69 protein-coding genes (1 of these 69 cut by a window edge) are annotated in these 82,218 nt (G+C 49.8%); 42 read left to right on the forward strand and 27 right to left on the reverse strand.

The features are described from left to right. Positions 1-969, reverse strand: the 5' portion of a protein-coding gene (locus tag ACMHXE_RS11230) for an EAL domain-containing protein (protein ID WP_413732265.1). 246 nt of this gene lie to the left of the window's left edge; the window shows 969 of its 1,215 coding nt (coding positions 1-969); it begins with the start codon at positions 967-969; its stop codon lies off the left edge, out of view. A 309-nt stretch (positions 970-1,278) separates the two neighbouring features. On the opposite strand from ACMHXE_RS11230, the gene ACMHXE_RS11235 reads away from it, so the two are divergent. From ACMHXE_RS11235 to ACMHXE_RS11265, 7 genes are all read left to right on the forward strand, one after another. Next, a complete protein-coding gene (locus ACMHXE_RS11235; protein WP_101053195.1) occupies positions 1,279-1,902 on the forward strand; it encodes a response regulator transcription factor in 624 nt (207 codons plus the stop codon). After that, on the forward strand, positions 1,899-2,768 hold the full coding sequence (locus tag ACMHXE_RS11240; RefSeq protein ID WP_413732267.1) for a transporter substrate-binding domain-containing protein: 870 nt from the start codon (positions 1,899-1,901) through the stop codon (positions 2,766-2,768). Before ACMHXE_RS11235 ends, ACMHXE_RS11240 begins: the two co-directional genes overlap by 4 nt. Continuing rightward, the gene (locus ACMHXE_RS11245) at positions 2,699-5,524 is read left to right on the forward strand and encodes an ATP-binding protein (RefSeq protein ID WP_413732269.1); all 2,826 of its coding nucleotides are present in this window, start codon (positions 2,699-2,701) and stop codon (positions 5,522-5,524) included. Before ACMHXE_RS11240 ends, ACMHXE_RS11245 begins: the two co-directional genes overlap by 70 nt. Positions 5,525-6,029: 505 nt before the next feature. Then, entirely contained in the window at positions 6,030-6,587 is a 558-nt protein-coding gene (locus ACMHXE_RS11250) for a fimbrial protein (protein ID WP_101053199.1), read from the forward strand. A gap of 65 nt (positions 6,588-6,652) precedes the next feature. Continuing rightward, positions 6,653-7,357, forward strand: a complete 705-nt coding sequence (locus tag ACMHXE_RS11255; RefSeq protein ID WP_198552041.1) for a molecular chaperone — start codon at positions 6,653-6,655, stop codon at positions 7,355-7,357. Between the two features lie 60 nt (positions 7,358-7,417). Beyond that, positions 7,418-9,952: a fimbria/pilus outer membrane usher protein gene (locus ACMHXE_RS11260; RefSeq protein WP_413732272.1), complete on the forward strand. Its 2,535-nt coding sequence runs from the start codon at positions 7,418-7,420 to the stop codon at positions 9,950-9,952. A gap of 56 nt (positions 9,953-10,008) precedes the next feature. Beyond that, entirely contained in the window at positions 10,009-11,115 is a 1,107-nt protein-coding gene (locus ACMHXE_RS11265; protein WP_101053205.1) for a fimbrial protein, read from the forward strand. Positions 11,116-11,224: 109 nt separating this feature from the next. Here ACMHXE_RS11265 and ACMHXE_RS11270 read toward each other — a convergent pair whose 3' ends face one another. Together ACMHXE_RS11270 and fabR are read right to left on the reverse strand one after the other, a co-directional pair. Further along, entirely contained in the window at positions 11,225-11,563 is a 339-nt protein-coding gene (locus tag ACMHXE_RS11270; protein WP_146225983.1) for a hypothetical protein, read from the reverse strand. Positions 11,564-12,025: 462 nt separating this feature from the next. Further along, a complete protein-coding gene (gene fabR, locus ACMHXE_RS11275; RefSeq protein WP_025010659.1) occupies positions 12,026-12,640 on the reverse strand; it encodes an HTH-type transcriptional repressor FabR in 615 nt (204 codons plus the stop codon). Positions 12,641-12,783: 143 nt separating this feature from the next. Between fabR and ACMHXE_RS11280 the strand changes: the two genes are divergently transcribed. The 3 genes from ACMHXE_RS11280 to mnmH all read left to right on the forward strand — a co-directional run bounded on the left by ACMHXE_RS11280 (position 12,784) and on the right by mnmH (position 16,178). Further along, positions 12,784-13,890, forward strand: coding sequence for an acyl-CoA desaturase (locus tag ACMHXE_RS11280; protein WP_101053207.1), 1,107 nt, complete (start codon positions 12,784-12,786; stop codon positions 13,888-13,890). 132 nt (positions 13,891-14,022) lie between these two features. After that, positions 14,023-15,066, forward strand: a complete 1,044-nt coding sequence (selD, locus tag ACMHXE_RS11285; RefSeq protein ID WP_101053209.1) for a selenide, water dikinase SelD — start codon at positions 14,023-14,025, stop codon at positions 15,064-15,066. Then, entirely contained in the window at positions 15,063-16,178 is a 1,116-nt protein-coding gene (gene mnmH / locus ACMHXE_RS11290; RefSeq protein ID WP_101053211.1) for a tRNA 2-selenouridine(34) synthase MnmH, read from the forward strand. The genes selD and mnmH overlap by 4 nt, the downstream gene beginning before the upstream one ends. Before the next feature lie 67 nt (positions 16,179-16,245). On the opposite strand, the gene ACMHXE_RS11295 is transcribed toward mnmH, so the two are convergent. The 5 genes from ACMHXE_RS11295 to ACMHXE_RS11315 form a co-directional block, all read right to left on the reverse strand. Further along, positions 16,246-18,117 carry an MFS transporter gene (locus ACMHXE_RS11295; protein ID WP_101053213.1) on the reverse strand — a complete coding sequence of 624 codons (1,872 nt, stop codon included), beginning with the start codon at positions 18,115-18,117 and terminating at the stop codon, positions 16,246-16,248. Further along, positions 18,108-18,722 carry a TetR/AcrR family transcriptional regulator gene (locus tag ACMHXE_RS11300; protein ID WP_157822658.1) on the reverse strand — a complete coding sequence of 205 codons (615 nt, stop codon included), beginning with the start codon at positions 18,720-18,722 and terminating at the stop codon, positions 18,108-18,110. The genes ACMHXE_RS11295 and ACMHXE_RS11300 overlap by 10 nt, the downstream gene beginning before the upstream one ends. A 243-nt stretch (positions 18,723-18,965) precedes the next feature. Then, entirely contained in the window at positions 18,966-20,321 is a 1,356-nt protein-coding gene (gene gorA, locus ACMHXE_RS11305; RefSeq protein WP_101053217.1) for a glutathione-disulfide reductase, read from the reverse strand. A 128-nt stretch (positions 20,322-20,449) separates the two neighbouring features. Then, the gene (locus tag ACMHXE_RS11310; RefSeq protein WP_101053219.1) at positions 20,450-20,986 is read right to left on the reverse strand and encodes a hypothetical protein; all 537 of its coding nucleotides are present in this window, start codon (positions 20,984-20,986) and stop codon (positions 20,450-20,452) included. A gap of 80 nt (positions 20,987-21,066) precedes the next feature. Further along, complete coding sequence (locus ACMHXE_RS11315; RefSeq protein WP_101053221.1) at positions 21,067-21,774, reverse strand: hypothetical protein; 708 nt, start codon at positions 21,772-21,774, stop codon at positions 21,067-21,069. Positions 21,775-22,090: 316 nt separating this feature from the next. Between ACMHXE_RS11315 and prlC the strand changes: the two genes are divergently transcribed. Further along, positions 22,091-24,130 (forward strand): oligopeptidase A, encoded by a 2,040-nt coding sequence (gene prlC / locus ACMHXE_RS11320; RefSeq protein ID WP_101053223.1) that lies wholly within the window; start codon positions 22,091-22,093, stop codon positions 24,128-24,130. 114 nt (positions 24,131-24,244) lie between these two features. After that, on the forward strand, positions 24,245-24,775 hold the full coding sequence (locus tag ACMHXE_RS11325) for a thioesterase family protein (protein WP_025009092.1): 531 nt from the start codon (positions 24,245-24,247) through the stop codon (positions 24,773-24,775). An 8-nt stretch (positions 24,776-24,783) separates the two neighbouring features. Here ACMHXE_RS11325 and ACMHXE_RS11330 read toward each other — a convergent pair whose 3' ends face one another. Beyond that, entirely contained in the window at positions 24,784-25,437 is a 654-nt protein-coding gene (locus ACMHXE_RS11330) for a glutathione S-transferase family protein (protein ID WP_101053225.1), read from the reverse strand. Positions 25,438-25,790: 353 nt separating this feature from the next. Between ACMHXE_RS11330 and ACMHXE_RS11335 the strand changes: the two genes are divergently transcribed. After that, positions 25,791-26,480, forward strand: coding sequence for a DNA-3-methyladenine glycosylase I (locus ACMHXE_RS11335; protein WP_101053227.1), 690 nt, complete (start codon positions 25,791-25,793; stop codon positions 26,478-26,480). 678 nt (positions 26,481-27,158) lie between these two features. Here ACMHXE_RS11335 and ACMHXE_RS11340 read toward each other — a convergent pair. Then, on the reverse strand, positions 27,159-29,267 hold the full coding sequence (locus ACMHXE_RS11340; RefSeq protein WP_101053229.1) for an ATP-binding protein: 2,109 nt from the start codon (positions 29,265-29,267) through the stop codon (positions 27,159-27,161). 2 nt (positions 29,268-29,269) lie between these two features. Further along, entirely contained in the window at positions 29,270-30,652 is a 1,383-nt protein-coding gene (locus tag ACMHXE_RS11345; protein WP_039035395.1) for a sigma-54-dependent transcriptional regulator, read from the reverse strand. Between the two features lie 280 nt (positions 30,653-30,932). Between ACMHXE_RS11345 and ACMHXE_RS11350 the strand changes: the two genes are divergently transcribed. The 8 genes from ACMHXE_RS11350 to mutM are packed head-to-tail and all read left to right on the forward strand — an operon-like array spanning position 30,933 to position 37,896. After that, positions 30,933-31,745, forward strand: coding sequence for a substrate-binding domain-containing protein (locus tag ACMHXE_RS11350; RefSeq protein ID WP_101053231.1), 813 nt, complete (start codon positions 30,933-30,935; stop codon positions 31,743-31,745). After that, positions 31,742-32,449, forward strand: coding sequence for an ABC transporter permease (locus ACMHXE_RS11355; RefSeq protein ID WP_101053233.1), 708 nt, complete (start codon positions 31,742-31,744; stop codon positions 32,447-32,449). Before ACMHXE_RS11350 ends, ACMHXE_RS11355 begins: the two co-directional genes overlap by 4 nt. Before the next feature lie 8 nt (positions 32,450-32,457). Further along, a complete protein-coding gene (locus tag ACMHXE_RS11360) occupies positions 32,458-33,165 on the forward strand; it encodes an ATP-binding cassette domain-containing protein (protein WP_101053235.1) in 708 nt (235 codons plus the stop codon). Further along, a complete protein-coding gene (gene mobA, locus ACMHXE_RS11365) occupies positions 33,149-33,742 on the forward strand; it encodes a molybdenum cofactor guanylyltransferase MobA (protein ID WP_101053238.1) in 594 nt (197 codons plus the stop codon). The genes ACMHXE_RS11360 and mobA overlap by 17 nt, the downstream gene beginning before the upstream one ends. 9 nt (positions 33,743-33,751) lie before the next feature. Further along, a complete protein-coding gene (locus tag ACMHXE_RS11370; protein WP_101053240.1) occupies positions 33,752-35,557 on the forward strand; it encodes a bifunctional molybdopterin-guanine dinucleotide biosynthesis adaptor protein MobB/molybdopterin molybdotransferase MoeA in 1,806 nt (601 codons plus the stop codon). A gap of 8 nt (positions 35,558-35,565) precedes the next feature. Beyond that, positions 35,566-36,552 (forward strand): GTP 3',8-cyclase MoaA, encoded by a 987-nt coding sequence (gene moaA, locus ACMHXE_RS11375; RefSeq protein WP_101053242.1) that lies wholly within the window; start codon positions 35,566-35,568, stop codon positions 36,550-36,552. 53 nt (positions 36,553-36,605) lie between these two features. Further along, positions 36,606-37,064, forward strand: a complete 459-nt coding sequence (locus tag ACMHXE_RS11380; protein ID WP_101053244.1) for a hypothetical protein — start codon at positions 36,606-36,608, stop codon at positions 37,062-37,064. A 16-nt stretch (positions 37,065-37,080) separates the two neighbouring features. Beyond that, complete coding sequence (gene mutM / locus ACMHXE_RS11385; protein ID WP_045283807.1) at positions 37,081-37,896, forward strand: bifunctional DNA-formamidopyrimidine glycosylase/DNA-(apurinic or apyrimidinic site) lyase; 816 nt, start codon at positions 37,081-37,083, stop codon at positions 37,894-37,896. Between the two features lie 7 nt (positions 37,897-37,903). Here the strand turns inward: mutM and ACMHXE_RS11390 are convergent, their stop codons facing one another. The 5 genes from ACMHXE_RS11390 to coaD form a co-directional block, all read right to left on the reverse strand. After that, entirely contained in the window at positions 37,904-39,625 is a 1,722-nt protein-coding gene (locus ACMHXE_RS11390; protein ID WP_101053246.1) for an ArnT family glycosyltransferase, read from the reverse strand. Next, on the reverse strand, positions 39,625-40,299 hold the full coding sequence (locus ACMHXE_RS11395) for a TVP38/TMEM64 family protein (protein WP_071475709.1): 675 nt from the start codon (positions 40,297-40,299) through the stop codon (positions 39,625-39,627). The genes ACMHXE_RS11390 and ACMHXE_RS11395 overlap by 1 nt, the downstream gene beginning before the upstream one ends. 1 nt (position 40,300) lies before the next feature. Continuing rightward, entirely contained in the window at positions 40,301-41,032 is a 732-nt protein-coding gene (locus ACMHXE_RS11400) for a glycosyltransferase family 2 protein (RefSeq protein WP_101053311.1), read from the reverse strand. A 199-nt stretch (positions 41,033-41,231) separates the two neighbouring features. Beyond that, entirely contained in the window at positions 41,232-42,725 is a 1,494-nt protein-coding gene (locus ACMHXE_RS11405; protein WP_101053248.1) for a capsule assembly Wzi family protein, read from the reverse strand. Between the two features lie 5 nt (positions 42,726-42,730). Next, entirely contained in the window at positions 42,731-43,222 is a 492-nt protein-coding gene (gene coaD / locus ACMHXE_RS11410) for a pantetheine-phosphate adenylyltransferase (protein ID WP_101053250.1), read from the reverse strand. Between the two features lie 313 nt (positions 43,223-43,535). Here coaD and ACMHXE_RS11415 point away from each other — a divergent pair, with 313 nt between their 5' ends. The 5 genes from ACMHXE_RS11415 to ACMHXE_RS11435 are packed head-to-tail and all read left to right on the forward strand — an operon-like array spanning position 43,536 to position 48,409. Then, positions 43,536-44,570 (forward strand): glycosyltransferase family 9 protein, encoded by a 1,035-nt coding sequence (locus tag ACMHXE_RS11415; protein ID WP_101053252.1) that lies wholly within the window; start codon positions 43,536-43,538, stop codon positions 44,568-44,570. Between the two features lie 51 nt (positions 44,571-44,621). Next, positions 44,622-45,575 (forward strand): ADP-glyceromanno-heptose 6-epimerase, encoded by a 954-nt coding sequence (rfaD, locus tag ACMHXE_RS11420; RefSeq protein ID WP_101053254.1) that lies wholly within the window; start codon positions 44,622-44,624, stop codon positions 45,573-45,575. Positions 45,576-45,600: 25 nt separating this feature from the next. Continuing rightward, entirely contained in the window at positions 45,601-46,461 is an 861-nt protein-coding gene (locus tag ACMHXE_RS11425) for a glycosyltransferase (protein ID WP_224866810.1), read from the forward strand. Positions 46,462-46,478: 17 nt separating this feature from the next. Continuing rightward, the gene (locus ACMHXE_RS11430) at positions 46,479-47,255 is read left to right on the forward strand and encodes a glycosyltransferase family 25 protein (RefSeq protein ID WP_101053256.1); all 777 of its coding nucleotides are present in this window, start codon (positions 46,479-46,481) and stop codon (positions 47,253-47,255) included. A gap of 8 nt (positions 47,256-47,263) precedes the next feature. Next, the gene (locus tag ACMHXE_RS11435) at positions 47,264-48,409 is read left to right on the forward strand and encodes a glycosyltransferase family 9 protein (RefSeq protein WP_101053258.1); all 1,146 of its coding nucleotides are present in this window, start codon (positions 47,264-47,266) and stop codon (positions 48,407-48,409) included. A gap of 173 nt (positions 48,410-48,582) precedes the next feature. Here ACMHXE_RS11435 and ACMHXE_RS11440 read toward each other — a convergent pair whose 3' ends face one another. The 3 genes from ACMHXE_RS11440 to ACMHXE_RS11450 form a co-directional block, all read right to left on the reverse strand. After that, complete coding sequence (locus ACMHXE_RS11440) at positions 48,583-49,683, reverse strand: glycosyltransferase (RefSeq protein ID WP_101053260.1); 1,101 nt, start codon at positions 49,681-49,683, stop codon at positions 48,583-48,585. After that, positions 49,676-50,749, reverse strand: coding sequence for a glycosyltransferase family 9 protein (locus ACMHXE_RS11445; protein WP_229839740.1), 1,074 nt, complete (start codon positions 50,747-50,749; stop codon positions 49,676-49,678). The genes ACMHXE_RS11440 and ACMHXE_RS11445 overlap by 8 nt, the downstream gene beginning before the upstream one ends. 154 nt (positions 50,750-50,903) lie before the next feature. Further along, positions 50,904-51,950 carry a glycosyltransferase family 9 protein gene (locus ACMHXE_RS11450; RefSeq protein WP_101053264.1) on the reverse strand — a complete coding sequence of 349 codons (1,047 nt, stop codon included), beginning with the start codon at positions 51,948-51,950 and terminating at the stop codon, positions 50,904-50,906. Between the two features lie 85 nt (positions 51,951-52,035). Between ACMHXE_RS11450 and ACMHXE_RS11455 the strand changes: the two genes are divergently transcribed. Beyond that, positions 52,036-52,758 (forward strand): 3-deoxy-D-manno-octulosonic acid kinase, encoded by a 723-nt coding sequence (locus ACMHXE_RS11455; protein ID WP_101053266.1) that lies wholly within the window; start codon positions 52,036-52,038, stop codon positions 52,756-52,758. On the opposite strand, the gene waaA is transcribed toward ACMHXE_RS11455, so the two are convergent. Next, positions 52,728-54,008: a lipid IV(A) 3-deoxy-D-manno-octulosonic acid transferase gene (gene waaA / locus ACMHXE_RS11460; protein ID WP_101053268.1), complete on the reverse strand. Its 1,281-nt coding sequence runs from the start codon at positions 54,006-54,008 to the stop codon at positions 52,728-52,730. The genes ACMHXE_RS11455 and waaA overlap by 31 nt on opposite strands. Before the next feature lie 119 nt (positions 54,009-54,127). On the opposite strand from waaA, the gene ACMHXE_RS11465 reads away from it, so the two are divergent. From ACMHXE_RS11465 to glpG, 5 genes are all read left to right on the forward strand, one after another. Continuing rightward, positions 54,128-54,772 (forward strand): TetR/AcrR family transcriptional regulator, encoded by a 645-nt coding sequence (locus tag ACMHXE_RS11465; protein ID WP_101053270.1) that lies wholly within the window; start codon positions 54,128-54,130, stop codon positions 54,770-54,772. A 255-nt stretch (positions 54,773-55,027) separates the two neighbouring features. Beyond that, complete coding sequence (locus ACMHXE_RS11470; RefSeq protein WP_101053272.1) at positions 55,028-56,221, forward strand: glycine C-acetyltransferase; 1,194 nt, start codon at positions 55,028-55,030, stop codon at positions 56,219-56,221. Between the two features lie 23 nt (positions 56,222-56,244). Continuing rightward, positions 56,245-57,270 (forward strand): L-threonine 3-dehydrogenase, encoded by a 1,026-nt coding sequence (gene tdh, locus ACMHXE_RS11475; protein WP_101053274.1) that lies wholly within the window; start codon positions 56,245-56,247, stop codon positions 57,268-57,270. A 78-nt stretch (positions 57,271-57,348) separates the two neighbouring features. Next, complete coding sequence (gene glpE, locus ACMHXE_RS11480) at positions 57,349-57,651, forward strand: thiosulfate sulfurtransferase GlpE (RefSeq protein WP_025888989.1); 303 nt, start codon at positions 57,349-57,351, stop codon at positions 57,649-57,651. 3 nt (positions 57,652-57,654) lie between these two features. Next, positions 57,655-58,488 carry a rhomboid family intramembrane serine protease GlpG gene (glpG, locus tag ACMHXE_RS11485; RefSeq protein WP_101053276.1) on the forward strand — a complete coding sequence of 278 codons (834 nt, stop codon included), beginning with the start codon at positions 57,655-57,657 and terminating at the stop codon, positions 58,486-58,488. Positions 58,489-58,600: 112 nt separating this feature from the next. Here glpG and elbB read toward each other — a convergent pair whose 3' ends face one another. Further along, positions 58,601-59,254, reverse strand: coding sequence for an isoprenoid biosynthesis glyoxalase ElbB (elbB, locus tag ACMHXE_RS11490; RefSeq protein WP_101053278.1), 654 nt, complete (start codon positions 59,252-59,254; stop codon positions 58,601-58,603). Between the two features lie 385 nt (positions 59,255-59,639). Here elbB and polA point away from each other — a divergent pair, with 385 nt between their 5' ends. Beyond that, positions 59,640-62,408, forward strand: a complete 2,769-nt coding sequence (polA, locus tag ACMHXE_RS11495; RefSeq protein WP_101053280.1) for a DNA polymerase I — start codon at positions 59,640-59,642, stop codon at positions 62,406-62,408. A 651-nt stretch (positions 62,409-63,059) separates the two neighbouring features. Here the strand turns inward: polA and yihA are convergent. Continuing rightward, complete coding sequence (yihA, locus tag ACMHXE_RS11500; protein ID WP_101053315.1) at positions 63,060-63,710, reverse strand: ribosome biogenesis GTP-binding protein YihA/YsxC; 651 nt, start codon at positions 63,708-63,710, stop codon at positions 63,060-63,062. A gap of 169 nt (positions 63,711-63,879) precedes the next feature. On the opposite strand from yihA, the gene ACMHXE_RS11505 reads away from it, so the two are divergent. From ACMHXE_RS11505 to hemN, 5 genes are all read left to right on the forward strand, one after another. Continuing rightward, positions 63,880-64,500: a c-type cytochrome gene (locus ACMHXE_RS11505; protein ID WP_039035423.1), complete on the forward strand. Its 621-nt coding sequence runs from the start codon at positions 63,880-63,882 to the stop codon at positions 64,498-64,500. Between the two features lie 764 nt (positions 64,501-65,264). Beyond that, positions 65,265-65,951, forward strand: a complete 687-nt coding sequence (locus ACMHXE_RS11510) for a methyltransferase domain-containing protein (protein ID WP_101053282.1) — start codon at positions 65,265-65,267, stop codon at positions 65,949-65,951. Between the two features lie 47 nt (positions 65,952-65,998). Next, entirely contained in the window at positions 65,999-66,523 is a 525-nt protein-coding gene (yihI, locus tag ACMHXE_RS11515; RefSeq protein ID WP_101053284.1) for a Der GTPase-activating protein YihI, read from the forward strand. Between the two features lie 11 nt (positions 66,524-66,534). Beyond that, a complete protein-coding gene (locus ACMHXE_RS11520) occupies positions 66,535-67,002 on the forward strand; it encodes a DUF2489 domain-containing protein (RefSeq protein WP_101053286.1) in 468 nt (155 codons plus the stop codon). Between the two features lie 349 nt (positions 67,003-67,351). Continuing rightward, positions 67,352-68,728, forward strand: coding sequence for an oxygen-independent coproporphyrinogen III oxidase (gene hemN / locus ACMHXE_RS11525; RefSeq protein WP_101053288.1), 1,377 nt, complete (start codon positions 67,352-67,354; stop codon positions 68,726-68,728). A gap of 63 nt (positions 68,729-68,791) precedes the next feature. Here hemN and add read toward each other — a convergent pair whose 3' ends face one another. Further along, positions 68,792-69,787 carry an adenosine deaminase gene (gene add / locus ACMHXE_RS11530; protein WP_101053290.1) on the reverse strand — a complete coding sequence of 332 codons (996 nt, stop codon included), beginning with the start codon at positions 69,785-69,787 and terminating at the stop codon, positions 68,792-68,794. 198 nt (positions 69,788-69,985) lie between these two features. On the opposite strand from add, the gene ACMHXE_RS11535 reads away from it, so the two are divergent. Together ACMHXE_RS11535 and ACMHXE_RS11540 are read left to right on the forward strand one after the other, a co-directional pair. Next, on the forward strand, positions 69,986-71,764 hold the full coding sequence (locus ACMHXE_RS11535; RefSeq protein WP_101053292.1) for a DUF885 domain-containing protein: 1,779 nt from the start codon (positions 69,986-69,988) through the stop codon (positions 71,762-71,764). A gap of 66 nt (positions 71,765-71,830) precedes the next feature. Further along, positions 71,831-72,844: an alpha/beta fold hydrolase gene (locus ACMHXE_RS11540; protein ID WP_101053294.1), complete on the forward strand. Its 1,014-nt coding sequence runs from the start codon at positions 71,831-71,833 to the stop codon at positions 72,842-72,844. Here ACMHXE_RS11540 and ACMHXE_RS11545 read toward each other — a convergent pair. After that, the gene (locus ACMHXE_RS11545) at positions 72,759-75,245 is read right to left on the reverse strand and encodes a putative bifunctional diguanylate cyclase/phosphodiesterase (protein WP_224866874.1); all 2,487 of its coding nucleotides are present in this window, start codon (positions 75,243-75,245) and stop codon (positions 72,759-72,761) included. The two genes, ACMHXE_RS11540 and ACMHXE_RS11545, sit on opposite strands and share 86 nt — an antisense overlap. Before the next feature lie 280 nt (positions 75,246-75,525). Continuing rightward, positions 75,526-77,712: an OsmC domain/YcaO domain-containing protein gene (locus ACMHXE_RS11550; RefSeq protein WP_101053298.1), complete on the reverse strand. Its 2,187-nt coding sequence runs from the start codon at positions 77,710-77,712 to the stop codon at positions 75,526-75,528. Positions 77,713-78,075: 363 nt separating this feature from the next. On the opposite strand from ACMHXE_RS11550, the gene hmpA reads away from it, so the two are divergent. After that, complete coding sequence (gene hmpA / locus ACMHXE_RS11555) at positions 78,076-79,266, forward strand: NO-inducible flavohemoprotein (protein WP_101053300.1); 1,191 nt, start codon at positions 78,076-78,078, stop codon at positions 79,264-79,266. 21 nt (positions 79,267-79,287) lie between these two features. Here hmpA and ACMHXE_RS11560 read toward each other — a convergent pair whose 3' ends face one another. Both ACMHXE_RS11560 and ACMHXE_RS11565 read right to left on the reverse strand, forming a co-directional pair. Then, positions 79,288-80,199 (reverse strand): cation diffusion facilitator family transporter, encoded by a 912-nt coding sequence (locus ACMHXE_RS11560; RefSeq protein WP_101053302.1) that lies wholly within the window; start codon positions 80,197-80,199, stop codon positions 79,288-79,290. A gap of 43 nt (positions 80,200-80,242) precedes the next feature. Then, positions 80,243-80,647 (reverse strand): hypothetical protein, encoded by a 405-nt coding sequence (locus ACMHXE_RS11565; protein ID WP_146225982.1) that lies wholly within the window; start codon positions 80,645-80,647, stop codon positions 80,243-80,245. An 856-nt stretch (positions 80,648-81,503) separates the two neighbouring features. On the opposite strand from ACMHXE_RS11565, the gene ACMHXE_RS11570 reads away from it, so the two are divergent. Beyond that, on the forward strand, positions 81,504-82,022 hold the full coding sequence (locus ACMHXE_RS11570; protein WP_039035438.1) for an Hcp family type VI secretion system effector: 519 nt from the start codon (positions 81,504-81,506) through the stop codon (positions 82,020-82,022). Positions 82,023-82,218: the final 196 nt, after the last annotated feature.

Raw genomic sequence — 82,218 nt, forward strand, 5'->3', positions numbered from 1 at the left:
ATCCAACTTCATTTGCGAAAAAGGAAGTTCACACAGGCGAGCCAAAGATGAATAAGCAGCACCAAAGTCATCTATCGCCAATTCGCATCCTAGCATGCGTAAACGGATTAAATTTTCCATATTGAGGGCCGGCGCCAATATAAGGCCTGATTCCGTTATCTCTATAGTGACCAGTTTCGGTGGAAGTTTATAATCCCGGATCAATTTGGAGATTTGATATACGAGCTCAGTGGAGTTTAATTGGGAAATGTCCAGGTTGTAGGCGAGTGATAAGCGATAGTTCTGTTCCAACAATCGCTTTTGCAATTTAATCCCCTGACGGAATAATTGGAGAAACATCTCATCCAGCAAGCCATAACGAATGAGAGGTTCGATAAACAGATTAGGATGTAACAACCCGAACACGGGGTGCTGCCAACGCACCAAGACTTCCGCTCCTTCTATTTGTAAATCCGTGACACTGAACTTGGGTTGGTAGAAACCAACGAACTGATGTTCAGTGACCGCTTCCTTAAAATCTCTGAAATTCAAAGAGAACCAATTTGGAAGCAGTTCTGGTTCAGGTGATACCGTCTGCGGTTCGTTCAGTTCACGATAACATTCGATCATAGCGCTCAAGTTTTCAATCGTCGGTGATTTGGCTAAATCACCAAGATACTGAAACCCCAACAGTTTAACCATCTGGGAGACAGCCCGGCGCAGATCTTTGTCGACATCACTGTAAAGGGCTACCCCACGGTTCTTGAACCTGGCTCTAGCCTGGCGCAAAAAAGACAAACCATCGGTTCCAGCCAACATCAAGTCGCAAATTACGATATCGACTTCCCTATGCTGCTGTAGCCAGGAAAAAGCGGCTGTCGCGCAGCCAAAGCTGAAGACTTCCACACAAGTTAACGACTTGAGGTTGTGCTCCAGCACAGTGCGTTGAAAAGGATGATCCTCAAGCACCAACACCTTGCATTTCTTCATTATTTAAGCCAAAAAAACTGATATGGATATAAATAGCAGTTAGCATCATTTATCAGTAAAAATAACTAAGAATTCTTTTATTAAGTTTATATAAAATCCTATATAGCTAAATTTACGCCAACACACCGTAAATGGTCTTTCTCACACTATTCCTAATTTATTTTGAAATAATATAAGTCCGCTAATATTATAATAAATGCAAAACCCAACAGAAAAGGCTGAAAGTTCGGTAGGAAACATCCTACTTACATATGAAAATTATTCTGTAACAATTGATTTGGAATGATTAGAGGGACAGAAGTTTATAATATGAAGAACATTATTGTTGTCGATGACCATCCAGTAGTGATTATGGCTATAAAAATCATACTCGAGCAAAATGGCTTTCATGTCACAGCCACAACAGATAATGGAGTAGATGCGCTAAAACTCATAAGAGAGCACCAACCTGATGCCGTTGTTCTGGATATAGGCATACCACAACTAGATGGTCTTGAGGTTATTAACCGATTGAATAGTTTGGATTTACCACCAAAGATACTGGTACTGACGGCACAGCCTTCTGAATATTTTGTCACCCGCTGCATACAGGCCGGAGCCTCTGGTTTTGTCTCTAAACAAGAGGATCTAACAGAGGTTCTGGGAGCGCTGAGAGCAGTATTATCCGGATATTCATACTTTCCAAATAACGCCTTCATCCATCATAAACAAAATAAACAACTGCCGGAGTCAGATAAATTGGCACAACTATCTGGTCGAGAAATGATGGTACTTCAACAGTTGTCACACGGCCTATCCAATAAAGAGATTGCCGATCGCATGTTACTCAGCAATAAAACCATAAGTACATATAAGACTCGTTTACTGGAAAAGCTTAACGCCCGTACCCTGGTCGATCTTATCGAAATATCCAAGAGAAACCATATCATATGAAAAAAGCCCCTCTTATCCAGGCGCTCTACTTAATATTGATTTTTTTATCTTTAGTTTCACAGCAGGTCAATGGGACAGAGTTGAATACTCCAGGCATTTCTGGCCATGCCGGCATGAGTAAAATTAGGATAATCCTGACCGATGAGCAGTGGCAATGGTTACAACAACAGCAAAGTATCCGAGTAGGAGTTGTTACTCCGGATAACCCACCATTCGATATGACCATGGATGGTAACAGTGACTACTATGAGGGCTTGAGTGCCGATTACCTGCAGCTTTTGTCTGAAGCCCTTAAGCTCAAAATAGAACTACGTTTATTCAATACCAAAGAGGACGCTATCTTAGCTATCAAGGCCGGTAAACTGGATCTGCTAACCGGGGCCTCCGGTTACGAAGCATCCCAAGGGTTGCTGCTAAGTCAGGCTTATGTCGATAATCAAGCTGTATTATGCACTTCAGAAAAACTAGCTGCAGAGCAGACTCCAACCAATATTGCTATGCCTTATGATTATCTGCCGGAGGTCGACCTTGCCCCCCTTCTCCCCAAAGCCCAAATCACTCGATATCCCTCCAAACTAAAAACAGTAGCCGCAGCCGTGTTCGGTAAAGCTGATGCCGTAATCATGGATCTGTTCTCAGCCAACTACATAGTTAACAACTATTTTGCCAAGAAGTTGCGGATAACGAAATTTTTGCCCGTTGAGCCCCAAGGCTTAAGCTTTGCCTTAAGTAATGATAAACAGCAACTTAAAGAAATAATAGATGAAGCATTGAAGCAACTCCCGGAAAGTGAACATTGGGCCATCAAAAAACGTTGGAGTGGAGGCGGCCTGAATCTGTCCAGAAAAAGCTCGATCTGGATCTGAGCGAAACGGAACTGGCTTGGCTAAAGCAACATCAACCGATAAGAATTGCGGCCAATAAGTTCAATGCACCTATGACCTATTTTGATCAGAATGACAGGTTACACGGTTACGCGGCTGACGTTTTGGAGATCATCAAGCTTTATAGCGGAATTGATACCGTCATTATCAAGACACAAAATTTCCATGAAATTGAGCAGCGTCTGCAAGATAAAAGTGCCGATCTAGCTTTGTTATCTCCTTCGGATAAGCGCCAAAAAGAACTGATATTCACTAAAGAATTTTCTAATGCGCCTTTTGTTTTTATCTCCCAAAAAGGTCTTCACTTCAATCAGGAAAAAACCAACTTAAAAATCGCCCTCCCAGTAGCACATATCTCCTCGGAAATACTGCCTAAAGTGTTACCACAAATAGAGGTGGTAGAAGTAAGCAACTACATGGATGCCCTGGAAGCCACCTTAAAAGGTAAAGTAGATGCCACTATAGCTCCACTTGGAATCGCAGACTACTATGTCAATCACTATTATGGGCACAAACTTGCAATACAAGGCATTATTGACGAGTTACCACCGGCAACTGCGGCCTTCGCCACGAGTAAGAGCAACCCTCAATTAATCAGTATTCTCAATAAGGTTCTGGCCATAATCCCTGCCGATGAATTGCAATCTATAGGGAATAGATGGCGCAGCAATGCCGTTCCCGGACAAGAGACTTGGCGCGATTACAAATATACTATTTATTCAATTACTGTTGCTGCAATACTATTGATTACTGCATCTTTAATCTGGGCCTGGTTTACCCGCAGCCACTATATAAAACGGCTTATGGTTAAAAAGAAACTACAACAACAACTTATATTTATGCAAGAGGTGATCGACAGTATTCCCCACCCTATCTATGTCCGTAATACAGAACGCCAACTAATTCTCTGCAACCAAAGTTATTTACAATTCTTCCAAGTATCAGCTCATGACTTGATAAATAGAACTGTGTTGGAACACAGTGATAGGCTAAGTGATGTTCACTTGATAGATCAAAATTATACCCAAGCTATTAGTGAAAACAGAGCATGTTACGAAGACAGGCGCATATATTTGGATGGAAAACTTATTGATGTTTACCACTGGTTCCGACCTTATAAAAACGAACAAAATCAGATCCAGGGTATTATAGGTGGATGGATAGATGTCAGCGACCGCGTCGAATTAATGCAACAGTTAAACTTGGCCAAGGAACAGGCAGAGAAAGCCAGTGTCGCCAAGACTCAATTTTTGGCAACCATGAGCCATGAAATACGTACACCTATGAACGCGATTATAGGCTTGCTGGAGCTATCGATGAAACGATCTCAGAAAAATCTGTATGATTTTAAGTCTATTCGTGTTGCTTATGATTCAGCCAAAGGACTACTGGAACTCATAGGCGATATTCTCGATATAGTTAGAATTGAGGCAGGACAGCTAAGCTTGAACCCAGTACAGACGGAGCTGAAGCAAACTCTGGATTCTGTAATTCGTATCTTCGAAGGTATAGCGATTCAAAAAGGCTTACAATTAATACTTGAGATGTATCCTGAACTACCTAAGTATGCACTGTTAGATCCTCTAAGGGTTAAGCAGATTTTATCCAACCTAATTGGTAATGCCATTAAATTCACCGACCAAGGTAATGTTTGCCTCTCAGCGCTTAAATCGCAAAATTCCAAAGGTCAAACCGAGCTGGTTTTCAAAGTCGCTGATACTGGAACAGGTATGCCAATAGAGGAACAACAAGACTTATTTAAACCTTTCGTTCAGGTTCAAAATGGTGCCCATAATAAAGGAGGGACAGGTCTGGGGCTCCCCATATGTCGCTCCCTGTGTGAAATGATGGGCGGTTCAATTAACTTGGTCAGCGAACCGGGTCAGGGGACTTGTATCAATATCCGAATACCTTTACAAGTTACCAATGAAGCTGCAGCTGAAGAAAGCCCAACATTCCCTTCCTCAGATGTAATCCCTACGGCACAAGTGCAGCATGTGTTGATAGTGGATGATCATCCGGCCAACAGGCTGCTGTTGTCACAGCAACTTAAATATCTGGGGCACAGCATTGATGAAGCGAACGATGGTCAGGAAGCTCTCCATCTCTTCAACCTACACCCCTATCGAATAGTCATTACCGATTGCAATATGCCGGAGATGGATGGTTATGAGCTTAGCCGCAAGCTAAGACAATTGGAACAAAGCCGTAATCTTTCACCGGCGATTATCTTAGGTTACACAGCCAATGCCCAATTGGAAGTCAAAAAAGCCTGTATCTCTGCAGGCATGAATGATTGCCTGTTTAAACCTATCAGTTTAGCTGAGTTGAAAAAAGCCTTGGATAACCTCCACCTGGTGCTCGAGCAAGAACCGCTCAAGCCTAGCTTCCTGCCAAGCACTTTGGACAAATTAACTGGCGGAAACCTGGAGCTAACAGAGCAGTTATTGCTGGAACTGTTAAATGCCAATGAGGCAGATTTAATAAAATTACAAACGGCACTGAATAAGGGGGATGAAGATGATAGCAAAAGCGTAGCCCACAAAATTAAAGGTGCGGCAAAGATTATCTCAGCTACCTCCATCGTCAAACATTGCGAGCAGTTAGAACATGCGGAAACCATAGAGGAAGCCCGTGTAACTTTGGTTTCGCTCAGTGATTCATTGGAACACCTTGCTCGAGATATAAAAGCATATCTAAACTCAGAGAAAAGAGAACCAATGGATTTTATGCTCTAAAACAGACTTAAAACTTTAAAATTATTGAAATGGCACAATACTATTGATTGAGTTAAGTAAAAGCTATTGTGATTAAATAATAAGCTGTCACTGACTTATATTGTGACATTCTCTGTATCAACAACTTATCAAGCTTGCTTTTTACAGTACGCCAGCATAGCATAAGGATTAAATACAGACATTTTAAATCGCACCCAAGACAATATAATAATAACCAAACACTCAAAAAAGTGTCCCTAAAACATAAAGCCCAGTTCAACAACAACAAACCCTGTAGGACTTTTCCTATAGGGTTAATGTTATTTCCGATCTACCCCCCTCCCCCTTTCATATTAGCAACAATTAATTGTAGTATCACCTTCGAAGTGGTTCGAGCTTAGCTTGAATAATATAGAGCTCAAAATTTTATTTTGAGATTTTAGGTTTTACCTAGGTTTCTAAATTCTGCAAGTATACAAGCGCATACCACCTATTCTTTAAATCTTAAGGATTAATAGGTAAACATATGAAGAAAATAATTGTATTAGCGGTATCTTTAGCTGGTTATGCTTCTTTGGGAACTGCCAATGCAGCATCAACAGGTCAAATTCAATTCGTTGGTGAAATCACTGGAGCCACTTGTAATGCTACGGTTAATGGCACTAGCAACGCCACTGTAACACTGCCAACTGTCAGTAATAGCCAACTTCAATCGGCTGGTAATACCGCCGGGAAAACCAGCTTTACCATTGAGTTAAGTGAGTGTACTGCACTAGATTCTATGACTCAGGGTTCTGCTTTCTTCGAGTCGGGCTCGGCAGTCAATATAGCAACTGGTCGTCTTAAAAATACAGCGCCAACTAATGCCGCAAGTAACGTGACATTGCAGTTACGTGACGCTTCATCTGATGCAGCAATCAAAGTTGGCGACTCGACTCAAACAACATCAAACACTTATGTCAACTTGCCGACCACTGCCGGAGGTAAGGCTCAACTGCCTTACACTGTAGAATATTATGCTGAGAATGCAGTAACTGCTGGTAAAGTTAATTCATCAGTAGTTTATTCAATCCAATATAAGTAAACCTTTTATTAAATAGAGATATAGAGGGGGGAGCTCCCCCCCCTATCATCAAAAAGGACAACACTGTGTTTCGCTTCTTTTACCTTATTCTAATTATAGTTTCATTAATATTTACTATAGGAGTTGCACCACAAGCATTAGCCAGTGTGGTCATTACTGGCACTCGTGTAATCTACCCTTCTGATGCGAATGAGGTGAGTGTAAAACTGGATAACAGAGGAAATAATCCAGTGTTGGTTCAAAGTTGGATTGACAGCGGTGAAGTTGATACAAAGCCTGACTTTATCAATGTTCCATTTATCATTACTCCTCCAGTTAATAGAATTGATCCAGATAATGGACAAAATCTAAGAATACGTTACACAGGAGATATTCTTCCAACTGATAGGGAGAGTTTATTTTGGCTAAACGTACTTGAAATCCCCGCCAAGCCAAGTTCCGAAAGCAATGAAAATTATATACAAATGGCATTTAGAACAAGAATAAAGCTGTTTTACCGACCAATTTCATTAGAGTTGGATGTTAAGGACTCTATGGAAAAGATTAGTTTCAACCGACTTGACAATGACACTGTAAGAGTTGATAACCCAACCCCTTTCCATATTTCCTTTGCAAAAATTGTATCCAATAAAAAAGAAATAGATGGCGAGATGGTATCACCATATTCATCTTTGGATTTCCAATTACCTAATCAAGCTGGAAATAAAATTGAAGCAACTTATATCAATGATTATGGCGCCATGAAACTTTTGGAATATTTAGTTAAATAATTATCAGGCTAATGTGGACAACAATATTAGCATTAGCCAAATAACTAAATCGAGGTCAAATTGAAAAAGTTATCAATAAGTAATTTCATTACACTGTTAGTCGTTAGCTATACACTATCATTTGGTTGTAGGATAACTCTTGCTGAGACCTCCACATCTGTTGGCGCATCATCTACTAGCGTTACCTTTGATTCATCTCTATTGAATATGGTTGGATCAGATAGCTTCGATTTAAGCTATTTTCAAGATGGCGCATCTGCCCTTCCTGGTAATTATAAATCTGCAGTATATATCAATAAGATATTACTTGGGTATTACAATATTGAATTCAAGGTAAACAATAATAAAAAAGTATACCCATGCCTGAGTCGAAACTTGATAAAAGATATTCAACTCAATCCAGATGAATTACCCATATCCATTGATAAAAACATCGACTCATGCATTGACTTGAAAAGTTATATCACCACGGCAAACGTTAACTATGATAGCGGAACTCAACACCTTGATATTATTCTTCCTCAAGCGTATCTGTACAATAAAGCAAGGGGAGAAGTTAGTCCTGAACTATGGGATGAAGGCATCAACTCCGGTATTTTTGGATACAATATCAATGGTTACAGCAGCCGTTCCCATGGTGAAGATTACAACTCTTTATTTGCAAACTTTAGAACAGGAATCAATATTGGGGCATGGCAACTAAGACATAATGGTAACTACTCTTCTGTTGAAGGGGGAAGAGAGAACTATAACGCTATCAATACATATATACAACGTGATATCCCTTCATGGAGAAGTAGTGCTTTAGTCGGACAATCAAATACTTCTGGGCAAGTCTTTGATACCTTACCTTTTGTTGGCCTTCATTTGGCAAGCGATAGAAGAATGTTACCTGAGTCTCAGCAAGGCTACGCACCTCAAATAAGGGGGGTAGCGAAAACGAACGCACGAGTTTTTGTCCGCCAAAATGATCAAATCATTTACGAAACTAATGTAACTCCAGGTGAATTTCTGATTAACGATCTTTATCCTACCGGATTTGGTGGGGATCTTGTTGTTACTGTTAGAGAATCCGATGCCAGTGAACACTCATTTAAAGTACCTTATGCTTCTGTAACTCAGTTGTTAAGGCCGGGTACAATACATTATGAATTTACAGCAGGTAAAATTCATAGTGATAACTTATTAAGTGATCCTGATATTTATCAGGCAACTTATCAATATGGTGTTAATAATGCCTTCACTAGTTATGGTGGATTTCAGGCCAGTGACGATTATTACGCCGTGCAACTTGGTGGCGCAATTGGTTCTTCTATCGGTGCATTTGCTATGGATATTACCCACGCAAGAACCCGCTTAGGAGACGGCGTTGAACCTATGGATATTAATAAAAAAGTAGAAAATATAACAGGACAAAGTTATCGACTAAGCTACAGTAAGGCCATCAGCGAAACAAATACCAATCTATCATTGGCAGCATATCGATTCTCAACCGATGGATATATGGACTTTATGACAGCAATGCAAACCCGTGATGCAGTCTCTTTAGGCTATTCACCTGATTTGATTTCCAGATCAAAGAATCGATTTACTATTACAGCAGCACAGAGCCTGCCCGAAAATTGGGGCCAATTTTACCTGAGCGGTTCAATACAAAACTATTGGAACCAACAAGGAACTGAGAAACAGTACCAACTTGGATACAATAACCGTTATAAATTTTTGTCTTATGGTTTGAGTATAAACCGTAGCTTTTCCAGTATAGGAACAGAAGAAACCAACTATTTATTGAGCTTGAGTCTACCCCTTGGGAAAAGTAACTTTTCGCCACAGATGATGGTAGATCTTTCCCATAACACCAATGGCGATAATAGCCAACAGTTAGCAGTATCAGGTGTATATGGTGCAGAGAGTCAATTAGGTTATGGAGCAACTATTACCAAAACGGATAAAGGCGGAACCAGTCATTCACTAAACGCCAATTATCGGGGGCATGCAACCACAGTGACTGGTAGTTATAGCCATGGAGATAACTACAACAGCGCTGCTGCAGGGATAAATGGCACTATCATAGCTCACTCAGGCGGATTGACTCTAACACCCTATGTGGCAAACACCTTTGCTTTAGTTGAGGCTATAGGTGCTGAGGGGGCAAGTGTATCTGCATATCCTGGCATTCATCTTGATAGCAATGGTTATGCTGCAGTTCCTTATTTGAAACCTTATCAGATAAATGAAATTAATATCGATCCAAAAGGAACCCCGGCCGGGGTCGAATTGGAGTCTACCTCTCAAAAAGTAGCCCCTCATGCAGGAGCTGTGGTGAAGTTAAGCTATAAGACCAAGCAAGGTAGTTTGATTCTAGTCAAAGCAACTTATAACGGAAAGCCATTGCCATTTGGGGCTTATGTTACAGATAGTCAAAATAATCATATTGGCACTGTAGGCCAAGGGGGCATACTCTATGCCAGAGTTGAGCAAAATAGTGGAAAATTGAATATCCAATGGTCTGAACTGGAAAACTGCGCAATTGACTATCAAATCAATGAAGAAGCACAAGATGGATTTCATAAACTCAACTCAATTTGTCATTAGAAATAACTCTACCAACAATAAGGGTCAGTTTAGCTTAAAGAACCTGGTGAATCTAAATGAATAATATACAAAAATTTATTGGTATTTTTTTTATTTTCTTAAGTCTTGTGATGCAACCTAAAATGGTTGAAGCCGTCGATTGCTCGCGAACTTCAAATTTTATTGATTCCCAAATGCCTTTGGCTGTTAACAATTTAACAGTTAACCCTGACATGCCTAATGGTACTGTTATTTTTAAGCAGAATTTCTTGTCAGGACAAACGCTATCAGCATATTGCAATGCTTCAAACATTTCATATCAAGCTTATATAGAACATAGCTATAGCTCACGACCATACTCAGCTTCCCCGTGGAAGGGAGGGCCTTATCCGCAAGCCACCATTTATCAAACTGGAGTACCAGGAATTGGTGTAATGATGGCTGCTAATAACAGTCCATTCCCAAGTGATAAGAAGTTTAAAACTCCCACCCAAGAAAATATAAATCGTGATTACCGCTATAATAATTCTCATATAACTTTGCTGTTAATTAAAACAGGAAATGTACGGCCTGGTACAATTAGAGGGATGAACTTACCTACCGGTATTATAAGGTTCAAAGCACCCGGTACAAATTTTTTATGGGCAAGAGTTAAAATACAAGGCACCATCAATATAGTATCACAAACTTGCAATGTTTCGAATGTAAATGTTCCCATGGGACAACATAAAATAGGGGATAAGTTAACCACAACCGGAGCAACAACAGACTGGGTCGATGCATCTATCAGGCTAACTAATTGTCCGAGGTTTTACGGCACCCTCAATGATGGCAATAATACCTACTATAATTACACTACTGGTGCATCCAATACTGGAACTTACACTAAAAACATCTTGGGCGTATCCATATCCCCGAATACAAGCATAATCGATAATAGTCAAGGAATTATGAGCATAAAGTCAACAACGAATAGTGCTAAAGGGGTTGCCATTCAGCTTGCCGAGTTCTCCAATGGGTTTAACCAATATATAAAATTTGGAAATCTTTTAAATTATACTTTATTAAATAACAATAGAACAACTTTTACCATTCCACTGAAGGCAAGATATATCCAAACTGAATCCAAAGTCACTCCAGGTAGAGCTGATGCCACGGCCACCTTCACCTTGACTTACAAGTAATATCACTAAAAGCATAATTGTGAGAATGGCAGTCATCGGACTGCCATTTCTATCAATTTTCAATCAAGGAGCATACTGAAATAACCTTAAGAAAAGTAAGATTAACAAATCAATCTAATGTCATAATCAAAGAGGCTCGCCAACGACGATAATGATATGGCAAAATAGGTTGAGGTAAAACCCAACGAGACTCACTGTCACTCTTGTAAAGTGGAATATCTTGGCTTCTTAAGAAGCTCTCCAAGCGAAAAGGGTGTAAACGACAAAAAATAATGTCACAACCTGCCAACTGCTCAACGTATAACTCGTCTTTTGAAATATGGAGTCCAGTATCCATCAGCCAGTAGAGTGTCTGATGATAAATTTCATATTTATGTTGTTTCAGAAAAGCTATCCCCCAACCTGGTTCAGCTGTTAATGCCAACTCTCGGTAAGTTCTGAAATCCATTGACAGCCTCCCAAAGATAGTTTAGGCAGACTATAAAGACTTGTTTAAAGAATATCGTTAAGAAAAATCCCTATTAATGTACGAAAATTCTGACATTGGAATTATGTCAAATGGCTATTACAGTTCTCTTTTCCAGGCAACTCTCTTTAATGGCATTGTTGGCTAAAACAAATTAAATATATTTCATAGTAAGCTAATGGCGGGTTTTCTAAACTACTACAAATTCGGTCTCCAGGTATCGCAGAAAAATCATCGTCCAGCTTGAAGGCTTAGAGCACTATACCAAAGGCTTATATTCAACGATTCTCTATCCACTAATAATAGCTTGCTTAAAATAAAACATTTAGAAACGGACCTGAGGAGGGAAAAGTATTATAGGGTGTACCAAATCTAAATAGGTCAGGTTTATCTATTCAGATTTGGTTGACCGTTATTTTTTCCAGAAAAATCTACATCCGCAATTTAGCGGCTATCACGCTTTTGCTGCAGCGCTTCGGCACCCGTTGCCACCATTCGCAGTTGAGTCACCAGTCGGTCGGCCAGGATCTTACGATCAGCACGTTTCATATCCAGGGCGGCGGCGCCGGCATTGAACACCAGAGTCACCAATGCCTCAGCCTGTGCCCTGGCCAACTCAGGGCTGCGGCCGGCGGTGTCCTCGGTGTAGTGCGCCAGTTCCGAGATAAAGTGTTCAATCTCCCGCGCCACGGCGGCACGAAAGGCTGCCGAGGTGCCTGAGCGTTCATGCAGCAGGATCCTGAATACGTTGGGGTTGGATTCCAGTACTTCCATAAAGGTGTCGACCGAGATGCGGATAACACTGCCACCGGCCTCGGCGCGCTGACGTCCCTTACGCATCATCTGTCTCAGCGTCAAGCCACCTTCATCGACCATGGTCAGCCCCAGCTCATTCATATCCTTGAAATGACGGTAGAAAGAGGTTGGCGCTATATTGGCTTCCCTGGCCACTTCCCTAAGACTCAGGCTGGAAAAGCTGCGCTCGGCACTCAGTTGATTGAATGCTGCATCCACCAAGGCGCGGCGGGTTTTCTCTTTCTGCTGTGCTCTGATACCCATCTTTATTCCATTCACTGGATCTGTTGCGCAAATAATACAGGCTTTACTCAATAATCACATCCTCGGCTGGTGTCACTGTGATTGTGCTCCAATAGCAACTTAGCGTACACTTGTTAGCTTAAAGCGTTTTGGAAGTCATCATAATGAAAAAACCTCCCCTCATCTGGACCAACCTGATCCTCTTCCTGCTGACGTTTGCCGGTGCCTGTATTCTGGTGCCTTGGCGAGGCATCAGCCATGGCTTTGAGCTCAGCGAGTGGCTCACCTTCGTACTGTTGGCCTTCGCCAGTGGCTTGTCTATCACCGCCGGTTACCATAGGCTGTGGTCACATAAGGCTTATAAGGCTCACCCGGCCGTGCGTTTCCTGTTTGCCCTGGGCGGTGCGCTGGCGTTGCAGAACAGTGCCTTGCATTGGGCTTCGGATCACCGTATCCATCACAAGCATGTGGATGACAATGACAAGGATCCCTACTCAGCGAACATGGGTTTCTGGTATAGCCATATTGGTTGGATGCTCAGGGAATATCAGGCACAACGTTATCACGACTATAACAACGTCAGAGACCTGCAAAACGATGCCATAGTCATGTGGCAGCATAAGCATTATCTGCTGCTGGCGCTATTGATGAATGTGGGCCTCCCCGCTCTGCTTGGCTGGTTGAACGGCGATATCCTGTCGATGTTGCTGCTGGCTGGTCTGCTCCGCCTGGTGGTAGTGCATCACTGCACCTTCTTCATTAACTCGCTGGCGCATATCTGGGGCAAACAACCCTATACAGATCGCAACAGTGCCAGAGATAACGGTGTGCTGGCGCTGTTCACTTATGGTGAAGGTTACCATAACTTCCACCATATCTTTGAAAACGATTACCGCAATGGTATCCACTGGTGGCATTACGACCCCACCAAGTGGTTGATCCGTTTCCTGTCCTGGTTTGGCCTAACAAAAGACCTGCGCAAGAGCCCTCAGGAGCGCATCGAAGCCGCCAAACTGCAGATGCAATTCAAGCGCGCCCAGCATAAGGTGGCCCATCTGCCCAATTGCGAGGAGATCCTGGAAAAGCTGCAGGCAGAGTACGAGGAATTGAAGAGCCACTTGCTGGCCTACTTTGAAGCCAAGAAGGCGCTGCTTGAGGCCCGCAAGCAGCAGTTGGCGGATAAGCATCTGCTGTCTCAGGTAACGGAAATGCGTTTACGTTTTCACGCCCAACGAAAACAATGGCGCCAACTACGAGCCAGCATAGCTTAAGACCTTATCGTAGCCTTGCGAGGTTTGGCGATCGGCTTAACAGAATTTACCTGAGTTGTGAAACGGTCGGCTTGTACTGCGACCGTTTCTGTTTATGATCAGGGGTTATTTCAATCACTCAGGGACCCGGCTATGTCAGATCAGTCAGTAAAACTCACGGAATACAGCCACGGCGCAGGTTGCGGTTGCAAGATTTCTCCCAAAGTCCTCAGTACCATTTTGGCGTCTCAACTGCCGGACTTTAAAGATCCCCGCCTGTTGGTCGGCAACCAGAGCCGGGATGATGCGGCCGTGTATCAGTTGGATGATCACACCGGCATTATCAGCACCACAGACTTCTTTATGCCGATAGTCGATGACCCTTTCACTTTCGGCCGTATCGCGGCAACCAACGCCATCAGCGATATCTACGCCATGGGCGGCAAGCCTATTATGGCGATTGCCATTCTTGGCTGGCCGGTGAACAAGCTGTCACCCGAGATAGCCCAGCAGGTAGTGGATGGTGGACGCCAAGCCTGCATGGATGCCGAGATCATGCTGGCCGGAGGCCATAGCATAGACGCGCCTGAGCCTATCTTCGGCCTGGCGGTAACCGGCACAGTGGCGCTGGAGCACCTCAAGCAGAACGATACCGCCAAGGCGGGTGACAAGCTCTATCTCACCAAACCTTTGGGAATTGGCATACTGACCACGGCGCAGAAACAGAAGAAGCTGGCGCCGCAGGATGTCAATATCGCCCCTGAAGCCATGTGCCAACTCAATAAGATAGGTGCCGAAGTCGCCAAGATAAGCGCGGTTCACGCCATGACAGATGTGACGGGCTTTGGTCTGGCAGGCCATCTGCTGGAAATGTGTCAGGGTTCCAACCTCAAGGCCAGCATAGATACCGCCAAACTGCCGTTGCTGGAAAAAGCCTCCGAGTATCTGGCTATGGGCTGTATCCCGGGCGGCACCCACAGAAACTTTGATAGCTACGGAGAGCACCTCCCCGAGGTTTCCGAGCAACAAAAAGCCTTATTGTGCGATCCGCAAACCAGCGGTGGCTTACTTATCGCCGTCAGCGCCGAGGGTGAGGCAGAACTGCAACAACTGCTGACCAGCCAAGGGTTGGAGCTGCACTGCATAGGTGCGCTCGACCATCGCGACGACAGTCAGCAGTGGGTGGAGCTGATATGAGTCGACAGATAATCGCGCCTGCAGAGTACCGGGAGATCTTCCTATCCGATCGTCCCCTGGTCGATCTGCGGGCGCCGGTTGAGTTTGCCAAGGGTGCCTTTCCTGCCAGCACCAACCTGCCATTGATGAATGACAGCGAAAGGCAGAAGGTGGGCACCTGTTATAAAGAACATGGGCAAGCTGCCGCCATAGAGCTCGGCCATTCACTGGTCAAAGGCAAGATCAAGGCCGCGCGTATTCAAGCCTGGCTGGATTTCTTCAGCGCCCACCCAGATGCCAACCTCTACTGTTTTCGGGGTGGCCTGAGATCTCAGCTGACCCAGCAATGGATCCGCGAGGCCGGTCTTGAAGTGCCCTATATTCAGGGCGGCTACAAGGCAATGCGCCAATACCTTATCGATACCATAGATAACACCCCGCAGCAGCAACAGCTGTTGATCCTCAGCGGTATTACCGGCTCAGGCAAGACAGAGTTTATTCTCAGTCGCAGCGAGTCAGTGGATCTGGAAGGCACTGCCAATCACAGAGGGTCGAGCTTTGGCAAGAATGTTACTCCGCAGCCCAGTCAGATCAATTTTGAAAACAGTTTGGCTCGGGAGCTGTTGAGGCATCAAGAAAGGCAAGAGTCCTGTCTGCTGCTGGAAGATGAAAGCTTCCTGATTGGCCGCCGCGCCATACCCAAAGTCTTTTTCAGTGCCATGCAACAGGCCCAGGTTTTGGTGTTGGAAGAGCCACTGGAGGCCAGACTCCCTCGTCTTCTGGATGAATATGTGCACAAGATGCAGCGAGGTTTTGAACAGCATTATGGCGCAGAAGAAGGCATGGTGGCGTTCGGCGCCTATCTGCGTCAGAGTGTCGAGGGCATACGTAAGCGTATGGGGCACCAACAAACTGATCAACTGTTGCAGTTAGTCGACTCAAGCTTGCAGACCCAGCTGCAACGCAACACTACAGAGCAACATCTGGAGTGGATCTCGCTACTGCTGGAGAAGTATTACGACCCCATGTATCAGTACCAGCTGGAGAAAAAGGCCGAGCGGATCATCTTCCGCGGTGACCGTCAGGCCATTCACCAGTGGCTGGATGAGAGGCGGTCAAACCGCTCCAAATGAATTCAAAAGCAAGAGAGATTCAATCTGAAGAGCCCGGCAACTGCCGGGCTCTTTCGTTGACATTACCTCAGCTGTCGGGTTTGGCCAGCAGATCGGCTACCCGCTGTTGCAGCGAGTGGCGGCTCTCCTCCGCGCCGGGTACCTGAGCTGCAATATTGACCTTAAGCCTTGACCAGAAACGTCTTGGACGGGTCGTCAGGGCATGGCCATCTTTGTGGCTGAAGAAAGATCCCCACAAACCTTTGAGCGCCATTGGCACCACAGGCACAGGATCCTTTGCCAGTATCTGTTCGATACCGGGCCGAAACTCATGTAACTCACCATCAGGAGACAACCTGCCCTCAGGGAAAATACACACCAACTCCTCATTGGTCAGCGCCTGGTGAATACGCTCGAAGGCTCGGGTGTAGGTATCAGCGCACTTTTTCGGTGAGCAGATAGGGATCACCCCGGCGTGGCGGAACAGATACTTGAGCAAGGGCATTTCACTTATGCTCTTGTCCATCACAAAACGCACCGGACGAGTGGATGCTCCCAGCAACACCAAGGCATCGACGTAACTGACATGGTTACACACCAGCACGGCGGCCCCCTGCTTGGGAATGTTTTCCCGGCCTTCAACCTTGAGACGGTACAAGAGATGGCTCAGCAGGTAGCTGATAAACCTCAGCGTAAATTCAGGCACCCTGCTATACACATACAAAGCTACCACAGCGTTGAATACCGCCAGCAGAGTAAATAGCTGAGGGATCGACAGACCCACCAGCTCCAGCAAGATGATTGACAATATCGCCGAGCACACCATAAACAAGGCATTGATGATATTGTTGGCGGCTATGGCCTGGGCACATTCACCGGGGGCCGAACGCGACTGAATAAAGGCGTACAGAGGCACAATAAACAGGCCGCCACTGACGCCCACCATAAACAGTGCCAACATCAACCTGAAGTGTTCACTGCGGCCGACAAACTCGGCTATGTCGTAGAGATATCCCGCCGGCAGTTGGCTGTAGTCAGGAATGGCCCACAGCAGATCCAGGCCAAAGAAGGTTAACCCTGCTACCCCGAAAGGCAACAATCCCAGCTCTACATGGCCAAAGGAGAAACGCTCACAAACAAAGGAGCCGACCGCAATACCTATGGAAAACAGCGCCAACAGCAGCGACACCACAGTGGCGTCCGAGTGCAGCGAGCCTCTGGCAAAATTGGGGAACTGGGTCAGGTAGGTGGCACCCAAAAACCAGAACCAGCTGATTGCCAGAATCGCCATCCAGATTGACGGCGTTTGCCGTACCCGCTTGATACTGACCAGAGTGCCGGACAAGGGCGCAAAGCGTACCTTGTCTATCGGCAACGGCGCCGGCAGTGATGGAATCGCCCGGCTGGAGAGGAAACCGGCCAAGGCCAGCACAGATACAGTTATCGCCGCCCACATCAGGCCGTTGTCACTGGTTACCAGCAGCCCGGCACTTAGAGTGCCTATCAAAATAGACAGGAAGGTGCCCATCTCTACCCAGGCGTTGCCGGTTACCAACTCGTCCTCTCTAAGCGCCTGCGGCAGCAGCGAGTATTTTACCGGACCAAAGTAGGCCGATTGGGTGCCGGTAAGAAACAGCAGCAGCAACATCAACAGATAACTTTGCGCCATAATCGCCGCGGCGGCGCAGGACATGATGATAAGCTCCAGCAGCTTTAACCTACGGATCATCAGCGCCTTATCCATATTGTCGGCTACCATGCCCGCATGGGCGGAAAACAGAAAGAAAGGCAGGATGAAGATCCCCGCCGCCAGATTGACAAACAAATCCACACTCATCGGCAGGTTATCGACCTGGCTGTAGGTCACCAGCAGCAGCAACACATTCTTGTAGATGTTGTCGTTGAGCGCCCCCAAACATTGAGTGGCGAAATAGGGTAAAAATCGTTTGCTCAGGAACATACACCCTCCTCCTGTTGCATTGCCGTCCACCACAAGTGCACCTGAAATGTCAGTAACTGCAACCAAGAAGCCTGACTGAAAAGCTTATCGTCCAGCGCCAGGCCGGTTAGCCCATGGATACTGCTCCAGAAGCTACGACTGGCGAGCGCCAGCTTGGATGAGGGCAAGTTTGGCAACAAGTCACCGAGTTGCTGTTCGAGCAAGCCTATCAGCTCGGCAATCAGCTGTTGTTGCGATTTGGGCAGAGGTTCTTCCGGCCCCAGATGTAAGGCAAACACCAAACGAAATGCCTGGGGTTGGCTATGGGCAAACTCGGCATAAGCCTTGGCCAGTGCCAACAGCTTCAGCTCGCCGGTTGCGAATGTTTGTTCACACACCAGCTGTACTTGCTCAAGCAGACGCTCCAAGACCCTGGCGGATACGCTCAGGAGCAGATAGTTGTAGCTACCAAACAGGTTGATTAGGGTACTGGGGGCATAGCCCACTTGGGAGGCGATCCGTCTAAGACTCAGGCGGGTATATTCCTCCTGCGTCAACAACTGCTCGACGGCATCCAGTGCCATGAGCCGGATCTCTTGATGACTGTGTTCCTTGCGTCTTGCCATAGTGTCCATTCCTGAAAAGAGATGGCAGCAGACTAACAGCCTTCAAAATAAAAAACAATGTTCACAATGTGACATTTTTTAACCAAGATTACGGAAGGCAATTGATATCTTCTAAGGTAATCACTACCTACAAAGTACACCAAATAATATGGCTTCAGCGTACTCTCTCTAATAGGGGCAAAACTAAAATAGGCCAGAAGCACTGCTTCTGGCCTATTTTACCTGCGATATGCATCCACTTGTTTAACGCATAGTAACAAACTCTTCTGCGCCCGTTGGATGGATAGCGACTACGGCATCAAAGTCAGCCTTGGTGGCGCCCATCTTGATGGCAACGCCAAAGCCCTGAAGGATTTCATCCATGCCAAAGCCGATACCATGGATCCCGACGACTTTTTCATCGGCGCCGGCACAAACCAGCTTCATCTTACAAGCCTGACGGTGCGCAGTAACCGCTGTGTACATGGAGGTAAAGGAGGAAGTGTAGACCTTCACCTGATCCTCACCGAAGCGCTCTTTGGCCTCAGGCTCTGTCAGCCCCATGGTGCCAATTGGCGGGTGGCTGAAGACCACAGTCGGGATGCAGTCATAGTCCATCTTGGCATCCGGCTGGGCGCCAAAGAGACGCTCTGACAGCAAGCGACCCGCCTTGACGGCAACCGGTGTCAGCTCTACTCCGCCCGCCATGATGTCACCGACACAGTAAACCCCTTTAGCGCTGGTGTTTTGCTGGGCATCAGTTATCACATATCCCTTGGGATCCAACTGCACATCGGTATTTTCAAGGCCGATATTGCCTGTGGCCGGTGCCCGACCAATGGCCCAGATCAGGCAGTCCACTGTGTACTCTTCAGCGTTTTCCAGCACCAGAGTCAGGCTGCCATCGGCATTTTTACGCACTTCCTTGGGAATACTCTGGGTATGCAGCGAAGGCCCTTCGCTGGCCATGGACTCCATCAGTGTTTCATAGAGCATGGGGTCGAAGTTACGCAGCGGCGCATGTTTGCGTACAAACAGATGGGTTTCACTGCCAAGGGCATGCAATACACCGGCAATTTCCACCGCGATATAACCGGCACCCACTACGGCTACCCGCTTGGGCTGTTCACGCAGGGCAAAGAAACCGTCCGAGTCTATGCCATATTCTGCCCCGGGAATGGCGGGAATGCTGGGCGCGCCACCGGTAGCTATCAGAATATGCTCGGCACTATAGTGTTCGCCGTCGACCTCAATGGTGTGGTTATCAACAAAGCGGCCATAGCCGTTAACCACAGTGACTTTGTTGTTGGCCAGACCGCGTTCATAGGAACCATGGATCCGTTCGATATAGGCTTCACGACTGGCCACCAGAGTGTTCCAATCAAACTGGTTGACGCTGACATCAAAACCATAATCTTTGGCATAGAGATGCATGGCTTCGGCCACTTGGGCGCCATACCACATGACCTTTTTGGGCACACAGCCGACGTTGACGCAGGTACCACCCAGGTGTTTGGCTTCAATCAGCAAGACCTTGGCGCCACGCATAGCGGCTCTATTGGCTGACGCAATACCACCGCTGCCCGCACCCAGGCAGATATAGTCAAAATGTTGTGCCATGTTTATCTCCGTAGATTGATACTGACTAACTCGCCCAACAGGGCGACCTCCCGTCTGACGGGATACTTGTGAGCCATTGTAGGGGGATTCAGATCAAGTGACCAGACCAGAGTCTGCCGGTAAAAATTTCAATGATACAAGCGGCAGCGGGAATAATCCTGAGTCTCAGGCCCTGAACCCGAGCACTTGAGGCAACGAAACTGCTGTTGATGCTCACCGAGTTCAGCCTGCAAATATCTGGCAGTGTGGGAATCTTTCTGCCTGAGGCGCCGCTCCAGCTCTGTCATTCGCTTATCCAACCAGCGACAACTGGGATCATCGGCGATTTGGCGGCGAGGCTTGGATGCCTGCTTTTTTCGGGATTTGGTTGGTTTACTGTCGCGCGAGGCCTTGGGCAGGGGCGCAGACTCATATTCAAGTGCGGCTTCAAACTGCTGTGGAATGGCAATAGGATTGCCCTCGCTGTCGAGCACCCACCCCAGAGGGAGCGAACCTGACTCTTTGCCCGGGTCGCTGAGTTGCTTATCTATTGAGGGCTCTGAACCCGACACTGGATTCAGGTCTGGATTCAAGTCTGAGCTTGATTCGGCCTGGGATTCAACCAATGGGGCGACTCCCAACCAAAGGAGCAGGCAGCAAAGCCCGCCGATTCTGTAGGTTAACATTCCCTGTCCCTCCGCATCGATCCGTCGATGCTGTTTGTCTTCACATCAGAGTCTAGAAGCTGCGGTGAATGTTAGCCAATTTAAAACTGCCACTGCAGATGCAAGCCGGCATAAGACTGAGCCAGATCGCCATGCCAACCCTCTGCTTGCGCCTGCTGCTTGATATCGTCCTGCGCTATGCTGTGGCTCAAATGCAAGGAAGCCACCAAAGAAGGGGTTAATGAGTAGCATGCCTCTACACCAAGCTGCAGATGATTGGGGCCATCATGGGTCTGGCTGGCATAGCCAAAGTCGAATCCCTGGGTCACATAAGGGGTCAGAGTCAGTTGCTCGTTCACTTGCCAGTGGCTGTGCAGGCTCAACTCAACAAAATAACCCGATGCTTCAGTAGCATAGGTATAGTTAATCGATGGCGTCAGCCAACTCAGCCCCTGATAGGCGAGATAGGCGTACACCTCATTGTCATGGGCGCGCTCATCACCGTAAAACTCCAACCGCTGCATGCCGACTCCGGCTTCCACTGATTCGAGTGGGTTGAAACAGTATTCCACCCCGGCATTGAGCTCGGCGTAGTTAACACTGTCAGCTCGGCCAAACAACACGAAGGCCCCCAGGCCATCACGGCTATGCTGAATGCCACTCCAGGCAATCCCTCCCGCAGACAAGTTGTCCCGCCCCTCAGAAACATAGTGACTGTCCCACCCCAGCATGAGTATGGTTTCGGCAGCCTCATCGGCCAATAATGTATTGCAGCACAGGAGTGTCAACAACAAGAACGGATAGCGCATAAAACGTACCAAACTTACAAAGTAAAGCTATTTTATTTCACCAGCCATACATGTAAATGATAATGAATCGTGTTTTGGATCCAGTTATCATTTATCGCTTTTTTGTGCATTGTTCAACAGACTCTTTCCGACGACCCGATAAGCGCATATTTCATGGATGTGTTTCTCACCTATGACAGCAATCGCTTTGATCACCTTGATAATTCAAAGCAGAACCCTTATCTATTAGCCACGCCCCTGAATATTCGCCGCCATGGCGGCAAGACCAGGCATCCAATGCAGGCCCTATGGCCCACGCCCAAAGAGAGGACAGACAATGACCAATCCGCTGCTGACAGCACAGGAGCTGCCACCCTTTTCCAGTATCAAGGCCGAGCATATTCAACCGGCGGTCGAACAGGCCATAGCCAAATGCCGCGATAAAATAGAGGCCGTGCTGGCCGCCGGAGGCCCTTACACTTGGGAGAAGCTGGTGGCACCTCTGGAGCAGGTAGACGATGAGTTGAGCCAGATCTGGTCGCCGATTTCCCATATGAATTCTGTACTCAGCAATGAAGAGTGGCGCGCCGCGCACGATGCCTGTCTGCCATTGTTGTCTGAGTACAGCACCTTTGTCGGCCAACATCAGGGCCTGTATCAGGCCTATAAAGAGCTCAAGGCATCGGCGGAATTTGCCCAGCTCAGTCAGGCGCAACAGACTGTGATAGAACATAGCCTGAGAGACTTCGAACTGTCGGGAATAGGCCTCAATGATGAACAAAAAGCCCGCTATGGAGAGATTGTAAAGCGCCTGTCCGAACTCAGCAGCACCTATTCCAACCAACTGCTGGATGCCACACATGCCTGGAGCAAGCTGGTTACCGATGAAGCCGAATTGGCCGGTCTGCCAGAGTCTGCCATTGCCGCCGCCAAGGCGATGGCAGAGGCCAAAGAGCAGCAAGGTTGGCTATTCACCCTGGATTTTCCATCCTATCTGCCGGTCATGACCTACAGCGACAACCGCAGTCTGCGTGAAGAGTGCTACCGCGCCTTTGTTACCCGCGCTTCGGATCAAGGCCCCAATGCCGGTGAGTTCGACAATGGTCCGCTGATGGACGAGATCCTGGGCCTGCGCCATGAGTTGGCACAGTTACTGGGCTTTGATACCTATGCCGATAAGTCCCTGGCCACCAAGATGGCGCAATCGCCCGAGCAGGTTATCGCCTTCCTCAATGAGCTGGCGCTGCGCTCCAAGTCTCAAGCCAAGGCCGAGTTGGCCGAACTCAAGGAGTTTGCCAAGGAGCATTATGGTGTAACCGAGTTGGCGGCCTGGGATCTGGGTTACTACGGCGAAAAGCTCAAGCAGCACAAGTATGAGATATCTCAGGAAGAGCTACGCCCCTTCTTCCCCGAAGACAAGGTGCTCAGCGGCCTGTTCTACACCATCAAGCGCTTGTTCGGCATGGATGTCAAAGAGCAGCAGGATTTCGACAAGTGGCATAAAGATGTGCGCTTTTTCCACATCCTGGATGCCGAGGGCGAACACAGAGGCAGCTTCTATCTGGACCTCTATGCCCGTGAAGGCAAGCGTGGCGGCGCCTGGATGAATGATTGCCGAACCCGGCGGATGACGGCCACCGGCCTGCAAAAGCCGGTAGCCTACCTCACCTGTAACTTCAATCGTCCTGTGGGTGACAAGCCGGCGCTGTTTACCCATGACGAAGTCACTACCCTGTTCCACGAATTTGGTCATGGTATTCACCATATGCTGACCCGCATCGATGTCGGCGGGGTTTCCGGCATCAACGGCGTACCTTGGGATGCCGTGGAGCTGCCAAGCCAGTTTATGGAGAACTGGTGCTGGGCCGAAGAGGCGCTGGCGGAGATCTCCGGCCATTATCAGACCGGGGAGCCGCTGCCCAAGGCGATGCTGGACAAGATGCTGGCCGCCAAGAACTTCCAGTCCGGCATGATGATGCTGCGGCAACTGGAGTTCTCTCTGTTCGACTTCCGCCTGCATCAGGAGTTTGATCCGGCCAAGGGCGCCCATATTCAGCAGATGTTGGATGAGGTTCGACGCCAGGTGGCAGTGGTCACACCGCCTGAGTTCAACCGCTTCCAGAACGGTTTCGCCCATATCTTTGCCGGTGGTTATGCCGCTGGCTACTACAGCTACAAGTGGGCCGAGGTGTTGTCTGCCGATGCCTTCTCCCGTTTCGAGGAGGAAGGTATTTTCAACGAGAGTACCGGACGCGACTTCCTGCACAACATACTTGAGATGGGCGGCAGTGAAGAGCCTATGGTGCTATTTACTCGCTTCCGTGGCCGCGAGCCCAGCATAGACGCACTGCTGCGTCACTCAGGGATCCAAGCCTGAGGCAGAAGCAATTGATTAGGCGCCTGCGGGCGCCTTTTTTGTGAGCCAGTTCTCGCTTGCCGTCTGGTATGACCTTTGATAGCCTTTAATGCCTCTCAACTCTTGGACCCTTTGATGAACCTCTACTTTCGCCTGTTTTGGCTGCTGCTCTGGCGAGTGCGCCGGGCAAACGATATCGGTTTTCTCGGCACCAGCCGCATCCGTTATCGGGCTTTACCGAGTGACTGTGACATCAACCTACACCTGACCAACTCCCGCTACCCGGCATTTATGGATCTGGCCCGCACTTATATGATGGCCGAAATGGGCTTGCTGAAGCGCTTTCTAAAACTGAAATGGATGCCGATAGTCAATGCCGCCGAGTTCACCTATGTAAGGGATATCAGGCCATTACAGCAGTTTGAAATTGCCTCTCGCGTGGTTGGCTGGGATGAAAAGTATTTCTACATAGAGCAGCGTTTCCTGTCGGACAGAGGCCTGCATGCCATAGTGCATGTCAGAGGTTTGTTCGTCTGCAAACGCAAGCCGGTACCCACGGAAAACCTGTTGACAGAAGCCGGGTTCGATGAGACCACGCCCGAGTTACCGGCAGAGATCATCAAGTGGAAGTCGTTCCTGGATCTCAAAAAGGCCCGTAACAGCTGAATTCTTGTTCAGGGGATGGGCCTGAGCCCACTGCTGGCCTCCTCCTGAGCCAGAGTCACTTCATCCTGCACCAACATCCAGGAACCCCGCAATTGCGCCTGCAGCCAGTAGCGCCCCAAATGCTGGTAGTCCAGTAAGTTAAAACTGCGCTGCAGGTAACCAAGACAAGGGATTAAGGCACAATCGGCCAAAGTGAACCCATCTCCGCAAAGCCAATGATGCTCAACCAGGCGTAAGTCCAAGGCCCGCAGGCAAAGTCTGAGACGGTTTTCAATTTGACGCTGCACCAGGGGAAGTTGCTGCTCTTCCGGTAAGCTATATTGCTGCTCCAGCTGATAGAGACTGCTGTTGAGGTCGTTATCGGCAATTCTGTCATAGAGACGCACTTGCAGATTGAGCTCGGGCTCCTTGGGCAACAGCCGGGTGCCGGCGTCCATTTTATTGTCCAGATACTCTATGATAATGCTGGATTCAGGCAACAGGCTACCGTCCTGACACACCAAGAGTGGCAGCTTACCGGATGGATAGAAATGCAGATAGTGTTGGCGCTCCAATGGATCCTGCAGATCCGTTACCCGGGGAAAGAAGTTTGCCTGCTTTTCATAAAGTGCCAGCAGCACCTTTTGCGAATAACGCGACAATGGATGGTAGTAAAGCTCCATAGACAGGGATCCCCATGGTTACCAACTTTAACTTTAGTTGCTGGCTACCGCTTAGGGAAGGCGTGACCCGTTACCATGAGTGCCGCGAGGCATTATCCACCCTCTGTTTGCCCCCACTTCCGCTTGAAAGGTCCAACGTGGAGAGATGTGATGGGCACCTTTTCAGGTGGTAAACTTATTATCTGAATTCGGGCATCAAACGTCTGTTGGGGCTGAACATTCACTGAAAAAAGTCCTGCTTGATCAGTCTTGGAACCAAGCCTCAAGTATTGCTGTTAATCCGCTGCCATCTTTATCCCGATTGGTATTACACTGGTGCGGCAGCAACTGAACCAATCAAAAGGGAAAAGCACATGAGCAAGCCGGAAGATTTTGCCACCATCTATGCCAGAGCCTGCGAGCGCAAAGGCGGCGCCGAGCGACTGGAGAGCCTGTTACCCAGGGTCTGTTCCACTGAAGAATTGCTGGAATACACAGATGCCGAGTTGCTTTCAGCACTCAGCAAACAGGTATTTCAGAGTGGTTTTGTCTGGAAAGTAGTGGAACACAAATGGCCGGCCTATGAAGAGGCCTTCTTTGGCTTTGAACCCATGAAAGTGTTGATGCTCTCCCCCGAGCAGTTGCAGGCCCGAGCTGAGGACAGCCGCCTCATTCGCCACCAGAAAAAGACCCAAGCCATTTATGACAACGCGCTCATGGTGCAGGATATCGCCAGAGAACACGGCAGCCTGGCCCGATATATTGCCCTCTGGCCGGTGGAGGAGATCACCTCACTGTGGCAGGAACTCAAACGCCGTGGTGCACGCTTGGGTGGCAATACCGGCCCCTATTTTTTGCGTGGCATAGGTAAAGACAGCTTCCTGCTGACCGCTGATGTTCAAAACTATCTCAAGAGCCACAAACTGGTGGATGCAGGCTTCAGCTCAAAGAGCGGCCTGGCCCAGGTACAAGCGGTATTCAATCATTGGCAGCAGAGCAGCGGCAGGAGCATGGCCGCCATCAGCCGCATCCTGGCTTGTAGCACAGGGGACAATCGCATCTGAGGCCTGAGATAAATTTGACTTAGATTCAGACAAAAACAGTTGCAATCGAAAATGAGAACTATTATCATCTGTTTTGCGTTCCAAAACTCATCCTTAACTGAGAGTCAGTTAACCGCTAGTCGACTGAGATTTGCTTGAAGTTATGGTGTTCCTGAGTTTGCAAAGCACGACATTGCTCACACACTCTTTTAGGCCGGGTTAATTACCCGGCCCTTTTTTTGTGTCGAAGCTTTATGCTCCTTCTCTCCATCAGCGCTTCCCCATGCCGTTCGGCTATTTCTGAATTCGATATTCCCTCTCTACGAGCCTGCTTGGGAGATCCGGCACTAAGTAAGGGGCGTTAGTCTGGATTTAACACCCAAATAGCTAATGACTCCCGGCCTGAGAAACTAAGTTTAAAGTAATTAAAAATCATTACCTTAAGGGATTTTCTGTTCAGAAATTTAAGGTAGGAAAAATTAGGCTGGAAAATTTTACCGCGAAAAGCCAAAAAACAGTTGCAAACATAAATGAGAACGATTATCGTTAACTTGCGTTCCAAAACTCATCCTTAGCTTTAGGCCCGCAGTACCCGCTGAGAGTTATGGTGTTCCTGAGTTTGCAAAGCACGACATTGCTCACACACTCTTTGTGGCCGGGTTAATTACCCGGCTCTTTTTTTGTTTGTAAACCAATAGCCTACCCGAATAGCAAACCATCATAGGGGCCAGACTGATCCTCTTTGGCCATATGGTAAATACTGACAGTAAACTGCGTCCCCTTACCCAAAGTCGAGCTGACTTCTATGGTACCGCCAATGCGTTTGATAATACCGTAGCTCAGCGACAAGCCAAGCCCGGTACCATCCTTACGAGTGGTATAGAAGGGATCGAATATCCGGCTCAACTGCTCCTGTGGGATCCCTGACCCCTCATCTTCAATCTCTATCTTGATCCCCACAGGCTCATCCTGCTCCACCCAGTCATAGGTGCGGATCCAGATCCGTCCCTTACCATCCATAGCGTGAGCAGCGTTGACCACCAGATTGATCAACACCTGCAGCAGTTGCGGACGATTCACCTGCACCGGATAACTGGCATTCAGCTCAGGCAACAACACCACTTCCTGTTTACCCAATGAGTGACGTACCAACAGCTGCATCTCTTCGATAATAGGCGTGATTTGATGCATCTCCAGCGGCGCATTGAATTCACCGGGACGGCTGTACTGCAGCAAGCTGCGAATAATTGTACTGATACGGCCTACCTGCTGGATGATGAGGTCTATCTCCTCCTCAACGACCTCAGCATTGTCGCCAAGCTCCACCCGCAGCAGTTCCATATTACCGAGGATTACGGCGGTAGGGTTGTTGATCTCGTGGGCAATCCCTGCGGTCAGTTCCCCGAGGGCAGTCAACTTTTCATTGGTTACCAACTGCTGACGGGTTTCGTTCAATAATTGCACGTTGCGCTGCAGCTCTTCGGTTTTTTCCTGCAGGCTACGGGTACGTTCCTCGACCTTCATCTCCAGTTGCTCGGCCGCCGCTTGAATTTGCGCATTGCGGCGCTGCAATAAATCGAGCATACGGTCGAACTGCTCGGCCAGGTTGGCCAGCTCATTGTCTCTGTCCAGTCCCAGCTCGCCGATACGCAGATTACGCCCGGACTGCACCGCCTTAACCACTTGGTGAATACGCTCTATCGGCTGCAACAAACTGTAAGCGCCGCGATAAACCAAGAGTCCGGAAACCAGCAACACCAACATCAAAATGGTGCCCAATTCTATGATATTAAGCAGATAATTGTGGATAAAAGGCGACTCGGAAAAACCAGAATAGATCATGCCTATCCGCTGGCCACGAATATCGGTCAGCGGCGCATAGGCCGAGATAAACCAGTCGTTGTACACAAAGGCTCTATCGACCCAGAGTTGGCCTTTAACCAACACCTGCTGACGCACCTCTTCAGACACCAGAGTGCCCAATGCCCGGCCGCGATTCTCATCCTCTTTGGGGAAGAAATGCAGAGGCACATTGGTGCTGATGCGAATATTGTCGAGGAAGATAGTCACAGTGCCTATGGAACGTTCCGGCAATGTGCCCTTGTCATAGACCAGATCGCGAATATGATCGACGATACGAGTGTTGCGATTAAACAGGATCCCGCCATCCAGATACCAGCCGACCTTGCCGTTTTCATCGGCTACCGGCAGCAGGCTGCGGCTAAGCATGCCCCGTTCTTCCACTTCTCTGTCGGGATTTTGTGCCCTCAGAGTCATTTTCACCGGGATCTTGGCACGTTCGGCCAACTCGGGATCGATTCGCGCCAGCCGCGAGCTGGACAGCACCATCAGCCCGGAATAGGCGCTTTGTCCCTGAACCAAGGGCAGCATCTGCCGCAAATCGGGATCGGCCGCAGCATCAGCGATTCTAACCAAACGCAGAAAATCGAGATCCAACGCCTTACGTTGCTGATCCAGAAAAACACTGAGCTCTTTCTGCTTCAGTTGCTCCCCTTCGAGTATCGAGCGAAAATGGGTCTGGAAGTCGAAGGACTGCATCACATGTTCCAGCTGCTTTTCCTGGCGCTCCTGCACAGCAGCCAGTGTATTGTTGGCCACAGTCAGGTCGGCTTTGACCTTCATAAACAGCTGTTTGCCTGTGTAGCTGATGTTCCAGTAAATGGTGATAAACACCAGGCTCACCAGCGTCAGCAAGATGGGCAACAGAGTCAGGATCAGAATGCGATAACGCACCTTTGCCTGCAGCTGCTGCCAGCTCAGGCCAAAGAGCCGTTTAAACAGTGACAAGCTCAGACCTCCGACTCGCAGTCAAACCACTCTTTATATTTACGATCCAGAGTCTTGCGAGACACTCCCAGCACCCGGGCTGCCGCCGACTTATTGCCGCCGTGGGAATCAACCACGGCCGTGACATGGTCTTTTTCCACATCCTTGAGCGCCCAGTCGTGGGGATAGCCAGGCTGGGCATTCAGTTCGGCCTTGGGCTGTTCTTTCCAGTATTCCGCCGGTGGTTTACCGAGCAGAATGCAGCGCTCTATCATGTTGCGCAATTCGCGAATATTCCCAGGCCACTGATGTTGCTGCAGTTTGAGCAGGTCTTCATGGCTCCAGACCACCTCTTTCACCCCGAGCTCTGCGGCCAACTGGCGGGTAAAGTGATGGGTCAATTCCACCACATCATCCGGTCTTTCCCGTAATGGCGGGATAACTATGTCGAGCACATTGAGACGGTAGAAGAGATCGCGGCGAAAATGCCCGGCTTCAACCTCTTCAGCCAGCTTACGGTTGGTTGCCGCTATCACCCGGACATCAATATTAACTTCTTTTTCACTGCCAACCGGACGAATCGCCTTTTGCTCCAACACCCGCAGCAAGGCCGTCTGCATTTTCAGCGGCATTTCCCCGATCTCATCGAGGAAGATGGTGCCTCCGGAGGCAAAGCTGAATAGACCTTCGCGATTGCCCTTGGCACCGGTAAAAGAGCCAGCGGTATGACCAAAGAGTTCACTCTCCAGCAGCTCGGGAGCAATGGCGCCGCAGTTAACCGGCACAAACGGGCCCTGACGACCACTGAGCAGGTGAAGTTGCCTGGCCACCAGCTCCTTACCCGTGCCGGACTCACCTTCGATAAGCACCACCGCATTGGTTGGTGCCACTCGCTCTATCACCCGCTTGACCTCCATCATGGCATCACTGTTGCCTATGATGGTGGAGGAATAGCCACTGGACACTTCCCGGCGCAGCATTAAATTTTCCCGCTTCAGCAAGCGCCGCTCGATGCAGCGGTCGACCGCCTTCATCATCTGCTCTAGATGGAAAGGCTTCATGATGAAGTCGGAAGCGCCGGCCCTGAGTGCCTGAATCGCCACTTCCATATCGGCATAGCCCGTCATAAAGATAATGTCGGAGCGCCGCTCCTGATCATCCAGCGCCTCACGCCACTCAATACCTGAGCGGCCGGGCAGACGTATATCCACAATCAGCAGGTCGAAGTGACAACGACTGCGCAGTTGTTCGGCTTCTTCTATGCTGGCGGCGGTTTCTACCAGGGCAAATTTCTTTGCCAGCGCTTTGTTGAGAAAACTGCGCATACCGGGCTCGTCGTCGACGATCAACACGGACACGGCAGAAGGCATTGGCTTAGACTTTAGTGGCTTTTCTATCTGGCTCATATTGTCGGCTTCAGGACATTTTGACTCAATTGAAATAGATTCTATCATTGATACGGTAAAAATTGGTCACTATGAACCAGCGAAAAAGCCGATTGGGACAATTTGTCTGACACTTATTTACCAAGCTTGGGATCCAGTTCACATATTGGATCCCTCAATATCGGTTTAGAGCAGACATTCATCTTTGGCACCCAAATTGCTTTATTGGGTGCGAGTACAAGGCCGTGGCCCGCTGGCTTATGGGTTCGGCACACTTATAAAATCATGCCAAGGAGCAATAATGTTGAACTTGAAACAACTGCTGGGTCTTGCCATTGCGGCAGGCCTGATGATCTCTGCCCCGGCTTCCGCTCAGGAAACCATCAAGCTGGCCACCACCACCAGTACTGAAAACTCAGGTCTGCTGGGTTACCTGCTGCCAAAATTCGAATCAGAATCAGGTTACAAGGTACAAGTGATTGCCACAGGTACAGGTAAGGCTCTGAAACTGGGCTCTCAAGGTGACGTGGATCTGGTAATGACTCACGCTCCTGGCGCAGAAGCCAAGTTCGTTGCCGACGGTTTCGGTGTTGAACCTCGCGGCATCATGGAAAACGACTTTGTTGTCCTAGGCCCCAAGAACGACCCAGCCAAGGCTCGTGACAGCAAGAATGCCGAAGAAGCCTTCGCCAAAATCGCCAAGTCAGGCGTACCTTTCGTTTCCCGTGGTGATGATTCAGGTACTCACAAGAAAGAACTGCTGATCTGGAAAGCTGCCAACGTGACTCCAGACTTCAAAGGCTACACTTCTGTAGGTCAAGGCATGGGTAAAACCCTGCTGATGGCTAACGAACTGCAAGGTTACACTCTGTCTGACCGTGGTACCTTCGTGGCTTACAAAGCCAAATTGGACTTGGGTATCGACTTCGACGGCGGCGCCACTCTGGCCAACCCTTATCAGGTAATCCTGATCAATCCTGCCAAATACCCTGATCTGAATCACAAAGGTGCACGTGCCTTCAGTGATTGGTTGATTAGCAAAGAAGCACAAAGCATGATCAACAGCTATAAAGTTCAAGGTGAACAACTGTTCAAGGCAACTTACGGCAAATGAGTGAAGGCTGGTTAGCCCTTATACAGCAGGCCCTCGGCCTGCTGTTTTCCAGAGACCCCGAAGTCTGGTCTATTATCTCCGTCTCTTTCTCGGTATCTTTCGCGGCACTGCTGATCACCTTGCTGCCGTCAATGATACTGGGGTTCGCCTTGGCGTTTGTTCAGTTTCCCGGCCGCTGGCTGGTGACTAATCTGGTGCAAACCCTGCAATCCATTCCCACTGTGGTGGTGGGCCTGCTGGCTTACCTACTGCTAACCCGTAACGGCGCCCTGGGCGACCTGCGCTGGCTCTTTACCCAAAAGGGGATGATCCTCGGACAGATGATGATCTGCGCCCCGGTACTGATAGCCATGAGCCATGCCGCCTTCACCAGTGTCGACCGCCGCGCCTGGGAAACCAGCCGCACCCTGGGTGCCAGCTGGAGCTCGGCTATCTGGGTGGTTTGCCGCGAACTAAGAGTACCGCTGTTACTGGCGATTATCGCCGCGTTTTCCCGTATCATTACCGAAGTCGGCTGTTCCATGATGGTTGGTGGCAATATAGCCCATGTTACCCGTAACATACCCACCGCGATTTCGCTGGAAACCAGTAAAGGGGACTTCGCCCAGGCCATAGCCCTTGGCTTGGTACTGCTGGTGCTGGCACTGATACTGAATTTTGCTCTGGGTACTCTGCGCGGCAGGGCCAGTCCCAGAAGTCATTAGGACGCTTGATGATAAAGCTGATAGCCCAAGATCTTGAGATGCGTTTTGGTGAACGCCTGTTATTTCGCGCCCGGCAACTGGAGTTTTGTCAGGGTGAAGTCATCTATCTGCAAGGTGACAATGGCTGCGGTAAAACCACTCTGATGAAACTGCTGGCCGGTTTACTCAAACCCAGCGCCGGTACCATCTATACCCAAGGATTTCCAGCGACGCCCTGGTGGCGAGGTGATACCTTGCTCGGTAAGGCTATTTACCTGCATCAGCACCCATACTTGTTTGAAGGCAGTGTCAGCTACAATCTGCAACTGGCGCAAAAATACAGCGGCTTGAATAAAGCCGAGCAGCGCACTAGGATGCAAAGCGCGATAGAAAATGCCCAACTGGGGAAACTACTCAAAACCAACGCCTCAACGCTGTCCGGCGGTGAACGGCAACGGCTGGCACTGGCCAGAGCCTGGCTGTTGAAACCCAAGTTACTTATGCTGGATGAACCCATATCCAATATGGACAGAGCATCGCAACAAACCGTTTTTGCTATGATTGCCGAATTGAAGCAACAAGGCACAGGGCTGCTGATCAGTAGCCACCAGCATTCAGAACTGACAGCACTTTGTCACCAACATTGGCATATAGAATCACAACAACTGACAACCTCAGCCAATTTGACCCTGGCCACGGAAGAACTGCAGGAGGAGAACTATGTCGCAGCGCATTGATGCGGTGATACTCGCCGGAGGCATGGCCAGGCGTATGGGCGGAGAAGACAAAGGCCTGGTAGATCTGCTGGGGCGCCCCATGATTGCCTACGTTATCGACAGGGTAAAACCTCAGGTGAATCAGATCCTGATCAACGCCAACCGCAATCAAACACGTTATGCTGAGTTCGGTTTTCCTGTCATTGCCGACCTGGAACAGGGCTACCCTGGGCCATTGGCGGGGATGATTAGCGCCCTGGACAAAACAAACGCCGATCTGCTGTTGGTGGTGCCTTGCGACTGCCCTTTGCTGCCCAAAGACCTGGTCGAGCGTATGGCGCAAAAGCTGCAGGCGTCAGAAGCGGATCTCGCCGTGGCATCCGATGGCGAGCGTGAGCAACCAGTGGTTATGCTGCTCAAACCGACGGTGAGGGATTCGATGCAGGCGTTTCTCGATTCTGGCAGGCGCCGTATCGATCTCTGGTACAGTGAACACCCGGTAGTGGTTGAATCATTCGCCGATCAACCCAGCGCCTTTATTAACGTCAACACCAACGAACAAAAACAACAACTCGCGGCGGAAATATCCCAAGCTTAAGAGGTTTTTATGAGCACTGTCTTTACCAATCCCCTGTCCATTCCCGTGTTGGGCTTCTGCGCCTACAGCGGCACAGGCAAGACCACGCTGCTGAAGCAGTTGATCCCTGAGCTGAATCGTCGTGGTTTAAGACTGGCAGTGATCAAGCACGCCCATCACAACTTTGATATTGATGAGCCGGGTAAAGACAGCTATGAGATGCGCAAGGCCGGCGCCAGACAGATGTTGGTGGCCTCCCATGTGCGTTGGGCCTTGATGACTGAAGATCCGCTGGACAGAGATCCGGACCTGCTGCATCTACTCGGCCAGTTGGAACAGGACAAGGCCGACCTGGTGTTGGTGGAAGGCTTCAAGAAACTGGCGCTGCCCAAGATTGAATTACACAGAGCCGCCCATGGCAAACCCTTTATCCATACCGAGGATCCCAATATCCTCGCAATCGCCTGCTGTGATGAAACCAAGCTGCCGGGGGAGATCCGCCGCCTGGATCTCAACAATGTGGCGCAAATTGCTGATTTTGTGCAGCAGTATGTTCGCGAGTATCGCCCCGAATTCAAGTCCTCTTCAGCAAGAGCCCTGCCCTTAAGTGCCTGTGAGCTCGGCAGCGAACAAAATCTGTCGGTACGTCAGGGCATCGACCATATCCTGGAGCAAGTCAAACCCGTCACAGAGACAGAGCTGTTGACGCTCGATGAGGCCGACAACCGTATTCTGGCCCAGGACGCCATATCACCGGTGAACGTACCGCAGCAGACCAACTCGGCAATGGATGGTTACGCCTTCGCGTTTCAAGACAATATGTCACAATCCTTTGAACTGAAAGGAGAAGTGCTAGCCGGTCATCAATATTCTGGCCAGTTGCAGCCGGGTGAAGCGGTACGAATTATGACAGGTGCGCCGGTTCCTCTTGGCGCAGATACCATTCAACCCAGAGAGCTTGCCACCGAAACCGATGGCAAGGTCAGCTTCAGTGGCAAAATCTATCGCGGCCAGCACGTGCGTCTGGCGGGTGAAGATATAGCCCAAGGTGCCGTGGCCCTTGGCAGTGGCACACGTTTAGGCGCTGCCGAACAAGGCCTGCTGGCTTCACTGGGACTGTTTGAGATGCCCCTCAAACGCCGCCCCAGAATTGCCGTATTTTCCACCGGCGATGAAGTCAGCCAACCCGGCACTGAGCTCAGGGCCAACTGCATCTACGACTCCAACCGCTATACCATCAAGGCGATGGCCAAACGCCTTGGCTGTGAAGTGCTGGACTTGGGGATCATCGAAGACTCGGAAGCCGTTCTGAGCCAAACATTGAGCCAGGCGGCGAATCAGGCCGATGTGATTATCAGCTCGGGCGGGGTGTCCGTCGGCAATGCCGATTATATCAAGACAGTGCTGGCCCAGCTGGGGGAAATCAACTTCTGGCGTATCAATATGCGCCCGGGACGCCCATTGGCGTTCGGTAAGATAGACCAAACATTGTTCTTCGGCTTGCCCGGCAATCCTGTGGCCGTGATGGTCTCTTTCCTGATGTTTGTTCAACCGGCATTGCGTAAACTGGCCGGTGAACCAAGCTGGCAGCCAAGACTATTACCGGCGATTGCCGATGAAGCCATGCGCAGCCGCAGCGGCCGCACCGAATTCAGCCGCGGCATCATGACCCTGGGAGATGACGGCCAATTACACGTACGCACGACCGGTGCCCAGGGCTCAGGCATGCTCAGCTCCATGGTCAAGGCCAACTGCTTGGTGATCATCGGCGAGGCCGATGAACGCATAGAGGCGGGTGAAACCGTCTATGTACACCCGTTTGCAGACCTGCTCTGAGGCTGCCCTTGAACAGCCTGAGTGACGGCTTTGGCCGCAAAATAGAGTATCTGCGCCTCTCCATTACCGACAGGTGTGATTTTCGCTGCATCTATTGCATGAGTGAAGATCCCTGTTTTCTGGAGCGGGAACAGGTACTGAGCCTGGAGGAACTGGCCTTTATCGGCCGCGCATTTACCGAGCTTGGCGTCAGCAAGATACGCCTCACCGGCGGCGAACCCTTGGTACGCAGTGATTGCGACCGCTTGGTGGCGCAGCTGGCGGCGCTACCCGGGCTCAAGGATCTTTCCATGACCAGCAACGGCTCCAGGCTGGCCAAGCTGGCTCCGGCGCTGAAAGCCGCCGGCTTGAACCGCCTTAATATCAGCCTGGATACTCTAAAGAGCGAACTCTTCACCACCCTAACCCGTAACGGCAAACTGGAGCGGGTGCTCAAGGGCATAGATGTCGCCAAAGCAGCCGGCTTTGACAGGATCAAGATCAACGCCGTGATCCTCAAGGGACGCAACGAAAACGAAATTATCGATCTGTTGGAATATTGCCGTCAAAAGCAGCTGGACATCGCCTTTATCGAAGAGATGCCTCTGGGTGTGATGGAAGAGCGTTCTCTGCCAAGGCACATGAGCAGCAGTGATGTCAGGGAAATTATCAATCAACGCTGGCCACTGAGCCTGTCATCCAAGCGTACCGGCGGCCCGGCACGTTACTACAGCATGGCCGACAGCCCTATCCATATAGGTTTTATTTCACCCCACAGCCATAACTTTTGCCATGAGTGCAACCGGGTCAGAGTCACGGCCGAAGGCCGCTTGCTGCTGTGCCTGGGGAACGAACACTCACTGGATCTGAAGCAGATCATCCGCAGCCATCCTGGTAATATAGACGTATTGAAGCAGGCTATCTTCGAGGCGATTCAGCGCAAGCCCAAAGAGCATCACTTCGACGATCCCAATCAGGTGCAGATCCTGAGGTTTATGAACAGCACGGGTGGCTGATACCTGCCACCGTGCTACACTGGCGATTCGACCTCAACCAAACATTCTTGCCCATGGCACTGACCCGCAAACAGTGGAATAACATCATTATTCTGGCCTCCATCCTGATGGTGTCGGTACTGACCTTGCTGGATAAACGCATGAACTCAGTGCCCGATACCCGCGAACTGTTTGACAGCCATACTGAACTGCAGCAGCTGCAACTGGGCGGGATCTGGTTGGCACAGGCCGCCAATGGCCAATGGCAGTGTGATCCCAAGGTGCTCAATTGCGCCGACTGGAGTCAAGCCTGGCTCAGTATTCGGGTATCACCATTAGCCAGTAAGCCTGAACTCACCCAAGATGAGCGGCCACGAGAGTTGCTGTTGAAAGTCAGCGGTGCTGCCGAGCCACAACTTTGGCTGTTCTACCCCCATCAGGGACTGCTTAAATCTGCCGCCGGGAACTGGTATCTTATTCCCCCTAGCCTCAGAAGTGGTGTTATACCTCTGCTGAGTGTATCCACAAGCTGATAGAGCAGAAAGCCTTATGCCAGAATTGCCGGAAGTGGAAGTGACCCGCCTCGGGGTTGCGCCGTATCTTGTTGATCAGACCGTCAGTAACCTTATCGTTCGTAATCCTTCACTGCGTTGGCCGGTACCCGAAACGGCCCGCAATATCATAGGACAGACCATCAGAGCCGTGCGCCGCCGCGCCAAATACCTACTGCTGGATACAGATGCAGGTACCTGCATAGTGCATCTGGGGATGTCCGGCAGCCTGCGGATTTTGCCCCGTAGCACACCGGCGGAGAAACACGATCATATAGATCTGGAGCTGGAAAACGGCCGGGTGCTGAGGTTCAACGATCCGCGCAGATTCGGTGCCTGGCTCTGGTGCGAGTTGCCGGAAACGGCACATCCGCTGCTGGCCAAACTGGGCCCCGAACCTTTAACGGATGCCTTCAATGTCGAGCAACTGCACGCGGCGCTCAAAGGCAAGAAGAAGGCGATAAAACTTTGTCTGATGGACAATGCCATTGTGGTGGGTGTCGGTAATATCTATGCCAACGAAGCCCTGTTTGCCGCCGGGATCCACCCGCAGGCCGAGGCCGGTAAAGTAGATAAAGAGCGGCTGACAGTGCTGGTCGCCGAGATAAAGCTGATCCTGGCTCAGGCCATCAAACAGGGCGGCACCACACTGAAAGATTTCACCAATGCCGAAGGTAAACCGGGTTACTTTGCCCAGAAGCTGCACGTCTATGGCCGCGGTGGGGAAACCTGTACCCAATGTGGCCATATGTTATCCGAAATACGCCTGGGACAGCGCACCACAGTGTTTTGCAGCCTGTGCCAAACGCGCTGACTCAAGACTATTCCCGCATCCACTGTCCCGGATGCGGCGTGTAGTAACTGACCATGGTCTTGGGTTCCTGACACTCGGGTAAACTCGCCGATGCCGCCAGCAAATACCAATCTTGCCTGTGAGCCGAGCCCATGTTCTGACCCTTACTCAAATCAAAGCATTCAAGGGTTACCCACCCAGGAACCAGGAGATAACGTTGTTTACCTTGTTGCAGCCACTGCCAGGCCCGGCGCTCCTGCTCGGCGGTGGATGCCAAATAGCTAAAATGGGTAATACTTATGGGAGAAAACAGAATAAACTGCTCCTTGAAGCGGATCAGCCCAAGCTCGGCTTCCTCACCTATCACCTCGGCAGTATGCTGCATCAAGGCCTTGGGAGTACGTATTTCATCGAGTAAAAGATAGCCCCAGGTACTGACCAGAAGCCATCCCAGGATAGTTACAGCGCCAGCCCTGAACAGCGAAGGCTGCTTCCTTAACCACCAAATCAAAATTAGCCAGGAGGAACCGAGCACCATAAACAGATAGCCGATACCTGTGAGATCATCGGTATAGTCCGCCAACCTCTCGAGCAATTTGGGATGGTGCAGCAATGCCAGCACGCCTAAAGTCAGCAGCCCCCCCCCCAACAACCACAGCAAGGCGGAAACCAAGCGCTCAAACCACAGACACAACTGTGCCTTCTGCAGTGCAGCCGCAATGGCCAGCGCGGCCATAGGCAGTGCCGGCAAAATATAGAGGTTGCGCTTGCCGGGGCTGATACTGAAAAATACCACCACCAACAAGACCCATAACAGCAAGACGGCAATGCCTGGATCTGCCTTAATAGCTGCCCAGAGTCGCTTTCCGTAAGCCAATGCCAATAAAGGCAGTGGGAACCAGAGCCAGGGAATGACACTGAAAACAAAGAAATACCAAGGCTTGATATGATCCCAGGCATTAACGTAACGCTCACCCGTCTGCTTAAACAGAATATTGTTCATGTAAGCCAGGTGCTCCGGGCTCGCGGATGCTTGAACCGTCAGTATCATGGGAACCAACCAGAGCGCAATTACGGCTAGCATAACAACCGGCCCCAATAGCGCCCGCCAGCGCCAGCTCTCTCGCCATAAGCCTCGTTGCCAGCTGTAAAATGCCAACGGCAACAGCAACAGCAGAGGCAGAAAGCCAACCCCCTTGGTGATAACCCCCAACCCCATAAAGCCCCAGGCGGCGAAATACCAGCCCCAACTCGGCCCTTTGAGGAAATGGCGCAATAGACCATAACACCCTAAAGTAACCCAGCACATCACCATGGCATCTATCTGGGCATTCTTGGCCTGCATCAAAAATTGCGGCACCAATAGCAGCAGCAGAGCGGCATTGCGCCCGGTGCGAACATTCCAAAGTCTGGCGCCCAGATCGTAGACCAGCATCACTGTCAACAAACCACACAGAGCATTGGGCAGCAAGAAAGCCAGCTTGAGATCACCAATCAAGGCGTAGCAAAGTGCTATGGCCCACATGAAAACCGGCGGTTTATCAGGATAAAATTCGCCGCCGCGACTGGGAAACAACCACTGACCGCTACTGACCATTTCTCTGGCGACTTCGACAAATCTGGGTTCGTCAGCAGGCCAGGGAGAGCGGAATCCAATTCCCAGCAACATAATAAACAGGGTCAGCCAGAACAATGCCCAAAACACCCTGGTGTAACTATCACTGTCAAAGTAGCTACGCAGCCAATTCATCAAAGCTCCTGTTTATCTGTGACCAAATCATCCACCTGACGACTCAGGCGATTACGGTAAAGGTAAGTTCCTATAAAGCTGGAAAGCAGCAAGAGCACCAGACTGATGCCAAGTTGATACTGATCAGACAAACCCAAACCGGCCCCGGCATAGGCAAAGATCAGCATCTGCGGTAAATAACCAATGAAACTGCCAAGCAAAAAACCGCCGACAGGAACCCGGGTTGCCCCGGCGAAAAGATTAGTCAACAGGTTACTGCCCACAGGTAACAGCCTGATCATTAATACTTTGAGCCAGGTGCGATGGATGATCATCCGTTCAAAACGTTGCAGCCGTATACCAAAACGTTTTTGCAAGAATTCGCGTACCGTCAAGCGGGCGCAGTAAAAGCTGAGAAGGCAACCCGCCAAGGCGGCAAAAGTAGAAAACAGGGCGCCAACAGCCCCCCCCAGAGCAAAACCGAAGACAAAGGCAATGATCTGTCTTGGCCCCCCCACGGCAGTAAACAGGGTGCCCACAGCAAACAGTAACGCCAGTCCACCACTCCCTTGGCGCTGAATAAAGTTGGCAACCCAATTACTGTCGGTGAGATGCTCAAACCAGCCTGCCTGAACGGCCAACATCAGCCCAAGCAAGACAGAGAGCAACAACAGTGTCTTTAGCAAACGCTTCAACTTAATCCCGGCGGCTGTGTTCAATGCTGTCTATCTCGGCAATTTTGGCCCGGCGGATCAACCACATCACCCCCAAGATGTCGACGATTCCCACCCAGAGTCGATTCCAAGCAGTATATTTTGAAATACCGGCTTGTCTGTCTCTGTGATTAACCACGGAAATGCGCACATCTCCCCCCATGCGGCGGATAAGCGCCGGAATATACCTGTGCATATGGTTGAAATAGGGAAGTTTCAGAAAACTGGCTCGTGGAAACAGTTTAAGGCCACAGCCGGTATCCGGAACGCCATCGTGCAACAAAGCATCGCGTACCCGGTTGGCAAAACGGGATTGAAAGCGTTTCCAAGCTGTGTCTTTACGGTGTTTTCGATAACCTGCGATACAAAAATCAGCACTGCTCATTTGCGGGATAAGCCGGATCATAGCGGGGATATCGGCAGGATCATTCTGCCCATCGGCGTCCAGCGTCACTATATATTCCCCCTTGGCCTCGCGCACTCCCGTGCAGATAGCCGTGCTCTGGCCTGTACTGCGTTTATGACGGATAACTCTGGCATCACAGCCATTTTGCTCTACGGTTTGTAACACTTCTTCAGCAGTGTTATCGCTGCTGCCATCATCCACAACCAGAATTTCAAATGGAATTGTACTTGCCAAGGCCTGACAGATTTCGTTAATGAGAGGGCCTATATTGCCGGCTTCGTCTTTGGCGGGTATTACGACTGAAATCAAAAATAAGCTCCCGGGATACTGACCTAAAAACAGTTCAAGCCTATGAAACATAGGCATGAACTGCAGCATAGAAGTCGTTTCTTAAGGCTAAATTATGTCAACGCCGCTTTTTACGCAACCATTAAACCCAACATTGATAACATTCCGGTTACAGGCATAAAAAAAGCCGGCTAAGCCGGCTTGGGGAAGATGTTATTTCTCAGAATCTGTATTCGTAACTGCCAAATAGGCTGGCATCGGTATCGTTATCAGTATCGAATTCCGAACGGGAAGCGGTTCCCCCAAAAGTCATCATTCCCTTCAGCAAGGGCATTCGATAGCTGAGCTCCAACATCAATAGGTCTTCCTTGGCAGGCTGAGGTGCCCAACCATGAGCAGGAGACTTGCCGTCTTTATTGAGTTGAGCATAGCGCAGGTAAGCGTTGATGCCGTGGCTGTCGGCAAATTGCCCCACCAAGCCCAACACATAAACCTTGGCATCGCTGTCATAGGTGGAGCCCAAAGAACGTTGATAGTAACGTGAACCACTCAGGTAAGTGCTATGTTCATAGAAACAGTTAAACACATTAGGGTCGCTGCCACAGGCTACCATTGTATCCGTATACTCGAAGAACAGCTTATATTGTTGCTGCGCCAGGTTGAAGCGGGTATCAGCACCCACCAGCATGGCACAGTCGGCAATCTGCCATGGCGCCGAACCGCTGGAGTCTTCACAGGTGCGCTCCAGATAAAGGCCGAAAGGCACGTTAAACAGAGTGTCGGCATAACGAATATCGAAGCCCGCCATCTGGTTGCCCACCTTGGAATTCATAGAAGGGTCGCAGCTAGCTTCTCCATCGGCACACTCGGTCCCCCCTGAAATAGCATCCCAGAACGAACTAAGATCACAATCCTGGCCTTCACCACAAAATTGCGTGGTCCAGGAAAGGCCTATTTCCAACTGTTTGAAGGGTCTGACACTGCCGCGCATATTCCACAGCAGGGTATCTTCAATGGCCCTGTCGTCGTTCATCCAGCTGATGCCGGTAGTCAAGGTCCACGGGCCAATCCAGGATAACCAAGGGGTTTCAAAGCCAGCGGCATTGTTGCGACTGAGCATCACAGACGGCATGGGCCTGGCATTATTTGATTTATGCAAGGCCGAATCAAACCCTGGGCCCCACCACTGCTGCACAGTGCCTGCGGTCACTATCCAATTGCCCAGTACCACAGCCATGTAGGAATCATCCAGACGGGCGTTCTCATCATCCTGAGCATCATATGCCCCGGTTCCTGCAACCTTGAAGGCAAAACGTTCTCCGACATATTCATAGGAGGCACTCAGTTGTCCCTCCTCACGATAGTCAGAACCAAAATGTTGAAACCTGGCAGCATCGGTTGCCGCCGTTGCCTTGATGGCCGCATTACCGCGACTGTCTATCGCCTGACGATAGTAAAAATTCACCCTGGAAAAGGCGTCGGTCAACGCCGGGGTCAGGGTGGCCGGCTCAACTTTGGCCAAGTCGGCACCGATACCTGCCCACATCAAGGGATAGGTATTGACCGGAACCGTGATTACCCCGGCATCGGCCAGCGCTTGTATATCGGCTCTTAAATAAATGTCAGAACTATCAACCCAAGGCGCCGCTTGACTCATAGTACTCATTCCCAGGCCAATGCCCAGTACCAAGCTTTTGTACAAAAAACTTCTCATTGAAATTAACTTCCTTGCTTTTTGATTCGGGTAACCAAGGCCTTGGCAACATCCGGATGAACAAATTGACTGACATCGCCCCCGTGCAGCGCGACTTCCTTGACCAAGGTCGATGAAATAAAAGAGTTTTCTTCTGCCGGAGTCAAAAAGACACTCTCCAGTTCAGGGTGGAGCCGACGATTCATATTGGCCAGTTGGAACTCATATTCGAAATCAGACACAGCGCGCAGCCCACGAACCAACACATTGGCACTCTGTTCTTTGGCAAAGTCCACCAGTAGCCCGGTAAAGCCAACCACCTCGACATTGTCCAGATGTGAGGTCACCTTGTTGAGCATGGCGACCCTTTCTTCCAGAGTAAAACAAGGCTGCTTCGATGGACTGGCCGCCACACCTATCACCAAGTGAGAAAATAGCGCAGCGGCACGTTGGATAAGATCCGTATGCCCATTGGTGACAGGGTCGAATGTTCCGGGATAGATGGCTTTCGTGTACATGACTCTCTGCCCTAAGTTGATGGTGTAATCGCGCCTAGTTTACCGAGTTCTCTCCCAGGATTGAACCATTGACATCGAATCGGTGTGGTTAATCCTTAACAACGGTTGTACCCAGGAGAGTCTGAGTTCAAGGCATTTAGCGACCCATGCAAATCTTTCAGACGAAACCTGATTATGAAAGACGAAAACACAGATCTATGGAGTTTAAATTGGTATACTGACACGCCTTTTTTCGTGAGTGATCCATTGATGTTCGCGAGGATGTAGACATCAATGGACCACTTAAGTTTTTACAATGAGTTGATTTTTTCATATGTTAAAAAGAGTATTGGTCATCAAACACGATAAAATTGGCGACTTTGTCCTCATGTGGCCTGCACTGTATTTACTCAGGCATGCTTTACCGCAAGCCAGTATTGAAATGTTTGTCTCTCCAGCCGTAAAGCCATTTGCTGAAGTATGCCCTTATGTTGACCATGTCATTGTCGATAACGGCAATGACGAAGAGATTGGCGAAGCCATCACCGCCAGGCAATATGACGCAATTCTCATCTCTCAATCCGAATACCGTATCTACAAAATCTTACGTCACATAGATGTTGCCTATAAACTCGCTCCTAAGCATAACTGGTACCAATATCTCTATAAACATAGAGCCAACGTTCAGTATCGTAAGGGAGAGCCCTGTTGGCGTGGAGCTTGCCTACTGGTAGAGCACTTCCTTAATCACTTTGGATACAGTATCCCAGCACTTCCCAAACAATATTGGGATAAGCAAGCCGTGCGAGACAAATGGCAAGCCTATTACGAACATTCTGCAGGTGAAAAGTTAATCTTTGCTCATCCGGGTACAGGCGGGTCATCCGGTGCGCTCGCCCCAAAGGACTTTGCCTACCTATTAACACAGATAAACGCCAATACTAAAATCGACTGTAAGTTTGTACTCACCTTCAACGGTGACGAAGAAGCATTAGCGCAAATAATCAATAAAGATTTACAAGCTAATGGAGTCAAAGTGGTAATGGCTAAACCTTTAGCCGGCCTTGCCGACTTTGCCGAATCACTGGTCGCTGCCGACATGTTTATCGCAGGTTCAACAGGCCCTTTACATATCGCAGGGCTTCATGATGTGCCAACTGTAGGGTTTTACGCTGGGAGGCGTTCAGCGCCCAAGATTCGCTGGCAAACTTTGACCCAGAGCCACAAGCGTCTAGCCTTTACTCCACCGATAGGCAAAAAAACTGGCCGAAATATGGCACTAATCGATTTTGACGCTGCGGCACAGGAAATTGCACAGTTTCTAGATACCTTTTATGGTGAGCCCCAACCACTCACCTCGGATTTATAACATTTAGCGACTCAAAATTGATATGAGTCACACGAAAATTGGAAAATACTTATGATAGTAGTCACAGGTGCCGCAGGCTTTATTGGAAGCAACTTAGTTAAAGCGCTCAATAACTTAGGACGTAGTGATATTATTGCCGTAGATGACCTGACCGACGGCACCAAGATGTTTAATCTCGCCGACTGTGAAATCGCCGATTATCTGGATAAAGCAGACTTCATCGAACAGATAACCCAAGGACAATTCGATAACAAGGTTGAAGTGATCTTCCATCAAGGCGCCTGTTCGTCGACCACAGAGTGGGACGGCAAGTTTATGATGGCTAACAACTACGAGTATTCCAAAACCCTGCTCCACTTTTGTGAGCGTACCGGCAGCCAGTTTATCTATGCATCTTCGGCCTCTGTTTACGGCGGCAGCGATAAGTTTGTCGAGCAGCGGGAGCTGGAAAAGCCGCTCAACGTCTATGCCTACTCCAAGTTCCTCTTCGATCAATATGTCAGGCAACATAGCTTCACGACTCAAGTGGCCGGACTACGTTACTTCAACGTTTATGGACCAAGAGAACAACATAAGGGCGGCATGGCTAGCGTAGCCTTCCACTTCAACAATCAGATCAAGGCGAATGGCATCTGCCGCCTATTTCAGGGCCACGACGGCTTCGAAGATGGTAAACAACTGAGAGACTTCGTGTATGTCGAAGATGTAGTCAAGGTCAACCTCTGGCTATGGCAAAATCCGAGTGTCTCAGGGGTGTACAACTGTGGTACGGGTCAAGCACAGAGCTTCAACGATGTGGCCAATGCGGTGATCGCTTATCACGGTAAGGGGGAAATCGAATATATTCCTTTCCCGGATAAGCTCAAAGGCGCCTATCAAAGCTATACCCAGGCGGATCTCACTCGGCTTAGGGCTGCTGGATATACTCAGGCCTTTAAAACAGTCGAGCAAGGAGTACCCGAGTATCTGGACTGGCTGGCCGCGCAACACTTTATCGGTCAGTAATTAAGCCTTGAGGAGCCCATTTGTAATGAAAGACAATCAATTGAAAACAGCTATTTTTACGCTTGCTATTGGTGATGAAAATCCCATGTACCGTGCCGCGTTACTCAGTTTCGAAAGATATGCCGAAAAAGTCGGTGCTGATCTTATCGTTTCAAAGGAGCTCCATTACCCAATCACCATCACAAATCCAAAACATACCGCCAGCCCTGCATGGACAGAGAAGTTATATATCAAGGAGTTATTGAAAAAATACGATAGGGTACTGTACCTGGATGCCGATATCATTATTACTCCAGATGCTGACAACATTTTTGAAGTTTATAATGAACTAGATACTATTTATCTATTTAATGAAGGACAGTTGCTAGAACGTCAACCTGTGATAGACAAAATCTCTGCGATCATGGGTGAAATAAAAGACTGGCCAAAAGTAAATGGACGCCCTGTCTACTATAACCTAGGCTGCATGCTAATTTCACGCCAATGTCCGGTATTTGATATTGCCTCATTATCTGATCTTCAGAAACTTTGTAATCACATAAAGTACTATGAACAAACTTATGTAAATTACCTGATACAACGTGATAAGCTCAAAAATAAAAGCATATCTTCACGGTTTAACCGCATGGATGTTTTAGGGGCAGAAAATTATAAACAAGCCAGCTTCATCCATTATGCTGGTAGAGGCTATACTAACTCTTCTTTAAAACGTGAAGTCAGATTTGTAAACGACTTCTGCGACATATTTGCTAACCAAATAGATGCTGACATTTTAAAAGAAATAAAAAGTGACGGCTGGGACTTGTTTATCGACAAAGCACATAAGCGTTATAAGCTACCGAGAACGATCATCAGTGCCTTGGCTAAAGCCTTCGTCACCATTTAAGGAAATAGCTAAAACTCATGATGAAGTATAAGGTTTTCGTTATCAATCTAGCCCGCTCTACTGAGCGGATGGCCCGCATTTCCGAGCAACTCAATCGTGTTGGAGTCCCCTTCGAACGCATAGAAGGTGTTGATGGCAACCTACTAACAGATGAAGAAATTGAACAGGTTTCTCCTGCCAAATTAGTGCAAAAAAACTATTACAGGGCGCTAAGTAAAGGAGAGGTCGGTTGCAGTCTTAGCCACAAAAAAGCATGGCAAAAAATTATCGATGATGACTTGGATTTTGCCTTCATCCTTGAGGATGACATCTACCTAGAAGACAATTTCTCCGAAGTGGTCGACTTAATGCGAAACCTACCCACAAAAGAATGGGATTTCATTAAGCTTTATCCACTCCGCAAAGGTGGCCAGAGTAATATTAGGAATGCTTATACTTACCATAAGCACAAATTTATTAGCTATCATAAGTTTCCAATTAGCGCTGTAGCACAGGTAGTGAGTAAAAAAGGAGCGAAAGCACTTATCAAAAACATGCCTTATGTGGTACAGCCAGTTGATGGGCACCTAAAATCCTGGTGGACGCTAGGTATTTATCCTTTTGGACTCATCCCATACTGCGTTTCAGTCGATCTGACGGGCCTATCGGACATCAACCCTCATGGGGGGCTTGAAAAGATGAAGCAACGTAAATTAACCAAGCTATATCTTAACTGGCAACGTGCCCTGGCGCGGCTTTTTGCAACGCCTAAGCTTGACAAAAAATTCACACAGTTTACCAACTATCTAAAATAGAGATTCTTGTGTCTGTCATAATTGAACATTCAAGCATACTGAAAGCTAAACGTGTCTTGTACATGACACACTTGGCCATTGGTGACTTTGTCTACCAAGGTGTTTGGTTACGCGCCTTTAAAGCAAAATACCCTCATCTTAGTATCGATATCTGGTTTGATGACTGTCGCAGTAAGCCCCACGATTGGGCCAAAGGCCGCAACAAAATTCTATCGGAATGGATAAATGCAATAGGGGATTTCGACGACGTCTATCCCATAGTGAGCAATTTGAATCAACGTCAAGCAGCAATCCAAGCCGCTCGAGAAAAAAACTACGATATCATCATTTTCGTAGGGAAGAATCGTAGCGAACAATTTGCAAAGATTGCACGTCAAATCTCATCGACAGCCGTAGTTGTCGCCACCATGAACTACACCCTAAGAAATCTATTTAGCAGTAAAATCCATGCTGGCAAACTCGATGGTATTCTCAACTACCGTGATATAGCTAAAAAAAGCTCACATGTTACAGAGTTCTATGGTCATTGCTTTAATCAATTTCTAGGATTAGATACCAAAGATCTCATTAACGGCAACAAACAACTCGATATTAATATTAGTCCAGAATATCAATCTAGTGTCCAACCCGTGATAACCTCACTCACACAGGGTGACTCAAATAAACTCATTATTTTTATCAATCACCTATCAACGGCGACGAAAAAAGACTACCCTTGGCCTCAAGTGAAACAACTGATCCAGCTTCTGAATTCAAAATATGCCAACCTGGTATTCATAGTCAACACACCGCCAGATAAGCTTGAATCTGTCACTGCAGAGATAAGAGCAGATAGAGATTTAAATCCAAAACAGATCACGACTTTTACTGCACTGAATAATTTCTTTGAGCTTCCAGCTATCATAGGTCTTTGCGATCTAATTATAAGCGTAGATACAGCTACTGCTCATCTCGCTGTATGTATGTCTAAGCCTCAAGTAACTCTAATGGCCAGCGACTTTAAGCTCTGGCAACCACTGGGGGATAGCATCATCCTTGAAGGTACAGGTAAAGCAAGCTCTATTGCCCCACACCAAGTCGCAAATGCAGTGGAAAAGCAAATCCTAAACTTCTATGGTGAAACAGAAAAATTTCAGCCTTTAATCAACAATTGAGCATATGTTGAACATAAATCTAGGCAGGGAAAACTTTATAAAGCATTATTTATTAATGCTTTATATTTAGCCCACCAACAACGAGGCTGTAATATCAGGGCTTGTAAAACGATTAAACAAGCAAGAACTTAAGTAAGTAGGCTGCAAGTAGTGAAAGTTCTATTCCATTACCCTTAAGAGGACTCACAGAGGCTCAGATAATCGGCAACAATTTTGTCGATAGTCACCTGCGTAAGGATCTGACTGTCGGCAAAAGGCGGATAATACTCCAAGGCTTGCTCCAACTTCTGACTTAAAGCCTTACTATCCCGTCTTGGCACCAGATATTTAGCCAATTCACCCGTTAAAATCTCATCAGGTCCATGGGGGCAGTCGGTACTGATCACAGGTGTGCCGCACAATAACCCCTCGACCAGGACATTACCAAAGCCTTCATAATCGGAACTTAGCACTAATAGGCGCGCCGCCTTTATCCAGGGAAAGGGGTTGGCCTGAAACCCGGGACAGATGATGCGATCGGCCACGCCGTATTTTCTGGCCAGTTTCATCGCCTTCTTGGGATTGTTACAAAGCAGCACCAGCGGCAAAGGCTTATGCATCTTGGCAAGAGCCTGAAATAGTATGTCATGACGTTTTTGCCGTGCGACACGACCAACATGGATCAGATAGTCCCCCTTGGGAATATCCGGGTGTTCCTCTGCAGCCTTTGCCCTTATCGCTTCTATATCGAATGGATTATATATAGTACGCATACTGCGGGGAGAAATTCGCCCGCTCTGGCGAATTTCCTGAGCGATCCCCTTGGAGACTGTGATCAACGCCTGGCCGTTCAGTGCCAGCTTGGTTCTGAGCATTGCAAGGTAAGCTAATAGTCCGAGTTTACGCTCACGCTTCAACTCCTCTTCAATAGAGTTATGCACCACAATATAGAGCGGTGATACGCCGGCACGAGTTAGCAATAAATTGCTCTTGTCCAAATTAGACAAAATAAGGTCAAAACCACCATAAGTCTGTTCGAGTTCATCGAACCATTGCTTTACCCTGGCAACCGAGCGACCCAACCGCCACCAGGCAATGATATGCCGCTCACCTTCATCGAAGCAGACATGCAAGGGAATTTCCTCAGGGACTGCATAATCATAATGAGGGGTCAGCACCAAAAGATGCGGCTCATGTCCCAAACGTTTCAGTTCAGTCGCCAGGGTTAAGACTATCTTCTCTGCACCGCCACCGGCGAGGCTGTCTATAGCTAAGCCGATCCGTTTACTACTCATAATCAAGCCCCAATAGTCGCGCAATCTCCATTATGCAGATATCCAACCCCTTGGCCTCCCCCTCTTTATCCATATTGGCAACTAACTGCGCTACAGTTTGTGGTTCCAACAGGCGCTGTACCTGAGTACACATGGTATCGGTCTCGATATCGCTGCTGATGGCTAAGCCCCGCTGCACACAGCTATCAATCCGCTTGGGTTGATCCTTGGAAACAGCCACAGCCAACGTTGGCACCTTAAGAGCTATCGCCTGCAGCAGGGTATCGCCACCGCTTAGCACAGCGCCCACTGCGCCATCAAGCAGGTTGATAAACTCCACGCTGGAGAGCCGATCTATACTCACTACACCCTCTAACCTAGGCAGAGGTTTAGGATAATTAGGGCCAAACACCATGACGCTGGGTATTCCCATCTTTTGATAACAGATCTGCGCCACTTGGGCAAAACGCTCAGCCGCCAGAGTTGCGCCGACATAATGACCGCCAGAACCTGCGCTATAGAGGAGATAGCCCTTGGGATTTAAGCTATATTCTTGCTGCAACTGCTGTTGCAACACTTTATCGGGTCGAGCGAAGATAGGACCGGTAAAGATGGGCTCGGCCCGCTTAATCAGGTTTAACTTAAAGCGATCGAAACGACTAATATCGCCAATCACAAACTCAGGCTGTACCACCCAATGACTGTCAGTGACCAATGCCCGCACAAGCTTCATGCCACGAGCACGTTTGCGTTTGTGTTGGCTGATAAAAACTACCTTGGCACCGCTGCGATAAGCATGTTTCAGCTGTGCCTTACGTCCTGCGGCATCGAAGACCACTAAATCAGGCTTTAACTTTGAGATCAACTGGTTCACCTCTTTCACTCGCTTGGTGGGAGTGTCGTCAACCAGATGCGTTGGATAGGGGCAATACTTGGCATAGGGGGCGCGACTGTTAAGCACAAATTCAATCTGTGCTCCGGGCCAACGCTGCATGATCTCGTCGGCCACTATGGTGGAACGCATATATTCACCTATTCCCTCTTCACAGGAGACAGGTACAAACAGAAATTTTGGCGCCACGGACATCGACATTATCCCTAAAATAAAATGGAAAAACCCCATCCTCCCTCATTGCATCACTCAACTGATGTTTGTCAGCAGATGAGCCCATCAAGCCTGAAGTTTACCATTAATCAGAAGCTCCTTACTATTGACCGGAGTATTGTTGTGGATCGCTTGATTAAGTGCTTTCGCTTGCTGGCAACAGACGATCCAATTGGGCAATTACAGGAGCCACCGGGATCATCTCCATCAGATGCGCGCCTTTGGCGCGTGTACCCCAGGGAACCTCACCTGGATATTGCAAGGCAATTACCTCATCATAGACACTGACCACGCTATCCAAACAGGTATAAGGCCCAGTGCGTCCAGGATTGGAGTGGGCGTATAGGCCGATCACCGGTGTTCCTTGGGTTACAGCCATATGAGCAGGACCGGTATCCGGCGCCAGGACTATGCTCGCCTGTTTCAAAAGCGCCAAAAGCTGCGTCAGCGAAGTCTTACCCACCTGGTTTTCGATGCGCGCATCGCCATGTTCAAGAATGGCCTCGGCAAGCTGATACTCCATAGGAGCGGGACCGCCGCAAAGCAACACACGATACCCCTTTCCCAGCGCATGATTGGCTACTTGAGCATAACGTTCTGGCAACCAATTTCGCTCTGCCTTACTGGCGGCAGCGCAAATAATCAGTGCCTTATCCCCATCAGGGATCAACTGACAGGCAAACTCAGTATCGGCAGGGGGCACAGGAATGTTCCACTTAGGCTGAAGATCTGTCACCCCCAAAGCCTTAGCGAAGCCCATAAAGCCTTCCAATACATGGGGTGTGGCCAACGGAGCCACCTGTTCATTGGTCACCAACCATTGTCCCTCTTTGGCCCTGGCCCGGTCAAACCCTATGCGCACCTTGGCGGGGATCATCAATGAGGCTATGGTAGCCCGCAGCGCCACCTGCATGTGCAACAGCACATCGAAACGACGCCCCTTGAGCGCCCGCCGCAGATTGAAGTAACTCTTCCAGCCTTGGCCTTTGTCGAACACCACAAACTCCACCCCGGGCAGGTGTTTGAGCAGTTGATATTCTATCTTACCTATCACCCAGGTGATGGCCAGTTGCGGATACTGACGCTGAATCGCCTGCACCATGGCGACGGCATGGCAAACATCACCAATCGCCGACAGGCGCAGCAAACAGAGAGATTGAATTTTCGCTGGGTCAAGACTCATGGACAGAATCGGCTTCTTGGGTGCAAACCCCAGATCTTAATGTAGAATAGACCCAGGTTCCAAGCTTATAACGAACAAATAGCCGATGCAGATTAAAAATACCGCCAAGGGTTGCCTGGCGCTGAGTCATGCCGCCCCACAAGCCCTGGATGAAACCTGGTTTGACGAGTCTTTTTGGCGGCAACAGCAAGCGATTGTCGGCTCATCCAAGGGGCGTTACACCACCTGGTTTGTCGAGCATGGGAAACAGCAGTGGGTATTGCGCCACTATTGGCGCGGCGGCCTGATGGAAAAGTTCAGCAAAGATGCCTACCTATTCACCGGCGTCCCCAAGACCCGTGCTGTAGCAGAACTGGCGCTCTTGGAGCAACTCTTTGAAGAAGGTTTACCTGTGCCCGAGCCAATTGCCGCCAAAGTGGAACGCTTCGGTCTCTGGTATCGGGCCGATATTCTGATCCGCCGCATTCATGGTGCCGAGGATCTGGTGGCTCTGCTGCAAAAACAGGCCATGTCGCGCCCTCAGTGGCAACAACTCGGCGCCTTGATTGGCCGTTTCCATCAGCGTGGTGTCTACCATGCCGATCTCAACGCCAAGAATATTCTCAGCAGCGACCAGGGCTTTTATCTGATTGATTTTGACCGAGGAGAGCTGCGAACCCCGGCCGACGGTTGGCAACAGGCCAATCTCAGTAGGCTGTTGCGTTCCTTCAACAAAGAAAAACGCAAACAGCCCGAGCTGCAATTTACCGAAGATAACTGGCAGTGGCTGCTGGAAGGCTACCGCGGCTCAGCTGACAACAAAGCCTGAGCCAACCGCAATTGCTTCTGCAGTGCTCCTCTGTTGCTGCTGACCACTTCCAAGCCGGCTTGGGCGGCACGATGTCTCGCGTTGCTGTCCTGCAACAGTGCCGTTATGCCACTCGCCAGCGAGGCGGCATCCTCAACTTGCAGCAAGGCCCCGGCATCTTGCAACATGCAGGTTATCTCGGCAAAGTCCCAATGATGGGGGCCGACAAAGACCGGCAAGCCCAAGGCCGCCGGCTCCAGCGGATTATGCCCGCCATTGGTAATCAAGGTGCCGCCGACAAAGGCCAGATCGCCGCAGGCATATAACCCCAGTAACTCCCCCATGGTATCCCCGAGCAGCACCTGAGTCCCGGCAGCTAGCTCATGACCACTGCTGCGCCGCACATAGGCAAACCCAGCCTGCTTGATTGCCGTGGCGGCATTATCGAACTGCTCCGGGTGTCTCGGTACCATGATCAACAAAGCCTCAGGCCACAGCGCCAGCAAGCGTTTATGGCACTCCAGCATGGCGGCAAACTCCCCAGGATGAACACTGCCGGCAACCCATACCGGGGACGGGGACGAGGCGCGCCCCCACAACTGCCTTTCGCCTCTGGCCTTAGTTATCTTGTGCTGATCCAGCTGCAGGTCGAACTTAAGGCTGCCGCACACACTCAACTTGTCGCTGGCAACGCCGAGAGCGATAAAGCGTTCGGCCTCGGCTTGAGTCTGCACGGCCACCTTATCCAGCAGTTGCAACATGGGCAGGCTAAGCCCGGCCCACTTTTGGTATTTGGCGGCCGACTTGGCCGACAACCTGGCATTGGCCAGCATGATGCCGGCACCCTGTTTTTTGGCCTGATGCAGTAAGTTGGGCCAGAGTTCAGTTTCCATCACAATCAGGTTTGCAGGCTTGAGCCTGTTTAGAAAACGCCGCACACACCAGGGAAGATCGAACGGCAGATAACAATGCTGCACTGTGTCACCAAATGCCTTATTCACCTCACGGGAACCTGTGGGACTGGTGGTCGTTACCGTGACAGATAGATCAGGGTTGGCTTGCATCAATGCCTTGATCAGCGGCACAGCTGCCAAGGTTTCCCCCATGGAAACAGTATGGATCAACAGGTCTGTCGGTTTGGCCTTGAACAAGCCGAATCGTTCACCCCACCGGCCACGGTAATCCGGGCTTTTCAAGGCCCTAAATGCCAGATACAGCAGTAAGAGTGGCGACAACAGATACAGCAAGAGTGAGTAACGACTAAGGTTCATTGGCGGGATAATTGAGTTTTGCCTGATGGATTGTCACAATGCTAGCATAATACCCGAAGCAGCATAACCAAGAGCCATTCGCCGGATTGCGGATGATGCCGCAACCATTTAGGACTCAGATGAAAACCCGCGATAAAATCATCCAGGCCAGCCTGGAACTCTTCAACGAACACGGCGAGCGCTCCATCACCACCAATCATATCGCGGCCCATCTGGGAATAAGCCCAGGCAATCTCTATTACCACTTCCGCAACAAGGAAGACATTATTCGTTGTATTTTCGACCAGTATGAAAATCATCTGGACCTGGGGTTTCAACCCTATGAAGACAGGCAAGTCGATGTCGAGTTGTTGATTGGCTATTTCGATGCCATGTTTTATACCCTGTGGCAATTTCGCTTTATGTACGCCAACCTGGCCGACATCCTCAGCCGCGATGAGGCCTTGAAAAAGCGCTATCTGGAAGCCCAGCAAAAGGTGTTGACCCGCTCTAGTCACGTACTGCAACAGTTGTGTCAGGATGGCTTTCTGCAGCTGGAGCAAGACAAGATCTCCAGCCTGGCCGATACCATCAAGATGATAGTCAGCTTCTGGATCAGCTATCAGCTGACCCAATCCAGCATAGCCAATATCACCAAGTCTTCACTCTATGAAGGCCTGCTCAGGGTGCTGATGATCTTTAAAGCCTACGCCACCCCCAGTTCCACCTCGACCTTCGAGCGTCTGGAGCAGCACTACCAAACTTTAGCCCACCAGCAAGACTAACCCTACTGTCTTTGGTCTTTGGTCTTTGGTCTTTGGTCTTTGGTCTTTGGTCTTTGGTCTTTGGTCTTTGGCATCTGTCATTCAGATGCCTTTCTCCTTCTCGGATTCCCTAGTTTTTCTCATCTGAAATAAGCACTAGCCCTAATCTGATTTATCCCTGCCGACCCAGCTCAAAAAAGAGTGTTGAGCCATTGGCTTTAGGGTTAAAATGCCACCACTCCAATAAACAGAATAATCCAATCAAGGAGACTTAAGGTGGCATCTACCTCATTCTACGATCAGATCAACCAACAGCTTGCTGACGTCAAGGCCGAAGGCCTGTACAAGAGCGAACGTGTAATAGTTTCTCCACAGCAACCGGCCATTCGCGTCAATGAAGCAGAAGTTATCAACTTTTGCGCCAACAACTACCTGGGGCTGGCCAATCATCCTGAATTGATCAAGGCGGCGCAGGCCGGATTGGCAGACCATGGCTTTGGCATGGCCTCGGTACGTTTTATTTGCGGAACCCAGGATATTCACAAACAACTGGAAGCCAATCTATCCGAGTTTCTCGGCATGGAAGATACCATCCTTTACTCCTCCTGCTTTGATGCCAACACAGGTCTGTTTGAAACCCTGCTGGGCCCGGAAGATGCCATAGTGTCGGATGCCCTGAACCACGCTTCTATCATTGACGGTGTTCGCCTGTGTAAGGCCAAGCGTTTCCGCTACGCCAACAATGATATGGCCGATCTGGAAACCCAACTGATCGCCGCCCGCGATGCCGGTGCCCGCCATATCTTGATAGCGACAGATGGAGTGTTTTCCATGGATGGGGTTATTGCCAACCTCAAGGGTATCTGTGACCTCGCCGACCAATACGGCGCTCTGGTCATGGTCGATGACTCCCACGCCGTTGGCTTTATCGGCCAGAACGGCCGCGGCACCCACGAATATTGCGATGTGATGGGGCGCGTCGACATCATCACAGGCACCTTGGGTAAGGCGCTGGGCGGCGCTTCCGGCGGCTTTACCGCGGCCCGTAAAGAAGTCGTCGATTGGCTGCGTCAGCGTTCACGTCCTTACCTGTTCTCCAATTCACTGGCGCCTTCCATCGTCAGCGCCTCGATTCGGGTGCTGCAGATGCTCAAAGAGGGCCAGGAACTGCGCGAAGCGGTATGGGAAAACAGCCGTTATTTCCGTGAAAAAATGGCTGCAGCCGGATTCACCCTGGCCGGAGCCGACCACGCCATAGTGCCGGTCATGCTGGGTGATGCCAAGTTGGCCAGTGACTTCGCCAACCGCCTGTTGCAGGAAAATATCTATGTTATCGGCTTCTCCTTCCCGGTTGTACCCAAGGGACAGGCCCGTATCCGTACCCAGATGTCGGCGGCTCATAGCCGTGAACAGCTGGACAAGGCCATCGAAGCCTTCACCCGAATCGGCAAGGAGATGGGTATCATCTGATACCTATCCCATGGAGTAACATAATGAAAGCACTGAGCAAACTCAAGCCTGAACAAGGCATCTGGATGGTAGACGCGCCCAAGCCAGAAATGGGCCATAACGATCTGCTGATCAAGATCCGCAAGACCGCCATCTGTGGTACCGATGTGCATATCTACAACTGGGATGAGTGGTCACAAAAGACCATCCCGGTTCCTATGGTTGTCGGCCATGAATATGTCGGCGAAGTGGTGGATATGGGCCAGGAAGTGCGTGGCTTCAATATTGGTGACCGGGTGTCAGGCGAAGGCCATATCACCTGTGGTCACTGTCGCAATTGCCGTGGTGGCCGTACCCATTTGTGCCGCAACACTGTGGGTGTTGGGGTTAACCGCGAAGGCGCCTTCGCCGAATACCTGGTGATCCCGGCCTTCAACGCCTTCAAGATCCCCGATGATATCAGCGACGATCTGGCCGCTATCTTCGACCCCTTCGGCAACGCGGTACACACTGCGCTGTCGTTCGATCTCGTCGGTGAAGATGTGCTGATCACCGGAGCCGGCCCCATAGGCATTATGGCCGCCGCGGTTTGCCGCCATGTCGGTGCGCGCCACGTGGTAGTTACGGATGTCAACGAGTACCGTCTGGAGTTGGCCCGTAAACTGGGGGCGACCCGAGCCGTCAATGTGGCCAAGGAAAAACTCGAAGACGTAATGAGCGAACTCAACATGACAGAGGGCTTCGATGTCGGCCTGGAAATGTCCGGTGTGCCGTCAGCCTTCCACTCCATGCTGGATACCATGAACCACGGTGGCAAAATTGCCATGTTGGGGATCCCGGGTGGCGATATGGCGATAGACTGGAGCAAGGTCATCTTCAAGGGTTTGGTGATAAAGGGCATCTATGGCCGGGAAATGTTTGAAACCTGGTACAAAATGGCCAGCCTGATCCAGTCCGGATTGGATATTGCACCTATTATCACTCACCATTACAAAGTAGATGACTTCCAGCAGGGCTTTGATGCCATGCGTTCGGGTCAATCCGGCAAAGTCATTCTCAGCTGGGATTGATCCCCAAACAGGGCGCTGTACTCATGCAGCGCCCTGATGCACACTGTTAATAAGCACTACCTCTTTTACAGGCAAACTATGTCCAGTTACCAACACCTTTCTGTCGTTCAACTCCAGCAAATGATGGCCGAAGATGCCGAGCTGCAGATAGTCGATATCCGCGATCCGGCCAGTTTCGAGACGGCCCATATTCCCGGCGCCGTTCGCCTCGGTAATGACAATCTGGCCGACTATCTCAGGGACGCCGATATGGATAAGCCCTTGGTGGTTTGCTGTTATCATGGCATCAGCAGCCAAAGTGCCGCGGAATATCTGCAACATCAAGGATTCGATGAGGTCTACAGCCTTGATGGCGGTTTCGCTGCCTGGCCGAGGGACTGAGACATGGAAATCGGCCGCCTCCCCAACGAACGCGCCGCCCAGGCGCTGGTAGACTACCTCAAGGGTGAAGGGATCCCCTGTCGCATCACACATCTGGAACAGGGGGTGGCCATCCATGTTATTGAGGACACAGACCAAGCCAAGGGGCGCAAAGCATTTCTCGACTTTGTCCAGGATCCGTTAAACCCCAAGTACTTGCAGGCCTCTTGGGATCATGGCGACAACCGAATCCGCTTTGACTATGGCGCGCCATCGCTGCAACTGCTGAGTCAATTTATTACCGGCGCCGGACCGCTGACGCTGATCATTCTACTGGTCTGCATAGCTATCTTCGCAGCCATGAACCTGGGCTACGGCAATCAGGTTTTCGAAGCCCTGGCTTTCTTCGGCGCCACTTCGGATGCCGGTTTCAGCCAATTCTGGCGCTTATTTACCCCGAGCCTACTGCACTTCTCGGCGCTGCATATCACCTTTAACCTGCTCTGGTGGTGGGTCTTGGGTGGCAAAATAGAAAACCGTATCGGCATTGCGCCACTGCTGACTCTACTGCTGGTCGCCGGCACTTTGCCCAATATAGTGCAGTACTATCTCAGTGGCCCCAACTTCGGCGGTCTTTCCGGGGTTGTATATGGCCTGGTGGGTTATACCTGGGTCAGCGGCCGCATGAGCCCAGAGAAAGGCATAGGCCTGCCACCGGCCATGATGGGCTTTATGCTGCTGTGGCTGGTACTTGGCTTTATGGATGTGTTTGGCCTTTCGATAGCCAACGGCGCGCATCTAGGCGGGCTCTTGGTCGGGCTGGCCCAAGGCTGGCTCGACAACCGCAAGAAAAGCTAATCCTATGTGGCTCAGGTTTGTACACGCCAAAGTCATTCTGCACAGCAGGCTACAGTAAAAAGAGGGAGCTCAGGCTCCCTCTTGAATAGGTTCAAAAGAACTTGGACAGGGCTTAGGCCAGCTCCAACACCTTAGCCACCAGCTTTTCAATACCACTATTGGCCTCGGCAATGGAACCTGCCAGCATGTAAGCTGGGGTGCTGACTATCTTGCGCTCACTGTCGACCACAATTTGATCTACCTTGGCATTTTGATGTTCACCGCCCATGGCAGTAAAGGCCGCTGCGGTTTCGGCGTCCGTCCCTATGGTGCCTTTGGCCCCCTTACCATAGAGGCCCGGGATCATCACAGGCGCGATACAGATAAAGCCCACCACCTTTCCGGCACTGATAAAACGGCTGATAAATTCACGCACCGGGGCGGCAATCTCACTATTGCTGCCATTTACGGCAAAGTTACAGAGGTTTTTGGCGGCCCCGAAGCCTCCAGGAATGATCAGGCCGTCGAAGTCGGCCAGATTCAACTCGGACGTCGCCTTGATATCACCCCGGGCAATTCGAGCAGCCTCCACCAACACATTGCGCTGCTCAGTCTCCACGACTTCACCCTTGAGATGATTGACCACATGCATTTGAGGAATATCAGGGGCAAAACATTGGTACGCTGCGCCGGAGCGAGACAGGGACAGCAGGGTCAACACTGCTTCGTGGATTTCACTGCCGTCGAAGACACCGCAACCACTGAGAAGAACTGCAATTTTTTTCATTAAAAAATCCCTCTTATGTCATTTAGGTTTAACAAACCAATTACAAACTGGTTGATCTGATTAAAAAACATGCTAACTTAATTCATCGTCTCTGCTAAGAGGCGATTTTTACCGCTACCAAGGTGCAAATCTGGAAAAGGAATTTAAAAAATCCACAACCGATAAGATTTGGTAAAACTTTTACCTGACTCACAAAAAAACAAATAACAAATAAATATCAACAAGTTATAAAAACAACTTCGAGTTGTTCTCTACAGTGTTTCTCTATGTTGATTTTTTCACTCACAGACTTATCCACAGGCTGAGGGTGATTTTGTCATGGCCGAAAATGCCTTGGTATGGCATGCTTAGCAGCACTTAAGACAGCTTAGATTGAAACAAAACTATGCCAACAATAGCAGAAAACCCCCTCGTCCTTGTGGATGGTTCTTCCTACCTCTATCGGGCCTACTATGCGCCGCCTCACCTGACCAACTCCAAGGGTGAAGCAACCGGGGCGGTTTACGGCGTAGTCAACATGTTGCGCAGCTTGCTGGGCAAATACAAGCCACAGCAGATGGCGGTTGTGTTTGATGCCAAAGGCCCCACATTTCGCAACGATATGTATACAGAGTATAAGGCTCATAGGCCTCCCATGCCTGATGATCTGCGTAGTCAGATAGCGCCTCTGCATGCCATCATCGAAGCCCTGGGCTTACCACTCCTATGTATTCCCGGCGTAGAAGCCGATGACGTGATAGGCACTCTGGCCTCCCGGGCCAGTAAAGAAGGACGTGCCATTCTGATCAGCACAGGTGATAAGGATATGGCGCAACTGGTGGATGACAATGTCACCCTGATCAACACAATGACAGACACCATAATGGGGCCGGAAGAGGTCACCAGTAAATTTGGCGTCGGCCCCGAGCTTATCATCGACCTGTTGGCACTGATGGGCGACAAGGCCGATAACATCCCGGGATTGCCTGGTGTGGGTGAGAAAACCGCGTTGGCCATGCTGACAGGGGCCGGTGGTGTCGCCAAGCTACTGCAGCAACCGGATTGTGTCACAGCTCTTGGCTTCCGTGGTGCCAAGACCATGGCTAAGAAAATCATCGATAATGCAGAAATGCTGCAACTCTCTTACGATCTGGCGACCATCAAGACAGATTGCGAGCTGGATCTGGACTGGCACCAACTCAATATTACGGCCCCCAATAAAGACCAACTGACACAGCTTTATGGTGAGATGGAGTTCAAACGTTGGTTGGCAGAAGTTCTGGATAACAAGATACCGCATCCGTTGGCGGTCAATACTGCAATGGCTGAAACCCAGGAAGAAACTGCACCCCAACTCGCCATAGAGACAGAATACGAAACCATACAGACCGAGGCCGCCCTGGAAAAATGGCTAAAAAAGTTAACCGAGGCCGAACTGATGGCGGTAGATACCGAAACCACCAGCCTCAATTATATGGATGCCGAACTGGTAGGACTGTCTTTTGCAGTCAAGGCAGGAGAGGCAGCCTATCTACCTCTGGGGCACGATTACCCGGAAGCCCCCGAACAACTACCTAGAGAACAGGTATTAGCGAAGTTCAAACCGATCCTTGAAAACCCTGAGATCAAGAAAGTCGGTCAAAATCTAAAATATGACATCAGTATTCTGGCCAATGCCGGTATCAAGCTGGCCGGTGTCGCCTTCGATACCATGCTCGAATCCTATGTCTTCAATTCAGTGGCATCCAGACACGACATGGACGGGCTGGCACTCAAATACCTGGGGCACAAATGCGTCAGCTTCGAAGATATTGCAGGCAAAGGCGCCAAGCAGCTGACATTCAACCAGATCCCACTGGAAACAGCATCGCCCTATGCCGCAGAAGATGCCGATATTACCCTTAGGCTGCATCAACACCTATGGCCCAGGCTCGAGCGGGAGCAAGAGTTAGCCAAGGTTTTCACTGAACTTGAGTTGCCGCTTATTCAGGTGTTGTCACAGATGGAGCGCGACGGCGTGCTGATCGACAGTATGCAATTGTCGCAACAGAGTGATGAGCTGGCGCAAAAAATAGATGCGCTGGAGCAAAAAGCCTACGAGATCGCCGGAGAGAAATTTAACCTCAGTTCCCCCAAACAACTGCAGGCGCTGTTCTTCGAAAAACTGGGCTATCCGGTAATCAAGAAAACCCCGAAAGGTGCGCCATCCACTGCCGAGGAAGTCTTGATAGAGTTGGCTTTGGATTATCCATTGCCAAAGATTATTCTCGAGCATCGCAGCCTGACCAAACTCAAGAGCACCTATACAGATAAGTTACCGCTGATGATAAATGGCAAAACCGGTAGAGTGCACACCAGCTACCATCAGGCCAACGCCGCTACCGGCCGTTTGTCATCCAGCGACCCTAACCTGCAGAATATCCCTATCCGCACCGAAGAGGGGCGTAGAATTCGTCAAGCCTTTATCGCACCTTCAGGACGCAAGATTTTGGCCGCTGACTATTCACAAATTGAGCTCAGGATCATGGCTCACTTGTCCCAGGATGCCGGGCTACTGGCAGCATTCGCCGAGGGTAAAGACATTCACAGAGCAACTGCGGCTGAAGTCTTTGATGTGGCGTTTGAAACTGTCACCCCAGAACAGCGTCGCCGCGCCAAGGCGGTTAACTTCGGTCTGATTTATGGCATGTCGGCCTTTGGCTTGGCGCGCCAACTGGATATTCCCCGCGCTGAAGCACAAAGCTATATGGATACCTACTTCAAGCGTTATCCCGGCGTGCTCAAGTATATGGAAGAGACCCGAGCACTCGCCGCCGAGCAAGGCTATGTCTCCACACTATTTGGTAGACGCCTGTACCTACCGGAAATCCGTGATCGCAACGCCATGAGGCGTCAAGCTGCGGAACGGGCTGCAATCAACGCTCCTATGCAGGGAACAGCCGCTGACATCATCAAGAAAGCGATGATCAAAGTTGCCGACTGGATAGCCTCTGACACCAAGGGGGAGATCACCATGATCATGCAGGTTCACGATGAATTGGTGTTTGAGGTGGATGAAACGAAAGCAGAAGAGTTGCAACAACAGATCTGCAAACTCATGGCTGAAGCCGCTACCCTGGATGTCCCTTTGCTGGCCGAAGCGGGCCTGGGTGATAGCTGGGATCAGGCACACTGATAACCCACCTACTTCATCAAGAGCCATCCTTCGGGGTGGCTTTTTCGTATTTTGAACACAACGCAGTAATTATTCCCGCTTATTATCGTCACTAGCCAACCTATCTGAACTGAAAACAACACTTTCCGGCAATTAATCGACAAATGCGTGCTAACAGATTGCATTTTAAGCTCATTTCTGTAATTCACAGATCAAAAATTGCTGTTTCAACCAAGATTTCTTGTGATCGACTCCACATTATTGTCGTATTTTTGAAAAAACAGTTTTCCCATTAAAGATAAATGCAGTATTATTCTCGGCGTAGGGTACAGAGGTTAAGATGTTCTATCTTTCAGACCTTTATTTCACTTTTAGTGATCAGCCAAATTCTGGCGCCCCAGCAATCATTTGCTGGGGCTTTTTTTCGTCTACAGTATTTTTTAGAGCAATTACTTTAAACCTGATTCGATTCGCGCTATGCTACCGTCATTGAGAGCCATCGAAGTCCAAGTTTGATGGTACTTGAGTCTTGTTGAAATTTTAGCTTCTCCCCAAAAGAGCTAAGTTAACCGGTGACTGAGTCACCGGTTTTTTTTGTCCTGATTCTCCCAGCACAAACAACAAATACAAAAACGGCAGCCTCCATGGCTGCCGTATAGTGGTTTGGGTCCATCATCCTTGTTCGTTGTCTTCTTGTTCCAACCAGGCTGGATGGCACCACTCATCCAGAATTGCCAAAACCTTAGGTTTCCCGGTGCCCTTCAATGAAGAAAAAGGCTCGACTCTGACCCAATCACCAAAGTCAGCCAGCGCTTTACGTACCTCATTGACCGTTTTCATCTTGGCACTCTGTGGCAACTTATCTGCCTTGGTCAGCAGCGCCAACACCGGGATTTCACTGGCAACAGCCCATTCAATCATCTGCAAATCCAAGTCTTTCAACGGATGGCGAATATCCATCAGCACCACCACACCACTCAAGCAAGCCCGCTTTTGTAAATATTCACCCAAAGATTCCTGCCATTTGAGCTTCATGGCCAGTGGTACCTGAGCAAAACCATAGCCGGGTAAATCCACCAAACGGCGCTGCTCATCGAGCTCAAACACATTGATCAGTTGGGTACGGCCAGGAGTTTTACTGGTTCTGGCAAGGTTTTTCTGCTCGGTCAAAGCATTCAAAGCACTTGATTTACCGGCATTTGAGCGACCAGCAAAGGCGATTTCCACGCCGGTATCGCCAGGTAAGTGCTTGTCCAAATGGGCAATATCAGGCGCGCTGATAAGGAATTTTGTCTTGCGAAAATCGATACGAGTTGCTGTCACTTCTGACTCCGGAATTTTGCTGGGTGATAGCATAAATATTGAAGACTTGCTTACTTTTCCACGTTTTCGTGTAAAATATTAGCCCGATCACATTATTTGTATTTTACCACGCTTGCGGGTCACCCTAGTAAGCTCAGGACAATAATTTAACGAAAGAAGTTGGAACGCCATGAAAAAGTTAGCCCTTGCGCTGTCTGTAGTCGCCGCCATATCTTCACCTGCGATTGCTGAAGGTAATGCTGAAGCGGGAAAAACCAAAGCCATTGTCTGTTCTGCCTGCCACGGTCTTGATGGCAACAGCATGATCGACATGTATCCCAAATTGGCCGGTCAGCATACAACCTATCTGCAAAAACAGCTGCGGGAGTTTCGTAGTGCAGCTCAAACCGGTGGCAAGGATGGCCGTATGGATCCTATCATGGGTGGGATGGCGGTAGCCTTGAGCGATCAGGATATTGCCGATGTTGCAGCTTATTTTGCCAGTCAAACATTACAAGTTGCTGAAGTAAAAGATGTTCCTGATGCCGGCGAAAAGCTGTTCAAGGGTGGTGATATGTCTCGTGGCATAGCCGCTTGTTCTGCTTGTCACGGTCCTGAAGGTAAAGGCAGCGAACTGGCCGGTTTCCCGGCTGTTGCTGGGCAGCACGCCAACTACATCAAGATCCAGTTGAATAAGTTCCGTGACCAGAGCCGTCATAATGACCTAAACGGCATGATGCAGGACACAGCGAAAAAGCTGAATGATGCAGATATTGATGCACTGGCCAAGTACATCTCCAGCCTGAAGTAATTTTTGCTGTAACTTGGAAAAGGGTGAAGTTTCACCCTTTTCTTAAGCCACAATGTTTATGTTTACGTTTACGTAAACTGAAAACATTAATGCTTGACACAGATCACAGATTTAGGTTTAATGTGCCCGTACCGAGATAAACCCATCTGTTTGTATAAAAACTTTACCAACAACATTCAGGTTTCGGTATAATTTACATTCAAGATATAAGAATAAAGCAAGCCAATAACAATAAGACTACTAAGACCACTCGCAAATAATAATAATGAGTCGAGATTTCAGTTTGAAATCCAGGTCAATAAAAGTAAGGAACCGGCGATTTTGCCAAACCGCTTTTTAGCATTGTCCTTACGAATTAACAGGGGAACTTGCTCCAACAGGAAGATGTTTGCAGGACTCAAACATTGGCACGGGAAGCAACGCGCTTTGGATGCACTGGCTGGAAGCTTGTTATCACTGGAAGGTACTTGGTAGACAAGGATGGTCTGTTAGGCGTCACAGAAGACGACTGAATAATGATGAGTCAATTGGCCATCGCTATTTGCAGGAAACCCAAGAAAGTGTCTGGAAGACCGATAACGAGAAAAACTGCAGGGAAAGCTGTCAAAAAAGAAGGATATCGACCGGGAAAGTCGCATAGCAAGTAAGGAAACTTGAAATCAGAATAGGGTGTTAGTTAGCACCATCATAAGGCGGCAGCCATACTGCCGCCTTTTTTTATGGCATAATTTATTAACCACCATTGAGCAGATCTGAATTAGTCCATGCGTCGCTGCCCCCTGTGTCATAACGATCAGGCTGAACTCAGCTTTCAAGATAAGAAACGAGGTTTTTATCTCTGCCCTGAATGTCGGCTGTTGTTTGCAGACTCCAGCAGTTACCTGTTACCCGATGCCGAAAAGCAGCGTTACGGCCGAGCCCGCCAAACAGGAAAGCAAAAGCAGTTGGCTCGCTTTATCCACCCCTTGTTGGATCAGCTGCAATCTTTGCAGCCAACGCCTTTATTTGGTCTCAACTTTGGCCGAGTGCTAAGCGAGGATGGCCTGAAACAGATCCGCGACGCCGGTCACCATTTACAACAGTTCGATCCCTTTTTTGCAGCAGACCACCAGTTACTACATCACCAATATGACTTTATCTGTTGTTTTCGGGTATTCGAACACTTCAGGACCCCGGCCAAAGAGTGGAGCTTAATAGAAACCCTTTTGAAACCAGGTGGTTGGCTGGCCATATCCACCCCACTACTGACCTCTTTAGCCGCGTTCCCCAAATGGCATTACAAAAACAATCCAACCCATGTCAGCTTTTATCAGCAGCAGACATTTGCTTACTTGGCATCTCAGGGCAAATTTAGGCTAATATTTGCAGCGCAGGACTTCATCTTGATGCAAAAAACATCAGGATCTGCTATAACACGCGACCTTGATGCAGAACCGCCGCTTGTAGACTGAACCCGGCACGGTTCGGACGCAACCAACTACTTTTTATCGAGAGAATTATGTCCCGTAGTAAAAAGACCCGCAAAGTCGGCGAGAACAACCCCAAACTGGCCCCCAGAAGCAAGAAATCTGAGCGCGCTCCGGCCCGTAAGAAGCAGGACTCTGGCAATAAGGCGGGCAGCCGCCAGAACCCAGCTGCTCCGAAGGGGCAAAAACGTGCTGGCACTGACAAACAAGATATCCGCCTTGGCAGCAAAAAACCTGTCGCTCTGGATATAGTCAAAGAAAAGGTTGCACAGCCCAAACAACCCAAACTGACCGATGAACAGTTGCTGCTGCAACTGGAGGAAGATCCGCGCCTGAATAAGCTGCTGGATCAACTGGAAGAAGGACGGGAACTGGCCGCCGATGACCAGCAATGGCTGGAGCGGCAATTGGCCAAGATTGAGAAGCTAATGGAAAAACTCGGCATTACCGATTTGGATCAGAGCGATGAAGCCCCAGGCAAGGGTCATAGCGATGACGAGTTGCTGGAAAAATTCGAATCCGGTGCTGAACTTCTGAAACAATACCAAGACAACTAACGGAGGCCGGGATGCAGTTTATCCTCATCATCTTAGCCATGTTGATCATCATAGGACTGAGCGCCTATGCCACAGTGTTGCTGCTGCGTCTGAGGAAACAAACCCAGGCCAGAGAGCTGGCTATGGCTGAACAAAAGGCCGTTATGGAAGCGAAACAGGCATCCCTGCTTGCAGATATCCGCTATATTGCTGCCGCCATGACGGAAGAACGTTGTGAGTTGTCCGAAGGGGTAGTTAGAATCGTCAAACTGTTCGATCTGCTATCGCTGACAGAGAGAGTCAGTGGTGACTACCCGGATGTATTTACCCATTTTGAGCGTATCAAGGATCATCCCATTCTGGAGGCTAGGGCTCAGTTACCCAAGCAAGAACGGATGCGGCTCGACCTGGCCAGGATGAAGTCTGAAGCCGAGCTGGAGCAAGGCATATTGGCCGACGCCAAAAAACTCTCCGAGTTTCAGCTCAAACCAGCTCATTAGGCACCAACTGCCGGCTTGCTCTCAGCAGTCGGCAGCACTTTATTCACCCCCCTAACTCTTCGCCCCCAAAAATCAGCCCCAAACATCGGAGGCCTGTGTTTTGCTTACGCCTGAGTTCGCAGCCTTGTTTTGCCGTCTCAGCCAAACAATAATCAAACCTGCTGAATCTTTTCTCTGGCGTGAGTCGGTGCACAAAACCTCAATAAGGAAACAGACATTGAAAGCATTTTCAGGGATATTTCTTAACGTTTGCTTGTGTACATATAATTTTTACAACCTGGATCAAGGTTATTTGAGCAATAACCCTGCATACTTCGCTCATTGCTAATTTACTGTCGGAGGACACGCCTTGAAGCAGCCCACTCATATCAGCTGGGATCAATCAATGATCGAGAAATATAACTACAGCGGTCCCCGTTATACTTCCTATCCAACGGCGCTGGAGTTTGACGACTCATTCACAGAAGGCGATCTATTGTCGGCCATAGCCGGCAGCAAAAGTGACAAGCTATCTCTGTATATTCATATCCCCTTCTGCGCCAAACTTTGCTATTACTGCGGCTGCAACAAGGTGATCACCCGGCATCAGCACAAAGCTGATCAGTACATAGAGTACCTGGCAGCCGAAATCGTCAAGCGGGCACCTCTGTTCAAACACTACACTGTGACTCAGATGCACTGGGGCGGTGGTACGCCGACTTTCCTTAACCCAGAGCAAATCATCAAGTTATCGTCACTGTTGAAAAGTCACTTCAACTTTGCCGAACAGGGTGAATACTCTATCGAAGTCGACCCTAGAGAAATCGAACTGTCTATGCTGGATGCCCTTAAAGAGGCCGGCTTCAACCGTATCTCCATCGGAGTGCAGGACTTCAATAAAGAGGTTCAGGTAGCAGTTAACCGTGAACAGGATGAAGACTTTATCTTTGCGCTGATCAAAAAGGCCAAAGAGATGGGCTTTGTCTCTACCAACGTCGATTTGATTTACGGCTTGCCTCATCAAACACCGGAAACCTTTGCCGAAACCATTCAGCGAATTCTGGATCTGTCACCCGACCGTCTGTCTGTATTCAACTATGCTCACCTGCCGGCCCGCTTCGCGGCGCAGCGGAAAATTAAAGATGAGCACCTGCCCAGCCCACAACAGAAGCTGGACATGCTGCATCAGACTATTGAGACCCTGACCGGCGCCGGCTATCAATACATAGGCATGGATCACTTCGCCAAACCCGATGATGAGCTGGCCAAGCTGCAAAGAGAAGGCCGATTGCACCGTAACTTCCAGGGTTATACCACCCAAGAAGAGTGCGACCTCCTTGGACTAGGGGTGTCATCCATCAGTCAGATTGGTGACTGTTATGCGCAGAACCAAAAAGATATTCGCCCTTACTATGAAGCCATAGATGAGCAGGGTCACGCTCTGTGGAAAGGCTGTAAACTCAATCGTGATGATGAAATCCGTCGCGCGGTGATCAAGCAGCTTATCTGTCACTTTGAGCTTGATATGGCCAAGATGGAGCAACAATTGGGGATCCAGTTTGAAGACTACTTCGCCGAAGATCTCAAGCTGCTGCAAACCTTTATCGACGATAAACTGGTTAACATTGAAAACCGTCAGATCAGCATCAGCCCAACCGGGCGTCTGTTGATCCGTAATATCTGTATCTGTTTCGATGTCTACTTCCGAGAAAAGGCACGTCAGCAACAGTTCTCCCGGGTAATTTAACCCTGAGTAGAATAAAAAAGCCGATGAATGATTCATCGGCTTTTTTGTGTCTTAACCAAACTTTTATGCTTTAGCGGCGTAAAGTTCCCGGCGCTCGCTGTCTGAGAGGAAGGCCATCTCCACGCCATTACGCTGCAGCTTGGCCAACTCAGCGTCGGTGAAGCCCATCTCCTGCTTAACCACACGATATTCATGCTTGATATCTATGGCACTGACGCCTGGATCATCGGTATTCAAGCCAATCAGCACACCGGCTTCCATAAAGGTGCGCAGTGGATGCTCCTGATAGCTGCTCACAGTGGAAGTATGTAGATTACTGGTGGGACAGGACTCGATACCTATCTTATGTTCCACCAGATACTCCATCAATTTGGGATCATGAATGGCATTGACCCCATGGCCTATGCGAGTCGCCCCCAACTCCTTGATGGCTTGCCACATGCTTTGGGCACCGGCGGCTTCTCCGGCGTGAGCCGTTATCTGAAGTCCGGCATCACGCACCCGCTTGAAATGCTCGTTAAACAACTCACCGGGGAAACCCAATTCATCACCGGCCAAATCAACCGCGACCAGAGACTCCCTGTGCGCGAGCAAGCCATCCAACTCCTGAGTACAAGCCTGCTGGCCAAATGAGCGAGACAGAATACCTATCAGTTTTATCTTAACCTGATAGTCCTTGAGCCCGGCTTTTACACCATCAACAACGGCTTCCACCACGCCTTCTATCGGCAGCTTGTGATTCATTGCCATGTAGTAAGGGCTGAACCTTAATTCGGCATAGTCCAACCCGGACAATGCCGCATCGGCGACATTTTCATAGGCCACCCGCTTTACCGCATCCAAATCGGCCAGCACGGCAACCATCCAGTCCAGCTTTTTCAGGAAAGCCACTAAGCTGGATTCTTTGCCCTGGATCTGTACATAAGGTGCCAAATCCTCAAGCGAGGCCGCCGGCAAGGCAATGCCATGTTGGTGACCCAGTTCCCATATGGTCTCAACCCTGACATTACCGTCCAGATGGCGATGTAAATCAACCAACGGAATTGAAGTATCAATCATAAAAATAACCCCTGTATGAACTACCCCGCCAATGTAATTATTTTTTGGTCTGGGGACGCTTAAGTGTAACACGCCTTTTGTTAGCACCTCTTAGTCTACTGACAGGCTTTGTTACCAAAAGGTGACGTTAAATCTCTGGGGGTCCATCCGGGCTTGAGGCATAATCCGTCATCAAGGATAAAAAAGGAACAAAATCAAATGAAAAAACTCCTGCTCCCCCTATTGCTCACCGGACTCTTGGGCGCCTGCCAAACCCCTACTCATGAAACCAACACGCCAGAAATAGGCAAGCAGCAATCCCAAGCCGATAGCCAGCTCCAGCAGTTAATAACCGATGCCTGGCAGCAACGGCTGGCAGAAAGCCCACAGATGGCCTTCCAGTTTGGCGATGACTCGGCCGCGGGTAAATTAGCAGACTTGTCAGCTGAGGCTCTGGCGGCCGATGCTGCGGCCAATTCAGCACTATTGCAACGGCTAAAGGCGATACCCAGGGAACAGCTGAGCAAAGAAGCCGCCATCAATGCCAGTATTCTCGAATACCAATTGCAGGAGAATGTGGATAGCTTCAGGTTCAAGGCCCATTACCTGCCGATTACCTCAGAGAGTGGCTTTCACGCTTACATTGCTTCTATGGCCTCAGGGCCATTCAAGACAGAAGCCGATTACCGTCGCTACCTGCAGAAGCTGCAATCTCTGCCGCGCTACTTCCAGCAACAGATACACTGGATGCGCCAAGGGCTTGCCGAGGGTATCACTCAGCCGCAATCTGTGCTGAAAGGGTTTGAACAGAGTATTCAGGCCTATATAGTACCAGTGCAACAAAGCAGCTATTTCAAGCCGTTTGAGACGTTTCCAGAGCACTTTTCTGCCAATCTTAAACAGGAGCTGAGCCATGCCGGGTACGTCAGTGTCGAGCAGCATGTGTTACCAAGCTATCAAGCCTTCTGCGACTTTATGACCAAGGAATATATCCCTGGCGCCCGCCAGAGCATTGCCGCATCAGAGCTGCCCAATGGCCGGGCCTTTTATGAAAACAGGGTCAAGTACTACACCACTCTGAATATGACGCCTGAGCAAGTCCATCAACTGGGGCTGAGTGAAGTAAAACGGATCCGCGCCGAGATGGAAAAGATCATCAAACAAACCGGTTTTAAAGGTAGCTTTGCCGAGTTTCTGCATTTTATGCGCACCGACAAACGCTTTTATGTAGACTCGCCGGAGCAACTGCTCAAAGAGGCCTCCTATATTGCCAAAAAAGCCGACGCCATGCTGCCACGCTATTTTGGCAAGCTGCCACGCAAACCCTATGGCGTAGCCCCTGTACCGGCAGAAATTGCCCCCAAATATACAACCGGACGCTATTCCGGCTCCAACTCGGAGACTGTGGCGGGTTTTTATTGGGTAAACACTTATGCCTTGGATAAGCGCCCTCTCTATGAGTTGGAAGCACTCACCCTGCATGAGGCTGTTCCGGGTCACCACCTACAGATTTCTCTCAATCAGGAGTTGGAGCAACTGCCCGATTTTCGCCGCTATAGCTATATCTCAGCCTTTGGCGAGGGATGGGGACTATACAGTGAATATTTGGGGCTGGAAGGGGGATTTTATCAGGATCCCTACAGCAACTTTGGACGCCTGACTTACGAGATGTGGCGCGCCGCCCGCCTGGTAGTCGATACAGGTATGCACACCCAAGGCTGGAGCCGTCAGCAAGCAATAGACTTTATGGCCGGCAATACGGCTCTGTCGCTGCACAATGTCACCACAGAGATAGACAGATATATCTCCTGGCCTGGGCAGGCGCTGGCCTACAAGATTGGCGAGCTGACTATCAAACGTCTGCGAAAGCAAGCAGAAGACGCCCTGGGGGAAAAGTTCGATATCCGCCAATTCCACGATGCAGTTTTGGCACAGGGCTCAGTGCCCATGTCTGTGCTGGAACAGCAGATAGCCGACTTTATTGCCTCACAGCAATGAAGCCCTGTTTCTGATACACTCGGCCAGTGCCTTTGAGCACTGGCTTTTTAGATCAGGAAATATTGGATGGTAACGACCCAGGCCCGCAACGCAGAACCCGCTTCAACACAGTCTCAGTTGGAGACTTTCTGGCAAGGCGTCACCCATGCCAAGCTGGCGGTGGGATTCGGTAAAGAGCTGGCCTATGGTTATATTTGCCATCCAAAGGCGAAACAAGCCGTCGTCATCAGTAATGGCCGGGTCGAGAGTTATCTCAAGTATCGGGAACTGATCCATGACTTCTATCAGCAAGGTTATAGTGTCTACGCCTTGGATCATATGGGGCAAGGACTATCCAGCAGACTCACCGCCAATCCTCACCAGGGGCACATAGATAAGTTTCAGGACTATGTGGATCACTTGCATAGTTTTGTTGAGCAAGTAGTGGTTTCAAACCAATATGAACAGTATTTTCTAGTAGGCCACTCCATGGGCGGTGCCATAGGAACTCTGTATTTGCAGCAATATCCCCAGAGATTTACTGCCGCAGCCTTCTCTGCACCCATGTATGGGATCCGTTTGCCAATGCCGCGCAACTTCGTGCGTTGGTTGGCGGGAAAACTCAATAGCTATGGCCCGCATACCGAGCCCAACTATGTGTTATCCGGCCATGATTATCGTCCGCTCGCCTTTAAAGATAATCAACTGACCCACAGCAAAAGCCGATATCAAGCCTTACTGGATTTATGTCAGCAACATCCTGAGATCCAACTGGGCTCACCCACCAATCAGTGGTTGATAGAAGCTTTGGATGCTTGCGAGCAGACTATAACCGCAGCCAGAGAGTCAAGAGTGCCAATCCTCATTATTCAGGCTGAGCAAGACACTATCGTCGATAACCAGGCACAAATCGCCGCCCTTGGCCCCAAGGTGACATTAGAAAAGATCATGGGAGCCAGGCATGAACTCTTTATTGAAATCGACACATTACGTGAGCAGGTGCTGAATATTATTTTCAACTTCCTGGCGCAGCATACGGTAACTTACGCCTCGGAGGCCGCAGCAGAGCTGCAAACTCAACCTCAGGCAGAGGCTGACTGAACAGATACCCTTGGAAGTTGTCACAGCCGAGCTGATTCAAAAAGGCTCTTTGTTGAGCGGTTTCAACCCCTTCGGCAACCACTTTCAATTCCAGACTGTGGGCCATTTCGATTATGGCTTTAACTATGGCATCGGCACTGCGCCCAGAGCCAATCTTCTGCACAAAAGAGGCATCTATCTTCAGTCTGGATAGAGGCAGGTTCTGTAGATAACTCAACGAACTGTAGCCTGTGCCAAAGTCATCTATCGCCACGGATATCCCCGCCTTCCTCAACAGATCGATTCGGGTATTCATGATACACAGATTGGTCAACAAGGCGTATTCGGTCAACTCCAACTCCAGCGCATCTGTAGCAATCCCCTGAGCCTTCAGCAAGGCGATAAGACGCTCCACAAACTCGGGCTGATTGAACTGCCTGGCACTGAGGTTGATGGCAATTTTAGGCACCCCAATTCCCCTGGCCTGCTGCTCGCGAATGAAGCGGCAAACTTCAAGAATGACCCAATGGCCAATCTCACTGATAAGGCCGCTACCTTCAGCCACAGGAATAAAATCCGCCGGCGAAATATTCCCCTGCTGCGGATGCTGCCAACGCAATAACGCCTCAGCCCCAGTCAATTTCCCCTGGGCATCAACTATTGGCTGATAAACCAAAGAGAGTTGTTGCCGCTCAATTGCATAGCGTAGCTCATTCTGGATCAGCAGATTTTGGTGAGCCTTCACCTCCATCTCAGAGTTGTAGATCATGCAGTTATCTCTACCACCTTCCTTGGCCTGAAACATGGCCATATCGGCTCGCTTCAAAAGCTCCTCGGCATCAATATCATCCTGATCATCAAACAGGCAAACACCAATGCTGGCAGACACATGCAGCTGTTTGTCACTGATATTGAAAGGCCTGGCAACCAACTGTCTGATCTCACTGGCCAACGCCAAGGCTCGTCTTGCCGCCGTAGCTCTGTCTTGGGTTAGATCCTTCGCCAGAATAACGAACTCATCCCCCCCCAACCGGGCAACCAGGGTATTGGCGCTAAAATAGCCCGAAAACCTAGCAGCCAGTTGGATCAATAACCGATCGCCCAAATGATGCCCGAGCGTGTCATTGATGGTTTTGAAATTATCCAAGTCGATCAGGAACAGCGCTGCACACTGCTGGCTGTTGCGACAATGCTTTTGCTGCTCATACAAGGCATCCATCAAAGAGCGGCGATTGGCTAAATTAGTCAGGGCATCATGGTTGGCTAAATGGGCCAGGGCTTGCTGATTGCGCACATCATCCGACACATCGGCATGAGTACCTATAATCCGGCAAGGGCGGCCCTGTTCATCCCATTCAACCAGCATTCCTCTATCCAGCACCCAGATATAGTGCCCCTCTTTATGGCGCAAACGGTGAACACTCTCAAACGCCTCAGTTTCACCATTGAGATAAGCCTGCAAAGACGACAACACGGCTCCTTTGTCGTCCGGATGCAGTCGGCTTTCCCAAGTAGAATAAAGCCCTTCGAGTTCGTGTGGGCCATAACCTATCATCTCTTTCCAGCGGTCCGACAGAAAAACTTCGCCGCTGGCTATGTTCCAGTCCCAGATCCCATTGCGAGTCCCTTCCACCGCAAACAACCAGCGTTGTTCATTGTCCCTCAATTGCTTCTGGGTTCGCTGCAACTTCTGTTGGCTCCGGTGCAAATAATCCTTTAGCACCCGTATTTCACTGAAAACCCAAGTGTTATCCATATGAAAAGGGATGTTCTCGCCCCCTCTGGCCTGCCAAGCCAGAGCCCTTAAAGGGCGGATTAACATAAAGTGCAACACCAGCATAAAGCCCAAAACAAATAAGGCTCCCAAGCCCCAAACCCGCATAAAACGCAGATTGAGGTCATCAGTTACCTTGGCCATTGCAGGCGATAGATCATACTCGAGATAAAGCAGTTCGGCCTTGCCCCCAAAACTAACGGGAGCCTCGGTGATGACGGGATAATATGCCTGTATTGATAGCCTATCCATATTGGCAAATATCCGTGGCTTTCCAGAATCAACCACTTGCCGGTGTAACGCCATTGAATAGCCATCGATCACTTGCGAAGCCCGACTGTCGCGCCAAACAACATGATTGGCGTAGCGGATAAGACTGGTGTCATCTAGCAGTATGTACACCATGATGTTGAAGTCTGTCGCCGCCAGAGATATCTCCTCGGCCACACTGTCTAAATTTTGATTGTGAATCGCCCTCTCAACAAGATGTTGCATCCTGAAAAGTTCTTTCTCAAGCTGCTTTATCTGGGCCGTAGACGCCTCGGATTCCAAAGACTGGCGTTCATAAAAATACTCTCCGGCAACCAGGCAGAGATAAATAAAAAAAACACAAAAAGGAACAACATAGGCCATGGCAGGCCTTGGCATCTTCACAAATGAAATCCTTGATGTTCATGACAAAAAGGCACACACAATGCTTAATGCTAACGGTAAATTAACCTACAGGCAAAGAGTCTGCCGCTAAAATTGTTTTCATGTTTTGAGTACACATGTTTTGAGTACATAGAGAAGATGCGTTACAGAGAAAACATTTGTATGCAACTTCTTCTCTTGATCAAAGTGACAGGATAACTTGAACCACAAGAAACCAGACTAAAAGCCAATGTGGCCAGGTAAGGGGCAAGCATTCCCCTTACCTGAGCATCAATTACTTTTTAGCAGCCACTCTGGCGCGGGCGGCGTGCAGCTTCTTGTAGCTTTCGATCAGTCGCAGGTGTTTTTCCAGGCCTTCGAGCTGCATATTGGTTGGGGTCAGGCCGTAGAAGCGCACTGTGCCATTGACCGAACCTATGGCGGCATCCAGGGTTTCCTGGCCGAACATGCGTCCTAAGTTGTACCGGTAGTCGTCCAGCTCGAGTTCATCGTCCAGGCTGATCTCCAACACCGCCTGCAGGCATTGATAGAAGAGGCCGCGAGCGACGGTATTGTTGTTATACTGCAGGAAGGTTTCGGTCAGCTCCAGCGCTTCTTCCAGCTCACCTATGGCCAGGCAGATCAGCAGTCTGAGCTCGAGTATCGTCAGTTGGCCCCAGACGGTGTTTTCATCAAACTCTATACCTATCAGGGTGATGATATCCGTGTAGATATCCAATTGGCTGTCTTCGAGGCGCTCGGACAGGCTTTGCAGTTGGCTGTCGCTGAGGCGATGCAGGTTAAGAATATCTTCTCGGTAGTCCAGCGCTTTATTGGTGTTGTCCCAAATCAGATCCGATACCGGATACACCTCGGAGAAGTCTGGCACCAGGATCCGACAGGCGTTGCCTATCTCGGTAAACTCGGCGATGTAGACCTCTTTGCCCATCTCTTCAAGAATCCCGAACAGGCTCTGGCTCTCTTCGGCGTTGCTGCCGGAGAAGTCCCATTCGACAAACTCATAGTCCGGCTTGCTACTGAAGAAGCGCCAGGAGATCACTCCGCTGGAGTCGATAAAGTGTTCAACAAAGTTCTCCGGCTCCTGCACCGCCATGCTGTTGAAAGTAGGCTTTTGCACATCGTTTAGGCCCTCGAAACTGCGGCCCTGCAGCAGTTCGGTGAGGCTGCGCTCCAGCGCCACCTCAAAACTGGGGTGGGCGCCGAAGGAGGCAAATATACCGCCGGTGCGGGGGTTCATCAGGGTCACACACATGACGGGGAACTGGCCACCGAGGGAGGCATCCTTGATCACCAGCGGAAAGCCCTGCGCCTCCAGCGCCTCTATGCCGGCCACTATCGAAGGATACTTGGCCAGCACGGCTTTCGGCACCTCAGGCAGAACCAGCTCCTCTTCTATGATGCGGCGCTTCACCGCCCGCTCGAAAATCTCGGACAGACACTGCACCTTGGCCTCATCCAGATTGTTACCTGCACTCATGCCGTTGCTGAGATACAGGTTTTCAATCAGGTTGGAGGGGAAATACACAGTCTCGCCATCGGACTGACGCACATAAGGAATGGCGCAGATGCCGCGCTCGACATTGCCCGAGTTGGTGTCGATAAGGTTGGAGCCGCAGAGCTCGCCATCCGGGTTGTAGATTTCCAGGCAATAGTCATCAAGGATCCCGGCTGGCAGCTCATCGTTGGGGCCGGGCTGGAACCACTTCTCATTGGGATAGTGAACAAATTCGGCGTTGGCGATCTCGGGGCCGAAATACTGGTCGTTGTAGAAGAAGTTGCAGCTGAGACGCTCGATAAACTCGCCCAGAGCCGAGCAGAGCGCGCTCTCTTTGGTTGCGCCCTTGCCGTTGGTAAAACACTTGGGCGAAGCGGCGTCACGGATATGCAGCGACCAAACGTTGGGCACCAGGTTACGCCAGGAGGAGATCTCTATCTTCATCCCCAGTCCGGCCAAGGTGTTGGTCATGTTGGCTATGGTCTGCTCCAGCGGCAGATCCTTACCCAGAATAAAGGTGCTGTGGCTGTCATCCGGCTTAAGCATCAGCATCGCCTGGGCGTCCTGATCCAGGTTATCCACGGTTTCCAACTGGAACTCGGGGCCGGTCTGAACCACTTTCTTCACAGTGCAGCGGTCGATGGAACGCAGTATGCCTTCACGGTCTTTGTCAGAGATGGTGTCCGGCAGTTCCACCTGAATCTTGAAGATCTGGTTATAACGGTTTTCCGGGTCGACTATGTTGTTTTGCGACAGGCGTATGCCTTCGGTAGGAATATCGCGGGCGACACAGTACACCTTCACAAAATAGGCGGCACACAGCGCTGATGAAGCCAGAAAGTAGTCGAACGGGCTCGGCGCCGAGCCATCACCCTTGTAGCGGATTGGCTGGTCGGCAATGACACTGAAGTCATCAAACTTGGCTTCGAGTCTAAGGTTGTCGAGAAAATTTACTTTGATTTCCATTGGATAGTTCCGAGTTCCGGCGGGGTTTCCCGCTCGCCCTATGACACTCGCCGCAGCGGTAAAACCAGCGACCGGCTGTGATCTGGGTCAAATTGAGCAAAATTGGGGGAATTATCCGCTTTTTAGCGGCAAAAGTCATTGTTGGCCACTGACGGCGACTTGGCACCGGCACCAGAGAAGCGAACAAGCCAGAATCAGGATCCGGATACGATAAAACATAGACATGCCTCACCCACAAGAGTGTTTTTGCAAACCATACTGAATACCTGACAGATCTAGTCAGATTTTTTATTGATCTAAATCAAATACATGTTTATTTTATCGCGGAACATATAACTTAAATAAATCTTTGAGGTTGTCGTTATGTTGGATCAACACACTATCCAAGTGGTCAAGAGTACTATTCCCCTGCTGGTTGCCGCCGGCCCAGAGCTGACCAAACACTTCTATCAGCGCATGTTCCACCACAATCCCGAACTGAAAGATGTGTTCAACCTGGCTCATCAGCATAAGGGCGATCAGCCGGTAGCCTTGTTCAATGCCGTCGCCGCCTATGCCCAACATATCGACAATCTGGCTGTTCTCGGTGAAGCCGTGGAAAGAATTGCCCAGAAACACACAGGCTTTCTGATCAAACCCGAGCAATACGCCATAGTCGGCAAGCATCTGCTTGCCACCCTGGAAGAACTCGGCGGCGATGCCGTCACGCCAGAGGTACTGGGCGCCTGGGAGAAGGCTTATGGGGTGTTGGCCAATATCTTTATTGGTCGCGAAGCGCAGATTTATGCCGATGCAGCAGGCAAACAAGGGGGGTGGAGCGGCACCCGCACCTTTGTTGTCAGCAACAAACGCCGCGAGTCTGCCGCCATTACCTCTTTCGAACTCACGCCCAAGGATGGCGGCCCTGTGGCCGATTTTAAGCCGGGGCAATACCTGAACATCAAACTCAGCCATCCGGCGCTGGCCCATACCGAGATACGCCAATACTCACTGGCGGATGCCCCCAACGGCCGCAGCTATCGCATCGGCGTTAAACGTGAAAACGAAGGATTGGTTTCCAACCTGCTGCACAATGAATTCGATATCGGCAGCGAGCTTGAGCTAATCCCGCCGGCGGGGGATTTTTTCATGAATACTGAGCCTGAAACCCAGGTTGTGCTGCTATCTGCCGGAGTTGGCCTGACGCCTATGCTGAGCATGTTAAACAGTCGCCTGCAGCAAGACTGCGCCGAGACACTATGGCTGCATGCCTGTGAAAATGGCGCCCAGCATGCTTGTGCCGAAGAGATACGCCGCAAGCAGGCCGAGCAGACAAATCTCAAAGCGCTGACCTGGTATCGCCAGCCGCTTGAGACTGATATTCAGGGACAGGATTATGACCTGAAGGGCACCATGGTGCTGGAGCCGATAGCGGCCATGCTGCCGTCCGAGGGCCAATTCTACTGCTGTGGCCCCATAGGCTTTATGCAGAGCATCAAGGCGCAGTTGCTGGCCCTGGGTATTGAGGAAGCGCAGATCCACTACGAAGTGTTCGGTCCCCATCAAGGGCTCTGATGCAGCCACGCGGGCGCCGCTTCAGGCGCCCTGTTGCAGTAAGCCTTCTTCTTCGGGCTGCTCTTCCAGCGGCTCCACATGGATAAACACCGCCGCATGGGGGATGGCGGCCATCAAGGCCTGCTCGATACGGTCACAGATGGCATGGGAATGGCCAACGCTCATCTCCTTGGGCAAGGTCAGGTGGAAGTCGATATGACGCCGTCTGCCCGCCTGACGGCCACGCAAGTCGTGAAAACCGCCTTCATTGGGACAGTGGTGCGCGATTATCTCGGCGGCCCGGTTAAGCTCCTCTTCGCTGATGCTGTGATCCAGCAGCGGCTTGAAGGCCTGATCCAACATGCTTATCGCTTCTTTGAGAATAAACAGCGCCACCCCTATGGCCACTATGGGATCCAGCAGCGCCAGATTATGGCCAAAATAGCCACCCACCCAGATCAGCAGCAGCCCCACGGCTACCCCGAGGGAGGTGAGCACATCGGCCTTAAGGTGCAGGGCATCGGCCTCAAGCGCCACCGATTGTTCTTCCCTGGCCACCCGGTAGAGATAGGCACTGACGCCAGTGTTAACCAACGCCGACAACAGCATCACCAATACCCCCCAACCCAGGCCTTCCACCTCTGAGGGGCTGAGCAACTTGCCGACGGCCTCGAAAATAATCCAACCAGCCGCCGCCAAAATCAACAGCGCCTCAATAACCCCGGAAACATTCTCTATCTTGTCGTGACCGTAGGGATGATCCCAGTCCGGCGGCACATCGGCGCGGCGCACAGCAAACAGAGCGATCAAGGCCGCCACCAAATCCATGGCGGAGTGAATCGCTTCCGAAATGATACTGACCGAGCCACTGACAATACCCGCCGCCACCTTCATAATGATCAGCGAAATATTGGAGCAGACCGAAACCATGGCGGCTCTGGCTTTTCTGGACATCTATTATTCTCCCTCAATACGGCTTGAGACTTGGGGACTGTCGTCAGTTAAAGGTGATTACCTGGGCTCGTGCGCCCTCGCCCCGGTCAATCAACAGCAAAATCAGGCCAAACAACACTTGTGTCGGCAATAACAACACTAGCCAACTGCTCCACAGCAGGCTGTCGTCGACCCGAATAACAAACTTAAGTTGCAACGCCAGCAAAGCAAGCAACCAGAGCGCAAAACAACGAAAACGGCAAAAGAAGCTGCCAAGGCCCATGAGCCACAGCAACCACATAGGATCCGACCATCCACCGGCCCCCTCTGGAGTCAATTGCCCGGGCAGTCCGGCGCCGCTGATATAGAGTTTTCCGACCACTGCCGTGCCGCCTATCTCGGCGGCCAGGGTAAAACTCGTGGCCAACCAAGCCATTAGCAGCAACAAACGTGCAGATGAAAAACGCATGCGGGCCCAACCAACAAACCAAAGGGCCCGATAGTGTATGACAATAGAAAAAGTTCAACAATAGCTTATAGTTAGAACAAAAACGGAACCATTTTCGTCCTCATTTACATAGTTAATCTCCGCCTTATGCTGTAAACAAAAGGGGCCAAAACTGTGTCCATTCGCGAGTGAGAGAATGACAAGCAATATTTTCAATACTTCTCTGTCATCAACTTAAACTTAACCTCGCCCATCGCATTAACTTTCCATTAGAAGTTTACTCACTCCCCCAGACAATCCCTAAATAACGGTTCCTATTTGTGCTACACCTTGTAGAACCCTTGTAGCGCAAGGGTTACCGAACATGTGCTCTTGAAGCCCAGCTCACCAAGCTTGATGTTATAACTGCGTCAAGTTACTACTCAGAAACGATATAGGTGCAATGATCTACTCATCTAGGCAAAAAAGATGCTTACCCTGATCCGTGGCGATAGGAGTTGCAAGCATTCATCATCGATTGGCCGTAACCCATGTATAAACCATGTTCCATAGCACTAAGGCCGTTGGCTCCGGACTCTAGTTATCACCGGCACACGATGACAACCGCTAGCGTGTTTTGATGGTGATATTATGTATCTGTCTTGCCTTGTCATAACACCTCAAAGCGGAAGTTTTTCACATTTAAAGTACGTCATATTGATTGGGCAATTTCTTGCCCGCCGGGCAATTTTTTGCTCAAGTTCGGGCAATTTTTTGCCCAGCCAGTTGGGCTATTTTTTAAACAGTAACGAAATCAATTGATTAAATTTTGGCGCGAAGGTTGCTTTAGCTAGGAAGGTTAATCCAAACCTCAGTGAATTTTAAAAAGGAATTTATCATGCCAACACCATGTTATATCTCTATCGAAGGCCAAACTCAGGGCAACCTCACTGCCGGCGCCTTTACTGCGGAATCCGTCGGTGACATCTTTGTGGAAGGCCATGAAGACGAGATGCTGGTTCAGGAGTTCAACCACATTGTGACTGTGCCAACCGACCCTCAGTCCGGCATGCCTTCCGGTCAGCGTGTGCACAAGCCGTTCAAGTTCACCGTCGCGCTGAACAAAGCCGTTCCTCTCATGTACAACTCACTCTCTTCCGGTGAGAAACTGACCAAGGTCGAGCTCAAGTGGTACCGCACTTCTATCGAAGGTAAGCAAGAGCACTTCTTCACCACCAAGCTGGAAGGCGCCACCATCATTGATATCAACTGTCATATGCCTCACTGTCAGGATCCCAACAAAGCCGACTTCACTCAGCTGGTTGAAGTGTCCATGGCCTATCGCAAGATAGACTGGGATCACGTCAGCGCCGGAACCTCTGGTGCCGACGATTGGCGCAAGCCCATCGAAGCGTAATTCAGTCAACGACTGATTTGCTTGAATGTATGCGGGCAAAACGCTCGCATACATTTTGCTATCTGCTACAAGGTTTTTCCAAGTAGCGTCTCAATGGCAAGAAAAGAGTGATTCTAGCGGATTAGAGTCAGGACGAACTCGAACAAGGATACCGGCTATGTTTTATCTTGGCAGTGGTTTGCGGTTTCATTTCAAG

Origin of the sequence: Shewanella sp. BJSY2023SW007 (assembly GCF_047314525.1) — a bacterium.
Classification (GTDB): Bacteria; Pseudomonadota; Gammaproteobacteria; order Enterobacterales; family Shewanellaceae; genus Shewanella; species Shewanella chilikensis.

Bases quoted from the DNA above. Each gene is read 5' to 3' on its own strand.
- rfaD (WP_101053254.1), top strand. From the start codon at position 44,622: ATGATAGTAGTCACAGGTGCCGCAGGCTTTATTGGAAGCAACTTAGTT.
- ACMHXE_RS11465 (WP_101053270.1), top strand. From the start codon at position 54,128: ATGAAAACCCGCGATAAAATCATCCAGGCCAGCCTGGAACTCTTCAAC.
- ACMHXE_RS11565 (WP_146225982.1), bottom strand. From the start codon at position 80,647: ATGCGTTTTTCATCTGCACGTTTGTTGCTGCTAATGGCTTGGTTGGCC.
- ACMHXE_RS11520 (WP_101053286.1), top strand. From the start codon at position 66,535: ATGCAGTTTATCCTCATCATCTTAGCCATGTTGATCATCATAGGACTG.
- ACMHXE_RS11270 (WP_146225983.1), bottom strand. From the start codon at position 11,563: ATGGATTTCAGAACTTACCGAGAGTTGGCATTAACAGCTGAACCAGGT.
- ACMHXE_RS11440 (WP_101053260.1), bottom strand. From the start codon at position 49,683: ATGAGTAGTAAACGGATCGGCTTAGCTATAGACAGCCTCGCCGGTGGC.
- ACMHXE_RS11345 (WP_039035395.1), bottom strand. From the start codon at position 30,652: ATGAGCCAGATAGAAAAGCCACTAAAGTCTAAGCCAATGCCTTCTGCC.
- ACMHXE_RS11535 (WP_101053292.1), top strand. From the start codon at position 69,986: ATGAAAAAACTCCTGCTCCCCCTATTGCTCACCGGACTCTTGGGCGCC.
- ACMHXE_RS11325 (WP_025009092.1), top strand. From the start codon at position 24,245: ATGAACCTCTACTTTCGCCTGTTTTGGCTGCTGCTCTGGCGAGTGCGC.
- coaD (WP_101053250.1), bottom strand. From the start codon at position 43,222: ATGTACACGAAAGCCATCTATCCCGGAACATTCGACCCTGTCACCAAT.
- ACMHXE_RS11380 (WP_101053244.1), top strand. From the start codon at position 36,606: ATGGCACTGACCCGCAAACAGTGGAATAACATCATTATTCTGGCCTCC.
- ACMHXE_RS11455 (WP_101053266.1), top strand. From the start codon at position 52,036: ATGCAGATTAAAAATACCGCCAAGGGTTGCCTGGCGCTGAGTCATGCC.
- mutM (WP_045283807.1), top strand. From the start codon at position 37,081: ATGCCAGAATTGCCGGAAGTGGAAGTGACCCGCCTCGGGGTTGCGCCG.
- ACMHXE_RS11390 (WP_101053246.1), bottom strand. From the start codon at position 39,625: ATGAATTGGCTGCGTAGCTACTTTGACAGTGATAGTTACACCAGGGTG.
- mobA (WP_101053238.1), top strand. From the start codon at position 33,149: ATGTCGCAGCGCATTGATGCGGTGATACTCGCCGGAGGCATGGCCAGG.
- ACMHXE_RS11445 (WP_229839740.1), bottom strand. From the start codon at position 50,749: ATGTCCGTGGCGCCAAAATTTCTGTTTGTACCTGTCTCCTGTGAAGAG.
- ACMHXE_RS11540 (WP_101053294.1), top strand. From the start codon at position 71,831: ATGGTAACGACCCAGGCCCGCAACGCAGAACCCGCTTCAACACAGTCT.
- gorA (WP_101053217.1), bottom strand. From the start codon at position 20,321: ATGGCACAACATTTTGACTATATCTGCCTGGGTGCGGGCAGCGGTGGT.
- glpG (WP_101053276.1), top strand. From the start codon at position 57,655: ATGGAAATCGGCCGCCTCCCCAACGAACGCGCCGCCCAGGCGCTGGTA.
- waaA (WP_101053268.1), bottom strand. From the start codon at position 54,008: ATGAACCTTAGTCGTTACTCACTCTTGCTGTATCTGTTGTCGCCACTC.
- fabR (WP_025010659.1), bottom strand. From the start codon at position 12,640: ATGGGTATCAGAGCACAGCAGAAAGAGAAAACCCGCCGCGCCTTGGTG.
- prlC (WP_101053223.1), top strand. From the start codon at position 22,091: ATGACCAATCCGCTGCTGACAGCACAGGAGCTGCCACCCTTTTCCAGT.
- ACMHXE_RS11560 (WP_101053302.1), bottom strand. From the start codon at position 80,199: ATGTCCAGAAAAGCCAGAGCCGCCATGGTTTCGGTCTGCTCCAATATT.
- ACMHXE_RS11415 (WP_101053252.1), top strand. From the start codon at position 43,536: ATGTTAAAAAGAGTATTGGTCATCAAACACGATAAAATTGGCGACTTT.
- ACMHXE_RS11570 (WP_039035438.1), top strand. From the start codon at position 81,504: ATGCCAACACCATGTTATATCTCTATCGAAGGCCAAACTCAGGGCAAC.
- selD (WP_101053209.1), top strand. From the start codon at position 14,023: ATGTCAGATCAGTCAGTAAAACTCACGGAATACAGCCACGGCGCAGGT.
- ACMHXE_RS11510 (WP_101053282.1), top strand. From the start codon at position 65,265: ATGCGTCGCTGCCCCCTGTGTCATAACGATCAGGCTGAACTCAGCTTT.
- ACMHXE_RS11300 (WP_157822658.1), bottom strand. From the start codon at position 18,722: ATGGCAAGACGCAAGGAACACAGTCATCAAGAGATCCGGCTCATGGCA.
- ACMHXE_RS11550 (WP_101053298.1), bottom strand. From the start codon at position 77,712: ATGGAAATCAAAGTAAATTTTCTCGACAACCTTAGACTCGAAGCCAAG.
- ACMHXE_RS11425 (WP_224866810.1), top strand. From the start codon at position 45,601: ATGAAAGACAATCAATTGAAAACAGCTATTTTTACGCTTGCTATTGGT.
- ACMHXE_RS11330 (WP_101053225.1), bottom strand. From the start codon at position 25,437: ATGGAGCTTTACTACCATCCATTGTCGCGTTATTCGCAAAAGGTGCTG.
- ACMHXE_RS11370 (WP_101053240.1), top strand. From the start codon at position 33,752: ATGAGCACTGTCTTTACCAATCCCCTGTCCATTCCCGTGTTGGGCTTC.
- ACMHXE_RS11355 (WP_101053233.1), top strand. From the start codon at position 31,742: ATGAGTGAAGGCTGGTTAGCCCTTATACAGCAGGCCCTCGGCCTGCTG.
- ACMHXE_RS11240 (WP_413732267.1), top strand. From the start codon at position 1,899: ATGAAAAAAGCCCCTCTTATCCAGGCGCTCTACTTAATATTGATTTTT.
- ACMHXE_RS11335 (WP_101053227.1), top strand. From the start codon at position 25,791: ATGAGCAAGCCGGAAGATTTTGCCACCATCTATGCCAGAGCCTGCGAG.
- ACMHXE_RS11430 (WP_101053256.1), top strand. From the start codon at position 46,479: ATGATGAAGTATAAGGTTTTCGTTATCAATCTAGCCCGCTCTACTGAG.
- elbB (WP_101053278.1), bottom strand. From the start codon at position 59,254: ATGAAAAAAATTGCAGTTCTTCTCAGTGGTTGCGGTGTCTTCGACGGC.
- ACMHXE_RS11450 (WP_101053264.1), bottom strand. From the start codon at position 51,950: ATGAGTCTTGACCCAGCGAAAATTCAATCTCTCTGTTTGCTGCGCCTG.
- ACMHXE_RS11310 (WP_101053219.1), bottom strand. From the start codon at position 20,986: ATGTTAACCTACAGAATCGGCGGGCTTTGCTGCCTGCTCCTTTGGTTG.
- ACMHXE_RS11265 (WP_101053205.1), top strand. From the start codon at position 10,009: ATGAATAATATACAAAAATTTATTGGTATTTTTTTTATTTTCTTAAGT.
- ACMHXE_RS11360 (WP_101053235.1), top strand. From the start codon at position 32,458: ATGATAAAGCTGATAGCCCAAGATCTTGAGATGCGTTTTGGTGAACGC.
- glpE (WP_025888989.1), top strand. From the start codon at position 57,349: ATGTCCAGTTACCAACACCTTTCTGTCGTTCAACTCCAGCAAATGATG.
- polA (WP_101053280.1), top strand. From the start codon at position 59,640: ATGCCAACAATAGCAGAAAACCCCCTCGTCCTTGTGGATGGTTCTTCC.
- ACMHXE_RS11545 (WP_224866874.1), bottom strand. From the start codon at position 75,245: ATGCCAAGGCCTGCCATGGCCTATGTTGTTCCTTTTTGTGTTTTTTTT.
- tdh (WP_101053274.1), top strand. From the start codon at position 56,245: ATGAAAGCACTGAGCAAACTCAAGCCTGAACAAGGCATCTGGATGGTA.
- ACMHXE_RS11405 (WP_101053248.1), bottom strand. From the start codon at position 42,725: ATGAGAAGTTTTTTGTACAAAAGCTTGGTACTGGGCATTGGCCTGGGA.
- add (WP_101053290.1), bottom strand. From the start codon at position 69,787: ATGATTGATACTTCAATTCCGTTGGTTGATTTACATCGCCATCTGGAC.
- ACMHXE_RS11315 (WP_101053221.1), bottom strand. From the start codon at position 21,774: ATGCGCTATCCGTTCTTGTTGTTGACACTCCTGTGCTGCAATACATTA.
- yihI (WP_101053284.1), top strand. From the start codon at position 65,999: ATGTCCCGTAGTAAAAAGACCCGCAAAGTCGGCGAGAACAACCCCAAA.
- mnmH (WP_101053211.1), top strand. From the start codon at position 15,063: ATGAGTCGACAGATAATCGCGCCTGCAGAGTACCGGGAGATCTTCCTA.
- ACMHXE_RS11280 (WP_101053207.1), top strand. From the start codon at position 12,784: ATGAAAAAACCTCCCCTCATCTGGACCAACCTGATCCTCTTCCTGCTG.
- ACMHXE_RS11505 (WP_039035423.1), top strand. From the start codon at position 63,880: ATGAAAAAGTTAGCCCTTGCGCTGTCTGTAGTCGCCGCCATATCTTCA.
- ACMHXE_RS11250 (WP_101053199.1), top strand. From the start codon at position 6,030: ATGAAGAAAATAATTGTATTAGCGGTATCTTTAGCTGGTTATGCTTCT.
- hmpA (WP_101053300.1), top strand. From the start codon at position 78,076: ATGTTGGATCAACACACTATCCAAGTGGTCAAGAGTACTATTCCCCTG.
- ACMHXE_RS11235 (WP_101053195.1), top strand. From the start codon at position 1,279: ATGAAGAACATTATTGTTGTCGATGACCATCCAGTAGTGATTATGGCT.
- ACMHXE_RS11350 (WP_101053231.1), top strand. From the start codon at position 30,933: ATGTTGAACTTGAAACAACTGCTGGGTCTTGCCATTGCGGCAGGCCTG.
- ACMHXE_RS11295 (WP_101053213.1), bottom strand. From the start codon at position 18,117: ATGTTCCTGAGCAAACGATTTTTACCCTATTTCGCCACTCAATGTTTG.